Genomic DNA, 106,487 nt, shown 5'->3' with positions numbered 1-106,487 from the left:
CGTAGTGCAATTTCACCGGGCCTATGGTTGAGACAGTCGAGAAGTCGTTACGCCATTCGTGCAGGTCGGAACTTACCCGACAAGGAATTTCGCTACCTTAGGATGGTTATAGTTACCACCGCCGTTTACTGGCGCTTAAGTTCTCAGCTTCGCAACCCCGAAAGGTCACTAACCGGTCCCCTTAACGTTCCAGCACCGGGCAGGCGTCAGTCCGTATACATCGCCTTACGGCTTCGCACGGACCTGTGTTTTTAGTAAACAGTCGCTTCTCGCTGGTCTCTGCGGCCACCCCCAGCTCAGAGAGTAAATCTCATCACCGGTGATGGCCCCCTTCTCCCGAAGTTACGGGGGCATTTTGCCGAGTTCCTTAACCATAGTTCACCCGAACGCCTCGGTATTCTCTACCTGACCACCTGAGTCGGTTTAGGGTACGGGCCGCCATGAAACTCGCTAGAGGCTTTTCTCGACAGCATAGGATCATCCACTTCACCACAATCGGCTCGGCATCAGGTCTCAGCCTTATATGTGCGATCCGGATTTGCCTAGCCGCACGGCCTACACCCTTACCCCGGGACAACCACCGCCCGGGTTGGACTACCTTCCTGCGTCACCCCATCGCTTACCTACTACAAGTCTGGGTCACCGGCTCCACCACTTTCCTTTCCCCGAAGGGTCCGGAACGGCTTCACGGGCTTAGCATCGCCTGATTCAGTATTGGGCGTTTCAAAGCGGGTACCGGAATATCAACCGGTTGTCCATCGACTACGCCTGTCGGCCTCGCCTTAGGTCCCGACTTACCCTGGGCAGATCAGCTTGACCCAGGAACCCTTAGTCAATCGGCGCACACGTTTCTCACGTGTGTATCGCTACTCATGCCTGCATTCTCACTCGTGAACCGTCCACCACTAGCTTCCGCTGCAGCTTCACCCGGCACACGACGCTCCCCTACCCATCCCAGCAGGCGTTGGCCCTATATGCTGGAATGACACGACTTCGGCGGTACGCTTGAGCCCCGCTACATTGTCGGCGCGGAATCACTTGACCAGTGAGCTATTACGCACTCTTTCAAGGGTGGCTGCTTCTAAGCCAACCTCCTGGTTGTCTCTGCGACTCCACATCCTTTCCCACTTAGCGTACGCTTAGGGGCCTTAGTCGATGCTCTGGGCTGTTTCCCTCTCGACCATGGAGCTTATCCCCCACAGTCTCACTGCCGTGCTCTCACTTACCGGCATTCGGAGTTTGGCTAAGGTCAGTAACCCGGTAGGGCCCATCGCCTATCCAGTGCTCTACCTCCGGCAAGAAACACACGACGCTGCACCTAAATGCATTTCGGGGAGAACCAGCTATCACGGAGTTTGATTGGCCTTTCACCCCTAACCACAGGTCATCCCCCAGGTTTTCAACCCTGGTGGGTTCGGTCCTCCACGACCTCTTACAGCCGCTTCAACCTGCCCATGGCTAGATCACTCCGCTTCGGGTCTAGAGCGTGCAACTCAATCGCCCTATTCGGACTCGCTTTCGCTACGGCTTCCCCACACGGGTTAACCTCGCTACACACCGCTAACTCGCAGGCTCATTCTTCAAAAGGCACGCAGTCACGACTGCATGTGCAAGCACAATGCAGCGACGCTCCCACGGCTTGTAGGCACACGGTTTCAGGTACTATTTCACTCCGCTCCCGCGGTACTTTTCACCATTCCCTCACGGTACTATCCGCTATCGGTCACCAGGGAATATTTAGGCTTAGCGGGTGGTCCCGCCAGATTCACACGGGATTTCTCGGGCCCCGTGCTACTTGGGTGTCTCTCAAACGAGCCGTTGATGTTTCAGCTACGGGGGTCTTACCCTCTACGCCGGACCTTTCGCATGTCCTTCGCCTACATCAACGGTTTCTGACTCGTCCTCGTCAGCCGGCAGACTGACAGAAGAGAGATCCCACAACCCCGCATGCGCAACCCCTGCCGGGTATCACACGCATACGGTTTGGCCTCATCCGGTTTCGCTCGCCACTACTCCCGGAATCACGGTTGTTTTCTCTTCCTGAGGGTACTGAGATGTTTCACTTCCCCTCGTTCCCTCCACATACCCTATGTGTTCAGGTATGGGTGACAGCCCATGACGACTGCCGGGTTTCCCCATTCGGAAACCCCCGGATCAAAGCCTGGTTGACGGCTCCCCGGGGACTATCGTGGCCTCCCACGTCCTTCATCGGTTCCTGGTGCCAAGGCATCCACCGTGCGCCCTTAAAAACTTGGCCACAGATGCTCGCGTCCACTGTGCAGTTCTCAAACAACGACCAACCACCCATCACCCCCACCATTCAGTGGAGTTCACTGGGGCCGGCACTAGAAGGCAGCCTCTCGGCCGTACCTTCAGATACCCAACAGCGTGCCCGGCCCTCTCCATCGCCCCGATCCGCTTTCCACGCTCCGAAGAGCAGTACTGGCGGCCCGAGTTGACCAAGAGTGCCGAATAGTCAACGTTCCACCCATGAGCTGACCGTGCAGAACATTTGTCTGCAGACGGTGCTGTGCTCCTTAGAAAGGAGGTGATCCAGCCGCACCTTCCGGTACGGCTACCTTGTTACGACTTCGTCCCAATCGCCAGTCCCACCTTCGACAGCTCCCTCCCACAAGGGGTTGGGCCACCGGCTTCGGGTGTTACCGACTTTCGTGACGTGACGGGCGGTGTGTACAAGGCCCGGGAACGTATTCACCGCAGCAATGCTGATCTGCGATTACTAGCAACTCCGACTTCATGGGGTCGAGTTGCAGACCCCAATCCGAACTGAGACCGGCTTTTTGAGATTCGCTCCGCCTCGCGGCATCGCAGCTCTTTGTACCGGCCATTGTAGCACGTGTGCAGCCCAAGACATAAGGGGCATGATGACTTGACGTCGTCCCCACCTTCCTCCGAGTTGACCCCGGCAGTCTCCTGTGAGTCCCCATCACCCCGAAGGGCATGCTGGCAACACAGAACAAGGGTTGCGCTCGTTGCGGGACTTAACCCAACATCTCACGACACGAGCTGACGACAGCCATGCACCACCTGTATACCGACCACAAGGGGGCGACTATCTCTAGCCGTTTCCGGTATATGTCAAGCCTTGGTAAGGTTCTTCGCGTTGCGTCGAATTAAGCCACATGCTCCGCTGCTTGTGCGGGCCCCCGTCAATTCCTTTGAGTTTTAGCCTTGCGGCCGTACTCCCCAGGCGGGGAACTTAATGCGTTAGCTGCGGCACCGACGACGTGGAATGTCGCCAACACCTAGTTCCCAACGTTTACGGCGTGGACTACCAGGGTATCTAATCCTGTTCGCTCCCCACGCTTTCGCTCCTCAGCGTCAGTAATGGCCCAGAGATCCGCCTTCGCCACCGGTGTTCCTCCTGATATCTGCGCATTTCACCGCTACACCAGGAATTCCGATCTCCCCTACCACACTCTAGCTAGCCCGTATCGAATGCAGACCCGGGGTTAAGCCCCGGGCTTTCACATCCGACGTGACAAGCCGCCTACGAGCTCTTTACGCCCAATAATTCCGGACAACGCTTGCGCCCTACGTATTACCGCGGCTGCTGGCACGTAGTTAGCCGGCGCTTCTTCTGCAGGTACCGTCACTTTCGCTTCTTCCCTGCTGAAAGAGGTTTACAACCCGAAGGCCGTCATCCCTCACGCGGCGTCGCTGCATCAGGCTTTCGCCCATTGTGCAATATTCCCCACTGCTGCCTCCCGTAGGAGTCTGGGCCGTGTCTCAGTCCCAGTGTGGCCGGTCGCCCTCTCAGGCCGGCTACCCGTCGTCGCCTTGGTAGGCCATCACCCCACCAACAAGCTGATAGGCCGCGGGCTCATCCTTCACCGCCGGAGCTTTTAACCCCTCAAGATGCCCTGAGGAGTGTTATCCGGTATTAGACCCCGTTTCCAGGGCTTGTCCCAGAGTGAAGGGCAGATTGCCCACGTGTTACTCACCCGTTCGCCACTAATCCACCCCGAAGGGCTTCATCGTTCGACTTGCATGTGTTAAGCACGCCGCCAGCGTTCGTCCTGAGCCAGGATCAAACTCTCCATGAATGTTTACCCGTAATCGGGTGCACACATCACGTAAGAGCGGGACGGAACCACCGGAATAAGGCGGCCCGTCCACAGCGTCCTCGCTGTGTAATTGCCTGCCCACCACAAGGGCGTGCAGGACTTTTCAAAGGAACCTCGTCCCACCGAAGTGGAGACGGGGTTGTCAATCTGGCGTTGACTTTTGGCACGCTGTTGAGTTCTCAAGGAACGGACGCTTCCTTTGTACTCACCCTCTCGGGCTTTCCTCCGGGCGCTTCCCTTCGGTATTTCGTGTTCCGACTCTATCAGACTCTTTCGTGTCCGATTCCCCGTCGGAGCGGGGTTTGTCTTCCCGGCTGTTGGGCCGTTCCGACGTCCCGAACTCTAGCTGATTTCCCCGGCCGATTCATAATCGAGTCTTCCGGTTCGACGAGAAATGAAATTCGGCATGCCGAATTTTCCCCCGTCGAGGGATCGTGCTGAGTTGGGTGGCCGCAGAAGCTGCGGCGGACGGTTGTCGCAGAACCGTTCCGGCTCTGTGGCAACCCGAGAAACCTTACGCTTGTGCTCACCTCACGTCAACTTGGGCGTCAACCCCGCGCCGACCGGGGTTGTAGCGTGCCTGCGTGACCTTGATCCTCGAATCCGATACGGCTGTCGCGCACGCCTGGTGGTGGCGTACCGAAGGCAGCTCCCCCGAGCCGGCCGACCTGGCTCTGCTCAGCAAGGACGAGCGCGAGCGGGCCGCCAAGATCGTTCATGCGCCCACCGCGGTGGGCTTCGTCGCGGGGCGCGCCGCGAGCCGGCGGATCCTGTCGGGGCTGCTCGATGTGGCACCCGCGGAGATAGGCCTGGGGCGCAGGCCCTGTCCCGGCTGTGGCGATCCGCTGCACGGTCCGCCCGCCGTGCTGTCTCCGGAGTCCCCGCTGTGGATCAGCATCTCCCACACCCATGGCTGCGGCATGCTCGCCGTGGCCCGCGTCCCGGTGGGCGTGGACGTCGAGGGCGTACGGGACTTCCCGGTCGAGGAACTGGCGCCCGCCACCCTGACCGAGTCCGAGCGTCAGGTCGTGCTGGGCGCGGACGAGGGCAGCGCCCGGACCCGGGCCTTCCTGCGCTCGTGGACCCGTAAGGAAGCCGTTCTGAAGGCGGTCGGCGTGGGGATCACGACCGATCTCCGTACCGTCGAGACCCGGCCGGAGCATGCGGGCCCGGTCGTCGTGGCCGCGGGGGTGCCGGGCACGCCCGCGTCCTGGACCGTGGCGGACCTCGCCGTACCCGGCGCCTGGGCCGCGGCCCTCTCCGTACCCGCACGCCCCGAAGGCGGGCACCTGGAAGTCCGGCTGCGGGAGCACCCGTAACCCCCGGCCGGGGGTTACGGGTGTGGGCGATGGTGGCCGCCCTCGCGACCTCCATCGTCCCGATGGCCTCGCTTGCGCGTCAGCTCGCTCCGCCGGCCGGATTCAGCCGCAGCGAGATCGAGTTGATGCAGTAGCGCTGGTCGGTCGGGGTCGCGTATCCCTCGCCCTCGAAGACATGGCCGAGGTGGGAGCCGCACTTCACACAGCGGACCTCGGTGCGGACCATGCCGTGCGAGCGGTCGTCGATGAGTTCGACCGCGTCGCTGTCCTTCGGGTCGTAGAAGCTCGGCCAGCCGCAGTGCGACTCGAACTTCTCGCGGGACGTGAACAGTTCGGCGCCGCAGGCGCGGCAGGAGTAGACGCCCTCCGTCTTGGTGTCGGTGTACTCACCGACGAAGGCGGGCTCCGTGCCGGCCTGGCGCAGCACCTGGTACTCGGCGGGCGTCAGCTCCGCGCGCCACTGCTCGTCCGGCTTCTCGACGTCGTACGCCATGGGGTGCTCCTCGCTCGGATCGGTGCGGGTCGGTGTCGGGGGTGCCGGATCAGTTCGACAGGCGGGCCAGGATGGCCGGGCCGAGATCCGTCACGTCGCCCGCGCCCATGGTGAGAACAAGATCGCCCGGGGCTGCCATTCCCGCGATGACGTCCGGGACGGTCTCCTTGTCGTGGACGGCGGTGACCGTGGCGCCCGCCGCCCTGGCCGCGTCGATGATCATCTCGCTGGTGACGCCGGGGAGCGGGTCCTCGCGGGCCGGGTAGATGTCGAGGACGACGGAGAGGTCGGCGAGCGCGAGGGCCTGGCCCATCTCCTTGCCGAGCTCCTGGGTGCGCGAGAAGAGGTGGGGCTGGAAGACCACGAGGAGGCGGGCCTCGGTCGCCGCGCCCCGCATGGCCTCCAGGTCCGCGGTCATCTCGGTGGGGTGGTGCGCGTAGGAGTCGATGACCTGGACGCCCTTGGCCTCGCCCTTGAGCTGGAGGCGGCGCTTGACGCCGGTGTACTTGCCGAGCGCGGAGGCCAGGTTGTGCGCCGGGATCCCGAGCGCGACGCCCGCGGCGAGCGCGGCGACCGCGTTGAGGGCGTAGTGGCGGCCGGGCACCGAGACCGTGAAGGTCAGGAACTTGCCGCCCAGCAGGACGGTCACCTCGGAGGTGAGGCCGCGCGGGGTGATCTTGTGGACGCGCACGCCTGCGCCCTCGGACTCGCCGTACGTCACGACGTTCAGGCCGGTCTGATCGCGCACCCGGCGGGCCAGCTCGACCGCGCCCTGCTGGTCGGCGGAGACCACCAGGGTGCCGCCGGGGTTCACCTTGCCGACGAAGGTCTCGAAGGACTCGTAGATCTCGTCCATCGAGGCGTAGTTGGCGTGGTGGTCGAGCTCGACGTTGAGGACGATGGCGACCTCGGGGTCGTACTTCTGGAAGCTGCGGTCGCTCTCGTCGGCCTCGGCCACGAAGATGTCGCCCTCGCCGTGCCGGGCGTTGGTGCCGGGGCCTTCGAGGTCGCCGCCGATCGCGTACGAGGGGTCGAGGCCGAGCTCGGTCAGGGCGACGGCGAGCATCGAGGTGGTGGTGGTCTTGCCGTGGGTGCCGGCGACGGCGATCGCGCGCAGGCCGCCCATGAGCGAGGCCAGGGCGTCCGAGCGGTGCACGACGGGCACGGACAACTCGGCGGCGCGGGCCAGCTCGGGGTTGTCGGCGCGGATCGCGCTGGAGACGACGACGCAGCTGGCGTCGGAGGCGAGGTGATCGGCGGCGTGGCCGATGTGCACGGTGGCGCCGAGGGAGCGCAGCGCCTCGGCGGTCGCGGACTCCTTCGCGTCGCTGCCCGCGACCCGGGCGCCGCGCTGGGCCAGGATCTTCGCGATGCCCGACATGCCGGCACCGCCGATGCCGATGAAGTGCGGCCGTTCCATGGCGGTGGGAATGGCGGAGGCCATGCGGTTCTCTCCCGGGGTGCGACGTACAGAAGGAGCCCCCAGCCTAGTTCCCCCGGGGGCTCCGCTCCGTACACGGCTCCGTGCGGGGCCGTGCGGTGTGCTACTCGCTGTGCGCGAAGAGCTTGAGGACGGGCACGCCCACCTTGTGGCGGGCCCGGGAGGCCCAGTCGCGGTGGAAGAACTCCTCCACGTAGTGCGGTGCGGTCAGGACGATGACCTCGTCGGCACCCACCTCGTCGACGACCCCCTTGAGCTTGTCCAGGGGGTGGTCGTCGACGACCTGGCCCACCGCCGTGCTGCCGGCGTCGCGCAGCGACTGCACCGAGTGCTGGAGGCCGAGTTCGGCGGGGCCCTCGGCGGCTCTGCCCTCCGGTTCCTCGTTCTCGTGGACGGCCTCGTCGAGTTCGCCGAGTGCCACGTCGTCGATCGCGCGAAGGAGCCGGTCCTGATCGCCCCTGGGCTGCATGAGCACGACGAAGGACACCGGCTCGTCGCCGTGCAGAGTGGTGACGAATTCCACGTCGACGGAGGTCAGGGGCTTCTCGATCATCAATACGCTCGTGAACACCACAGGCGCCCTTCTGTTCTCTCCATGGCCGCCGCCACCACGAGGTGGCGGGTCCGGCCCCTGCGGAAACCATCCTTCCCCGTGCCCGCACGGGGTGTGCGTGAGGTAAGTGTGCCCAGCGCGAGCTAACCGGAACGATGAATTCCGCCGATCGTCAGATCCGACGGTAACGCGTGTAGAGGAACCCGGCGTCTTCGAGCACCGAGGTGGGGGCGAACCGCTGCGGGACCTGCACCGCGGGCCCGCCCGCGATGCGCTGCGCGTCGCCCGCGGTCAGCGTCGGGGACACCGTCAGGCACAGCTCGTCCAGGACGCCGGCGGCCACGAACTGGCCGAGCAGCCGGGGCCCGCCCTCGGTGAGGAGGCGCCGATGGCCGAGGTCGGCCAGGGCCTGCACCGCGCGGCGCGGCTCGACGCCGGGTCCGTCGCCCGCGACCACCACCTGGGCGCCCGCGCGCTCCGCCTCGCGGACCCGGTCGGGGTCGGCCGCCGCGCCGGTCAGGACCACGGTGGGGACGAGCGGCGAGGTGAACAGCGGGAGCGAGAAGTCGAGGTCGAGGCTGGCGGTGACGACCGCGATCACCGGGGCGGGACCCTGCCCGGCCGCCTTGCGGCGCGCCGCGAAGTCCGCCCGCGCCTTGGCCGGCCTGTACCCCTCGAGGCGTACCGTTTCCGCACCGACGACGACCACGTCCGCGAGGGCTCGCAGGGTGCCGAAGATACGCATGTCGGTCTCGGAGGAGAGCGGCTGCGAGCGGCCGTCGTGCTGGCCGGCCCCGTCGAGCGAGGACACCATGTTGGCCCGCAGCCAGGGGCCGTCCGTGCGGGGGTACGCGTATGCCTCGACCAGTTCGTCGAGCGACCACTGCGTGCTCGCGCCGGGTGCGGTGCCCTCGGCGTCCGGTGTCTGGTCGGTCACAGGGAACAGTTGTCGCATGTCGTGCAGTCTGGCACGCCCTTTACAGTGGGGAACTGTGTCGACCAGCCCCATAGCCCAAGCGGCCCCGGTGTCCCTCTGTGCCCGCGCGCCGCACGTTCCCGCCGACCGTCTGGTCGCGGAGATGGTGCCGCCGCCGCGGTTCGACTCGGTCCGCTTCGAGACGTACGTACCGGACCCGAACCAGCCGAGCCAGGCCGAGGCGGTCACCGTGCTGTCCTCCTTCGCGGCGGGGCTCGGCGGGGCGCACGCCTCCGGCGCCCGGCGCCGGTGGTTCGCGAAGAAGCCGGCCGCGACGGCCGGGCCGCGCGGGGTGTACCTCGACGGCGGGTACGGCGTCGGCAAGACCCATCTGCTCGCCTCGCTGTGGCACGCGACCCCGGCCGAGCCCGCGCTCAAGGCGTTCGGCACCTTCGTCGAGCTGACCAATCTGGTCGGCGCGCTGGGCTTCCAGCAGACCGTGCAGACGCTCGGCGGCCACCGGCTGCTGTGCATCGACGAGTTCGAGCTCGACGACCCGGGCGACACCGTGCTCGTCTCCTCGCTGCTCAGCAGGCTCGTCGAGCAGGGCGTGGCGCTCGCGGCGACCTCCAACACGCTGCCCGGCAAGCTCGGCGAGGGCCGGTTCGCGGCGGCCGACTTCCTGCGCGAGATCCAGGGCCTCTCGGCGCACTTCCGGCCGCTGCGGATCGACGGCGAGGACTACCGCCACCGGGGGCTGCCCGACGCTCCGGCGCCGTTCTCCGACGAGCAGGTCACCAAGGCGGCGTACGCCACCGAGGGTGCGGCGCTCGACGACTTCCCGCAGCTGCTCGACCACCTCTCGCGCGTCCACCCCAGCCGGTACGGGGCGCTCACCGACGGGGTGCGCGCGGTGTGCCTGACCGATGTGGGCCCGGTGCCCGACCAGTCGACCGCGCTGCGCCTGGTGGTACTCGCCGACCGTCTGTACGACCGCGAGGTGCCGGTGCTGGCCTCCGGTGTCCCCTTCGACCGGCTGTTCAGCGACGAGATGCTGAACGGCGGCTACCGCAAGAAGTACTTCCGGGCGATCTCGCGTCTGACCGCGCTCGCCCGCGACGCGAAGGGCCTTGTGGGGCAGTAGGTTTGGGCCCGAGGGGGCCGCAGCAGCATCCGTCCACCGCCCCCTCGGCCACAGAAGGGAAACATCATGGCCACCACGCGCACGGCGCACACGGTCTGGGAAGGCGAGCTCCTCAAGGGCTCCGGCACCGTCACCTTCGACTCCTCGGGCATCGCCTCGCAGGCGGTCTCCTGGCCGTCCCGCGCCGAGCAGGCCAACGGCAAGACCAGCCCGGAGGAGCTCATCGCGGGCGCCCACTCCAGCTGCTTCTCGATGGCCCTCTCGCACGGTCTGACGCAGGCGGGCAACCCGCCCACCCGCCTGGAGACCAAGGCCGACGTCACCTTCCAGCCCGGCGAGGGCATCACCGGCATCCACCTCACCGTGCGCGGCGAGGTCCCCGGCCTCGACGCGGACGGCTTCCAGTCGGCCGCCGAGGACGCCAAGAAGAACTGCCCGGTCAGCCAGGCCCTGTCCGGCACCACGATCACGCTGAGCGCCGAGCTCGTCTGATCCGCGCCCGCGCGAAGGCGTGCGCGTTCCCCCGTGCCTCGCACGAACGGGGGAACGCGCCGTCGGGCTCGGTCCTGGGCCGCCCGGCTTCCGCCGGCTCCGTCCGGGTCAGGACGCGCGGCTGTTCAGACCCGAGATGTCGACGGACTGGGCGGCGGACGGGGTGGCCGCCGGCACCGGCTTGTCGAAGTTGTCGAAGCGTACGGTCGTCTCGGGGGTCTTCGCGCCCGCCTTGGCGACGGTGATCCGTACCGGATAGGGCGTGCCCGTCGCGGCCACGTCGATGGTGAGGGTCCGGCCCTGCTGGGTGCCGGTGACGGGGATGACCGCGACGCCGTCGACCTTGGCCGGCTTCCCCTTGGTCAGAACCGTGCTCGGCTGCTGCGCGCCACCGGTGATGGACTTCCCGAAGGTGTCCAGGTCGCACACGTCGGTGCTGTTGCGCAGGACCGGGTCGGCGGTGGTGCCCTTCAGATAGCGGTCGCCGACGAGCTTGGCCAGGGCGGGGCCGTTGCCCGGCACATCGTTCTTCCAGAACGCCGCGTCCGGTTTCAGCCAGACGTCCACGCCCCGCTTCACGATCTGCACCGAGCCCTCCTGCGGGCCCAGGCTGACCGAGCCCCGGCAGTTCCCCGCCTTGTCCAGGGTGAGGTCGAACGAGGTCTGGGCCCCGGACCCGCCGAGGTCGCCCCTGGACGTCATGTGCAGGGAGGTGGCGCCGAGCAGGGCCGTGCGGGAGCGCTGGGCGATCTGCTGGGCGGTGAGGGAGCCGGTGTCGTCCGCGTGCGCGGTGGCCGCGCCGGCGAGGGCGGCCAGGGCGGCGGCCGAGCAGACCGTCGCGCACACGGCCGCGGTACGGGATCCGGACACAGCGCCTCCCGGGGGCGTCACCGCGCCCTGCCTGCGCGGGGCGCGTTCCGATGGGCTTGTCCGCCGGCTCCCCCGGCTCGGCGCCTGGGGATCCCACACGGGCCTTCCCACTCCCACGAGCCTAGTCCGCGCCGCCGGATCCCGCGTTACGGGCCATCGGGCGCGGGGCTCGGTGCGGTGGGCCGGGCCCTGTCGTCGCCGGGGCGTCGGCCGACGGCTGTCCGGCATTGGCCGGAATCTCCGGCATGGCGCAGGCACCCTCATCAAATCGTGCTATATGACCAGCTACGTTCCGCACGTGACTATCTCTGTGCGAAAGCTGCTCGCGGTGGCCCTGCTCGGTGCGTCGCTCGCGGGGTGCGGTTCCGACCCCGCCTCGGCCCCGCCCAAGAGCGCGGACAAGTCCGCTCCCTCCGCGCCCGGCGCCGTGGGCGCGGCCGCGCCGGTGGCCCAGGGCGCCCCGACGCTGGCACCCGGCCCCGGCGGCCTCACCCCGGTCTTCGAGCGGGCACCCGTCACCGCCCGGGGCGAGAAGGTCGTGGCGCTCACCTTCGACGCCGACATGACAGCCGACCAGGGTCCCCGCGCGGCGGGCGGCGAGCACTTCGACAACCCGGCGCTCATCGCGGACCTGCGCCGCCTGAAGGTGCCGGCCACGGTGTTCATGACCGGACGCTGGGCCGAGGAGTACCCGGCCGAGGCCCGCGCCATCGGCACGGACCCCGCCTTCGAGATCGGCAACCACTCCTACAGCCACTACGCCTTCAAGTCCGACTGCTACGGACTGTCGGTGGTCGGGCAGGGCCAGGCGCGCGCCGACGTGGAGAAGGCGACCGCGCAGTTCAAGAAGGCCGGGGTGCGCAACGCCGTGCCGTACTTCCGCTTCCCCGGCGGCTGCTACAACGACGAGGTGCTGCGCGAACTCGCCCCGCTGAAGATGACCGCCGTCCAGTGGGACGTGGTGAGCGGCGACGCCTTCGCCACCAACGCCGACGCGGTGGCCGAGCAGGTGCTCGCCGGGGTCAAGCCCGGGTCGCTCGTGGTCATGCACTGCACGCGCAGCGCGGCGCCGGTCACCGACACGGCGCTCCAGCGCATCGTGCCGGAGCTGCGCAAGCGCGGCTACCGCTTCGTGAAGGTCTCCGACCTGATCCGCGGCGCGACGGCACACCACTAGCCGGAGCCGGCACGGGCCGCGCTCAGCCGGAACAGGCCGTGCGCTGCGCCTCCTGCCATGCGCAGACCGGGCAGAGCGTGCTGCCCTTGGTGGACTCCGGGTACTCGGTCGGCGCCCGGCACAGGACACATTCGGCGAAGGGGCCCTCATGGGCGCCCGCCACGGGCACCGGCCCACCGGGCCGCGCCCCGCAGTAGCTCGTGTCGCCGTCCTGCGGCTGCGTCTCGTCCATGGCGCCGAGCCTAGTCGGGCGCCGGGCGGGTCACCGTGAACGGCATTGTCGCCGGGAACAACAGGGTTGGTTTTCCGGTGCCGTTGGCGCCCTCGATGCGGACCCGTGCGCCCGCGGGCAGGTCGAGGCCGATGGCGCGCAGGACCCAGGGGCCGCCGATCGAGTACCGGCGGCCCACACCCCGCAGCGTGCGTACGGTGCTCAGTGCTGCTGGGCCTTCTGCGGCGTCGCCTCGCTCGGCCGGACTATGACGTAGCCCTCGCCCTGGAGCATCAGCTGAACGGCTTCGCCCGAACCGCCGCGCAGCATCGAGCCGATGGACTGCGAACGGTGCAGGGAGGTCTGGAGGTTGGCGGTCCAGCCGACCACGGCGTCGGTGTCGACGTACACCGGCATCTGCGGCGAGACCGGGATGACCAGCGGGTTGCCCTCGCACATCAGGCCGAGGCGGCCCTGGCCGGTGAAGACGCTGTTGAAGAGGCCGCCGCCGGCGATGCCGGAGCCCTTGACCGTCTTGATCTCGTAGCTGAGCGAGGCGTCGAAGCACAGCACGTTGCGGCCGTTGATGGTGAGCGCGTCGCCGGGCTCGATGTCGACGATGAAGCAGTTCTGCGCCTCGTGCGCGAACCAGGCCTCGCCCTGGCCGCTGACCGCCATCAGGGGCAGGCCCTCGCCGGTCACCGCGCGCTTGAGCATGCCGCCGATGCCCTGGCCGCGGCGCTCGAACTGCAGGTTGCCGCGGTAGGCGATCATCGCGCCCTGACGCGCGAGCATCTCGCCGTTGACGGCGTACTTGATCGACTTGGCGTTCTCCAGGGTCATTCCGGCGGCGGCCGCCGGCTGGGCCATGTTCTCTATGGCGAAAAGGTCGCTCTTCATGCGCGCATCCTGTCCCGGAACGAATCATTCCGCCAAGAATCACCGGTTCGGCGGCTGGCAGACTGGTGGGGTGAGCACCGAGAACACCCCCGCCGAAGGCCTCTCCGAAGGTCCTTCCGAGAGCCCCTTTCACGACGAGTCCCCGCGTGACGAGGCGCCGCAGTTCGTGCTGCCGCTCGTCGTGCACATCGAGAAGGCCGAGCCTCCTTCGCGTACTGACGCGCTGGAGACGGCGGCCCGCGCGGTGCTGACGATCCTCTCCGACGAGCGGTCGCTGGGTGAGGGGGACGACGAGGGCGAGTGGGCGCGGGTCATGCGCGACTGGCAGGACGCGCGGATCCGCAAGGTCGTGCGGCGGGCGCGCGGCGCGGAGTGGCGCAAGGCGTCGGCGCTGCCGGGGATCGCGGTGACCGGGAAGTCGGCGGAGGTACGCGTCTTCCCGCCCGTGCCGCTGGACGGCTGGCCCAAGGAGCTGGCCAAGCTCCAGGTGTCCGGGACCGACCTGGACGACCCGACCGAGCCGGGCGCGCCGGACCCGCTGGCGCCGGTGCTGTGGCTCAACCCTGAACTCGACATGTCGGCGGGCAAGGCGATGGCGCAGGCGGGGCACGCGGCGCAACTCGCCTGGTGGGAGCTGTCGTCGAGCGAGCGGGACGCGTGGCGGGAGGCGGATTTCGCGCTGTCGGTGCGGACGGCCGGGGCGGGCGCGTGGCGGGCGCTGACCGTCAGCGGGCTGCCCGTGGTCCGCGACGCGGGGTTCACGGAGATCGCGCCGGGCTCCTGCACGGTGGTGGCCGACCACCCGTCGCTTCGGGGGCGTCTGCGGCTGGGTTGAGCGGCTGGGTTGAGCGGGGGGGTGCGGTCCGCTGTACGGGGTGCCCGCGCCCTCGACCCCGCGGCTCTGACCCCGCGTTCGTGTGCGGACCGTGCCCGCGTCTCGCGCCGTTCCCCGCGCCCCTGGGTGGGCTGCCCTTGGCAGGGTGCTTGGTCGAGGCCGCCTCAGCCTGGCCTGCTGCTCAACCCCGGCCCCTGCGGGCCATCCCAGCCTGTCCGGCGACCAGTGCCCTTCAGGCGCGAACGAGGTCTGGGGCGGAGCCCCAGGCAACCCCGACTACGCCTGCGGACCGTGCCCACCTCCCGCGCAGTTCCCCGCGCCCCCAGGTGGGTCGGCCTGGGCAGCATGCCCGGCATCGGCACCCCCACCCTCAGCGGCTGCTCAATCCGGGCCCATGCGGGCCACCCCAGCCCGTCCGGCGGTTGAGGACTAGCGCCGGACAGTCGCGAACCGAGGTCTGGGGCGGAGCCCCAGCAGCCCCGGTCTACGTCTGCGGACCGTGCCCGCGTCTCGCGCCGTTCCCCGCGCCCCTTGTAGGGCACCCGGCATCGCGCCCACCGCGGCGGAGCCGCGCAAAAGGCACAGCCCCGCGCCCCCGGCGGGGTTGGCCTGGGCAGCAGGCCCAGAAGGGGCCATCCCAGCCCGTCCGGCGATTGAGGGCGAGGGCCGTTCAGGCCTGACACGGGGCCGGGGTGGGGGAACGGGCGGGGCGTTGAACGGATGGGGTCGTGCGGACGTACCTTTCCGTGCCGCCGAGCACCCCAACCGCCCACCCCGGGAGGCACGTTGTCACGAGGAATCGTTCGCCCCAGCCGTCTCACCTTCACCCTGCGCCGCGTCAACGGCACCGGCCTGCTCATCGCGGTGCTCGTGGCCACGCTCGGCGCGCTCGCCTTTCCCGTGTGGTCGTACGCCGACCGGTCCGGGACCCCGCAGGCCGACCTCAACTCCGCCTCCACACCCACCGCTTGGGGCCCGCTGTCCGCGATGGACCGGGACTTCCTCAACAAGGTGCGGCTCGCCGGGCTCTGGGAGGGGCCGGCCGGACAGCAGGCGCAGCAGCGGGCACCCAGCGCCGCGATCAAGGCGACCGGCGACCACCTCGTCATGGGGCACGCCGCGCTCGACCAGCACGCCCGCGACGTCGCGTCGAAGCTCGGCATCGTGCTGCCGACCCAGCCCAACGCCCAGCAGCAGGGCTGGCTGCGGGAGCTGACGGCGGCGTCGGGGCGCGACTACGAGGTCAAGTTCGCCAACCTGCTGCGCGCCTCGCACGGCAAGGTGTTCGCCCTGGTCGCGCTGGTCCGGGCCAACACCCGCAACTCGCTCATCCGCGATCTGGCGACCGACGCCAACAACACCGTCCTCGACCACATGACGATGCTGGAGTCGACGGGCCTGGTCGACTTCGACGCGCTGGCCACCTCCTGACGCCGGGCGCCAGGCCGGGACGCCAACCGGGGCGCCAGGCCGGGCCGCCAACCTCAAATCAAGCTCTGAACGTGCCTTCGCAGGGTTCGCGGGAACGCCCCCGGGCCATGACCTGTCCATGAAGCACTTGGGCATCGGCATCGGCTGGCGGCCCGACATCGCGGAGGCGGTGGAGGGTCTGGCCGGCCTCGACTGGGTCGAGGCGGTCGCGGAGAACCTCTGCCCCGGCCACCTCCCCGACTCGCTGGTCCGGCTGCGCGAGCGCGGCGTCACCGTCGTACCGCACGGGGTATCGCTCGGTCTCGGCGGCGCCGAACGGCCGGACCCGGGGCGTCTCGCCGGCCTCGCGGCGCGGGCCGAGGCGCTGGGCGCGCCGCTCGTCACCGAGCACATCGCGTTCGTGCGCGCGGGCGGCGCGCTGACCGCGTCACCGCCGCTGGAGGCGGGCCATCTCCTGCCGGTGCCGCGCACCCGGGACGCCCTGCGCGTGCTGTGCGAGAACGTCCGCATCGCGCAGGACGCGCTGCCCGTGCCGCTCGCGCTGGAGAACATCGCGGCCCTGATCGGCTGGCCCGACGAGGAGTTGACGGAGGGTCAGTTCCTGGCGGAGCTCGTGGAACGCACCGGCGTCGGCCTCCTCATCGACGTGGCCAACCTCCACACCAACCACGTCAACCGGGGCGAGGACCCGACGAAGACCCTGGACGCGCTGCCCCTCGACGCGCTCGCCTACGTCCATGTAGCGGGCGGCGTGGAGCGCGACGGCGTGTGGCACGACACCCACGCCCACCCGGTGACCCGCCCGGTCCTCGACGTCCTGGCCGACCTCGCCTCACGGTGTGCGCCGCCCGGTGTGCTCCTCGAACGCGACGAGGCGTTCCCGCCGGCCGAGGAGCTGGCCGGCGAGCTCGACGCGATCCGCTCCACCATCCGGTCCGGGGCCACCGGTACGCCGCACCGACGCATCCCGGGCGACACCAGCACGCCGTACCCGGCTACCCCGGGCGACACCAGCACCCCCCACCCGGACACCCCCGACACCGCCGCGCCGCGCCAGCGCCTCGCGCTCGCCCAGACCGCCCTGCTCTCCTCGCTCACCGCGGGCACCCCCGCGCCCGCCGGGTTCGACGGACGGCGGCTGCGGGTGCAGGCCCGCGCGCTCGCGGCCAAGCGCGCCGATGTGGTGGCCAGGGTGGCGCCCGAACTGCCGCGCCTGATCGGGGACGGCTACCGGGAGGCGTTCCTCTCGTACGCGGCCTCCCGTCCGATGCGCGGCGGATATCGCCAGGACGCCCTGGACTTCGCCCGGTTCCTGCTGGACGCGGGCCGCCCCGCCGATCCCGACGCCCGCCGGGCGCTGGCCCGCTGGTTCAAGGAGCGGGCCGGCACGAAGCCGCCGGGGCGGGCGGCGCGGCTGTTGCGCACCCTGACCCGGGCGGCCTGACCTGATGGGGAACCTGCCACACTCCGTAACGAAGCGATAACCCGACGTCCAAATTGTGGACAGGCTGTGGCGGCGAAGCGTCAACTTCCGTTACAACTCGGCCATGTTCTGGGTCCTCTTCTTTCTGCCGGCGGTCGTCGCGGCCGGGTTGTCCTGCGGCCGGCTCTGCCTCGCCGCCGTCGCCGCCGCACGCCCCCGGCCCGGCGGGGACGGGGATCGGGACCTGTCCTGTTACGAGGCGGCGTTCCTGGCGGGCGGCCCCTACCGGGTCGCCGACCTCACCCTCGTCTCCATGCACCGGGCCCGCCGGCTGCTGCTCGCGCACACCGGCTGGGCCACGGTCGTCGACCCCGAGGGCCGCGACGACCTGGAACGGTCGGTGCTCACCGCGATCGGGCCGGGCGGCCAGGAGCGGATCGCGGCGATACGGTCCGGCACGGCCGCCGCCGACGCGGTGCGCGCGCTCGCCGACCGGCTCGCGGGAGCGGGGCTGGCCGTCCCCGACGGCGTGCGGTCCGGGGTCGGCGCGTCGGTGCGCGCGGTCCGCGGCGCCTGCCTGCTCATCACCGCGCTCGCCGCGACCGCGCTGCTCATGCCGGGCGAAGGGGACACCGGACGGCCCGAGATCGCGGCCTGGTTCGCACTCCCCCTCGTCCTGACGCTCGGCTGTCTCGCCATCGCCCGGATCGAGATCCATCCGCACACCCGCTGGGCCTCTCCCGACGGGCAGCGGCTGCTCGGCGGGCTCGATCCGGCGGGCGATCCGCTCACCGCGATCGCCGTGCGCGGCCTGCGCGCGGTGGACGATCCCGACCTGCGCAGCGCCCTGACGAGCGGTCGCTTCGCGCATCGGAGTCAATGACCGCGCCCGGCGCGGCCCCGCTGCTTTACTTCCACCCGTCCGAAGTATCCCCTTTTGATCTGTATGTACTTCCGTAGTACCGCAGCACGAAAGGGATGTACCGGCGATGAGAGCTGTAGCGCTGTACGGAACCCTGGGTTCCCTGGTCCTTTCCGCCCTCGTCGTCGCGCCCGCGGGCGGCGCCGACGCGCTGACCGCCGAGGCACGGGGCGCCGAGGCCGCCGCCCAGCGCGCGGCCGCCGCCCCGATCGCATTCGGCCACTGCCCGGACGAGGAGTCGCTGCCGGCCTCCGTCCAGTGCGGCACCGTCCGGGTCCCGCTCGACTACGCCCACCCGACGGGCCGTCAGATCGAGCTCACCGTCAGCCGGAGCCGGGCGGGCGGCAAGCCCGCCGAGCGCCAGGGCGCCCTCGTCTTCAACCCGGGCGGGCCCGGCGCCTCCAGCATGTACTTCCCGATGGTGGCCGAACTCCCCGACTGGAAGCGGCTGGCCGGGGCCTACGACCTCGTCGGCTACTCCCCGCGCGGGGTCGCCCGCTCGGCCCCGCTGTCCTGCCAGGACCCGGGCGACTTCGCGAAGGCCCCGACCCAGTCGCCCCCGCATCCCTCGGAGTCGTACAAGAAGGAGCGGATCGCGCAGGCCAAGGCGTACGCGCAGGGCTGTGCGCGCAACGCGGGGGACGCGCTGCGCTTCTACACCAGCATCAACAACGCCCGCGATCTGGACGTACTGCGGGCCGCGCTGGGCGAGAAGAAGCTGACCTTCATGGGCGCCTCCTACGGCACCTACTTCGGGGCGGTGTACGCGACGCTCTTCCCCTCCCACATCCGCCGGATGGTCTTCGACTCGGCGGTCGACCCCGACCCCGACCAGATCTGGTACCGCAACAACCTCGACCAGTCGCTGGCCTTCGAGCGCCGCTGGGAGGACTTCCGCACCTGGGTCGCCAAGCACGACGACGTCTACCACCTGGGTGAGAGCGCCGACGAGGTCCTGGAGAGCTACGAGAAGGTGCGGGCCAGGCTCACCCACGAGCCGGCCGGCGGCACGGTGGGCCCGGCCCAGTTGCAGGCGGCGGTCCTCAAGGCCGGTTACTACGACGACTATTGGGCGAGCCGGGCCACCGCGCTCTCGGAGTACCTCAAGGGCAACCCGAAGCCGCTGATCCAGCAGGCCGCGCCCCGGCCCGAGACGGCGCGCGACGACGAGAACGGCAACGCCGTCTACACGGCCGTCGAATGCAACGACGCCGCGTGGCCGCGGTCCTTCGCCACCTGGGACCGCGACAACACGGCGATCGCGAAGGTCGCGCCGTTCGAGACGTGGGACAACGCGTGGATGAACCTGCCGTGCGCCTACTGGCCGGCACCGCAGCAGAAGCCGGTGGACGTACGGGTCGCGAAGGGGGCGCTGCCGACCACGCTGATCCTGGCGGCCGAGCGGGACGCGGCGACACCGTACCCGGGGGCCGTGGAGCTCCAGCGGCGGCTGCCGGGCTCGGTGCTCATCACGGAGAAGAAGGCCGGCACGCACGGCATCGCGGGCGGCGCGAACACCTGCGTCAACGGCTATGTGGAGGACTACTTGCTGAACGGTCGGACGCCGGTGCGGCGCGCTTCGTGCGCGCCGCACCCGGAGCCGAACCCGGTGTCGCTGGACGAGCGGTCGGCCATCAGGCCGCAGCAGGTGCTGCCCGCTCTCTGATCTTCCGGGTCAGGGATGAGCCGGCTCCGCTCGCGTGGCGCGGACCCGGCTCACCTGGTCTTGCTAGGCGAGGCCCGCGACGAGGTCGGCGACGCTCTTGCGGCGCCCCGTGTAGAACGGGACTTCCTCGCGGACGTGCATACGGGCCTCGGAGGCACGCAGGTGGCGCATGAGGTCGACGATGCGGTGCAGTTCGTCGGCCTCGAAGGCGAGCAGCCACTCGTAGTCGCCGAGCGAGAACGAGGCGACCGTGTTGGCCCGCACGTCGGGGTAGCCCCGCGCCATCTTGCCGTGGTCGGCGAGCATGCGGCGGCGGTCCTCGTCGGGCAGCAGGTACCAGTCGTAGGAGCGCACGAACGGGTAGACCGAGACGTAGTCGCGGGCGTTCTCGTCCGCGAGGAACGCCGGGATGTGCGCCTTGTTGAACTCGGCGGGCCGGTGCAGCGCCATGTTCGACCACACCGGTTCGAGGGCGCGGCCCAGCTTGGTGCGGCGGAACAGGTTGTAGGCGGCCTGGAGCTCGTCGGAGGTCTCGGCGTGCCACCAGATCATGATGTCGGCGTCGGCGCGCAGACCCGACAGGTCGTAGGTGCCGCGGACGGTCACGTCCTTGGCGGCGAGCTGGTCGAACAGCTCCTGAACCTCGTCGGCGTAGCCGGCGCGGTCCTCAGGGAGTACGTCGCGCAGCTTGAAGACAGACCACAGGGTGTAGCGGATGACCTCGTTGAGGTCCTTCGCCTTCTTCCCCGCGTTGGGAATCTTTTCCGGAGCAGCACTCATGTGGCTATTGTCCCGCGTCACTCTGGGTGTTCCGCGCCAGGGTCGACGTGGCGATGATCTCGTCCGCCGCGCGCTGGGCGCTCGCGACGCACGCGGGGATGCCCACGCCGTCGTAGACGGCGCCGCAGACCCGCAGTCCGGGCAGCTCCGCCACCTGCGCGCGGATCCGGGCGACCTTGGCGAGATGGCCCACCGGGTACTGCGGGAGGCCGCCGATCCAGCGGTTGACGGTGGTGGCGACGGGCTTCGCGGAAAGGCCGACGGCGTCGCCGAGGTCACCGAGCGAGACGTCGACGAGGTCGGCGTCGTCCCAGTCGAGGTGGCGCTCCTCGCCGTAGCGTCCGATCGAGGTGCGCAGCACGAAGAGGTCCGGGCCGCGCTCCTTGACCCAACTCCACTTGTGCGTGGAGAACGTGGAGGCCTTGATGGTGCGGCCGTCCACCGGCGGCACCAGGAATCCCGAGCGCTCCTCGATGCCGGCCAGGTCGGCGCGCCGGAAGGCGAGGGTGACCAGCGCCATCGAGGCGTACTCGACCTCGGCGAGCTCCGCGGCCGCGGCCGGCGACACGTCGCTGAGCAGCGCGGAGGCCGACCAGGCGGGCGTGGAGAGGATCACGCCGTCGGCGTCGACCAGCTCGGTGTCGGTGCGGATCCGCCAGCCGTCGGCGGTCCTGGTGAGTTCGAGGACGGGCGCCTCGGTGCGGATCGTGCCGCCCCGGGCGCGCACGGCGTCCGCGACGGCGCCGGGCAGGGTGCCGATGCCGCCGTCGAGGCCCGCGAAGACCGGGCCGGTCTGCTGTCGGGCCGCCGCCTTCTTCTGGAGCTCCTCGACGCCGTCGAGGAGCGAGCCGTGGGTGCGCGCCGCCTCGAAGAGCTGGGGCACGGCGGCCCGCATGGAGATCTTGTACGCGTCGCCCGCGTACACCCCGCCGAGGAGCGGCTCCACGAGACGGTCGACGACCTCGCGGCCGACGCGCTTGGCGACGAACTCGCCGACGCCGATGTCCTCGCCGACCTCGCTCGGGGCGAGGGCGCGGTCCTGGGCGACCCGGGCCAGGCCCTCGGTGGAGAGGATGTCGTGCAGGGTGGCGGGGTCGGCGGGCACGCCCATCACATGGCCCTTGGGCATGGGCCGCAGGGCGCCCCGGGTCCAGAGCGCGGCGTTGGCGGTGGCGGGTGCCTGGAGCCGGTCGCCGAGGCCGACCGCGCGGGCCAGCTCCACCCCCTCCGGGCGGCGGGCCAGCATCGACTCGGCGCCGAGGTCGACCGGCGCGCCCTCGATCTCGCCGGCGAGCAGCTTGCCGCCGAGCACCGCGCTGCCTTCGAGCACGGTCACCCGGGCGCCGCCCGCGAGCAGCCGGTGGGCGGCGGCGAGGCCGGAGATTCCGCCGCCTACGACGACGATGTGCGGGGCGCGGGCGGGGGCGTTGTCCATGCCTCCACTGTCTCATTGCGGCGCCGGCCGGCCGGAACGAGCCCCGGCGCGCCACCCGTCCGCGATCAACTGGCGCCCCTGGAAGCCCAGTTGGTGGCGGCTTGCGGCCAACCCCCGGACGGCCCCCGCTCCGGTGGGGAATTTCCGGGCCCTCGCGTACGTATCGTGACCAGGAGAAGGCGGACCCTCACGAGCGGAGGCAACACCCATGGCGGCGGAGCGACTGGTGGTCATCGGCGGTGACGCGGCGGGCATGTCCGCGGCCTCGCAGGCCCGCAGGCTGAAGAAGCCCGGGGAGCTGGAGATCGTCGCGTTCGAGCGCTCGGGCTTCACCTCGTACTCCGCGTGCGGGATCCCGTACTGGGTGGGCGGCGACGTGCCGCGCCACGAGGACCTGATCGCCCGCACGCCCGAGGAGCACCGCGAGCGCGGGATCGATCTGCGGATGCGCACGGAGGTCACGGAGCTCGATGTGGCGGGCCGCCGGGTCAGGGCCCGCGACCTCGCGTCGGGCGCCGAGGAGTGGACCTCGTACGACAAGCTCGTCATCGCGACCGGGGCGCGGCCCGTCCGGCCCGAGCTTCCGGGGATCGACGCGCCCGGGGTGCACGGGGTGCAGACCATCGACGACGGGCGGGCCCTCCTGGAGAGCCTGGAGGCGGCCGGGGGGCGGCGCGCGGTGGTGGTGGGCGGCGGCTACATCGGCATCGAGATGGCCGAGGCGCTGCTCGCCCGCGGTTTCGAGGTGACGCTGGTGACCCGCGGGGCGCAGCCCATGCACTCGCTCGACCCGGACATGGGCCGTCTCGTCACGGAGGCGATGGAGCGGGCCGGGATCCGGGTGGTGACGGGCGCCGAGGTCACCGGGGTGCTGACCCGGGAGTCGGGCCGGGTGCGCGCGGTGGCGACGGAGTCCGGCGCATACCCCGCGGACGTGGTGGTGCTGGGCCTCGGTGTGGCACCGCGTACGGAACTGGCCCGCGCGGCGGGGCTCGAACTCGGCGCCTCGGGCGGTCTGCGCACCGACGTCTCGATGCGGGTGCGGGGGCACGAGGACATCTGGGCGGGCGGCGACTGTGTCGAGGTGCTCGACCTGGTGTCGGGCCGGCACCGCCACATCGCGCTGGGCACGCACGCCAACAAGCAGGGGCAGGTCATCGGGTCCAACGTGGGCGGCGGCTACGGCACGTTCCCCGGCGTGGTGGGCACGGCCGTCACCAAGGTGTGCGACACGGAGATCGCGCGCACCGGCCTGTCGGAGGAGGAGGCCCGCGCGGAGGGGCTGCGGTACGCCACGGCGACCATCGAGTCGACCAATGTGGCCGGGTACTACCCGGGCGCGACCCTGATGACGGTGAAGATGCTCGCCGAGCTGCGCACCGGGCGGCTGCTCGGCACGCAGATCGTGGGCGGCGCGGGAGCGGCGAAGCGGATCGACGTGGCGGCGGTGGCGCTGACCGCCCGGATGACGGTGGAGCAGATGACCGCGCTCGACCTCGGGTACGCCCCGCCGTTCTCGTCGGTGTGGGACCCGGTCCTGGTGGCGGCGCGCAAGGCGGTGTCGGCCGTGCGCGCCGCGGGGTAGCCGCCGCTCGGCGGTTACTTGGCCGTCTGCTCGTGGACGTACGCGACGAGGCGGGTCAGGGAGTCCGGGTCCATCGACGGCAGCACGCCGTGACCGAGGTTGAAGATGTGGCCCTCAAGCTCCGCGGCCGCGTCCAGGACCTCGCGGGTCTTCGCCTCGACGGCGCCGGTCGGGGCGAACAGGACCGCCGGATCGAGGTTGCCCTGGAGCGCCTTGCCGGGGCCGACCCGGCGGGCCGCCTCGTCGAGCGGAACGCGCCAGTCGACGCCCACGACGTCCGCGCCGGCCTCGCCCATGAGGCCGAGCAGTTCGCCGGTGCCGACACCGAAGTGGATGCGGGGCACGCCGTACCCGGCGACCGCGTCGAAGACCTTCGCCGACGCGGGCAGGATCGAGCGGCGGTAGTCGGCGGGGGCGAGCGCGCCCACCCAGGAGTCGAAGAGCTGCACGGCGGACGCGCCGGCCTCGATCTGCACCTTGAGGAAGGCGCCGGTGATCTCGGCGAGACGGTCGAGCAGGTCGGCCCAGAGCTCCGGGTCGCCGTACATCATGGCCTTGGTGTGCTCGTGGTTGCGGGACGGGCCGCCCTCCACGAGGTAGCTGGCGAGCGTGAACGGGGCGCCCGCGAAGCCGATGAGCGGCGTGGAGCCGAGCTCCTCGGTCAGCATGCCGATCGCCTCGGTGACGTAGTGGACGTCGTCGGGGGTCAGGTCGCGCAGCCGGGCGAGGTCGGCGCGGGTGCGGATCGGGTCGGCGACGACGGGGCCGACGCCCGGCTTGATGTCGAGGTCGATGCCGATCGCCTTGAGCGGGACCACGATGTCGCTGAAGTAGATGGCCGCGTCCACCTTGTGGCGGCGCACCGGCTGGAGCGTGATCTCGGTGACCAGGTCGGGCCGCATGCAGGACTCCAGCATGGGGATGCCCTCGCGGACCTTCAGGTACTCCGGCAGGGAGCGCCCGGCCTGGCGCATGAACCAGACCGGCGTGTGCGGGACGGCTTCGCGCCTGCACGCCTTGAGGAAGGCGGAGTCGTACGTCTTGCTGTTCGGCTGGCCCACAGGGCGGTCGTTGGCGCTCACGCCCCAAATCTTCGCATGTGGCGGGAAGCCGCTTCCCCGGGCCGGGTGTCCCTACCGGCGCCGGGCCGCCCTTCCGCCTAGTCTTCCCCGCATGGCTGCCGCTCAGGGACGAACTTCGGATGGCGCTGACGGCAGGGAAGCCGCGGACGGTTCCACCGTTCCGCTCCCCTTCCGTCGGGCCGTCGACGCACTGCGCACGGCGCGACTGCGCCCCGAGATCGAGGTGGACGAGACGCGGCCGCCCCAGCGTCTGGCGCCGCACGCGTACGCCCTGGAGGCGGCGGTGGTCGAGGGCGAGGACGATCTGGCCGACGGCCGGCTCGTCCTGCTGCACGATCCGGCGGGCCACGACGCCTGGCAGGGCACCTTCCGCCTCGTCACGCTCGTCCGGGCCGAGCTGGAGCCCGAGATGGCGGCCGACCCGCTGCTCCCCGAGGTGTGCTGGTCGTGGCTGACCGGCGCCCTGGACGCACGCGGCCTGTCGTACGGGGAGGCGAGCGGCACGGTGACGCGGGCCGGTTCGCACTATTTCGGCGGGCTCTCCGAGCGGCTGCCCGCCACGCAGATCGAGATCCGGGCGTCCTGGACGCCGCGCGAGGGCCGAGGCGAGGTGCCGGACACGGCCGGCCACCTGGCGGCCTGGTGCGATCTGCTGTGCCAGATCGCGGGGCTCCCGCCGGTGTCGGGCCCCGGCGACACCGGCGGCGGTGTGGTGACCCTGCCGCAGCGCCGCGACCCGCGCTGACGGATCCGCCGGGAGCGTACGGAAAGCGCCCCCTCTCACCCCGCCGTTCCGCTCGCCCCGCGCCCCGCCCTTGGTGGGGCGCGGGGCGTTCGCGCGCTCCCCCGCATGGTCCCCCGCACGGGTCGCTCGGCCCCGGCGGGTGGTCGAGGATCGAGCAGCTGTCCGAATTGCCCTAAATGTTTCTCACCAAATCGTGATCATTCTCTAAAGGCCGAGGGGTTTGGTGCCGAAGAGGTTTGTGACCCTAACTGCACGGTTCGCCCCGGCTTCATCCCCGAGCCGGCTTCGTCCCGCACCTTTCCAGGAGGCCTGGTGTCCGTTCTTCTTGAGCAGCCCGCAAGCCTGGTCGCCTACCGCCCGAACAAGCCGACGGCCATGGTCGTCGTTGCCGACCCCCGAGTCCGCTCCACCGTCACCCGACACCTGTGGGCGCTCGGAGTACGTGACGTCATCGAGGCGTCGTCCATCGCGGAGGCCCGTCCCCGCGTCGGCAACCCGCGCGACATCTGCGTTGCCGACGTCCACCTGCCCGACGGTTCCGGGCTGACCCTGCTGTCCGAGACCCGAGCCGCCGGCTGGCCCAACGGCCTGGCCCTGTCCGCCGCCGACGACATCGGTGCCGTGCGCAACGCCCTCGCGGGCGGCGTGAAGGGCTATGTCGTCACCGGCACCCGTACCAACATCGGGCACCCCGGCCGCCCGGGGGCCGCCCCCATCGGCGCCGCCGCCGCCCGTATGCACCGCCGCCCCCCGGGTGCCCCGAGCCACCCGGGCGGCTACCGCGAGCTCTCCGGCCGTGAGGTCGAGGTGCTCCGGCTCGTCGCGGAGGGCCAGTCCAACAAGGCCATCGGCGTCTCGATGGGCCTGTCCGCTCTGACCGTCAAGTCCCACCTCGCCCGGATCGCACGCAAGCTCGGCACGGGTGACCGCGCCGGGATGGTGGCCGTAGCGCTGCGCACCGGAATCATCCACTGATCGGATACTGACCGGATTACGACCCTCCCGCGCCCGTCGACGGAACGTTCCGTCGACGGGCGCGGTGCATACCCGGATACCCTTGACAGGTGACCGACGCCCATAAGACCGCAGCAGAGACAGCACTGCGAACCACCGGGGGCGCTCCCCCGGACGACGTCGACAAGGCGCCGATTCCCTTGCTGGAGCCCCGAGAGGGCATTCCGCCCGTCGTTGCCACCGAGGAAGCGCTGGCCGAGGTGGTCGCCGCCTTCGCGGCCGGCACCGGCCCCGTGGCCGTGGACGCCGAGCGCGCGTCCGGCTACCGCTACGGGCAGCGCGCCTATCTGGTGCAGATGCGCCGCGAAGGCGCCGGCACCGCGCTGATCGACCCCGTCGGGTGTCCGGATCTCTCCGCTTTGGGAGAGGTACTTTCGGACACCGAGTGGATCTTGCACGCCGCCACCCAGGATCTTCCCTGCCTGCGCGAAATAGGCATGGTTCCCTCCAGGATCTTCGACACCGAACTGGCCGGGCGGCTCGCGGGGTTCCCGCGGGTGGGCCTGGGCGCGATGGTCGAGAGCGTGCTCGGATACGCCCTGGAGAAGGGCCACTCGGCCGTCGACTGGTCGACCCGGCCGCTCCCCGAGCCGTGGCTGCGGTACGCGGCGCTCGACGTGGAGCTCCTCGTCGACCTGCGGGACGCGCTGGAGGAGGAGCTCGACCGGCAGGGCAAGCTGGAGTGGGCCCGCGAGGAGTTCGACGCGATCGCCGCCGCGCCGCCGGCCCCGCCCCGCAAGGACCCCTGGCGCCGCACCTCCGGCATGCACAAGGTGCGCAGGCGCCGGCAGATGGCGGCGGTACGGGAGCTGTGGACCGCCCGGGACAAGGTCGCGCAGCGGCGTGACGTCTCGCCGGGCAAGGTGCTCAGCGACTCCGCGATCATCGAGGCCTCGCTCGCCCTGCCCGCCAACGTGGCCGCGCTCACCGCACTGGCCGGGTTCGGGCACCGGATGGGGAGGCGCCAGCTGGAGCAGTGGCAGGCGGCCGTCGACCGCGCGAAGGCCCTGCCGGAGGCGGAGCTGCCGCAGCCGGGGCAGCCGCTGCAGGGGCCTCCGCCCCCGCGCGCCTGGGCCGACAAGGACCCGGCCGCAGCGGCCCGGCTCTCCGCGGCCCGCACGGCGGTCACGGAGCTGGCCGAGAGCCTCAACATGCCGCAGGAGAACCTGATCACGCCGGACACGGTGCGGCGGGTGTGCTGGGAGCCGCCGGGGGACCGCTCCGAGGCGGCGGTCTCCGAGGCCCTGGCCGGCCACGGCGCGAGGCCCTGGCAGATCGCCCAGGTCACCCCGCTCCTGTCCGCGGCGCTGACGGATCCACCCGCGAAGCCGTGAGGGGGTTGGGGGTCCCCCAACCCCCTCAATCCCAGCCGATTCCCGCCGCCCTGCCCGGCCCGCGCAGTTCCCCGCGCCCCCAGGCGGGGCGGCCTCGGCAGGGCGCCCAGTCGAGGCACCCTCAGCCCGTCCGGCGATTGAGGACGAGCGCCCATAAGGCGCGAACGGGGTCTGGGGCAGAGCCCCAGGACACCCCGCTTTCGTCTGCGGACCATGCCCGCGTCTCGCGCAGTTCCCCGCGCCCCTAGCGGGGTCGGCCTGGGCGGCATGCCCAGTCCCGGCATCCTCAGCCCGTCCGGCGATTGAGGACGAGCGCCTTTCGGGCGCGAACCGGGGTCTGGGGCAGAGCCCCAGGACACCCCGCTTTCGTCTGCGGACCATGCCCGCGTCTCGCGCAGTTCCCCGCGCCCCTGGCGGGGTTGGTCCTGGCGGCATGCCCAGTCCCGGCATCCTCAGCCCGTCCGGCGATTGAGGACGAGCGCCCTTAAGGCGCGATGCGGGGTCCGGGGCGGGGCCCCGGTCGGGGTGGTGCGGGAGTGTGACGTTCGACGCTCCCGCCCTGGGGGCTGGGCAGTTTGGTTACCCGTAAGTAGCATGGGTGAGGTGAGCACGCGCTCAGTCGCGTGCGCCAAAGCGCAGCAGTGCCATCCCGCACCTGGAGGAGAGCCATCGTGCCTCGTACCGTCAGGGACGTCGTCTTCGTCGACGGCGTCCGCACCCCGTTCGGCAAGGCGGGCCCGAAGGGCATCTACCACGAGACCCGGGCCGACGATCTGGTCGTCAAGGCCATCCGTGAGCTGCTGCGCCGCAACCCGGCCCTCGACCCCGCGAAGATCGACGAGGTCGCCATCGCCGCGACCACGCAGATCGGCGACCAGGGCCTGACGCTCGGCCGCACCGCCGGCATCCTCGCGGGCCTGCCGCAGTCCGTGCCGGGCTACTCCATCGACCGCATGTGCGCCGGCGCCCTCACCGCCGTGACCTCCGTCGCCGGCTCGATCGCGTTCGGCGCGTACGACGCCGTGATCGCCGGTGGCGTCGAGCACATGGGCCGCCACCCGATGGGCGAGGGCGTCGACCCCAACCCGCGGTTCGTCAGCGAGAAGCTGGTCGACGAGTCCGCCCTCTTCATGGGCATGACCGCCGAGAACCTGCACGACCGCTACCCGCACATCACCAAGCTCCGCGCCGACGAGTACGCCGTGCGCTCGCAGGAGAAGGCCGCCAAGGCGTACGCCGACGGCAAGATCCAGCAGGACCTGGTCCCGATCTCGGTGCGCAACACCAACGCCGAGGTGGGCGAGACCGGTTGGGGTCTGGTCACCGCCGACGAGCCGATGCGTCCCGGCACCACCCTGGAGAGCCTCGCGGGCCTCAAGACGCCGTTCCGCGTGCACGGCAACGTCACCGCGGGCAACGCGGCGGGCCTCAACGACGGCGCCACCGCTTCGATCATCGCGTCCGAGGAGTTCGCGCGGGAGAACAACCTCCCCGTGAAGATGCGCCTCGTCTCCTACGCCTTCGCCGGCGTGGAGCCCGAGGTCATGGGCTACGGCCCGATCCCGGCCACCGAGAAGGCCCTCGCCAAGGCGGGCCTGGCCATCGGTGACATCGATCTCTTCGAGATCAACGAGGCGTTCGCCGTCCAGGTCCTCGCGTTCCTGGACCACTACGGCATCGCCGACGACGACGCGCGCGTCAACCAGTACGGCGGCGCCATCGCCTACGGCCACCCGCTCGCCTCCTCGGGCGTACGCCTGATGACGCAGCTGGCCCGGCAGTTCGAGGAGCACCCCGAGGTCCGCTACGGCCTCACCACCATGTGCGTCGGCTTCGGCATGGGCGCCACGGTCATCTGGGAGAACCCGCACCACAAGGACGCCGGAGGCAGCAAGTGAGCACCACCACCGCTGAGCTTCTCAAGGGCGCGGCCGAGCTGTTCCCGGACGAGGTCGTGACGTCCGCGCACGTACGCCACCTCGAACTGCCCTACGGCGCCGGGCGCTTCGCGCTCATCACGCTCGACAACGGCTTCGACCACACCAAGCCGACCACCTTCGGCCCCGGCTCGCTGGCGAACCTGAACGCCGCCATCGACCAGGTCGAGAAGGAGGCCGCCGAGGGCTCCATCGTCGGCGTCGGCGTCACCGGCAAGCCGTTCATCTTCGCCGTCGGTGCCGACCTCAAGGGCGTCGAGCTCCTGAAGAAGCACGACGACGCGCTGGCCATCGGCAAGGGCGGCCACGAGGTCTTCAAGCGCCTCGCGGGCCTCGCCGTGCCGACGTTCGGGTACTACAACGGCGCGGCCATGGGCGGCGGTGTCGAGGTCGGTCTGCACTGCACCTACCGCACCGTCTCCAAGGCGCTGCCCGCGTTCTCGCTGCCCGAGGTCTTCCTCGGTCTGGTCCCGGGCTGGGGCGGCTGCACGCTGCTCCCCAACCTGATCGGCGCCGAGAAGGCCGTCTCGGTCATCATCGAGAACTCGCTGAACCAGAACCGCCAGCTCAAGGGCAAGCAGGTCTTCGAACTCGGCATCGCCGACGCGCTGTTCGAGGGCGCCGACTTCCTGGAGCAGTCCCTCATCTGGACGGCGAACGTCCTCAAGGGCGACGTCACCGTTGAGCGCCCCGAGATCGACCGCGGCGAGGCCTGGGACCAGGCCGTCGCCAAGGGCCGCTTCATCGCGGACTCGAAGGTGCACGGCGCGGCCCCGGCCGCCTACCGCGCCCTCGACATCATCGCGGCGTCCAAGGACGGCGACCTCCAGGCCGGCTTCGACGCCGAGGACAGCGCGCTCGCCGACCTGATCATGGGTGGCGAACTGCGGTCCGGCATCTACGCGTTCAACCTGGTCCAGAAGCGCGCCAAGCGCCCGGCCGGCGCCCCGGACAAGAACCTGGCGCGCCCGGTCACCAAGGTCGGCGTGGTCGGCGCGGGCCTGATGGCCTCGCAGCTCGCCCTGCTGTTCCTGCGCCGCCTGGAGGTGCCGGTCGTCCTGACCGACATCGACCAGGAGCGCGTCGACAAGGGTGTGGGCTACGTCCATGCCGAGATCGACAAGCTGCTCGCCAAGGCGCGGATCAACCAGGACAAGGCCAACCGCCTCAAGGGCCTGGTCTCCGGTGTCCTCGACAAGGCCGAGGGCTTCTCGGACGCCGACTTCATCATCGAGGCCGTCTTCGAGGAGATCGGCGTCAAGCAGCAGGTGTTCGCTGAGGTCGAGGCGGTCGCCCCGGCGCACGCCATCCTCGCCACCAACACCTCCTCGCTGTCGGTCACCGAGATGGCGTCGAAGCTGAAGCACCCCGAGCGGGTCGTCGGCTTCCACTTCTTCAACCCGGTCGCGATCCTGCCGCTCCTGGAGATCGTCCGCGGCGAGCAGACCGACGACGTCTCGCTGGCCACGGCCTTCGGTGTGGCGCGCAAGCTGAAGAAGACCGCGGTCCTGGTGAAGGACGCCCCGGCGTTCGTCGTCAACCGCATCCTGACCCGCTTCATGGGCGAGATCCAGAACGTCATCGACGAGGGCACCCCGGTCGCCGTCGCCGAGAAGGCCGTCGAGCCGCTCGGTCTGCCGATGTCACCGCTGGTCCTGCTCGAACTGGTCGGCCCGGCCATCGGCCTGCACGTGTCCGAGACCCTCAACCGCGCCTTCCCGGACCGCTTCACGGTCTCGGAGAACCTGGCCGCGGTCGTGAAGGCCGGCAAGCGCGGCTTCTACGTGTACGACTCCGGGAAGCCGGAGCTGGACCCCGAGGTCGCCGCGCTCCTCAAGCAGGGCGACACCGCCCTGACCGAGGAGCAGACCCGTGACCGCGTCCTGGACGCGGTGGCGCAGGAGATCGGTCTGATGCTGGACGAGGGCGTCGTCGCCGAGGCCCAGGACATCGACCTCTGCCTGATCACCGGCGCCGGCTGGCCCTTCCACCTGGGCGGCATCACGCCGTACCTGGACCGCGAGGGCGTCTCGGAGCGCGTGACCGGGAAGAAGTTCCTGGCGCAGGGCGTCGCGAGCGTCCCCGCGTAACCCGCCCGCTCAGTACGGTGACGGCCCCGCACCTCGGTGCGGGGCCGTCGCCGTGTCCCGACTTCCGTGTCCGTCGGGTGAGTTGACGGTACGTCAGAGGGCCCGGCACCTGTCCAAGGTGCCGGGCCCCCTGACGTACGCGGTGGACGCGCTCAGATCTGCTGCCAGGCCGCGAAGGCCAGGCCCGGCGCGTCCGTGCGCTGGCGGGTGAGCCGGATGCGGCCCTCGGGGGTGAACACGCCGAGCACGACCCGGTCTTCGGCGTCCACCGTCAGGGCGGGCACGCCGGCGCACACCTCGCCGATCGGCGTCCAGGTGACCCCGGCCGCCTCCTGCTCGGTGGGGTAGACCGCTATCGCGGGACGGCCGGCGGAGTCGCGCTGGGCGAGCACCATGCAGTCGACGCCGTCGATCTCGTGGCGCAGCAGCGCGACGGGACCCGTGCCCTTGCCGCCGATGGACTGGGCGGGCTCGTCGTCGCGCCAGGCCCGCAGCTGACCCGAGGCGATGTCACGCAGGAAGAAGGTGATGCGGCCGCCGTCGCCGGTCTGGATGCCGTTGACGGTGCCCGTCGCCGGCTTGCCCGCGACGGGCTTCTTGAGCCACTCGAAGCTCTCTTCGCCCGAGGGGCGTTCGTACACGTGGATGCCGGAGTCGGACGGCGCGTGGATGACCATCCGGCCGCCCTCCCCCGCCACGATCGATATCGAGCGGTCCGCGCCGTTGCCGTTGAGGTCGGCCCAGCCGGCCCACTTGCCCGAGGCTTCCTGGCCGCGCGCGGAGACGCCGCCGAACGCGTTGCGCACCACGATCTGTGCGTTGCCCGCGGAGTCCACGCCCACGGCGGGATGGCCCATCCGCAGGCCGTGCTGCCAGTCGCGCCGCGGGTAGGGGGAGCCGACGACGGCCCAGTTCTTGACCGGACGGCCCGTCTGGTACTGGATCGCGTGGACCAGCTCGGTCCAGGTGCCGCCCTCCGCGATGGGGGTCTGCCGCAGCGCCGCCATGTGGACGTAGCCGTCGGCGCCCTGCGCGATCGAGAGGTGCGACTGGAGTCCCACGCCGGGGGCGACCAGTTCGGGCCCCGTCCACGCCTCGCCGGGCTCCGACTCGGTCCAGCGGGCGACGCCGCCCTCGGCGGGCGCGTACGCAGTGAGACGGCCGTCCTTGCCCAGCCGCAGCCAGTCGGTGACCGTGGGGCTGCCGTCCTCGGCCGCCACGACGGGGGTGGCCGGGGTCGGCGTGGTCCGGATGACGCCCGATTTGGCCGGCCCCTGCTGCGATGCCTGTCGAGACCTCAGTGCCATGGTCCGCGACCACCTTTCCCCACCGGTTCCGCGCGAGGCGGCCGGGTCCAGCAAACAAGCGACTTTCTGCGACCATAACACTGCTCACGACCCCCGTTTTCCCCTGGTATTTCCGTCCCGACGTGCGGCTTTTCGCCACCTGGGGCGGGGCGCCCGAGCCGCCCGGACGAGGTACGCCCGGTCGGGTGAGGTCATCGGGCGCGCACGTAGAACACGGCCCCGTCCACCACGCCGCTCCGGTCGTACCGGGAGGCGAGGAAGCGGCGCAGGGTGGGGAGCCGGTCGGGGGCGAAGGGCTTGCCGCGGGAGTCGTCCACGACGAGTACGGGCGGCCGGTCGGCGAGCTCGGCGCGGAAGTCCCGCCAGGCGCCGTCGACGCCGTACTTCTCCCCCACCTGGGGCCCGTCACGGCCGCCGCTGTAGTTGGTGAGCAGCCCCGCGGTCAGGAAGCGGCTCGCGGGTGTGCGGCCCGCCAGCCAGTACGTCTCCGGGTGTATCCCCCAGACCAGGACCCGTTCGGCCGGCCCGGTGCGGGCCTCCACGGCGGCGGCGAGGCGCTCGGTGTGGGCGAGGTCGGGGCGCGGCGCGAGCAGTCCCCACGCGACGAACAGGGCGCAGGCGCAGGTGGACACGGACAGCGCGCTGGTGAGCCGGTACGTCGGCAGGATGTGGAGCGCGCCGGTGGCGAGCAGGACCAGGGGCGGGATGAGCTGGAGGTAGTAGTGGCCGAAGAAGTGGAAGCCGAGCAGGACCGCTCCCGCCGACGCGGCCAGCCACAGCCACAGGTCGGCCGCGCCGGTCCGTGCGATCCGCAGGACCCGCACGACGGGCGGCAGCAGACCGGCGCAGCCCGCGGCGAGCAGGGCGGTGTTGGTCAACCCCCGGGTCAGGACGTGGAGTTCGGACCCGGTGAAGGAGGCGTACGCCGACGAGCCCGTCACCGTCCAGAACAGGAAGCGGGACGGCCCGGTGAGCCAGGCCGCGGCCACGATGGGCAGGGCGATGCCGACCAGCGTGCGCAGCAGGGGGGTTCGGCGGGGTCCGGGGTGGTGCCACAGGAGCCACAGGACGGGGACGAGGGCGGCGCCGCCGGTCTGTTTGGTGAGGCAGGCCCCGGCGATCGCGAGCCCGGCCCGGGTCCAGTGGCCGCGGTCGGCGCAGAGCAGGGCCGCCGCGGTGAAGGGCAGCATGAACACTTCGAAGGTGGCGGCCTGCGCGTCCTCGGGGTTGAGGCCCACGGAGACCAGGAGGTACAGGACGCCGGCGGTGCGGCCCGCGCGGTCGCCCCAGCGGCGGCGCGCGGTGGCGGCGAGCGCGAGCGCGGTGAGCAGTTGGGCGCCGGCGGCGGCGAGGCGCAGCGGGGTGAGCGAGGCGTCGCCGCACAGGGCGAAGACGGCTTCGTAGAGCCAGGGCAGCAGCGGCGGCTTGCGGTCGACGACCGTTTGGTACAGGGTGCCGCCGCTCGCCAACAGCCGTGCCTGGACGGCGAGATAGCCCTCGTCGGGGTTCCACAGCGGGTGCCGGAAGGAGGGGATCCGGGTGAGCAGCGCGAGGGCGGCGAGGACCGGGAGCAGCCGCCGCCAGTAGCGGTCTTCGGGCGTCGCGGGCGGGTCCGCGGGGCGGCGGCGCTGTCTCGGGAGGACGCTCGTGGTGACGGATCGTAGCGAGGGCGGCGGCTCGGCGAGCATGCGGGCCACCCTATGCGGCCCCGTATGCCCCGATGGGCAGGGACATACGGGGGCGCGGGGAATCGGCCGCGATTACACGGAGTCGCGGCGGGCGGGGGCTTCGAGACGGCTGTGCCTGCGGCCGTACAGGAAGTAGAAGACCACGCCGATCACCATCCAGATGCCGAACCTGAGCCAGGTCTCGGCGGGCAGGTTGATCATCAGCCACAGCGACGCGGCGACCGCGGCCGCGGGGACCCAGGGCACCAGCGGGGTGCGGAAGGCGCGCGGCAGGTCGGGGCGGGTGTGGCGCAGGATGACCACGCCCACGGCGACGACGACGAACGCGAACAGGGTCCCGATGTTCACCAGGTCGGCGAGTTCGCTGAGGCTGGTGAAGCCGGCCACGATCGCGATGATGACGCCGAGCAGGATGGTCGGGCGGTGCGGGGTGCGGAAGCGCGGGTGCACGCGGGAGAAGAAGATGGGCAGCAGCCCGTCCCGGCTCATCGCGAAGAACACCCGGGTCTGCCCGAGCAGCAGGATCATGCAGACCGTGGTGAGGCCGACGGCGGCGCCGAAGCTGATGACGCCCGAGAAGAACGGATGCCCGGTGGCTTTGAAGGCGTCGGCGAGCGGCGCGTCCACGGAGAGCTGGGTGTACTTCTGCATGCCGGTGACCACGACGGAGACGGCCACGTACAGGATCGTGCAGATGAAGAGGGAGCCGAGGATGCCGCGGGGGATGTCCCGTTGCGGGTTCTTGGTCTCCTCGGCGGCGGTCGCCACGATGTCGAAGCCGATGAAGGCGAAGAAGACGACGGAGGCGGCGGTGAAGATGCCCATCACGCCGAAGTTGGTGGGCGCGTAGCCCGACATCAGCTGGATGAGCGGGGCCTTGAGGTCGCTGCCGGCGGTCTGCGGCTGCGCCTCGGGGATGAACGGCGAGTAGTTGGAGGACGTGATGAAGAACGCGCCCGCGATGATCACGATCAGGACGACGGTCACCTTGATGGCGACGACGACCGAGGTGACCCGGGCCGACAGCTTCATGCCGAGCACGAGGACGCCGGTCAGGACGAGGACGAGGGCGGCGGCCAGGATGTCGAAGCCGAAGCCGTGGGCGCCGTCGCGGCCGCTGAGCGCCTCGGGCAGGTGCCAGCCCGCGTTGTCGAGCAGGGAGCGGACGTAGCCCGACCAGCCGACCGCCACCACCGCCGTGCCGAGCGCGAATTCGAGCACCAGGTCCCAGCCGATGATCCAGGCGGGCAGCTCACCGAGGGAGGCGTAGGAGAAGGTGTACGCCGATCCCGCCACCGGCACCGTCGAGGCGAACTCGGCGTAGCAGAGCGCGGCGAGCGCGCAGACGACGCCCGCGACGACGAACGCGATGGAGACCCCGGGGCCCGCGTTCTCCTTGGCGACCTTGCCCGTGAGGACGAAGATGCCGGTGCCGATGATGACTCCGACCCCGAAGACCGTGAGGTCGAGGGCGGACAGGGACTTCTTGAGCGCGTGTTCTGGCTCCTCTGTGTCCTGGATTGACTGCTCGATCGATTTGGTCCTGAACAGACCGTTTCTGGCCACCCGTGCACCTCCGCTAGCTCATCGTCCTCGCCATGATCGGGAGGAGTGGCGGTACGGGTACCGGGCTGAGCGCGTTTTTCACACGAATGGGCCGGACCGATCACCCGTACAGGCACATCGGTCCGGCCCATTGACCGGCGAACGCGTGATCAGTCGCGGGCGGGCTCCACCGCCGCGCGGCTCTCCTCGTACCGTCCGTCCAGCTTGGACACCAGACCGGTGACCTGACGGGCGATGTCCGGAGCGGTCAGGCCGATCTCCGTCATGACCTCGCTGCGCGAGGCGTGGTCGAGGAAGCGCGGCGGAATGCCGAAGTCGCGCAGCGGCACGTCGACGCCCGCGTCGCGCAGCGCCTGGCTGATGGCCGAACCGACGCCGCCCACCCGGCTGTTGTCCTCGACGGTGACCACGACGCGGTGCTTCTCGGCGAGCGGCGCCATCGCCTCGTCGACCGGCTTGACCCAGCGCGGGTCGACCACGGTCGTCGAGATGCCCTGCGCGTCGAGCAGATCGGCGATCTCCAGGCACATCGGCGCGAGCGCGCCGACGGAGACCAGGAGCACATCGGGGCGGACGGCGGCCGTCGAGGGCTCGCGCAGCACGTCCATGCCGCCGACCCGGCCGACGGCCTGGACGGCGGGGCCGACCGCGCCCTTGGAGAAGCGCACCACGGTCGGCGCGTCCTCCACCTGGACGGCCTCGCGCAGCTGGGCGCGGACCTGGTCGGCGTCGCGCGGGGCGGCGATCCTGAGGCCGGGCACGACCTGGAGGAGCGACATGTCCCACATGCCGTTGTGCGAGGCGCCGTCGGTGCCGGTGACACCGGCCCGATCGAGCACGAACGTCACGCCGCACTTGTGCAGCGCCACGTCCATGAGGACCTGGTCGAAGGCGCGGTTGAGGAAGGTCGCGTACACCGCGAAGACGGGGTGCAGACCGCCGGTGGCCAGGCCCGCCGCGGAGACCGCCGCGTGCTGCTCGGCGATGCCCACGTCGTAGACCCGCTCGGGGAAGGCCTTGGCGAACTTGTCGAGGCCGACGGGCTGGAGCATGGCCGCGGTGATCGCGACGATGTCCTCGCGCTCCTTGCCGAGCTTGACCATCTCCTCGCCGAACACGGAGGTCCAGTCGAGGCCGGAGGTCGAGACGGGGAGGCCGGTGTCCGGGTGGATCTTGCCGACGGCGTGGAAGCGGTCGGCCTCGTCGGCGAGCGCCGGCTGGTAGCCGCGGCCCTTCTCGGTGAGGCAGTGCACGATGACCGGGCCGCCGAAGCGCTTGGCGCGCTGGAGCGCCGACTCCAGGGCCTCGATGTCGTGGCCGTCGATCGGGCCGACGTACTTCAGCCCCAGGTCCTCGAACATGCCCTGCGGGGCGATGAAGTCCTTGAGGCCCTTCTTGGCGCCGTGCAGCGTCTCGTAGAGCGGCTTGCCGACGACCGGGGTGCGCTCCAGGAGGTCCTTGCCCTTGGCGAGGAAGCGCTCGTAGCCGTCGGTGGTGCGCAGGGTCGCGAGGTGGTTGGCGAGGCCGCCGATGGTCGGCGCGTACGAGCGCTCGTTGTCGTTGACCACGATCACCAGGGGGCGGTCCTTGGCGGCGGCGATGTTGTTCAGCGCCTCCCAGGCCATGCCGCCGGTCAGCGCGCCGTCGCCGATGACGGCCACGACGTGGTCGTCCTTCTTCAGGACCTCGTTCGCCTTGGCGAGGCCGTCGGCCCAGCCGAGGACGGTGGAGGCGTGGCTGTTCTCGATGACGTCGTGCTCCGACTCGGCGCGCGCCGGGTAGCCGGAGAGACCGCCCTTCATCTTCAGCCGGGAGAAGTCCTGCCGTCCCGTCAGAAGCTTGTGGACGTAGCTCTGGTGGCCGGTGTCCCACAGGACCCGGTCCCGGGGCGATTCGAAGACGCGGTGCAGTGCGATGGTCAGTTCCACCACACCGAGGTTCGGACCGAGGTGTCCACCGGTCTTGGAGACCGCGTCCACCAGGAAGGTCCGGATCTCTGCCGCCAGCTGGTCGAGCTGCTCCGGGCTGAGCCGGTCAAGATCGCGCGGTCCCCTGATTCGGGTAAGCAGCGGCACCCGTGCCTCCTTGCATCCGTGCTGGTCGAGCATGCCGATCCGATGAGTCTAATGTTCCGCCCGCGGCCACGGTCGCGGGGCGGTGCGTTCTGTGTCACTCGTATGGGTGATGTGCACCCGCGACACAGCCGTGCCCGGCGCCACAGGGGCACCGGGCACGGCGGGAGCGGGGCAGGTCAGGCGCGGCCCGCGGACTTCTGGGTCTTCCGGGTGACGGCGTCGATGATGACGGTGATCAAGAGCACGCCACCGGTGATCATCTGCTGGATCGCGGCGGCGACGCCTTCGAGGGCGAGGCCGTACTGGATCGAGGTGATCACCAGGACGCCGAGGAGCGCGTTCCAGGTGCGGCCGCGGCCGCCGAAGAGGCTGGTGCCGCCGATGACGGCCGCCGCGATGGCGTTCATCAGGAGGTCGCCGCTGCCGGCGCCCTGGTTGGCCGCACTGATCTTGGAGGCGAGGAAGAGGCCGCCGACGGCCGCGAAGGTGCCGGAGATCGCGTAGACCGAGGTGCGGACGAGCACGATGTTGATGCCGGCCCGGCGCGAGGCCTCGACGCTGCCGCCGAGCGCGAAGATCATGCGGCCGTAGGACGTGCGGCGGAGCACGAAGTCCGTGAGGATCAGCACCGCGAGGAAGATCACCACGGCGAGCGGCAGGCCCTTGTTCTGGTTGAACATGTACGCCACCGCGAACCCCACCACGGCGAGCAGCGCGGTGCGCAGCACGATCTCGCTGAGCGGCCGCGAGGGGACGCCCGCGGCCTCGCGGCGACGGCTGTCGAAGAACGCGGACAGGAAGTACACGGCGACGGCCACCACGGCGGCGCCGTACGCCACCGCGACATCGCTGAAGAAGTAGTTCGACAGGTTGTAGAAGATGCCCGAGCCGTTGGTGTTGATCGTGCCGTTGTCGCCCAGGATCTTCAGCATGAAGCCGTTCCAGAACAGCAGACCGGCCAGCGTGACGGCGAAGGCGGGGACGCCGATGCGCGCGAAGATGAAGCCGTGGATGGCTCCGGCGACCGCGCCCGTGAGGATGGCCAGGATCAGCGCCAGCCACTCGGGAACGCCGTGCAGGATGCTCAGCACCGCGAAGGACGCGCCCGCCACGCCGCTGACCGAGCCGACCGACAGGTCGATCTCGCCGAGCAGCAGCACGAAGACGATGCCGACCGCGATCATGCCCGTGCCGACCATGGCGACGGAGATGTCGGAGAGGTTGCCTGCGGTGAGGAAGTTCGAGTTCAGGCTCTGGAAGACGATGCAGATGATGATCAGGCCGACGATCACGGGCAGCGCGCCCAGCTCACCGGCGCGCACCTTGCGCTTCAGCTCGCCGAGGTAGCCGCCGAAGCCCTGCTCGCGCACGAGGAGGCGGGGGTCGACCGCGGTGGTGGCGGCGCCCGCGGCCGGCGGCGCGTCGACCGGGGCGGCGGCCGCCTTGCCGAGGTCGGTCGGGGAGGTCTTGTCGGTGCTCACTTCTGAACCTCCGCGTTGCGCGCCGCACGGCGGGTCACGGCGTTGTCCGTGGCCCCGGTGATGGCGGAGATGATCTCTTCCTGCGAGGTGGTCTTCACGTCGAAGACACCGTTGTTCCGGCCGAGCCGGAGCACCGCGACCTTGTCGGCCACGGCCTTCACATCGGCCATGTTGTGGCTGATGAGGACGACCGCGTGGCCGCGCTCGCGCAGCCGCTCCACCAGGTCGAGGACCTGCGCGGTCTGCTCGACGCCGAGCGCCGCGGTCGGCTCGTCGAGGATCACGAGCTTGGGCTCGCCGAGCATCGAGCGGGCGATGGCCACGGTCTGGCGCTGGCCGCCGGAGAGCGAGGCGATCGGGATGCGCACGCTCGGGATCCGGATCGACAGCGTGGTGAGCAGCTCGCGCGAGCGGCGCTCCATCTCGACCTCGTCGAGGACACCGCGCTTCTTCAGCTCGCGTCCGAGGTAGAGGTTGCCGACGACGTCGATGTTGTCGCACAGCGCGAGGTCTTGGTAGACGGTCGCGATGCCCAGGTTCTGGGCGTCGTTCGGCTTACCGATCTGGACGGCCTTGCCTTCCCACTCGATGACTCCGTCATCGATGGGGTGCACGCCGGCGATCGTCTTGACCAGCGTGGACTTTCCGGCGCCGTTGTCGCCCACCAGGGCGAGCACTTCACCGGCGTGGACCTCAAGCTCTACGTCGGTGAGCGCCTGAACGGCACCGAACCGCTTGGAGACCCCGCGCAACGCCAACACGGGCGTAGCGGACACGTGAACCATCTCCTTCGCCGCCTGACCGGCGGGGATGCCGCGCCCGGAGGGGATGGGGCGCGGAGGTCGAGCAGAAGAGAACAGAAAAATGGGAGGAACGTTTTCTCCGGCGCCCCCGCCGCAGCGGGGTGGAAGGCGGCCGTGGGGCGCCGGAGGGTGTGTGGTGCGCTCAGGCCCCCGGGAAATCAGGGGACTCGGCGCGGCACGGCGCGGGGAACTACTTGACGCCGGCCGTGTCGCAGGCGGCCTTGTACGAGGCCGTGCAGATCTCGGCGACCGTGTAGATCTTGTCCTTGATGACCGTGTCGTTGATGTTCGCCTTGGTCAGCGAGACGACCGGGACGATGTTCGACGGGACGCCCTTGGTGGTCGGCGAGTCGAGCTTCTTCGGGGCGAGCGAGCCGAGGTCCTGGCCCTTGGCGAGCTTGACCGCCATCTCGGCGGCGATCGCGTCCTCCTGCGGGTAGGACTTGTAGACGCTCATGTACTGCTCACCCGAGAGGATCCGCTGCACACCCGCGAGCTCGGCGTCCTGGCCGGTGACCGGGGGGAGCTTGGAGAGGCCGGCGGCCTTGAGGGCGGTGATGATGCCGCCCGCCATGCCGTCGTTGGCGGAGTAAACGCCGATGACCTTGTCCTTGCCCAGGGCGGAGAGCGCGCCCTCCATGTTGGCGTTGGCGTTCTCGGGCTTCCACTCCTTGGTGTCGTACTCCTTCCCGATGTTCACCTTGCCGTCGAGCTCGGCGTGGGCGCCCTTCTTGAAGAGCGCGGCGTTCGGGTCGGTGACGGCGCCGTTCATCATGACGATGTCGCCGGACTTGGCCTTGTCGCCCAGGGCCTCCAGGAGGGCCTTGCCCTGCACGTGGCCGACTTCCTCGTTGTCGAAGGACACGTAGGAGTCGATCGGCCCCTGGGCGAGGCGGTCGAAGGCGACGACCGGGATGCCGGCGTCCTTGGCCTTCTTGACCGAGGTCGCGATGGCGGCCGAGTCGACCGAGTCCACGATGAGCGCGTCCACCTTGTTGGTGATCATCGTGTCGGCCTGCTGGTTCTGGGTCGTCGCGTCCTGCTTGGCGTTCGCGTAGACGATCTGGCCCTTGCCGTTGGTCAGTTCCTTGACCTTGGCCTCGATCAGCGGCTTGTCGAACTTCTCGTAGCGCGCGGTCTGGTTCTCGGGGAGCAGCAGACCGATCTTCAGGTCGTCGCCCTTCTTGGCGCTGTCGGACGACTTGGTGCCGCCGCCCGACTCCTTGGCGCTGCCACAGGCGGCGAGTGTGACGGCCATCGCGGTGGCGGCAACGGCTACAGCGGCACGACGCATGTTCGTGTTCACTTCAGAAACCTCCCTGACGAGGCCGCGACGTTGCGGCCGAGGTGGCTGGAAGTCAACTCGGCGTTAAGCCCACCGTCAAGGAGTAAATCCTTAACGAGATGACAACGGTGCCATCCGTTATCTAAGTGAAGGCAGGAGCCGAGGCCGGCAGGGCGCTGTCCAAGAGGGTCGAATCCCCCATTTCGCTCAGGACGAGGGCGAGCGCGCCGAGCACTTCGGCACGGCCGCCCAGCGCCCCGGGAAGGACCGACAACTGCCGGGCCGCGCTGGGGATCGCGTACCGCGCCACGGAGTCCCTGATGGGCCCGAGAACGAGCTCTCCGGCCTCCGCCAGGTCGCCGCCGAGCACCACCCGGCTCGGGTTCAGGAGGTTGCACAGGTTGGCCACGCCGCTGCCGATGTGGCGCCCCACGTCGGCGATGACGCGGCGGCACCCCGGATCGCCCTCGCGCGCCATGCGGACCACGCGCTCCATGCTCAGGTCGGCGCCGTGGCTCGATTGCAGCAGCGGCAGCACATAACGCGCCGCGGTGAACGTCTCCAGGCAGCCGCGGTTGCCGCAGCGGCAGACCGGGCCCGACTCGTCCAGGGTGATGTGCCCGATCTCCCCGGCGGTGCCGCCGGGTCCGCGGTAGATCTGCCCGTCGATCACGAGACCGGCGCCCACACCGCTCGCGACCTTGATGTATGCCAGGTCGCGCACCCCCCGGCCGCTGCCCCAGACCAGCTCGCCCAGGGCCCCCAGGTTGGCGTCGTTGTCCACGTACACGGGGACGCCGAGGCGCCCCGAGAGCTCCTCGCTGGGGTTGATGCCGGTCCAGCCCGGCAGGATCGCGGTGGAGCCGAGCGTGCCGGACTCCACGTCGATGGGGCCCGGCACGCCGAGCCCGATCCCGATCACCTTGTCCTGGCCGATGCCGGTGGTCGCGATCAACCGCTTGACCAGCTCTTCCGCCCGGTCGAAGCCCTGCGCGGACGAGGCGTCGACATCGAGCGGCTCGGCCTCTTCGGCGAGTACCTGGTGGGCCAGGTTGCCGACGGCCACCCGCAGGTGCGTATGGCCGAAATCGACCCCGATCACGATGCCGGCCGAGCCGCTGAGCGAGACGCTGCGGGCCCGGCGCCCGCCCGCCGAAGTGGGGGTGACCTCGACGGTGCCGCCTTCCTTCAGTTCCCGCACGATGTTGGAGACCGTGGCCGCGGACAGGCCGGTCGTTCGGGCGATCTCGGCCTGGGTGAGCGAGCCCGCCATCCGCACGGCGCGTACGACCCGCTCAAGGTTGGCCCGGTGCAGTGACGTCTGCGACCCCGGAGTCTCCATCGACTCATCCACTCCCGCCGTAGGCGGACGGCACGACGGCCGCCCCCGCACGGAGCCGCAGCATTGAGGCCCCGTCTTTTCTCCAACATGTGAACCCTAAGCTCAGCCTTCTGGGTGGTCTCCCGTCAAGACCTGAGCAGATGCGGAGCGGATCGGGAACGCACGACCGCCCGTGGGCGCGGGGCCCACGGGCGGTCGGGAGGAGAAGGCGGGTGCCGGGTGGCGCTACTTGAGCGCCCCCGCGGTCAGGCCCGCCTGGACCTGCTTCTGGAAGACGACGTACACGGCGAGCACGGGCAGCATCGCGATGGTCAGGCCCGCGAAGAGCGCCCCCCAGTCGCCCTGGTAGCCCTGCTGCACGGCGAGGTCGGCGAGACCCTGCGTGAGGACCCAGTTCTTGGTGTCGCCCTGGTTGAGCACCAGGGGCAGCAGGTACTGGTTCCACTGGCCGAGCACGTTGAAGATGCCGATGCTGATGATGCCGGGCTTGGCCATCGGCAGCATGATCTGGAAGAAGGTGCGGGTGTGCGAGGCCCCGTCGATCAGGGCGGCCTCGGCGACCGTGGTCGGCAGCGTCCGGAAGAACGCCGTCATGAAGAAGACCGTGAACGGCAGCGAGTACGCGATGTAGATGAGGACGAGGCCGGGCAGCGTGTTGAGGATGCCCAGGTTCTTCGTGACGAAGAAGAGCGGGACGAGCACCATGACCACGGGGAAGGCCATGCCGCCGACGAACAGGAAGTAGATGAACCGGTTGCCGGGGAACTCGAACCGCGCGAGCACATAGGCCGCCATCGAGCCGAGCAGCATGGTGCCGACGGTCGAGAAGCCCACCACGAAAGCGGTGTTGAGGAAGTACCGCCCGATGTTCGCCTTGCTCCAGGCCCGCGACCAGTTGTCGAAGTGGAGTTCGCTCGGCAGCGACCAGGGGTGGGTGAGGATGTCACCGGAGGTCTTGAACGAGCTCCACAGCGCCCACAGCAGGGGCACGCCCACCATGAGCGCCCAGACCAGGAGGAACACGTGCGAGAAGGCGTTGAGCACGCCGCCCTCGCTGCTGCGCCACTTCCAGCGGGCGGCGCTCGCCGTGGGCCGGGACGACTGCTCGCCGTCCACCTTCAGGGTTTCGGTCGTCATCGCGCCATCCCTAGAATTCGATGCGCTCACGGCGCGAGAGCCGCATGCTGAGAATGGCGAACACCAGGGTCACGATCAGCATCGCGACACCCATGGCGGCGGCCATTCCGTACTGACTGTTGTCCCGGAACGCCGTCTTGTACAGCAGCAGCGGGACCACGTCGGTGGATTCGTCGGGGCCGCCGACATTGACGGACATCAGCTGTACGTAGATGAAGGCGTCCATGGCGATGATGCCCATGTAGACCCAGGCCGTGGCCACCGTGTCCCGCAGCAGCGGCAGCGTGATCCGGAAGAACGTCTTGACCCGCGAGGCGCCGTCCAGGAGCGCCGCCTCGTAGATCTCCCCCGGGATGGAGGCCATGCCGGCGGAGAACAGGACGACGTAGAAGCCGACGTTGGCCCACACCATGACGACCATGATGCAGATCAGCGCGATGCTGGAGTCGCCGAGCCAGGACTGCTGGAGCGAGCTCAGACCGACGCTCGAAAGCAGCGAGTTGAGCATCCCGTTCTCGGGGTCGGGGTTGTAGATCTGCTGCCACAGGATCGCGATGATCGTGATCGAGAGGACCTGCGGGAAGAAGAAGATCACCTTGTAGAAGCCGGAGCCCCGCACGCCGGCGACCCCCGCGGAACCCTTGCGGCGGCCGCCGACATTCAGCATGAAGGCGAAGAAGAGACCGAAGGCCAGCGTGACGACCGGCACGAAGAGGAGCAGAAGGACGTTGTGCCACAACGCCTTCCAGAAGAGGTCGTTGTGAATCAGCTTCTGATAGTTGTCCAGCCCGATGAAGTTCTTCTCGGGGGTCAGTCCGCTCCAGCTCGTCATCGAAATCTGGAAGTCCTGGAGGAACGGCGAGATCACGAGGACCCCGTAGAGCGCCAGGGGAATTGCCAGGAATCCGATGATGAACCGGTACTTGCCGTGTCGCATGTCGCCGGTCGCTCTCGTCTCAGCCAGTGGGGTTGAGCGCCCTCGTCAGAGGTGCTTGAACTTCGGGACGGAGGAGTCCTTCTTGGTGTCGTCCGAGGCCTTCTGGGCCTTGTCCATCCACTCGGTGGCCTTGATCTTGCCGGTGAGCAGGTCCAGGGTCAGGTTGCCGATGGTCTCGTTGTTCAGCTTCTTGTACCAGTCCTGGATCCGAGCGTTGAGGACGTTGGGGCCTGCCGCCTTCAGCGCGGCGTTCGCCGAGGTCAGGCCCGGGGTCAGGGTGAGGCCGTCCGCGGCGCCCTGAACACAGGTCAGCGACTTGACGGCGTTGGTGAAGTTGGTGGTCTGCTTCTTGCTGAGCATGATGCGCAGCAGTTCCATGCCACCGGTGGGGTTCTTGCCGTCCTTGGCCACGATGAAGGGCTCGCCGGCCGCCGCGTACAGGGTGCCGAAGGGCAGCTTGTCGTTGGGGCCGGAGCCGATCAGGGAGCCGACCGCGAGGTCGAAGTCCTTCGGCATGGTGGGCGCGGCCTCGTTCTCCACCCAGGAGCCGTCGGCCACCATCGCGGCGCGGCCCTGCGTCCAGGCGGTCTGCATCTGGATGTGCGTCATGCCCTCGGAGCCCTGGAGGAAGTAGCCCTGTCCGGCGAGCTCCTCGTAGTACGAGATGACTTCCTTGACGGCGTCGGTCTTGAAGGCACCGTCGTCGAGGTTGTCGATCGCGTTGAGGGCGTCCTTGCCGCCGACCTTGCCGATCTGGTGCAGCAGGTCGAACAGCACGTAGTACGGGTACTTGCCCGGGTACGTGAAGGGGGCGATGCCCGCGGCCTTGATCTTCTTGCAGAGCGCCAGCATGTCCGAGAAGGTCTGGGGGTAGGTCCAGCCCTTGTCCTTGAACAGCTTGTTGGAATAGAAGGTGCCGTAGACGGTGAACGCGTAGTTGAACGCGTACATCTCCTTGGCCCCGAACTGGCCCTGCTCGATGGTGCCGGCGATGAGGACGTCGCGGACCTTCTTCGACGGGTCGTCGATGGTCGGGGCGTCCAGGAGCGGGGTGAGGTCCTGGAGCTTGCCGGTCTTGGCGAGCGCGGCGGTGTCGAGGTTGTCGGCGCCGGAGTTGTCCATGAAGTCCGGCGGGGTGCTGCCGGCGAAGCGCGGCTGCAGCTTCGGGCCGATGGCCTGCGTGCCGGTGTGCTTGACCGTGATGCCGTACTTGGCGTTGTAGTCGGCCTCGGCCGACTTGATGTAGTCGTCGCCGAAGCCGCCCTTGAAGACGAACGCCTCAAGAGCGGTGCCCTTGTTGACGCCGAGCGGGTTGTCCGCCGACTTGGTGCCCTGGGACTTCGGCTTCGTGCTGCTGTCCCCGCTGTCTGAGCTGGCGCACGCGCTCAGCAGTGACGTCGCCGGCACCGCCAGCAGGCCGATTGCCATGGCCCGCTTGAGTGCGTCACGGCGGTTGATCTCGGATCCCATGCTCAAGTCCTCGCCTTCTCCAGGACTCATGCGGTGCAGCGGAATCCGCCGGCGCCCGCGAACAGTTGAAGCGTGAGTGATGCCGTACATCCATCGCGGAGGCTGCCCGGTCCCGGGCCGACCGGCCCGCACGCGGTTCCCCCCGCCCGCGTTCAGCGGGTTGCCCGGACGCCGACAGGTATAGTCCACTTCCCGTCAACTGAGCAAGATCGAAAGCAGGGTTGGCCGCCAGTCTTTCCCGAGTTGAGACCTCGCGGATATATCCGTTGGTACGTACCAATGCGGATGAGGGTGCTCCTTTTGACGCGCATTACACACCTTGACGCCTGCATTGCCCCCTCGATTCAAGCCACCCATTCCTTCTCAACGCCCTTGACACCACCCGCCACTTGCCGCGCTACTGGATCCTGCGTTTTCACTCTGACAACGTTGTCCACCTCGCATCTGCCGGACATCACCGGCGTGCGCCGACGGAAGGGCCCGCATGCTGCCCAGATCCCGGTACCGACGAGGACCGGCGGCCGCCCTCGTGGCGGCCTCGTTCCTGCTCGTAGTGACGGCGCAGTCGGCCGTCGGCGCGCCGTCCGCGACGGCCCGGCCGCCCGCCGACGGCCGCTTCAGCACGTCGTTCGAAACCGGCCAGCCGCAGCCCGACTGGACCGACTCCGTCGATACCGACCACGCCGGGAACAAGCGGTCGTCGGGCGTCGACGGAGGCTTCGCCAGTGGCATACCGGGCAACGTGACCGACAAGGTCACCGCCGTGCGGGCCAGCGCCGAGAACACCGACGGCGGCGAGGTCAAGGAGAACCTCCTCGACGGTCAGGCCGGCACGAAATGGCTGGCCTTCCAGTCGACAGCTTGGCTCGAATTCGATCTGTCCGAAGGGGTGAAGACGGCCGCCTACGCGTTGACGTCCGCCAACGACGCGCCCGAACGCGACCCCAAGGACTGGACCCTCCAGGGCTCGCTCGACGGCAAGGACTGGAAGACCCTGGACCGCCGCACCGGCGAGAGCTTCAAGGACCGCGGCCAGACCAAGACCTACGACGTCGCCAACGCCACCGCCTACGCGCACTACCGCCTGGAGATCACCGCGAACGGCGGCGCGCCCATCACGCAGCTCGCCGATGTCCAGTTCTCCAACGGTGACACCAGCACCCCCGTCCCCCCGGACATGCTCACCGTCACCGGCCGCGGGCCCGGCGGCTCCCCCACCGCCAAGGCGAACGCCGGCTTCACCGGCGTCCGGGCGCTGCGCTACGCAGGCACCCACAAGCCCGGCGGGCGCGCCTATTCGTACAACAAGGTCTTCGACGTCGACACGCGCGTCGGCCGGGACACCGAGCTCGACTACAAGATCTTCCCGTCGATGGCGGAGACCGACCTCAACTACCCCGCCACCAACGTGTCCGTGGACCTCGCCTTCACCGACGGCACCTATCTGAGTGACCTGAAGGCCGTCGACGCGCACGGCGGGCTCCTCACCCCGCAGGGGCAGGGCGCCGCCAAGACGCTCTACGTCAACCAGTGGAACCAGGTCTCCTCGGTGATCGGCTCCGTCGCCGCCGGCAAGACGGTGGACCGGATCCTGGTGGCGTACGACTCCCCCAAGGGCCCGGCCACCTTCCAGGGCTGGATCGACGACCTCTCGATCGCACCGAAGAAGACCGAGAAGCCGCTCGCCCACCTCTCGGACTACGCGCTCACCACCCGCGGCACCAACTCCAGCGGGTCGTTCTCGCGCGGCAACAACTTCCCCGCGACGGCGGTCCCCAACGGGTTCAACTTCTGGACGCCGGTGACCAACGCCGGGTCGCAGGACTGGCTGTACGACTACGCGCGCCGCAACAACGCCGACAACCTGCCCACCCTCCAGGCGTTCAGCGCCAGCCACGAGCCGAGCCCCTGGATGGGCGACCGGCAGACCTTCCAGGTCATGCCGTCGGCGGCGGCCGGCACCCCCGACGCCTCCCGGACCGCCCGCGCGCTGCCCTTCCGGCACGAGAACGAGACCGCGAAGCCGTACTACTACGGCGTCACCTTCGAGAACGGGCTCAAGACGGAGATCACGCCCACCGACCACGCGGCGATGATGCGGTTCACCTATCCCGGTGACGACGCGAGCATCGTCCTCGACAACGTCACCAACCAGGGCGGCCTCACCCTGGACCCGGCGACCTCCTCGTTCACCGGCTACTCGGACGTCAAGAGCGGCCTGTCGGCGGGGGCCGGACGGCTCTTCGTGTACGGGGTGTTCGACGCGCCCGTCACCGCGAGCGGCAAGCTGCCCGGCGGCGGGGGCGCCGACGTCACCGGCTACGCGCGCTTCAAGCCGGGCAAGGACCGCACCGTCACCCTGCGCCTGGCGACCTCGCTGATCAGCGTGGACCAGGCGAAGGCCAACCTCGCCGCCGAGATCCCCGCGAAGGCCCGCTTCGACGCGGTCAAGGACCGGGCGCGGCAGGCCTGGGACAAGATCCTCGGCCGCATCGAGGTGGAGGGCGCGTCGCACGACGAGCTGACCACCCTCTACTCCTCGCTCTACCGGCTCTACCTGTACCCCAACTCCGGTTCCGAGAAGGTCGGTTCGAAGCTCCAGTACGCCAGCCCGTTCGCGCCGAAGGCCGGCGAGGACACCCCGACCCACACCGGGTCGAAGGTCGTCGACGGCTCCGTGTACGTCAACAACGGCTTCTGGGACACCTACCGCACGACCTGGCCCGCCTATTCGCTGCTCACCCCGGACAAGGCCGGCGAGATGGTCGACGGCTTCGTGCAGCAGTACAAGGACGGGGGCTGGATCTCCCGCTGGTCCTCGCCCGGCTACGCGGACCTCATGACCGGCACCAGTTCGGACGTGGCCTTCGCCGACGCCTATGTGAAGGGCGTGAAGTTCGACGCGGAGGCCGCCTACGAGGCGGCCCTGAAGAACGCCACGGTCGCCCCGCCCTCCTCGGGCGTGGGCCGCAAGGGCATGGACACCTCCCCCTTCCTCGGCTACGCCCCGACCTCCACCCCCGAGGGCCTGTCCTGGTCGATGGAGGGCTACGTCAACGACTACGGCCTGGCGAAGATGGGCCAGGCGCTGTACGAGAAGACGAAGAAGCCCCGCTACAAGGAGGAGTCGGCGTACTTCATGGGCCGGGCCCAGAACTACGTGAAGCTCTTCGACAGCAAGGCCGGCTTCTTCCAGGGCAAGGCCGCCAACGGCACGTGGCGCGTGGACAGCGCCGCGTACGACCCGCGCGTGTGGGGCTACGACTACACCGAGACCGACGGCTGGGGCTACGCCTTCACCGCCCCGCAGGACTCCCGCGGTCTCGCCAACCTGTACGGCGGCCGGGCGGGCCTCGCCAAGAAGCTCGACACGTACTTCGCCACACCGGAGACCGCCTCGCCCGACCTGGCCGGGTCCTACGGCGGTGTCATCCACGAGATGACCGAGGCACGGGACGTACGGATGGGCCAGTACGGCCACTCCAACCAGGTCGCGCACCACGTCACGTACATGTACGACGCGGCGGGGCAGCCCTACAAGGCGCAGGAGAAGATCCGCGAGGTCCTGCGGCGGCTCTACAACGGCAGTGAGATCGGGCAGGGTTACCACGGCGACGAGGACAACGGCGAGCAGTCGGCGTGGTACGTGTTCTCGGCGCTCGGCTTCTACCCGCTGGTGATGGGCAGCGGTGAGTACGCGATCGGCTCGCCCCTGTTCACCAAGGCGACCGTGCACCTGGAGAACGGGCGCGACCTGGTGGTGAAGGCGCCGAAGAACAGCACCGCCAACGTGTACGTGCAGTCCCTGAAGGTGAACGGGAAGGCGTGGAACTCCACGGCGCTCCCGCACGACCTGCTCGCGCGGGGCGGCACGCTCGACTTCGCGATGGGCCCGAAGCCCTCGTCGTGGGGCACCGGTCAGAACGCGGCGCCGGTCTCGATCACCAAGGACGCCAAGGTGCCCACGCCGCCGAGCGATGCGATCACCGGCCCGGGTCCGCTGTTCGACAACTCCTCCGCCACCTCGGCGCCGTTCACCTCGGTGGAGCTTGCGGTGTCCGCGCCGACGCGCGCCGTCCAGTACACGCTCACCTCGGCGGAGCACGCCAAGGCTCCGGCGTCCTGGACGCTGCAGGCCTCGGCGGACGGCACGACGTGGAAGGACATCGACCGGCGCTCGGGCGAGTCGTTCACCTGGGACCGCCAGACCCGGGTCTTCTCGGTCCGCTCCCCCGGTTCCTACGCGCACTACCGCCTTGTGGGTCCGGACGGCGGGGCGACGCTCGCGGAGGTCGAACTGCTGTCCTGATCTCTCGCACGGCGTTCGCACATCCCATCTCCCTTGTGTCCCAAACCGGTTGGGTTGTGAAGATGCCGTGCACCGGTCGCGGGGATGCGGTACGACTCATGGGTCGTACCGCATCCTCCGTGATGCGCTTCACCGAAGGAGCACTACGTGGCCCAACTCACGGTCCGTAAGAGTGGCAAGGCACTCTCCCGCTTCGCTGTCGCCGCGATAACCACCGCCCTGGTCGCCGCGGGCGCGGGCGCGGCATCGGCCGACGGCTTCGGCCCGGCCCACCCGCTGCCGAAGATGCCGGCGCGCACCCCGCACGTGCGGAGCCTGGCGGTCGCGGCCGATCCGAACCCCGCGGCGAACCCGGTCCTCCCGCTGCTCGGCATCGACAGCACCGGGGCCGCGTGGGCGTACGGGCCCGACGGCGCCGGCGGCCTGGCGCCACGGCAGAGCGCGGGCAGCCTCCCGTACCTGAGCAACGACGCGTTCGTGGACAACGACGCGGACGGCTACCTCGACGGCGAATGGCAGTGGGCCGACGACGGGACCCTGCACTACTTCGTCGACTACAACACCCCGGACAAGGTGATCGGCGGCGGCTGGAACATCTACGACAAGGAGCTGTCCCCCGGCAACCTCGGCGGCGCGCAGGGGTACGACGTCATCGCGCGGGACAGCGCGGGCGTGCTGTGGCTCTACCTCGGCTACGGCGACGGCACCGTGACGAGCCGCATCAAGGTCGGCGGGGGCTGGGACGTCTACACCCAGCTCGCCGGCAAGGGCGACCTGGACGGCGACGGCAAGGCCGACATCGTCGCGCGGGACACCGCCGGTGTGCTCTGGTTCTACAAGGGCACGGGCGACTACAACGCGCCCTTCGCACCCCGCACCAAGATCGGCGCCGGGTGGAACATGTTCAACACCCTGGTCTCCACCGGCGACGTGGACCTGGACGGCAAGACCGACCTGATCGCCCGGGACACCAACGGCGGCCTGTGGCTGTACAAGGGCACCGGCAACGCCGCCGCCCCCTACCAGCCGCGCGTACAAATCGGCTCCAACTACAACATCTACCGCCTGATGACGTCCTGACGCATCGGAGGCCGAACTGCCCTCCTGAATCACATGTCACGGCATTGACACAGGTCATCTCCCGCGCATAACAAACCGATTGACTTGTGAAGATGCCGTGCAACGATCATGCCGGTGCGGTACGGCTCCCGGGTCGTACCGCTCCACCTCAGTGATGTGATTCATCGAAGGAGCAGTACGTGGCCAACCTCAAGGGCCGTAAGAGCCGCAAGGCACTGTCCCGCTTCGGCGTGGTGGCGATAGCCGCCGCGCTGGTCGCCTCGGGCGCCGGTGTGGCTTCGGCCGACGGCGTCTCCCCCGCCCGCTCGCTGCCGAAGGCGCCGGCGCACTCCGCTCCCCACGCCAGGAGCCTCGCCGCGGCGCCGACCCCGAACCGCGGTGCGAACCCGGTGTTCCCGATGCTCGGCGTCGACAACGCGGGCGACGGGTGGGCCTACGGTCCGAACGGCACCGGCGGCCTGACGAGCCGTGTGTACGCGGCCTCGCTGCCCTACCTCGTCAATGACGCCTTCGTCGACAACAACGGCGACGGGGACATGGACGGCGAATGGCAGTGGGCCAACGACGGCTCCCTGAACTACTTCGCCGACGAGAACGCTCCCAACAAGGTGATCGGCGGGGGCTGGGGGATCTACGACAAGGAGCTCTCCCCGGGCAACCTCGGCGGCGGCGGCGCCTACGACATCATCGCGCGCGACAAGGCGGGCGTGCTGTGGATCTACCTCGGCTACGGCGACGGCACGGTCACCGGCCGGGTCAAGGTCGGCGCGGGCTGGGACGCCTACACCCAGATCGCCGGCAAGGGCGACCTGGACGGCGACGGCAAGGCCGACATCGTCGCGCGGGACACCGCGGGCGTGCTCTGGTTCTACAAGGGCACCGGCAACTACGCCGCGCCCTTCGCACCCCGCACCAAGATCGGCGCCGGGTGGAACATGTTCAACACCCTGGTCTCCACCGGCGACGTGGACCTGGACGGCAAGACCGACCTGATCGCCCGGGACACCAACGGCGGCCTGTGGCTGTACAAGGGCACCGGCAACGCCGCCGCCCCCTACCAGGCGCGCGTGCAGATCGGCTCCAACTACAACATCTACCGTCTGCTGACGTCCTGACGCCGTGACGTCCTGACGCCTCTGCGCATCAAACGGCAGGGCCGCACCCTCCTTTCGGAGAGTGCGGCCCTGCCGTCGTTTCCGGCCCGCTGCCCGTTAGTTGCGGATCAGGCTGCGCAGCACGTACTGCATGATGCCGCCGTTGCGGTAGTAGTCCGCCTCACCGGGGGTGTCGATGCGGACGACCGCGTCGAAGTCGACGCCCGTGTCGGTGGTGACCTTGACCGTGCGCGGGGTCGAGCCGTTGTTCAGCTCCTCGACGCCGGTGAAGGAGAAGGTCTCCTCGCCGGTCAGGCCGAGCGAGGAGGCGGTGGCGCCCTCGGGGAACTGGAGCGGCAGGACGCCCATGCCGATGAGGTTCGAGCGGTGGATGCGCTCGTACGACTCGGCGATGACGGCCTTGACGCCGAGGAGCGCGGTGCCCTTGGCGGCCCAGTCGCGGGACGAGCCCGAGCCGTACTCCTTGCCCGCCAGGATGACCAGCGGGGTGCCGGCGGCCTGGTAGTTCTGCGAGGCGTCGTAGATGAAGGAGACCGGGCCGCCCTCGACGGTGAAGTCGCGGGTGAAGCCGCCCTCGGTGCCCGGCGCGATCTGGTTGCGCAGGCGGATGTTGGCGAAGGTGCCGCGGATCATGACCTCGTGGTTGCCACGGCGCGAGCCGTAGGAGTTGAAGTCACGACGCTCGACGCCGTGCTCCGTGAGGTACTTGCCGGCCGGGGTGTCGGCCTTGATCGCGCCGGCCGGGGAGATGTGGTCGGTGGTGACCGAGTCGCCCAGCTTCGCCAGGACGCGGGCGCCCTGGATGTCGGAGACCGGGGTGGTCTCCATCGTCATGCCCTCGAAGTAAGGGGGCTTGCGCACGTAGGTCGACTCGGCGTCCCACTCGAAGGTGTTGCCGGTCGGGATCGGCAGCGCCTGCCACTGCGCGTCACCCGCGAAGACGTCCTGGTAGGACTTGTTGAACATGTCCTCGCCGATGGCGTTGGCCACGACGTCGTTGACCTCGGCCTCGGTGGGCCAGATGTCCTTCAGGAAGACCGGGTTGCCCTCGGTGTCCGTGCCGATGGCGTCGGTCGTGATGTCGACCTTCATCGAACCGGCGATGGCGTACGCCACGACCAGCGGCGGGGACGCCAGGTAGTTCATCTTGACGTCGGGGTTGATCCGGCCCTCGAAGTTGCGGTTGCCGGAGAGCACCGAGGTGACCGCGAGGTCGTGCTCGTTGATCGCCTTCGAGATCTCCTCGTCCAGCGGACCGGAGTTGCCGATGCAGGTGGTGCAGCCGTACCCGACGAGGTTGAAGCCCATCTTGTCGAGGTACGGGGTGAGGCCGGCCTTGTCGAAGTAGTCGGTGACGACCTTCGAGCCCGGGGCGAGGGTGGTCTTGACCCACGGCTTGCGGGTCAGGCCCTTGTCGACGGCCTTCTTCGCGACGAGCGCCGCGGCGACCATGACGTACGGGTTCGAGGTGTTGGTGCACGACGTGATCGCCGCGACCGTGACCGCGCCGTGGTCGATCTCGAAGGTGGTGCCGTCGGCCAGCGTGACCGGCGTCGGGCGGCTCGGCACGCCGTCGGTGGTGGCCGGGGCGTCGGAGGCCGGGAAGGACTCCTTGCCCGCCTCGTCGTCGTCCTCGACGTAGTTGCGCACGTCGAGCGCGAACTGCTGGGAGGCGTTCGCGAGCACGATGCGGTCCTGGGGGCGCTTCGGGCCGGCGATGGAGGGGACGACCGTGGAGAGGTCGAGCTCCAGCTTCTCGGAGAAGTCGGGCTCGGCGGCCGGGTCGAGCCAGAGGCCCTGCTCCTTGGCGTACGCCTCGACGAGCGCGACCTGCTGGGCGTCACGGCCGGTCAGCCGCAGGTACTTCAGCGTCTCGTCGTCGATCGGGAAGATCGCGGCGGTGGAGCCGAACTCCGGCGACATGTTGCCGATGGTGGCGCGGTTGGCGAGGCTCGTGGCCGCGACGCCCTCGCCGTAGAACTCGACGAACTTGCCGACGACGCCGTGCTTGCGCAGCATCTCGGTGATCGTCAGGACGAGGTCGGTGGCGGTGGTGCCCGGGTTCAGCTCGCCGGTCAGCTTGAAGCCGACGACGCGCGGGATGAGCATCGAGACCGGCTGGCCCAGCATCGCGGCCTCGGCCTCGATGCCGCCGACGCCCCAGCCGAGCACGCCGAGGCCGTTGACCATGGTGGTGTGCGAGTCGGTGCCGACGAGGGTGTCGGGGTAGGCCTGGCCGTTGCGGACCATGACCGTACGAGCGAGGTGCTCGATGTTGACCTGGTGGACGATGCCGGTGCCCGGCGGGACGACCTTGAAGTCGTCGAACGCGGTCTGGCCCCAGCGCAGGAACTGGTAGCGCTCCTTGTTGCGGCCGTACTCCAGCTCGACGTTCTGCGCGAACGCGTCCTTGGTGCCGAACTTGTCCGCGATGACGGAGTGGTCGATGACCAGCTCGGCCGGGGAGAGCGGGTTGACCTTGGCCGGGTCGCCGCCGAGTTCCTTGACGGCCTCACGCATGGTGGCGAGGTCCACGACACAGGGCACACCGGTGAAGTCCTGCATGATCACGCGGGCCGGCGTGAACTGGATCTCCTCGCTGGGCTGGGCCTGCGAGTCCCAGGTGCCGAGCGACCGGATGTGGTCGGCGGTGATGTTCGCGCCGTCCTCGGTGCGGAGCAGGTTCTCCAGGAGAACCTTCAGGCTGTAAGGGAGGCGCGCGGAGCCCTCGACCTTGTCCAGCTTGAAGATCTCGTACGACTCGTCGCCCACGCGCAGCGTGCTGCGGGCGTCGAAGCTGTTCGCCGACACGACAGTCTCCTTCATTGATGTGCGCGTTCCACCACAATCCTGCCGCCACGACGTGTTGTCGATCCGCTGAGGTAAGGCTAAGTTAGGTAACCCTTACCGAGCGTCGGCTGCGGTGCGCCTCGGTAGATATCTCGATGTCGAGATAACTCTAGTACATGGCCGCGGGTAGGTCATGCGCGGGCAGCCGCCGGGCGGCCCGGCGGAGCGCGCGAGTGCCCGCCTCGCGGGGACCGGGCGGGGCACCTCCGGACACCCCTCGCCCACCGGCACGCGTGCGGCCGCCCCCGGGCCGCCGACGCACTCGCAGGCACCCGCCTCGCGGAGACGGAGCCGGCACGTCCGGAATCCCCCGGCCGACCTGCTCGCTCGCGGACGCCCGGAGGGTGCGCCCGGGGGCCCTGAATGGGCGCACCCAGTGGAGGCCGGGTGAGCTTGCGCACCCCGCGGGCCGGCCTGGGGCTGCCGGGCGGGGTCGCGGGGGTGCCGAGCCCGGCGGTTGAGATGTGCGCTCGGGTGCGCTCATGGCGACGGCGCCGCGCATGTGCCCGTCGGGGTGTGTTCGGCCGCGCGGGGGCGGTCGCGGCGCGGGTGGGCTTGGCCGTGGGGGCCGACCATGGCACCGCACCTTGCGGGCCGGGCCGACTCGTCCAGGGCCGGGGGGTCTCGGAGAGCGTCGGTCACAAGAGGCCCGACCCGCGGATCTTCCGCGCCCCGGCCGCCACCGCCGGTGCCTCTCTCGACGGCGCCTGGGTCATCGGCGACTCACCGCATGCCGATATAGCCGGAGCCCACACGCTCGGCCTACGGAGTGTGTGGGTGGCCCACGGACACGCCTGGGCCGAGGCCAACTTCCGGCTCACGCATGCGGCCGACGACGGGGCCACGGCGATCGACCACGCCGTCACGGCGTCGCGGTAGCCGCGCTCGGCCGCACCCCACCCACTCACCCCACCCCCACCTCCGTCGCACCCTCCCGCCGGGTGACGGACCGACACCACCCGCCAAGCCGAACGCACGTACGGCCTCTGTATGACAGTCATACGACACGCCCGAACTTCGCAAAATATCCCACCCCGGACGGACCACTCCATTTGCCGCCCCCGCAAGGGAAGCGCAGGATCGGAGTTGACGGGCCCTCACTCCGATGGCCCAGCCCGGCGCGAGCGACATCTCATATCTGAGATAACCTGCCCCTATGGCAGACGACTACCTCGTACGCATCGGCAAGCTCATCCGTGACGCCCGGCAGCACCGGGGCTGGACACAGACGCAGTTGGCCGAGGCTCTGGGCACCAGCCAGAGCGCCGTGAACCGCATCGAGCGGGGGAACCAGAACATCAGCCTTGAGATGATCGCGCGCATCGGGGAAGCGCTCGACAGCGAAATCGTCTCGCTCGGCTACGCGGGCCCCATGCACCTGCGGGTCGTGGGCGGCCGCCGCCTCTCGGGCTCGATCGACGTCAAGACGAGCAAGAACGCCTGTGTCGCGCTCCTGTGCGGCTCGCTGCTCAACAAGGGCCGCACCGTGCTGCGCCGGGTGGCCCGTATCGAAGAGGTCTACCGGCTCCTGGAAGTCCTCAACTCCATTGGTGTACGCACTCGTTGGATCAACGAGGGCGTCGACCTGGAGATCGTGCCGCCCGCCAGGCTCGACCTCGACGCGATGGACGCGGACGCCGCCCGCCGGACCCGCTCGATCATCATGTTCCTCGGCCCGCTGCTGCACCGCATGGACCGCTTCCGGCTGCCGTACGCCGGCGGCTGCGATCTCGGTACCCGCACCATCGAGCCGCACATGATCGCCCTGCGCCGGTTCGGCCTGGACATCACGGCGACCGAGGGCATCTACCACGCCGAGGTGGAGCGCACCGCGCCCGACCGCCCGATCGTCCTGACCGAACGCGGCGACACCGTCACCGAGAACGCCCTGCTCGCGGCGGCCCGCAACGAGGGCGTCACGGTCATCCGCAACGCCTCGTCCAACTACATGGTCCAGGACCTGTGCTTCTTCCTGGAGGCGCTGGGCGTACGGGTCGACGGCATCGGCACCACGACGCTGACCGTGCACGGCACCGCCGAGATCGACGTGGACGTCGACTACTCCCCCTCCGAGGACCCGGTCGAGGCGATGAGCCTGCTGGCCGCGGCCGTCGTCACCGAGTCCGAGCTGACGATCCGCCGGGTCCCGGTGGAGTTCCTGGAGATCGAGCTCGCGGTCCTGGAGGAGATGGGCCTCGACCACGACCGCACCGAGGAGTACCCCGCCGACAACGGGCGCACCCGGCTGATCGACCTCACCGTACGGCCCTCCAAACTGGAGGCGCCGATCGACAAGATCCACCCGATGCCGTTCCCCGGCCTCAACATCGACAACGTGCCGTTCTTCGCGGCGATCGCGGCATCGGCCCAGGGCCAGACGCTCATCCACGACTGGGTGTACGACAACCGCGCGATCTACCTCACGGACCTCAACCGCCTCGGCGGCCGCCTCCAACTCCTCGACCCGCACCGCGTCCTGGTCGAGGGCCCCACCCGCTGGCGCGCCGCCGAAATGATGTGCCCCCCGGCCCTGCGCCCCGCGGTGGTCGTCCTCCTCGCCATGATGGCGGCCGAGGGCACGTCGGTCCTGCGCAACGTGTACGTCATCAACCGCGGCTACGAGGACCTCGCGGAGCGCCTCAACTCGGTGGGCGCGCAGATCGAGATCTTCCGGGACATCTGAGCCCCAGGCGCCCGCCGCACGCGATCCCGCCCTCGCGCAGGGAGTGGATCGCATGCGGCGGGCGTTCGGTCTGTGCCGGTGCGGGGCCGGGTCGCTTCCGCTTGTTGGTCAGGGCGCGGGTTACGACCTCATCGGCATGCATACGGCCGACGCGAAGCGGCGGATCGCCCCGCATCCCCGGCGGGCAGCCCGTTGGCCGCTCGGGTCGCCCTCGCGCCGCGCGGCGCCCTCGCGGCAGTGCTCGGCTTCACCGATGTGGCCACCGTCCCGGTCCGCGATCGGGCGCCCCGGACGTCGGGCTCGACGAGATCGCCCTCGACGAACCGGATCCGCTCGCCGCCCACGAGGCGGACGGGCCGGCGCATCCGGCCGGCACCCATGGAGACTTGGTGGCTGACCGCGCCGCAGCGCCGGAGCCCCGCTGCCGCCCGGCATCCCGCGCACGCTCCCGCTCGCCCTCGACCGCCACGGCCGCACCCTGCGCTGCGCATACCGTCGCGGCCACCGGGATCCGCGCTTCCCGTTCGCGGCTGCGGTCCACGGCCCCGCGAAGGCCGGCGAGCAGACCCGCCACCTCCTCACGGCCGCCGAGAGGGTCCCCGGGTGCGCCCACGCGTCGGCCCTGGCGACCCATCGGCAGATCGCATTAGGTTAGGCTTAGCTAAGTTGCACGGCGGGGGCTGTCGGCTGCCGAGTTCCTGCGTCCGTGCACCCACGGACATCCCCACAGAATGGACGAACATGACCGTACGGGTCGCGGTGGCCGGGGCCAGCGGATACGCGGGAGGGGAACTGCTCCGCCTGCTGGCTTCGCACCCCGGTGTCGAGGTCGGCGCGGTGACCGCGCACAGCAGCGCCGGACGCCGACTGGGTTCCGTACAACCGCAGTTGGCCCAGTACGCCGACCGGGTGCTGCTCGGCACCCACGCCGACGCGCTGCGCGGACACGATGTCGTCTTCCTCGCCCTCCCCCACGGCCAATCCGCCGCCCTGGCGGCCGAGTTGGAGCCCGGCACGCTCGTGGTGGACTGCGGCGCCGACTTCCGGCTGCGCGATCCCGCCGCCTGGGAGCGGTTCTACGGCTCCGCCCACGCCGGGACATGGCCGTACGGGCTGCCCGAACTGCCGGGCGCACGAGACGAGTTGAAGGGAGCAACGCGGATCGCGGTGCCGGGGTGCTATCCCACCGCCGTAACCCTCGCCCTGTTCCCCGCCTACGCCGCCGCCCTCGTCGAACCCGAGGCCGTCGTCGTCGCGGCCGGCGGAACCTCCGGCGCCGGGCGCAAGCTCGCACCGCACCTGCTCGGCTCCGAGGTGATGGGCTCCATGAGTCCGTACGGAGTCGGCGGCGGCCACCGGCACACCCCCGAGCTGGCGCAGAACCTCTCCCTCGCCGCCGGCGAACCCGTGACGGTGTCCTTCACGCCGACCCTCGCCCCCATGCCCCGCGGCATCCTCGCCACGTGTTCGGCCCGGCTGCGTCCCGGGGTCGCGGAGGCGGGGCGGGACGACGAGGCGCGCGCAGTGTTCGAGGCCGCGTACGCCAACGAGCCGTTCGTCCGGCTGCTGCCGGCCGGCCAATGGCCCACCACCGCCGCGGTGCTCGGCTCGAACACCGCCCACGTGCAGATCGCCGTGGACCCCGAGGCCCGCAGGCTGATCTGTGTGAGCGCCATCGACAACCTGACGAAGGGCACCGCCGGTGGCGCGGTGCAGAGCATGAACATCGCCCTCGGCCTGCCGGAACGGCTGGGCCTGCCCACGAATGGAGTGGCTCCGTGAGTGTGACCGCCGCCCTCGGATTCCTCGCCTGCGGAGTGCGCGCGGGCCTCAAGGAATCCGGCGAACCGGACCTCGCCCTGGTGGTGAACCGCGGGCCGTCGCGCGCCGCCGCCGGTGTCTTCACCTCCAACCGCGTGCAGGCCGCGCCGGTCCGCTGGTCGCGCCGTACGCTCGCCGACGGCCGGATCTCCGCCGTCGTGCTCAACTCCGGTGGCGCCAACGCCTGTACGGGACCCGGCGGCGCCGACGACGCCCGGGTCATGGCCGAGCGGACGGCACTCGCCGCAGAGGTCGACCCGGACGAGGTCGCCGTGTGTTCCACCGGCCTGATCGGGGTGCGCCTTCCGATGGACCGGGTGACGGCCGGCATCACCGCCGCCGCGGAACGGCTCTCGGACCGGGGCGGTGAGGACGCGGCCGTCGCGATCATGACGACGGACTCCGTGGCCAAGACCGCGGTGGCCGCGGGCGACGGCTGGACCGTGGGCGGCATGGCGAAGGGCGCGGGCATGCTCGCTCCGGGGCTCGCCACCATGCTCTCCGTCCTGACCACGGACGCCGTCGCGGACGCGGGTGTCCTCGACGCGGCGCTGCGCGCGGCGGTACGCACCACCTTCGACCGGGTCGACTCGGACGGCTGCATGTCCACCAACGACACCGTGCTGCTGCTGGCGTCGGGGGCCTCGGGCGTGACGCCCGAACCCGCGGCGCTCACCGCTGCCGTGCACGCCGTCTGCCGCGACCTGGCCCGCCAGTTGATCGCGGATGCCGAGGGCGCGTCCAAGGAGATCGAGGTGTCCGTCGTCGGCGCGGCCTCGGAGGCGGACGCCGTCGAGGTGGGCCGCTCGGTGGCCCGCAACAACCTCCTCAAGTGTGCCCTGCACGGCGAAGACCCCAACTGGGGCCGGGTGTTGTCCGCCATCGGCACCACGGCGGCGGCCTTCGACCCGGACCGTCTCGACGTGGCGATCAACGGGATGTGGGTGTGCCGGGACGGGGCCGAGGGCGAGTCCCGCGAGAAGGTCGATCTGACTGGCCGTCACATCGAGATCACCGTGGACCTGCGCGCCGGTGACGCCTCCGCCGTGATCTGGACCAACGACCTGACGGCCGAGTACGTCCACGAGAACAGCGCGTACAGCTCATGAGCGGGGCGGGGACGGCGGAGCCCGGCATACCGACCGGGCCGGCCGACACGTCGACGGCGGAGCCCGGGGTACCGACGGCGGGGCGCGGGCCCGGGGCAGTCACAGCGGCCCCGGCCGCGCCGCCGGTGCCGCTGTCGGGCGCGCCCGACGTGGCGTGGCCGGAGGAGCTCCAAGGGCGCACGGTCGTCGTGAAGTTCGGCGGCAACGCCATGGTGGACCCGGCGCTGCACCGCACGTTCGCACAGGACGTGGTGGAGCTGTGGCACGCGGGGCTCCGGCCCGTCGTCGTGCACGGCGGCGGGCCGCAGATCAGCGCGCTGCTCGACCGGCTGGGCCTGGAGGTCCGCTTCGAGGCCGGGCTGCGGGTGACGACGCCGGAGACGATGGACGTCGTGCGCATGGTGCTCACCGGGCGGGTCCAGCGGGAGCTGGTCGGGGCGATCAACGCGCACGGGCCGTTCGCCGTGGGCCTGTCCGGCGAGGACGCGCACACGATGACCGCCGTGCGGCGGGCCGCCCTGGTGGACGGCCGCCCGGTGGACATCGGCCTGGTCGGCGACATCGTCGCCGTGGAGTCCTCCACGATCAGCACGCTTCTGGAGCAGGGCCGGATCCCCGTCGTCTCCCCCGTCGCGCGCGGCGAGGACGGCCAGATCTACAACGTGAACGCCGACCTCGCGGCCTCGGCCCTTGCGGTCGCCCTCGGCGCGGACCGCCTGATGGTCATGACCGACGTCGAGGGGCTGTACGCGGACTGGCCGCACAGCACCGACGTCGTCGAGCGGATCAGCGCGGCCGAACTGAGCCTGTTGTTGCCGGAGTTGGCGAGCGGCATGCTGCCGAAGATGGAGGGCTGCCTGCGGGCGGTCCGCGCCGGGGTCGGCCGCGCACAGGTCATCGACGGCCGCGTCCCGCACGCCCTGCTGCGCGGCCTCTTCGCCGAGGACGCGCCGGGCACGACGGTGGTACCGGACGAGCAACCCGGGTCCGACGAACCCGGCGTCCGGCACCACACCGGCCCCGGCCCCGGAGCCCCCCGCACCGAGCACCGTCCCGGGTCGCAGACACCCGGCGTCAAGGAGGATCGCGCGTGACCGCCGACCGTTCGACCGCGCTGTCCGATCGCTGGCGCGGGGTCATGATGGACACCTACGGCACTCCCCCGCTCGCCCTCGTCCGGGGCGAGGGCAGCACCGTGTGGGACGAGGCCGGACGCGCATACGCGGACTTCACCGGCGGGATCGCGGTCAACGCGCTCGGGCATGCCCACCCCGGCCTGGTCGCCGCCGTCGTGGCGCAGGCCGCCCGGCTCGGGCATGTGTCGAACCTGTTCGTCTCGGAGCCGCCGGTCGCCCTCGCCGAACGGCTCCTCGCGCTCCTCGGCCGGCCGGGGCGCGTGTTCTTCGCCAACTCGGGCGCCGAGGCCGTCGAGGCCGCGTTCAAGATCGCCCGCAGAACCGGGCGTCCGCACCTCGTCGCGGCCGAGGGCGGCTTCCACGGACGCACCATGGGGGCGCTCGCCCTCACCGGCCAGCCGGGCAAACAGGCACCGTTCACGCCGCTGCCGCCGCACGTCACCCACGTCCCCTACGGCGACGCGGAGGCACTGCGCGCCGCCGTCACCGAGCGCACGGCGGCGGTCGTCCTGGAACCCGTGCAGGGCGAGGCGGGCGTACTCCCGCCTCCCCCCGGCTACCTGCGGGCCGCCCGTGCGGTCACCCGGGCGGCGGGCAGCCTGCTCGTGCTCGACGAGGTGCAGACCGGCATCGGCCGCACCGGCCACTGGTTCGCGCACCAGGCGGAGCCGGGCCTGGAGCCCGATGTGATCACCCTCGCCAAGGGGCTCGGCGGCGGCCTGCCGATCGGCGCCACCGTCGCCTTCGGGCCCGCCGCCGAACTGCTGACCCCCGGTCAGCACGGCTCCACCTTCGGCGGCAATCCGATCGCGTGCGCGGCCGGGCTCGCCGTTCTCGAAGCGATCGAGAGGGAAGGGCTGCTCCTCCATGCCGCACGGGTGGGCGAGCGGCTGCGCCACGGCATCGAGAAGCTGAGGCACCCCCTGGTCGCCGAGGTGCGGGGCGCGGGTCTGCTCCTCGGCATCGTGCTCGCCGAGCCGGTCGCGGTACGGGCCCAACGGGCCGCGCAGGAAGCCGGGTTCCTCGTGAACGCGGCCGGGCCCGGCGTCGTACGCCTGGCTCCCGCGCTCAACGTGCCCGAGGAGCGGGCCGACGCCCTCGTCGCGGCGCTGCCCTCGATCCTCGACGCGGCCTACGCGACCGGGCGCCCGGACACGGACACCGACTGATTCCGACGCGCGGCCGGTCGCAGGCACCGCCGAAGCCGCAGCCGCAGCATGGAGAAGGGGCGGACCTTTTACGGGGTCCGCCCCTTCCCCGCTTGGGCTGCGCGGCCTACAGCGTGCGGGCCAGGACGCGTGCGCCGCGCGCGGGGTCCAGGGTCCGCGCCCACGCGGCCGGGGCGAGGTCCGGGCCGGACGGAACGAAGCCGTGGCCGAGGAAGAGCCGGCCGCTCCCGGTCGTCGCGGTGAACAGCATCGTCAGGGCGCGGCCGCGCGCCCGCGCGAAGGCCGCCTGGAGCAGGCGGCCGCCCATCCCCGAGCCCTGACGGTGCGCGGCGACGCAGAAGTTGTAGAGGACGCCGTCCGCGCAGTGCCCACTCAGGCCGATGCCGCCTTCGATGGCGCCGTCGGGGTTCTGGGCGACGAGGAAGTCGGTCGCCCGGGAGCGGTAGAGGGACAGGGGGCGTTCACGGAGCGCGCCCAGGCGGACGAAGGGCCGGGAGAGGGCGGCCAGCGCGGGCCCGTCGCTCTCGCGCGCCGGACGCACGAGGAATCCGTCGGCTCCCTGCCATCGGGCGGCTGGGGCGCGGAGCGGCAGCGCGGCGAGGGCGGCGGGGGGCAGCGTGGCCGTGGTCAAGGCGGTCCTTCCTCGGGTCGCACCGTTCGCGGGCGCGGGGCGTTCCCGGACGCGGTCCGGATGAGGACTGCGTGCGGGGCCGGCCCCAGCGGAACGGCAGAAGTAAGGGTAGCCTTACCTGAGTGCATGGGCCAAGTCGGACGTCCGGACTCCACCCAATGAGCCGCACGAGCGCTCTCCCTGACGGGTCGTCAGAATAGCGGTGTGGGAGTCACGTGGGCCACGCCTACCCGCACGGGCGCCCGGGGTACGCGTCGGTCTCCGGGGCTCCGGCCTCGCGCATCCGGCGTATCACCTCGCCGAGGACCACGTCGTCCACGTCACCCGCGCCACTGGCGTCGGCGATGTCGGCGATGTCAAACGGGATGTTCAACTCCCGGTCGAAGACGACGGACTCGAAGGACCCGACGGATCCGCCCGTCGCCCGGTGCCAGATCACCCAGCGCGTCGGGGCGTCGGGCGCCTCCCACAGCGGGGCGAGACGTTCCAGGGTGTCGGTACGAACGTTCACAGTTTTCCTGTCTCCGTTGCTTCGTGTCCGTCGACGAAGGTCGCCACGATCTCGATGTCCGCGATCCGGGAGGTGTCGACGCGTCGCGGGTCGTCGCCGAGGACGACCAGGTCGGCGCGGCGGCCCGGGGCGAGGGTGCCCGCGTCGGCGTCCCACCGGCATGCGTGGGCGCCGGCGACGGTGTAGGCGTGGAGCGCCTCGTCCACCGTCAACGCCTCGCGCGGGCCTATGAGTTGGCCCGATGCGGCGGCGCGCTCGACCAGGAACTGGATGCCCCTCAACGGCGCTCCGTCCGTGACGGGCCGGTCCGAACTGCCCACGAGGGTGACCCCGTGGTCCAGGAAGCTCCGGCCCCGGTACATCCAGGGCGTGCGTTCCTCGCCCATCACCCGCGCGTAGTCGTCGCCGAAGGAGTGGAGGAACGTCGGCTGGATCACCGCGCCGACGCCGAGGCGCGCGAAGCGGGGCAGTTGGTCGGGGCGGACGAGCCCGGCGTGCTCGATCCGGTGGCGCGCGTCGGGCCGGGGCCGCAGGCGTTGGGCGTGCTCCAGCGCGTCGAGGGCGAGGTCCGCCGCGCGGTCGCCGATGGCGTGGACGGCGAGCTGCCAGCCGGCGAGATGGCCGTCCACGATGAGCTGGGTGAGGCGTTCGGGGTCGTCCTGCAGCTGACCGGTGCGGTCCGTGCCGGTGTACGGGGCGGTGAGCGCGGCCGTGCGGGCCATCATGCCGCCGTCGGTGTAGACCTTGAGCGCGCCGAGCGACAGCCAGTCGTCGCCGAACCCGGTGCGCATGCCGAGGTCCAGGGCGCGCGGGAGACCGTCGCGGGGGTGGGCCTCGCGCGGGCGCAGGGTGTCGGCGGCCGCCATGAGCTGGACGCGCAGGGGCAACCTGCCCTGGTCCCGGAGCAGTTGATAGGCGCCCAGCTCCACCGGGCTGTGGCCGAGCAGTCCGCCCCCGATGCCCGCCTCGGCGACGGCGGTCACGCCTTCGGCGAGGCAGCTCCGGGCCGCCCGCTCGACGGCGTCGGCGATGTCACTCTGGGCGTAGGGCAGCCGGAGGCGTCGCGCGGCGGTCATGGCGCTCTCGGCCAGGAAGCCGCCCTGGTGCGGGACTTCGAAGGGGAGCAGGGCGAGGACCGCGCTGTTGACGACGCAGCCGTGACCGGAGTCGTGCATCAGGAAGACCTTGCGGCCGTGGCTGACCGTGTCGAGTTCGGCGGCGGTCAGATGGCGGCCCAGGGCGCGCTGGTCGTAGCCCATCACGTCCACCCAGTCGCCGGGCGCGCCGGTGCGCGCCGCCGCCCGCCCGATGACGGCGAGCACCTCGTCGACCCGCTCGCAGGGGGCGACGCTCGGGGCGCTCCGCTTGAACCCGGCCCAGGCCAGGTGGACATGGCTGTCGATGAAGCCGGGCAGCACCGTGGCGCCCCGGAGGTCGACGACTTCGCGCGCGGGCAGCGAGGTCACGGCCTCGTCGAGGCCCACAATGCGGCCCCGCCAGATCCCCAGGTCGTGGGCGACCGGATGGCCGGGGTCCATGGTGACGATGTTCGCGTTGGTCAGCCTCGTACACAGCACAGGAAGTCCGTCCGTCGCGGATGCTCACGAGAGGGGCCCGGGACCGCAGTACGCGACGGGCGTACGCACCGCTCACGTACTCGTTCGCGCCGCCACGGCCGCCGGGCTCCCCGGGGCGGGCGTGCGGGTCAGGCGTCGGCGGCCGCCGCGAGGGAGCGCGGGCGCAGGTCGGTCCAGTTCGACTCGATGTACTCCAGGCACGCGTCGCGGCTCGACTCCTGCTTCGCGACCGTCCACCCGCCGGGTACCGCCGAGAAGGACGGCCACAGGGAGTGCTGGCCCTCGTCGTTGACGAGGACGAGGAAGCGGCCGTCGGCGTCGTCGAACGGGTTGGTGCTCATGCGGGGTTCCTCCTGGAGCCCGGTGGGGCCGGCCCCGCGGCCCGGACGCAGGCGCGTTCCCGGGCGGCAAGGGCCGCGCCCGTGGGGGTGGTTGGTCTGGACGAGGTCGGCCTTACAGTGAGCCACGCTTAGGTTAGGCTCACCTAATTGCCGAGCTTAACGTTTCCCCCTCGTCCTCACAAGGAGGCACCGATGCACCCGACCGGACCACGGCAGGAGAGCCCCGGAACGGCCGGCTTCGCGTCCGGTTCCGCGGCCGGACCGGACGGCCCGTTCGACGCGTTCGGCCTGTCCGGCGCGCCCGGCACCGATGCGTTCTGGGCGGCGGCTCCCGTCTGCCGCCCGTCCGGCGACGGCGGGTGGGTCACCCTGTTCCGGTGGCGGGGCGCCCCCGCGGTCGTCGAGTTCGAGAGCTGGTCGGATCCGGTGCCGCTGGCGCGGTGGCGCGACACGGACTGCTGGTACGCCGAGGTGCGCATGCCCGCCCGGCTCCGGGTGACGTACCGGTTCCGTACGGACGACGGCGCGTACGCCGATCCCCGCAACCCGGTCGGCGCCGGCGGCGAGCGGTCCATCGCCGCCACCCCGGACGCGCCGCCGCAGCCGCACTGGCCGGCCGTCGACGCCGCCGATGTGCTGCCCCTGCCGCGCGCCCGCGTCCGCTGGGCGAGCGCACGGCTGGGCGGCCGGCGCACCGTCCGGATCCATCCGGTGGGCGGCGGCGGGCCCGTGGTGCTGCTGCTCGACGGGGACGACTGGCTCCATCTGCACCCGGCGGTCACCGCGTTCGACGCCGCGTACGCCGCCGGCGAGATGCCCGCGGCCACGCTGGTCTTCGTGCCGGCCAAGGACCGGCTCGCCGAGTTCGGGTGCCGGCCCGAGTGGTGGGAGTCGGTCCGCGACGAGCTGCTGCCGCTCCTCACGGAGGCCGAAGTGCCGCTGGACCTCTCGACGTTGGCGGTCGCCGGGCAGAGCCTGGGCGGCCTGAGCGCGATGTACGCGGCGCTGGAGTTCCCCGAGTTGGTGCGGCGCGTCGCCTGCCAGTCGCCGTCGTTCTGGTGGGCGCCCGGAGCCGAGGAGCTGCCCGATCCGCTGGGCGGTCCGGTCGGCGGCGCCATCGCCGCGCGGCTGCGGGAGCGTCCCGCCCCGGCCGGGCTGAGGATCGCCTTCGACCTCGGCGAGCACGAGACCCGCATGCGGCCCCACTGCGAGCTGGTCGAGTCCCTCACCGGGCAGGCCGGCGCCACCGTGCGGATCTCGCGGTCGGCGGCGGGCCACGACCGGGCGGGCTGGCGCCACGCCCTGCTCAGGGATGTCGCCTGGGCGCTGGCCTGACCGGGGGTCACGCCCCGAGGTGCGGCCACCGCCCGACGGGCGACGGCCCGGAACCCGGCGCGATCGCCGGGCCCCGGGCCGTCATCGCCCGTACCGGCCCGGCTACCGCGTCACCGCCAGGCTGTACGCCTCGTCCGTGGCGAGCAGCTTGCGGTGGGTGCCCTCGGCGGTGACGACTCCGTCGTCCACCACGAGGACCCGGTCGGCGGCGTCCAGCAGGGCCGGGCTGCTGGTGATGACGACGGTGGTGCGGCCCCGGCGCAGCTCGGCGATGTTGCGCGCGATGAGCTGCTCGGTGACCGCGTCCACCGCCGTCGTCGGGTCGCGCAGCACCAGTACGTCGGTGTCGGCGGCCAACGCCCGTGCCAGGGACAGTCGTTGGCGCTGCCCGCCGGAGAGGTTGGAGCCGCGGTCGCGCACCTCGTAGTCGAGGCCCTCGCGGTGCAGGGCGACGACGTCGGTGAGCAGGGACGCCTCGACGGCCTCGGGCAGGGTGCGGCTGGTGCCCGACGGGTCGATGTTGGAGCGGAGCGTCCCGGCGAAGATCTCCCCGTCGTAGGGGTTCACCAGGAGGTGCTCGCGCACCGAGTCGACCGAGAGGCCCGCGAGCTGCCGGCCGCCGACCCGCACCACCCCCTCGTAGGCGTCCGGCGGCACCCGCACCGCGAGGATGGAGGCGAGGTCGGCCGCCGCGCGCGGCTGGTAGGCCGCGATCGCCGTGAACTCGCCCGCCGGAACCAGGAACTTCAGCCCTTGGAGCGTCCCGTACCGGACGCAGTCGAGCTCCAGGTCGCCGCCGGGCGCGGCGCTCTCCGTGCCGGTGGCCGCCGCTGTCGGCGCGGACAGCACCAGGGCCATCCGCTCGGCCGAGGCGCGCGCCGTCATCACGTACTTCGGCATGTCCGAGAACTGCTTCAGCGGCTCCATGATGAACTGCGCGAGGCCCACCGCCATGACGAGCTGCCCGACGTCGATCTGCCCGTCGAAGGCCAGCCAGCCGGCGGTCAGCGTCACCGAGACCGCGAGGACCGCGTTCAGGCCGAGCGCGGTGCCCGCGTAGACGCCGTTGACGCGGGCGACGGTGATCGACTGCTCCTTCGCCTCCGTGCTGACCCGCCGGTAGGAGCGGAACGCCGCGTGGTTGCCGCCGAAGCCGTGCAGCGGGCGCAGGCCGGTGATCAGGTCGGCGACCTTGGCACCCGCCCGCGCCACCCGCGCCTGCTGCTCCTTGGTGCTGCTGCCGATCCGCCGGGACATCAGGCTGAGGACCGAGAGGATCGCGACGGTGCCCGCGATGACGAGCACCCCGAGCCGCAGGCTCGCCGTGCCCAGCGCGACCGCCGCGATGAGCAGCGAGATCATCGAGCTGATCAGGATCGGCACCACCTCCACGATGTCGGCGGTCTGGTCGGCGTCCTCGGTGGCGATGGTGAGCACCTCGCCGGACTTCAGGCCGGTGTCCCGGGCCACCGGCTGGAGGCCGCAGGCCGCGACCCGCACCCTCCAGCGGTGCGCCTCGGTCGTGTTGGCCTTCTGCAGGATGCGCATGCCGAACCGCCACGACAGGGACACCGTCGTGATGATCACGGCGAGCGCGCCGATCGACACGGCGAGCGAGGTGGTGCTCCGCTCGCGCATCGTGTGCTCGACGATCAGGCCGAGCGCGATCGGGAAGGCGGTCTCGCCGGCTTGGTAGAGGCCCATGAGGACGGTGCCCCAGACCATGGCGGCGACGTTGCGGCGTATCGCCGTCCGGAGGATGCCGGATCCCGGGCGGCGGGATCGCTGGGCGTCAGGAGTTGTCATCAAGGTGGCGGGCAATCGCTTCCGGGGTTCGCAGGGTCAACAGATCGCGGATCGTGATCACGGGGCCGAATTCCCGGCGGAGCAGCCCGACCAGCCGTACGGCCAGCATGGAGTGCCCGCCCAGGGACTGGAAGTCTCCCACCGCGCTCACCTCGTCGTCGTCCAGGTCGAGGGTCTCCGCGAAGTACTCGCAGACCACGGTCTCGGTCTCGGTCTCCGGGCCGCGCTCCCCCGCGGTGGTGAGCGCGCCCAGCGGCCTGGGCTCGGGGAGCGCCTTGGTGTCGGCCTTCCCGTTCACCGTGAGCGGGATGCCGTCCACCTGGGCGTAGTGCGTCGGCCGCAGGAAGTCCGGGAGCCCGGAACCCGCCTCGGCCGCCACGTCCGCGAGGTCGGCGCCGTCGAGCACGAGGTACACGGCCAGCCGGTGGGCGCCGTCGACCTGGGGGTCGGGCTGGGCGACGGCGGCGGCGAACCGGACCGCGGGGTGCGCGGCGAACGCGGCCTCGACCTCGCCCAGTTCCACCCGGTGTCCGCGGATCTTGACCTGCTGGTCGGTGCGGCCCAGGTAGAGCAGGTTGCCGTCGGGGCGCCGGATCACCAGGTCACCGGTGCGGTACATCCGCTCGCCGGGCCTGCCGAAGGGCGACGCGACGAACCGGTGCGCGGTCTGGGCCGGCTGTCCCAGGTAGCCGCGGGCGATGCCGACGCCCGCGACGTAGAGCTCGCCGGGAACGCCGTCCGGCAGGGGCCGCAGCCACGGGTCGAGTACGTACACGTCGGTGTTGTCGATCGCCACGCCCACGACCGGGTCCTGGCACTCGAAGGTGCCCACGCCCAGGGTGTTGATGGTGTATTCGGTCGGGCCGTACAGGTTGTAGCCCACGGTGCCCTCGGTGGCGGCGAGCCGCTGCCACAGGCCCGGGGTGACGGCCTCGCCGCCGAGCAGCACCAGCGCGGGGCGCCGGGCCGGGTCGTCGAGCAGGCCCTGCGCGATCAGTTGCTGGGCGTAGGTCGGGGTCACGTTGACGACGTCGACGGCGTGCTCGGCGCAGTACTCGACCAGGGCGGGCGCGTCGCGGCGCAGTTCCTCGTCGCAGATGTGCACCTCGTGGCCGTCGGCCAGCCACAGCAGTTCCTCCCACGACATGTCGAAGGCGAACGACACCGTGTGGGCGATCGTGAAGGTGCGGTCGCCGTGCTCGGACAGGACCGGCGCGAAGATGCGTCGCTGATGGTTGATCAGCATGTTGGTGAGGCCCGCGTACTCGGTCACGACGCCCTTGGGCCTTCCGGTCGATCCGGACGTGTAGATCGTGTACGCGGGGTGGCGCAGGCGGTCCGGATCGTCCGGCGCGAACGTCGTGAACGGCTCGGCCCGGGGCAGCGGCCGGTCCAGTTCGATCAACTCGCCGGTCAGGCGCGGCGATACGGCGCTGACGGTGAGGACCACGTCCGGGCGGGCGTCCTCGACGATCGCGGCGATCCGCTCGTCCGGGTGGTCCAGCTCCAGCGGCACGTACGCGGCTCCCGTGCGCAGCACCGCGAACAGCGCCACGATGGAGTCGAGGGAGCGCGGGATCGCGAGGCCCACGGTCCGCTCGGGGCCGATGCCGCGTCCGGCGAGCACACCCGCCAACCGGCGGCTGCGGTCGCGGAGTTCGGCGAAGGTCATGCTCCGGCCGTGCGCGACGAGCGCGGTGCGCGCGGGTGCCCTGTCGGCCGCCGCGTCGAACCGGTCGACCACGGTGTCGGTGCCGATGTCCGTGCGGGCGGCGGGTTCGGGGGCGGCCCCGAGGCCGGGGAGCGCGCCGACCGGCCCGGTGGAGGCGGCGAGGTCCATGAGCACGCGCACGTAGTCGTCGAGGAGGCGGCGGGCTCCCGCGCTGTCGCCGTGGCGGTGCTCCAGCTTGACGGTGAGCCGCTCGCCCGGGGTGACGACCCAGGTGAACGGGTAGTGGGTGGAGTCGTCGGACGTGACCGCGGTGATGCCGTGCCGCTGGTTCATCGCGGCGAACGCGTCCATGTCCAGGAAGTTCTGGAGCACGAAGAGGTTGTCGAACAGGGCGTCGTGGCCGGCGGCCCGCTGGATCTCGCCGAGGCCGAGGTGCTCGTGCTCCATGGCCTCGACACGGGCGCTCTGCACGGCGTTCAGGTACTCCCGGGCGGTGGCGCCCGGCCGGGGCCGGGTCCACATCGGCACGGTGTTGAGCAGCACGCCGACGATGTCGGACAGGCCCTCGCCCTCGCGGCCGGAGACGGTCACGCCGAACACCGCGTCGCTGCGGCCCGTGTGCGCGCCGAGGAGCAGGCCGAACGCGCCGGTCAGGACGGAGTTCAGGGTGACGCCGTGCGCCTTGGCGGCCGCCCGCAGGAGGTCGGACTGCCCTGCGGTGAGGGTGTGGACGAGCGCGGGCGGCAGCTCCTCGCTCAGCACGGGGGACGGCCCGGCGAGCAGGGTCGGGCCGGTGAGCCCGGCCAGGTGCCCGGCCCAGAACCGCTCCGAGACGGCCTGGTCCCTGGCGGCGATCGTCCGGGCGTACTCCTCGAATCCCGGCGTGGCCGGATCGCTCACCGGTCGCTCGCCGGCGAGGACGGCCTCGTACGCGGTGAACAGGTCGCGAAGCACGATCTCGCGGGACCAGCCGTCCCACAGCAGCAGGTGGTAGCTGAGGAGCAGGCCGTCGTGGCCGTCCGGGCGGCGGATCACGGTCAGCCGGATCAGCGGGGGCTCGGCCGGGTCGAACCCGGTGGCCCGGTCGCGGACGCGCAGGGCCTCCACGTCGGCGTCGGTGGACAGTTCGACCGTGTGGACGTCGATCCGCCGGCCCGCCGTGAGGACCTGGACCGGGTTGCCGTCGTCGTCGGTGCCGAAGCCCGCGCCGACGACCGGGTGCCGGGCGGTCACCGCGGTCATGGCCTCGGCGAGCGCGTCGGTGTCCAGGCGCCGGTCGAAGGCGAAGTAGCTCTGCGCGACGTAGTGTCCGGCCGCACCGGCCAGCTGGGCCTGGAAGTACAGGCCCCGCTGGAGGGGGGTGACCGGCGCGGTGCGCTCGGCCGTCATGGCGCGGTCACCGATGGTCTCCACGGCGCGCGCCCAGTGGTCGGTGATCGCGTCGGGGATCTCGTCGGCGAGGGTGAAGGCGGCGTGCAGGCTGCCGGTGGCCGCGTCGGTCCAGGCGTTGACCTCGACGGCGTACGGGCTGCCCTGGTCGCCGCCGGTGATCTGCGGTACCTCCGATTCGCCGCCCCGGCCGAGGTAGTTGAACAGCACCTGCGGGCGGGCCCCGAGGAGCGGCGCCGTCTGCGGGTTGAGGTGGCGCAGCCGTCCGTAGGCGAGGTGTCCGGACTCGTCGGGCTGGCGCTCGGCGAGTTCGCGGGCGGCGGCGACGGGGTCGGTGTGCGCGGTGAGCCGGACGGGCGCGATCGCGGTGAACCAGCCGACGGTGCGGCTGTAGTCGTGGTGCTCCGCCACCGGGGAACGGCCGTGCCGTTCCAGGTCGATCGCGAGGTCCCCGGGCACGGCCTGGACCTCGGTGAGGGCGGCGCGCAGGGCGCCGCAGAGCAGCTCGGTCAGGGCGACGCCGAGGGCGGCGGGTGCGGTACGCGTCACCCGGTCGCCGATCTCGGGGCCGAGCACCACCGTGGTGGAGCGCAGGGCGCCGACCGAGGGCAGCAGCGGCGGCGCCTGGAGCGTGTCGATCCAGTGCCCGAGGGCGCCGGTGTCGGCGGCGGAGCGCAGGGTGGACGCCTCCGCGTACGCGGCGTAGGACGTGGTCGCCGGTGCGAGGGGCTCGCCGCGCAGGGCGGCCGCCATGTCGTCGAGCAGGATCAGCCAGGACACGGCGTCGACCGCGAGGTGGTGCACGGTGATCACGAGGGTGCCGGTCGCCGCGAGCCAGGTGAACGCGATGACGTTCCCCGCCTCGGGGTCGAGCCTCGCCGCGGCCTCGTCGGCCGCCGCGTCGGCGTCGGCCGCGTCCGAGTGGACGAGGACCGCCGGGCGTGCGGGTTCGGTGCGCAGGCTCCACACGCCGTGCCCGGTGGTCAGGCGCAGCCGCAGCGCGGGATGGGCGGCGAGCAGCGCGGTCGCGGCGCGCTCGATGGACGCGGGCGTGGTGCCTTCGGCGGGCCGCACGGTCCGGGCCTGGGCGAACCGGTCCAGGGAGCCGCCCAGTTCACGCTGGCGCGCGATGATCGGGGTGAGCGGCAGCGGGCCGTCCTCGTGGGGCGCGGGCCCGGCCGGGGCCGGAGCCGTCCGCGGGGTCCGGGTGGCGAGGAGCGCGGCGAGGGCGCGCGGCGTCTTGTGCAGGAACACGTCGCGGGGCGCGATCGGCAGGCCGAGCGCCCTGGCCCGGTTGACCACGGTGATGGCGACGATGCTGTCGCCGCCGGCGCCGAAGAAGTCGGTGTCGGCGTCCGCGCCCGGGTGGTCGAGCGTCGTGGCGAAAACGCCGACGAGCGAGGACAGGGCGGAGTCGGTGGCGGCCCCGGGCGTCCCGTCGGCGGGCACCGGCGCTCCCTCGACGGCCAGGGGTTCCTCGTCCCGTGCGGCCCGTGCGGTGAGGGCCTTGCGGTCGAGCTTGCCGTTGACGGTCAGCGGCAGCGCGTCGAGGGTCAGAACCCGGCCGGGCACCATGTGCACGGGAAGCTTCGCGCGGAGGAGCGCGGAGAGTTCGCCGGGCAGCCGGCCCACGACGTGCGCGACCAGGTGGTCGCCGCCGGCCGCGACGGTGACGGCCACGTCGGTCACGCCCGGGAGGCCCCGGATCGCGGATTCGACCTCACCGAGTTCGATGCGGAAGCCCTTGAGCTGGACCTGGTCGTCGGCGCGGCCGGTGAACTCCAGCTCCCCGTCGAGGGTGCGCCGGGCCAGGTCGCCCGTGTGGTACATGCGGGTGCCGTCGTTGGCGAACGGGTCCGCCACGAAGCGGCCCGCGGTCAGCGCCGACCTGCCCAGGTAGCCGAGCGACACCTGGTCGCCCGCCACGTAGATGGCGCCCTCCTGGCCCGGCGGCACCGGCGCGAGCCGGTCGTCGAGGAGGTGGGTGACCAGGCCCGGCAGGGGGCCGCCGATGGGGCTGACGTCGTCGCCGTGCGCGAAGTCGTCGTCGGTCAGCACCCGGTGGGTCACATGGACGGTGGTCTCGGTGATCCCGTACATGTTGACGAGTTCGGGCGCGGCGGTGCCGTACCGCTCGACCCAGCCGCGCAGCCGGCCGAGGTCGAGCGCCTCGCCGCCGAAGACGACGCGGCGCAGCCGGGTGAGGGGCTCGGCCGCGAGGCGGTCGGCCTCGATGAACTGGTAGAAGGCCGACGGGGTCTGGTTGAGCACGCTCACGCCGCGCTCGCGGACCAGGCGGTGGAAGTCGACGGGCGAGCGGGTCAGCCCGTACTCCGGGACGAGCAGTTCACCGCCGTGGACCAGGGCGCCCCACAGCTCCCAGACCGCGAAGTCGAAGGAGTACGAGTGGAACTGCACCCATACGTCGGCCGGCCCGAAGTCCATGTCCGGCCGGGTGTTGGCGAGCAGCGTCACCACGCTGGAGTGCGGCACGACGACGCCCTTGGGCCGGCCGGTCGAGCCGGAGGTGTAGATCACGTAGGCGGGGTCGTGCCAGGTGACGGCGGGGCCCGTCATGTGCTCTTCCGCATCGGGCAGTTCATCGCCCTGCACCAGGACGCGGGCCGGGACGCCGGCCGTCTCCAGGAGTGCCGTGAAGCGCTCCCGCTGGTCGGGGGCGACGAGGACGACCTGCGGCGCGGCGTCCGCGAGGACGTGGACGAGGCGTTCGTCCGGGTAGGCAAGGTCGAGCGGTACGTAGGCGCCGCCCGCGCTGACGATCGCCACGAGGGCGGTCACCTGCTCGATGGTGCGCGGGACCGCGACGGCGACCCGCCGGCCCGGCCGGACCCCGGCGACGCGCAGGGTGGCGGCCAACTCGTCCTTGGCGGCGGCCAGTTCACCGTAGGTCAGGGACCGGGCGGCGCCGTCGAGGGCGCACTGGGTGACGGCGGTGGCGGCCGGATCGCGGCGGGCCGCAGCGTCGAACAGCTCCCCGAGCGTGACCGGGGCGATCGTCGTCGCCGGGCTCCGGGTGGCGCTGGGCACCAGGGCGGCGGCCTGCGCGTCGGGCCGGTCGAGGAGGCCGGTGAGGGTGTCGGTGAAGCGGCGCAGGAGGGACCGGGCGCCGCTCTCGCGCAGCAGCTCGCCGTCGTATATCAGGTTGAAGCGGGGGCGTCCGTCCAGGGCGCGCTCCACGACCAGCGTGAGCGGGTAGTGGGGGGCTCCCTCGTTGACGAGATCGGTGACGACGAGGGTGTCGCCGGGGCGGCGCAGGGCGGTGACGTCGGTCGCCACGTCGAAGACGACGAGGGTGTCGAAGAGGGGGCCTACGCCGGCCAGGCGGCCGGTCCGGGCGAGCGAGACGTGCTGGTGCGCCACGACCGCGCCCTGGTGGTCGCGCACCGAGGCGAGCAGCTCGCGCGCCGTGGTGGTGGCGTCCCAACGGGCGCGCAGCGGAACGGTGTTGATGAACAGGCCGACCATGTCGCCGATGCCGGGAACGTCCGCGTCCCGGCCGGAGACGGTCGAGCCGAACACCACGTCCGGTGTGTTCAGGACGGAGCCCAGGGTCAGGGCCCAGGCGCTGTGCACGGCCACGCTCAGCGTGACGCCGGCGGTCCTGGCGGCCGCGTCGATGTCGTGGGCCGGTTCCTGGTGGACGTCGGCGAAGCGGTCGGACGGGGTGTGCCCCGGGGCGACGAGGGAGGGGCCGGGCAGCTCCGCGAGCTCGGCGGCCCACACCCGGTCGCTCTCGTCGGCGTCGCGGCCCGCGAGCCAGCCGACGTAGTCGGGGAAGCCGCTCGGCGGGTACTCGCTGCCCGGCGCGTGGTATTCGGCGAGCAGCGCGCGCAGCATCGGCGGCACCGACCAGCCGTCGGCGATGATGTGGTGCACGGTCTGCACCAGGACGCCCCGGCCCGCCTCGGCGTCGCGGAAGAGGGTGAACCGCATCAGCGGGCCGGTGGCCAGGTCGAAGCCGGCCCGGCGGTCCCGCTCGGCGTGCTCGCGGATCTCGTCGTCGGTGATGCCGGCCCGGTCGACCGTGGTGAAGGGCGCCGTGGCGCCGCCGTCCAGGACGGAGACGACGCGGCCGTCGGCGAGCGCCGTGAAGCGTGCGGCGAGGTTCGGGTACAGGGCGAACAGGCGGGTCGCCGCGGCCTCCAGGCGGTCGGCGTCGATGGCGCCTTCCAGGGTGAGGAGTTGCTGCTCGACGTAGCTGCCCGTGGAGTCCTCGTCGAAGACCGAGTGGAAGTAGAGGCCTTCCTGGAGCGGGGTCAGCGGCAGGACGTCGCGCAGTTCGGGTCCGTCCAGGGCGTCGACGTCGGCCTGGGTGAGGCGGACCAGCGGGAAGTCGCTGGGCGAGTGGCCGCCGCGGTCCAGCGCGGCGAGGCCGGCGAGGGCGGTCCGGTAGTAGCCGCCGAGCGTCTCCACGTCCTCGTCGTCGAACATCCCCTCGGGCCAGGAGACGGTGGTGACGAGTTCGTAGTCGCCGGTGGCGGAGGGCTCGGCGATCGCGTTGAACTCCAGGGCGCGCGGCAGGCGCATGCGCGGGTCGCGCTTCTCGCCCAACTGGCCGGTCGCTCCGGCCGGTTGCCAGTCCTGTTCGGTGCCCGCGTCGAAGCGGCCCAGGTAGTTGAAGAGGACCTGGGGGGCGGGAGCGGTGAAGGCGGCGCCGGCCAGGTGGCGCAGCGCGCCGTAGGAGAGGCCGCCCGCCGGTACCCGGGCCAGGTCTTCCTTGACCGCCTTGAGTGCGGCGGCGAGGTAGCCGGGTGCGGTGAAGTCCTCGGCGGCGCCGGGGTCGACGGTCACGGGGAAGAGGGTGGTGAACCAGCCGACGGTCCGTGACAGCTCCGGCTCGACGCCCGCGGCGGCCGCCACGTGGCGGCTCTCGCGGCCGTGGCCTTCGAGTTCGATGTGCGCGAACGTCTGGTCCTGGCCGCGGTCGCGGCGCCACCGGGCGAGGGTGACCGCGAGCGCGGTGAGCAGGACGTCGTTGACGCCCGCGTGGAACTTCGCCGGGATCTCGCCGAGCAGCGCCGCGGTGAGGTCGGCGCCGACCGTGAAGGTCCGCTCCCTCTCGCGCTCGACGGTGTCGGCCCCGGTCGGCTCGCGCCTGCCGAGCCGCGCGTCCGGGCCCGGCAGCGGGCGCTCGAAGTGGGCGCGGTCCCGGTCGAAGGGCGTGCTCTCCAGGAGCTGCGTCCAACGCCGGAACGACGTGCCCACCGGAGGCAGTTCGACGGCTTCGCCCGCGGACGACTGGCGCCAGGCCGTGGCCAGGTCGTCCATCAGGACGCGCCAGGACACTCCGTCGACCACCACGTGGTGGACGACGACGACGAGTTGGCGTGCCGCGCGGCGCCAGACGGCCCGCAGCATCACTCCGTTGTCCGGGTCGAGGCCTTCGGTGGCGAGCGCCACGCACGTGTCGAGCGGGCCCTCGCTCTCCTGCCAGTCGGCCTTCGCGCCGTCGGGCGCCGGGATGTCGAAGCTCCAGCGGTCCCCGCGCACGAGGCGGGCGCGCAGCATGTCGTGCCGGGCCACCAGCGCGGCGAGTACGGCGTCGAGGGTGCCGGCGGTGAGCTCGGCCGGGGTGTTCAGGACGACCGACTGGACGAAGCCGTCGATCGCGTCGGTGGTCTCGCCGAGCCACTGCACGATGGGTGACGCGGTGACGGGGCCGGTGGGGATGTCGTCGTGGTCCACGCGCGCCCTGTCCTCACGGCTCGCGACGGCAGCGAGGGCGCCGAGGACGCTGTTCGCGAAGATCTGGCCCGCGCTGACGTAGAGGCCCGCCTCGCGCAGCGCGCTCAGGAGGGAGATCGCGAGGATGCTGTCGCCGCCGAGCGCGAAGAAGTCCTGGTCGACGCCGACTTCGTCGAGGCGCAGGACGGAGGCGACGGCCGTGCACACGGCACGCTCGTCGTCGGTGGAGGGCCGCACGAACGCACCCGTACCGATCTCGGGCTCGGGCAGTGCGCGCCGGTCCAGCTTGCCGTTGGCGGTGAGCGGGAACGCGTTCATCACGACGATGTGGGCGGGCACCATGTACTCGACCATGTGGCCGGCGGCCCACTCCTTGACCGCGTCGGCCCGCAGGTCGCCGCTGCCGGCGGCGGGGATCACGTACCCGACGAGGTAGGTGCCGCCCGCGCTGTTCTTCTTGGCGACGACGCAGGTGTGCCGGACCCCGGGATGCTCGGCGAGACCGGCCTCGACGTCTTCGAGTTCGAGGCGCATGCCGCGGATCTTGACCTGGTTGTCGGCCCGGCCGAGGAAGTCGAGGGAGCCGTCCGGGGCGAACCGGGCCAGGTCGCCGGTGCGGTAGAGCCGGGAGCCGTCGTTGGCGAAGGGGTTGGCCACGAACCGGGAGGCGGTCAGGCCCGGCGCGTTGACGTAGCCGCGCCCCAACAGGAAGCCGCCCACGTAGAGTTCGCCGCCGACGCCGGCCGGGACCGGGCGCAGCTCGTCGTCGAGGACGTACAGCTGGGTGTTGGGGTTGGCCTTGCCGATGGAGGTCGACAGGCGTTCCGCCGCGCCCCGGTAGATGACGTGGGAGACGCCGATGGTCGTCTCCGCCGGCCCGTAGCCGTGGTACATGGGGATGCCGAGCCGGGTGCGGAAGCGTTCGTACAGTTCGGGGGTGAGCACCTCGCCGCCGCACCACACGTGGCGCAGGCTGTCCAGGCGGTCGGAGTCGCCCGCGATCTCCAGGAGGACGTCGAGCATGGACGACACGAGGTAGGTGAAGGTGACGCGCTGGTCGGCGATCACGCCGAGCATGTGGTGCGGGTCGCGCTCGCCGCCGGGGCGCAGGACCACGAGGCGGCCGCCGCAGACCAGCGGCAGGAAGATCTCGTTGATGGATATGTCGAAGGACAGCGGCGCCTTGAAGAGCGAGGCGTCGTCGTGGCCGAAGTGCAGGATCTCCTCGACCTGCCACAACAGGCGTTCGCTGATGGCCTCGTGGCGGATCATCGCGCCCTTGGGCCGGCCGGTCGAGCCGGACGTGAAGATCACGTAGGCGAGGGCGTCGCCGGGGACCGTGATGCCGGGGGCCCCGGTGGGGTGCTCGCCGTAGCGCCAGTCGTCGAGGTCGACCGAGGCGGCGGCCGGTTCGGCGGGGTCGTGCTCGCCGGTGGTGTTGAGCTGGAGCGCGACGCGCGCGTCGTCGATGACGACGGCGCGACGCGCGGCGGGCCACTGCGGGTCGAGCGGGACGAACGCGCAGCCGGCCTGGAGGACACCGAGCAGGCCGACCACCATGTCGGCCGAGCGGCCGAGCGAGATCCCGACGACCTGTTCGGCGGTGAGCCCCCGCTCCAGCAGGTGGTGGGCCAACTGGGCCGACTTCTCGGATGCCTGACGGTACGTCAGCGAGCGTCGCCCGTCGACGACGGCGATCGCGTCCGGCCTGAGCCGGGCCTGTTCGCGGAACATCTCCACGATGGTCGGCCGGACGCGGTCGGCGTCGGTGTCGTTCCACCGGGCGAGGGTGGCGAGCCGTTCCACCGCGCCGACGGGGCCGATGGTGGCGAGGGGCCGGTCCGGGAAGTCGGCCAGGTCGTCGAGGGCGAGCTGCGCCTCGGCGACGGGCACACCGTCGGGGACCGCGATGCGGATGCCGTCGGACGCCGCTTCCGCGACCTCCCAACCGCGGGGCGCGGCGCCGCCGTTGTCGACCCAGCCGAGGAGGTCCGGGAACAGCGTTCCAGGGGCGAGCTCCAGGCCCTCGGGGCTCCGGCCCGTCGCCCAGTACGCCAGGCCGATGGCCGACGCTTCGGCAATGGTCCGGTCGCCATAGCCACCCAGGCGCCGCCGCACGTCAGCCAGGCGCGCGGGGGTAAACAGCACGAGACGAGCGCTCGGTTCCATCATCGAAGACTCAACACCCTTCCAAGGCACGAAGGTAACCCTAACCTAAATTAGGGTTACCTAACTACCCTCTCTCCAGGCCCTCCAGAGACGGGCGTAGCGGCCGCCCAGGGCCACCAACTCCTCGTGCGTGCCCTGCTCCGCGACGCGCCCCGCGTCGAGCACGGCGATCCGGTCGGCGGCCATGGCCTGGGTGAGCCGGTGGGCCACGAACAGCGTGGTGCGGCCCGCGCAGGCGGCCCGGACGGCGCGCTCCAGCTCGGCGGCGCCCTCGCTGCCGGCCTCCGCGGTCGACTCGTCGAGCACCACCACCGGCGCCCGGCCGAGCACGAGCCGGGCCAGGGCGACATGGGCGACCTTCATGCCGTCCAGCCGCTCACCGCCCTCGCCGACAGCGGTGTACAGCCCCTCGGGCAGCGCCTCGACCCAGCCGTCGGCGCCCACCGTCCGCAGCGCGTCCATGAGTTCGGCGTCGCTCGCCGCCGGTGCGGCCAGCCTGAGGTCGTCGGCGAGCGGGCCGGAGAACACATGGGTCTCCTGGGTCAGGACGCTCACCAGCGCCCGCGCCCCGACCTCGTCGAGCTCGGCCAGATCGGCCGGCCCGATCCGTACCGCGCCGGACCCGGGGGTCTCGATGCCCGCGATGAGCGCGGCGAGGGTCGTCTTGCCGGCGCCGGTCGCGCCCACGAGGGCCAGCGATCCGCCCGCGGGGATCGTCAGGGCGACGTCCCGCAGCACCGGTTCGTCGGCCCCGGGATAGGTGAAGGTCAGGCCCTCCACCGTCACCGGGTACGAAGTGCCGTCCCGCGGCGCCGCGTTCGCGTCGCCCACGAGCCGCTCCGCCGCCGGTTCGGTCAGCACCCCGACGAGCCGGGTCAGGCTCGCGCCCGACTTCTGCGCCTCGTCGAAGGTGAACATGATCGCGCCGAGCGGTGTGAACAGACGGTGGAAGACCAGCGGGGCCGCCGATACGTCGCCGAGGCTCGCGGAACCGGTCTCCAGGAGGACGTAGCCGACCACGAGGATCAGCACCAGGCCGATGAACTCGGCGCGGTTCTCCCGGCCGACGAACCGGCCGAAGAAGCGGAACACCTCGATCCCGTAGTCCCGCACCCGCCGCGAGTCGTCGGCCACCTTCTCCCGGAACTCGCCCTCCAGGCGGTACGCCCGCACCGTGTCGATGCCGTTCAGACCGCTGATCAGCGCCTGCGCGCGGTCGGCCTGGGCGAGCCGCTGCTTGCGGTAGAGGGGGGCGGAGCGCGGCAGGTACCAGCGCAGGGCGAGCGCGTAGGCGGGCAGCGCGCAGGCGCCCGCGATACCGAGCCGCCAGTCGAGGCCGAACATGCCGATGGTGGCGACGGCGACCAGGACGCCCGCGGAGAACACCGTGGGGATGGCCGAGCGGATGCCCTTGGACAGGACGGCCACGTCGTCGCCGACCCGGGACAGCACATCGCCCCGGCCGACTTGCTCGACCCGGGAGATGGGCATCCCGAGGACGGCCCGGACGGCGCCTTCGCGCAGCTGGGCCAGCAGGTCGGCGCCGAGCCGCCCGATCAGGTACGTCGACATGGCGGTGGCCGCCGCGCCGAGGAGCGCGGCGGCCACCATCACCACCCCGGTCGTGAACAGGGCCGAGCGCGGTTCGCCCGAGACCACCGCGTCGACCACCCGGCCGAGCAGCAGCACCGGAAGCATCTGCAGCGCCGCCCCGGCCACCGTGCTGAACACGGTGGCCGCCGTCAGCCACGGCACGGCGCGGCAGTTCGCCACCACCCAACGGGCCGCCTCACGGCCGCCGGTGGTGCGCAGGGTGGTGGCCGGGGTGACGCGCGTTTCGGTGGCGCTCACTACTAGCCGACCGACTTGACGAGCTGGTCGATCGCGTACGGCAGGGAGAGCAGCGTGGCCTGCGACATCGCCGCGCCGGCCGCCGGGCCCTCGCTGTCGAGGAGGTAGGACACCTTGCCGGCCTTGGCGACCTTCAGGTTGGAGAAGAGCTTGTCCTTCTTCAGTGCCTCGGTGTCGGCCTTGTCGTTGATGGCGAAGACCCGGTCGACGTCCACGAGGTCCATGCGCTCCGGGGAGAGCTGCGTGGAGAAGTCGGAGCCGGCGATCTTGTCGATCTCGGTCCGGCCCTTGAAGCCCATGCCGGCCAGGAGCTGGCCGCGGACGTCCTTGGTGGTGAACGGGGTCACCGAGTTCTTGTACCAGGAGAGCGCGACGGCGGTCTGGTTGGCGAACTCCGGGTGCGCCTTCTTCACGCCGGCGAGCTTGTCCTGGATGCCCTGGACCATCTGCTTGCCCTCGTCGGCCTTGCCGAGCGCCTTCGCGATCTGGAGGGCGTTGTCCTGCCAGGGGGCGCTGAAGGGCTCCTTCTCGGCCTTGGTGCGGCCGACCGTCGGGGCGATCTGGGAGAGCTTGTCGTAGGCGGCCTTGTCGATCTCGGAGTAGACCGCGACGATCAGGTCGGGGCGCAGGGCCGCGATCTTCTCGAAGTTGGGCCCTGCGTCACCGTTGTTCATGATGACCTCGGGCTTCGCGCCGCCCCACTTGTCCTTCACCCAGGGCCACTGCGTGTTGATGTCGGGGCTCTGGCCGGACGGGTTGGGGTACTGGTCGACCATGCCGACCGGCTTGATGCCGAACGCGAGGACTTCCTGGTCGTCGGTGTAGCCGACGGTCACGACCCGCTTGGGGGCCTTGTCTATCTTCGTGGATCCGAACGCGTGCTCAACGGTGACCGGGAAGGCACCCGATGCGGCAGGGGTGTTGGCGCCGTCGCTCTTGCCCTGGTCCGACGTGTCGGAACCGCACCCGGCCAGGAGCCCGACGCCGAGCGCCGCGGCGGCCGCGGTCGCCGCCATGCGCCGCCGGGGCTTCATACGTGTCGTTCGGTCGAGGAGCATCCGGGATCCCTTGCTTTCTTGCGGTCCGCCGCGGCCCCGCATCAGGGCAGGCACACCATTACGTGCGTAAGTAAGGTTAGCCTAGCCTAAGTTTGGGAGCGGTGCGTCAGCCGTCGAGACCCGGTACGTGGGTACGGCCGATCGGCACGATGAGCGGCCGCTCCCCCACCGGATCGTCGACCACCCGGGCCCGCAGGCCGAACGCCTCGTGGAGCAGTTCGGGGGTCACCACGTCGCGCGGGTGGCCCTGCGCGAGGACCGAACCCGCCTTCATCACGATGAGGTTGTCGCTGTAGCGCGTCGCCAGGTTCAGGTCGTGCAGCACCATGACCACCGTGCGGCCCGACTCGTGCAGGTCGTCGACCAGGTCGAGTACGTCGATGGCGTGCGCCAGGTCCAGATAGGTGGTGGGCTCGTCGAGCAGCAGGAGATCGGTGCCCTGGGCGAGGGTCATCGAGATCCAGGCGCGCTGGCGCTGCCCTCCGGAGAGCGAGTCGACGGGCCGGTCGGCCAGGTCGGAGATCCCGGTCAGGGTGAGCGCGCGCTCCACGACGGACGCGTCGTCCGACGACCACTGGCGCAGCCAGCTCTGGTGCGGATGACGGCCCCTGGCCACGAGGTCCGCCACGGTGAGCCCCTCCGGCGCGACCGGCGACTGCGGCAGCAGACCGAGCTTCCTGGCCACGTCCCGGGTCTTCAGCCGGGCGATGTCCTCGCCGTCGAGGACGACCGATCCCGAGGTGGGCCTGAGCAACCGGGTCAGGGTCCTCAACAGGGTTGATTTCCCGCACCCGTTGGGGCCGATGATGGTGGTCAGCACGCCGGGCGGGATCGTCACGTCGAGGGCGTCGATGACGGTCCGGTCCCCGTACCCGACCGTGACGCCCCTGGCCGCGAGGCGCGGAACGCCGGCGACCCCGGGCTCGGTCGCGGTGATGTACTCAACGGCCATGGCTCCCCCTCGATTAGGCTTGCCTAACCTTTCTACCATCTAGCGGCGATTGGCCCGCACCAGGAGGTAGATGAGGAAGGGGCCGCCGATCGCCGCGGTGACCACGCCGACCGGCAGCGTGACGGGCAGTGCCGTACGGGCGACGAGGTCCGAGCCGAGCAGCAGGAGCGCGCCCACCGTGGCGGACGCGATCAGCGGCGGCGTCGGATGCCTCGTCAGGCGCATCGCCACCTGCGGCGCCACCAGGGCGACGAACGGGACGGGTCCCGCGGCGCTCACGGCGAATCCGGCGAGCAGCACCGCGCACAGCAGCAGGACCGCGCGTACCAGCGCGTGCCGCACGCCGAGGCCCGCGGCCACGTCGTCGCCGAAGTGCAGCGGCTTGAACTGGAAGGCCGCGCACGCCACGACGGCGACGACGGCGAGGGTGCCCCAGAGCGCCACCCCCACCTCGCTCCACGACCGGTTGTCCAGCGAACCGACCAGCCACGCCTGGGCCCGTGCCACGTCCTTGATGTCGGCGGTGACGAGCAGCCAGGTCGTGAGCGCCTGCGTCACGGCGCTCACCGAGATGCCGATGAGGATGAGCCGGAACCCGTCGACCCCGCGCCGCCAGGCCAGGAAGTAGACGAGCAGTCCCGTGGCGAGGCCGCCGAGGAGCGCCGCGCCGGACAGGCCGACGGAGCCGGTGACCGCGGTGGCGGCACCGCCCGACACCGTCACGAGGAACACCGCGACCGTGCCGGCACCGCCGGTGATCCCGAGGATGTCCGGACTGGCCAGCGGATTGCGGGCGATGGACTGGGTGAGCGCCCCGGAGACCCCGAGGGCGGTGCCGACGACGAGCCCGGCCAGGGCCCGCGGCATCCGCAGCTCCATGATGACGAAGTGGTCGACCTGTTCGCCGCCGCCGAAGAGCGAGGCGATCACCTTGGGCAGGGGGAGCGGGAAGTCCCCGAGCGTGAGGGAGAGACAGAACAGGAAGAAGACCGCAGCCGCCAGGAGCAGCGTCACCAGCACGACCCGGGGCCGCCATACGAACGACATCCGGCCGAACCGCACACCCGGCGCGACCGCCGGCTTCACCACCGTCGTGTTCATGCGCTCTTGAACTTTCCCCGCCACACGAGGACCGCGAAGAACGGGGCGCCGAGGAGGGCGACGAGGACACCCGCGTCCAGCTCCCCCGGCCGCACCACGACGCGTCCCACGATGTCGCAGATGAGAAGGACGACCGCGCCGAGCAGGCCCGCGTACGGCACCAGCCAGCGGTAGTCGGGGCCCGCCAGGTACCGGGCCACGTGCGCCACCATCAGTCCGAGGAAGGCGATGGGGCCGCAGGCCGCGGTCGCCGCGCCCGCGAGCAGGGTGATGGCGACGATGCCCGCGGTCCGGATCAGCGTGATGTTCACGCCGAGCCCGCGTGCCACGTCGTCCCCCAGATTGAGGAGGTTGACGGAGGGCAGTACGGCCAGGGCCAGGACGAGTCCGACCACGATGAAGGCGGTCATCGGCCAGATGACGCGGAACGGCACGCCCGCCACCGAGCCGGCGTTCCAGAACCGCAGGGCGTTGAGGGCCGCCTTGTCCGAGAGGGCGACGGCCGTCGTCATCGCCGCGAGGAACACCGCGACGCCCTGCCCGGCCAGGGCGAGCGTGAGCGGGTTTCCGGCGCCCCGGCCGATGCTGGAGAGGCCGAACACGACGCCGCCGGCGAGCGCGGCGCCGAGGAAGGCGAACCACAGGTACTGGAACGGGTCGCTGAGCCCGAAGACGGATATCGCCGTCACGACGGCGAACGAGGCACCGGTGTTGACGCCCAGCAGGCCGGTGTCGGCGATGGGGTTGCGGGTGAATCCCTGGATCAGCGCTCCGCCGACGCCCAGCGCGATGCCCGCGACGATCGCGAGCACCGTCCGGGGCACCCGCACGGTCTGCACGATGAGCCGGATGTCCGTCGCCTGCTGGCCGTGGTCGCCCCCGGCGAACAGGCCGTGCCACACCTCGGCCGGCGTCAACGCCCGCGCGCCCACGGCGATGGAGACCACCGAGGCGACCACGAGGACAGCGACGACGGCCGCGAGTCCCCCGATCCTCCGTTGTCGTGCCCCGCTGATCCGGGACCGCGCCGGACGTTCCACCGTAGTCGTGCCCATGACGACCGAGGCTACCCGGGCCCGTACGGCGGGCAGTCGGGGCATCCGGCCGCCGCCGGACGGCGGGTCGCCGACCGGGCGGCGCGTACCAGGGAGCACAGGCCTTCCTTTCTCACACGGATCCGGCACGAGGTCCCGCACGTCCTCACACGGACCGCGGACGCGCCGCTGCCGTGCCTGGCCGGTGCGAACGCCCGGCAGGCACGGCATCGAAGGGGGAAACGGCTAGCGGGCCGGCTGGCCCACGGCGCCGCCGGCCTCCTCGGCCACGGACCACGGCGCGTCGGCCACGCCCTTGAGGTCACGGCCGAGGATCGAGTCGAGGATCTCGCCGACGCGTATCGCGGTGTTGGACAGCAGCGAGGAGGTGATGCCGTGGGTGTGCTCGGTGCCGCCCTGGAGGTAGATGCCGCAGCGCAGTTCGGGGCCGCTCGCCACGCGGTAGTCGCGCTCCACGCGGACGCGCCCCTGCTCGTCGCGGTGGCACAGGCCCGCGACGTCGCCGAGCAGTCCGAGCCCGTCGGCCTGGAGGTATCCGGTGGCGCAGACGACGACGTCCGCGTCGACCACGCTCTCCTCGCCGGTGACCAGGGAGGTGACGGTGGCGCGCACGCCGTCGGCGGACTCCTCGACGCCGGTGAGGCGCGAGACGTTGAGGAAGCGCAGCCGCTCCTCGCCGAGCACCTTCTCCTGGTACGCCTGGCGGTACAGGTCGTCGATGAGGTCGATGTCCACCACGGAGTAGTTGGTGTTGCCGTGATAGTCCATCAGGCGGCGCTTGACGTCGTCGGGCGCCGTGAAGTACTCGTCGACCGCCTGCGGGTCGAAGATGCGGTTGGCGAAGCTGCTGTCGTCGGCGGGGCTGTAGCCGTAGCGCGAGAAGACGGCGCAGACCTCGGCCGTGGGGAAGCGGCGGTGCAGGTAGGCGACGTTCTCCGCGGCGCTCTGGCCGGCGCCGACGACGACGAAGCGCCGGGGCTCGGTGCCCTCCAGGGCGTCGACCTTCTTGAGGAGGTCGGAGTTGTGCCAGACGCGGTCGGTGCGCTCGACACCCTCGGGCATGACGGGGCGGAGCCCGGTGCCGACGATGAGGTTGCGGGCACGGTGCACGACGACCTCGTCGCCGGAGCGCGCCGTCACGTCGACGTACTCCACCACGCCGTCGCGCAGCACGGGTTCGACGGAGACGACCTGGTGGCCGTAGGAGACCATGTCGTCGACCTTCGCCGCGGCCCACTCGAAGTAGTCGTGGAACTCGACCCGGAGCGGGAAGAGGTTCTTGTGGTTGACGAAGTCGATCAGGCGTCCCTTGCTCTGCAGGTAGCAGAGGAAGCTGTACTCGCTGGTGGGGTTCCGCAGCGTCACCAGGTCCTTCATGAACGACACTTGCATGGTCGCGTCGTCGATGAGCATGCCGCGGTGCCACCCGAAGGCCGGCTGCTGCTCGAAGAAGTGGGCGGTGACCGCCTCCTGCCTTCCGACGCGCGCGTTGTGCTCGCTCAGCGCGATCGCCATGGCCACGTTCGACGGCCCGAAGCCGATGCCGATCAGATCGTGGATCACTGGAGCGTCGCCAGGAAGAGCCTGTGACATGTCACTCCCATTCGTGCGGGACAGCCGCCCGTGGGGCGTCGTGTCGGGGGTGGGGGAAAGGGTGAGTCCCGGCGCGCACCGAGGACCGGAAGCGAGTGGAACTTAGGTGAGGCTAACCTGATTCGGGCCGCACTGTCGACCAGACATAAGGGTCATATTGCCCAGGCCTGGGTCAATCGGCCCCGGAATCGGACTCGTTGCGTTGTTAGGTAAGGCTTGCTTTACTTACCTCTGATTGTTTCGCTCTTCGAGGAGGAACCCGATGCGGGTCGTCATGTTCGGCTATCAGACCTGGGGCCATCGCACCCTGAAGGCGCTCCTGGACTCCGAGCACGACGTCGTGATGGTCGTGACGCACCCCAAGAGCGAGCACGCCTACGAGAAGATCTGGAGCGACTCGGTCGCCGAACTCGCCGAGGAGCACGGCGTTCCGGTGGTCATCCGCAACCGGCCCGACGACGAGGAGCTGTTCCAGCGACTCAAGGACGCCGACCCGGACATCATCGTCGCCAACAACTGGCGCACCTGGATACCGCCGCGCATCTACACGCTGCCCCGGCACGGCACCCTCAACGTGCACGATTCGCTGCTGCCCAAGTACGCCGGCTTCTCGCCGCTGATCTGGGCCGTCATCAACGGCGAGTCCGAAGTGGGCGTCACGGCGCACATGATGGACGAGGTGCTCGACGCCGGCGACATCGTGCGCCAGGAGGCGGTCGCGGTCGGCCCGCGGGACACCGCGACCGACCTGTTCCACAAGACGGTCGACCTGATCGCCCCGGTCACCATCGGCGCCCTCGACCTGATCGCCTCCGGGCAGACGGAGTTCGTCAAGCAGGACCGCACGCGCGCCAGCTTCTTCCACAAGCGGGCCGAGGAGGACATCCGGATCAACTGGGAGTGGCCCGCCGAGGTGCTGGAGCGGCTGGTCCGCGCCCAGTCCGCGCCCTACCCGACCGCCTTCACCTTCCACCGGGGCAGGCGCCTTGAGGTGCTCGGCGCCGTCGTGTCCGAGGGCCTGTACGGCGGGACCCCGGGCCGCGTCTTCTACCGCGAGGGCGACGGCGTGGTGATCGTCGCCGGCGCGGACGCCCGCACGGGCCGCAACCACGGCCTCGCCATCACCCGGGTACGGACCGAGGACGGCCAGGAGCTGCCCGCCGCCGAGTACTTCACGTCGATGGGCGGCTACCTCACCGCACGCCCCTGACGCCGCAGGCGTCCGCGCTCACGGCCCGCCCGGACGGTCCCGGGCGGGCCCGGGAGCACAGATGCGCTGAAGTCCCGTGCGGGCCGGGCCCCCCAGGAGCACCCGGCACACGCGGAACACACGGTCAGGACTGCTTCAGCGCCGCAGCTATTCCCTGCAGTTCTTCCAGGACGGCCACACTACGAAAGAGGGTCTGCAGGGACGTCGTTATACGCCGCGCGGGCCGCCGCAAGTGACGGCTGGCAGCGCCAAGCATGTTGATCAACGCGACCCCCTCCTGAAAGGAGGCCGGCAACCCCCGGACCTCCCAGGCGGCCATTACCATCTGTTCCAGCACTTCCTCCGCGCCCTCCGGCCACTCGGACCGGGGCACACTGCCTGTCCATTCCAGGAAGCTCCGCAACGCACCGACGTTGGTCCCCATGCGCTCGGCGAAGCGCTGAGCCGACATCTCCAAGTCCATGGTGGGCCCGTCAATGGCTTTGGCCAGGCGACTCACCACAGACATCTTCATACTCATCGAGGCTCCGGGATGACTGACACGGGCCATGTCCTCCGCGATCAGTTCCATCATCTCGCCGAGGTCCGCCATGGCAGATTCCATGTCGGCCATGTCACCGGAGAGGGCTCCCAGCTGCGCCTCGGCTTCGACGATCAAGTCGAAGACTCCGGGAAGGTCCTCGTCGCTTCCGGCTACCGAGCCCCCGGTGGGCTGAGGCCCCAGCCGCTCGAGTGAGGGCGATGTCGAAGCCGAATGCTGTTCTCCAGACGGCATTTCCGCCGCCAATAAGTCCGTCAAATGCTGCCGCACAGCTGCCGCGTCGTCCGAACGGGACGGGAGCAGGACACGAGTCGCCACTTCAAAACTTGTGAACTCATCTGCGGCGGCGACAACTTGAACCGTACATCGACCGAGCGCGTGTCGCGCTCCGAGGGCGAAGGACAGTTCTGCGTCCGATGCGCTGAGATCCACCACGACGACGTCCACTTCGGAGAGCATGCGCAGCAATTGCTGCGCAGGCAGTCCTGCCTCGGCGAGTTTATCCGCTCGCAGGAGGGTGAAACCGAGTTGTTCACAAGTGGGGCCCACGATGTCGTCGTAGAGCATGGCAGACCAACTGTGTTCCTCCGGCTGGGACGGACCGAGAGGTGTGCTTCCACATATGGCAAGGCAGGTAGGCATGGCTGACTCCTTGGTCAGGAAAGGGGAGGGGACTAAGGGCCCTGTCGACGGCCGCGCCTTCGACAGGGCGCGAGCAGACGTCAGCCGAAGAGAGTAAGTGCCACTCCGTCGGCGACCTCGTCGGCGAAGACCGGGCGTTCCTCAACGCCCAGCGCGCTCAGAAGTTCCACAGTGAGCACGCGGTGACGCCGACCGACCCGAACCACGCGGCAGGGGAAAGTACCTTGTGCTACGAGTCGGTAGGCGGTGTTCCGACACATTCCGAAGGCTCGGGCCGCCGTTCCTAGGTCAACGCTGACCGGAAGGTTGAAGATCTCGCGGAACGTCAGGGCTGCCCCTGCATCTGTGGTCATTCGGCTTCCCGGACTCGACGCAGTGAGATCCTGGCCACCTGGCGACCGCGGCCCGAATAGCCAACGCCTGTGGCCGTGTCGGCCACGCCCCAGGCCTGAGCCAACGCGCCGAGCCGCATCCCCTCCACTCGGTGAGCCGGAACCGTAATGCGCAGCGACGCCCCCAGGCCGCGGCGGTGTGGTGCGGGATCGTACTCGGCATGCCAGTGATCTCGCGGGTCGGCTTGGATGGGCGCCCCGTCGGCTCTCTCCACATCGTCCACGGCCACCACCAGGCGAACCTGACGCGAGACGTTCCACGCGCGGGAGCAGGCTGTACGCAGGACGCTGCCCCCCGGATCCTGGTCCTCCTCTTCGAGCTCTCCCAGCGCTTCGAGGTAGCAGGCGATGAGCTCGGCCTCGACATCGGCCCGTTCCGCTCGACACCGCCAGGTGATGTTGAATGCAGTGCGGCGCAGTCCGGGGAGACCGAGCCATACGACCGCCGTCGGCCAGTCAGAACCATCGGCGTCGCCGTGGAGACGTGAGGCGATCTGACGCCACAGCTGCGCGCGTGCCACGGCACACACGGAGCGGTCGTACAACAATTGACGGGCCCGTGTCAGGGGCAGCGGCACACCTTCTACTCCTAGGTCCGACTTGTCGAAGAATCGTAAGGGTGGAGTCGGATCACTGTCTGCGCACTGACGCTCAACGACGGTGAAGATGCCGGGATGAGGGGGAAGGGACATGGGTCCTCCTGATCATTCAGAGTTTGAGGTCGGGGTGGTTTGGCTACGCCAATCGGCAAGAGCACCCGCTGCCAGTTCCTTGCCAGGCACAGCGTCCGGCTCCCGATCAATGGCCAGGAGCAATCGCAGGGTCCCGGGCTGCCGGGCATCCACCAGTCCATCGAAGACCCGGCGCAATGCCCGGGTGTTGTGGTCCGCTCCGGTCACCGCGTCACACCACGCGAGGAGGGCATCACGCATCGGCGGGAATGTGAACGACTCGTTCAGGGCGTGCCCGGCGAGCTGCACCGCGCACGACGTCAATTCGACATCGGCGAGGATTCCTTCACTCCACCACCTCAGGTCTGTGCCTGCCATGCTGGGAAAGGCAATGGCCGCCAGCAGCCCTAGGACGCCGTCGGACTCTGCCCAGTCGCGCATCCGATCCAGGACGATTGCCCTGGCTCTGGAATCGCCCAGCGTAAAACGCTGTACCAGTGCGGCCTCGATCATGGCGATAGACAGATCGTCCACGTCATCACTCAGCGTCTCCACAAGCCGTTGCAGCAACAACAGGGCGCGTTCTTCCGTCAGTCCGCCGCGGGTGACGTGGCAGGCGTACGCCACCGCATGTCGCAGGGGCGCCTGGGTCGAAACGCTCCACTGTTCGAGCAGGTCAGCTCCTGTCCGTGCAGCCGGGGTGCCGTCTGCCACCGTTGCCAGGCACCAGGCAGCCACCTGAGGAGCCAGAAGCGACGGGGCCGATGCCAGTCTGGGCAGGAGCTCCATTGACCGTCCTCCTGTCGCCATCGCGATGGCGGCAACCGCTCGGCCGGCCCGCTCGATCTGCTCCGTTTCCTGATCGGGAACCGCCAGCCAGGAATGCAGCAGCGGCAAGACGTCAGCGTGATCTCGGCACACCGCCTCCCACACCGCCTCTCCCATGGACGGCCACAAGAACGACACGGTGTCCATGGCCTCGTCATCCCTCACGCAGGGCACACAGTGCGCGCCGATCCTCCGCAGGGTGTCGAGCAGGGGACGCTTGCGGACGTCGCGGGTGGAAGGGACCCGGGGACTCAGCGCGACAGGCATGTCCTTCCCCAAGGGCCGTGCAAGTCGCAGCAGAGCCTCCGCCCCTTCCGTCACCACGGAGCGGGGCAACCCTCCGTAAACACAGACGGAAAGGAGATGGGCGAGGAGTATGGGATCCGACTGAGCCCGGTAGACAACTTCGTGGCCCTCTGATCGGGCAAGCTCGCCCAGGACCTGGGATCCGACGGGCCTGCCCGCGATGCCCCGCCGCAGGACGGCTGCTGCCGCCCGTGCCGCGTGGCGAGGCGGCAGGCCGTCGGGCAGCAGTTCATCGAGCAGGCCGGCTTCAAGGGCACCCAAGCACTGGGAGAGCTTCTCCTCTCCCGAACAACCGTTCGCGAGATGCGCTGTGAAGACCATGCGCGGCGCGGGTGGAAGGTGGCGCACGATCGACATCCCCAGACGGTCTCCCAGAGTGCCTACCAGCCCTGGAGCGTCGGCCAGCACGATCACCAGACGCGCCCCCGCCTTGGCTAGGGGCTCCTCCAAGCGGGACAGGTCCCACGCCCTGAGCGCGAACGGATCACGGGGCTCCATCATCAGGTAGCCCTGCACCCCCTGGGTTCGTGGCGCCCATCGGGAAATATTGACAGCCCCGTCGACCTGGACCAGTACAGGGTTATCACTACCGTGAGCCAAGAGATTGAGAGCGTGCGACTCACGCCCTGTTCCCCGCTCTCCGACGAGCACCGCGACACCAGAGTCGAGTATCGCGAGTCCGTCTGCGAAGGAGGGCGGCGGCACAAAGCACCGTCTGGCCGCCTTGAGGTACTCCGCCCGCACAGGGCCCTGTCGCAGCGGCCCCGCGGGCCGGTCGCGACCGGTCGGGGTGCACACAACCTGCCGCTGATCGCCGGCCACGAGACCGGTATTGACCGTGCCGTGCGGAGCCACGACCACCATCTCCCTGCCGGCTAAGGCGGCAACGAGCGCGTCGAGGTCAGTTGGCGCAGGCGTCTCAGACTTCATCGTGGCTACCCCCGCCGGACCCTGGGGAAAACTCAATGGAGGTGACATGCTGACCGCCGTGAACGACACCCGTATTGATGACTCCATGTTCGGCAGTCAAGACCATCACAGGAAGAGGATCCGCCTTAAGGCCCCCCTCTCGACCCACAGGTTTCGCATCTTCCTCCCGTTGCGATCGGCGAAATGCAATGACATTGTCCACATCACGGCTCTCATCTTTGCCCATACCCCTCTGCCTTCATGATCTGAACACCCTCGAACAGCGAGGGTGTTCACCTCTCGGACAGAACGATAGTTCCGCACACTTGTCGATGCGTCCGTTCCCCCGGACCAGAAAATGCGTGACGCTGATCACCTGAGGAAGAGAGGCTGGTGGAGCACACAAAAATGGGTGAGCGTGGCGCCCCGAGGCGACACGCTCACCCATTGATTCGTACGTATTGACCTACGCAGGCGTCCCGGGAACCGGGCGACCGAGCGCGGATATCCGATCGCGCAAGAGATAGGAAATCTCCTTGCGTTCCTGATCTGTCAGCGTTCCCAGCAGCGCCGCCAATTCCTCCTGCCAGTCAGTACGCGGAGGACTCAGCAGGGCCTGATGATCAACCGCCCAGTCCAGGACCTGCGGCACTTGGTCGGGGTGCCTCAGCAGCCACAACGCCGCCAGCGACACCGGCCCGGCATGAAGTGCCTGCAGACAGAACTCGTACTCGCCGCGGCCGCTGTTCGTCCAAGAATATGTGACCCCCTCACCCTGATCCTGACCAAGGAGCAGCTCCTCGCCCGTGCCCCTGAGTCGGACGTCGAACACCCGAAAGCTCAGCCCCTCATCCAGGCGCTGCGGCACTCCGAGATGCTGCATGATCTCTGGAGCACCCAACCCATTGCCGGCGGCCGTCTGAGCTTTGGCCAAGTAGTGGAGGGCGCTGGTGAGGCGAGCTCGAACCACCTGCCATCCGTATATGGTCCGTGTACACACGACGCGGACAGGATCGTGGACCCACCACGAGACCCACAGATCCACGGATTCCCTCCCGTACACCGTGGGAAGGCCCACCGCCTGCGTGTCCACATGCTCTGCCGTATCCACCCGGAACACTTCGGTGAACTTTCCGCCCAGTCTGGGAGCCGGAGCATCGTCTGAGACGGGCAGGTGAGGCCGGGTGTCCTCCGGATCTCCACGATGCCCCAGAAGGTAATACTCCCCAGCCGGGTCCCTGAGCACCAGCGCCCAGTCGTTCGTCGCTGACCAACGGTGACTGACGATCTCACGCCAGGGTGACCTCACGGTCCGAGCATAGATACGCTCGGTGGACTCGTCGCTCATGCCGCTTCGCTCCGTTTGCAGTCCCGCCAGCTGGTGAGAGCAGCTCGTGCCGCCTCCAGCCCTGCCCAACCGACCTCGCCGGCCTCGTCCATCTCCACGAACAACCGGAATTCTCCGGATCGCATGGATCGGACCAAGAGGGCGAAGAGATTTTCCACCGCCCGATACACCGTCCTGTCCCATCGTCCCCACTCAGCCCAACGGAGCAGGGCAGAACAGGTCACTTCAAACGAAGGCTCCACATTCAACGCACGCCCTATGACTTGGATGATCAGCTCTGATTCCGGCGTCTCATCAGCGAGTTCACTAATGAACCATTGGGGGGACTGCAGTAATTGACTGAACAGCGAAAGCGTCTGCTCGCCATCGCCTGACTCCTCTCCGAGCCACTCCGAGAGCCGTCTGAACACCGTGACTTCGTTGCCGTCTTGAAACAAGCTCAGCATCGCCACCCGCACAGCAAGCAGAACTTGGTAGCTCCCCTGTTGGTCATTACCCCCGCCGCCGCTCACACCGAGCTGAAGAGTGTGAAGAAGCTGTAGAGCCAGGTCTGGACGAGCTCGCCCGAACTCCGCGCCGCACGCATATGCCACCGTTGTCCTGAGGCGGGGGTCGGACGTCCGGCTCCATCGTTGAAGGCGATAGCGCACTTCCGCCACCAGCACAGGGTCTTCGGCCGCTATGCCGAGCGCGCTCGCTGCGATGAGACGACTGGTCATGCGCTCGGACTCGGCAAGCGCCCGTATGTGGCGCAAGGCGCGCCGACCACCACCCCAGGTCGCTGCCCTGCCCATGATCTGGCCTACGGGACGGGTCAGTTCGGTGGAGTGATCCACTTCCCGGAGCCACTCCACTAGGAGTTCTGACAGTTGTCCGTACTCGCGCCATACATGCCTGAGCACCGCTTCGCCTTGCTGGTGCCGGACGAACACGATCGCTTCCGTGGTCTGCGCGTAGGCTCCCTCCGTGCGAATCTCAGGTTCCCGGCGGACTGCGCGGACGGCTTGCAACAGATCTGCCAACGACCGCCGGAAGACGAAGTCGGGGTTGGGTCGCTCCGCCTTCTCCGCGCCGGAGGCATCCGTCAAGGACAGCACCGCCGTCAGACGCCCCGCCGACAGCGCCAGCAGCCGATCGGCTTCCTCTCTCACAAGCCGGTGGTCCAACCCCTCGTAGACGCAGGTGGCCAGCAAAAAGGCAAGTGCGTCCGCATCCCCCCGCAACTCATCCAACAGATAGGTGACGTCCTGTTCGGCTCGGTAGCTCAGCCGAGCCTCGACATCGCCCAGTACCTCCGGATCCCCGTCCGCCGACACGATGGCCGTCACCAGCTCCACCACCTCTGCCGGCACCAGCTCCGGAACCAGCAAGTCGCACAACTGATGTCGCCCCTCCAGAGACCCCAACAGTCGACTCTGTTCGAGCTCATCCGGAACTGTCGCCGCGAACCGGCTATCGAACACCATCGTCGGCGGCGGCGGTATGCACATGGTGGGGCTGACATGCAGATCCTGTTCGAGTCTGCGCAGAAGAGCCGCGTCATCGGGCAGCACGATCACCATGCGCGCCTTGGCCTTTTCCAGCAATGAGCGCACGTGTCCCAAGACTCCGGGGCCCAGAGGTTGTGACGGAAACAGACCGTCCATCACATACCCGCGTACTGAGGGATCTGTGGGCTGCCAGCGGTCGAGTTCGGTGACGCTGTCCAGCGCCCTCAGGGGTGCTCCTCGCCCACAGCTCGCCCGCAGCAGGTTCAGGGCAGCGGTGCGCCGACCGGTTCCGGGTCGCCCGGCCAGGAACAAAGGGCCACCCTTGTTCAATTTCTGAACGGCCTCCTGGAACCACGCAGGGTGCGCGTACCCGAATGCTGCGGCCTGTACCTCCGCCTCTGGGACAGGGCCCTCACGCACCCGTTCCCGGATCCTCTGCCTGTCGGTCCCGGAACTGTTCCTTACACGCTGCCCCCCATGCACGGAACCGGCGTTGACGTTTCCGTGCGGAGCGTAAACGAACGAAGCCGCCGCCCTCGCCGCCCCTCCAAGAACACCCATCAATTCGGCGACTTCGCGATCGGTCTCGACACGCAGCGGCTTGTCTTCGGACAAGTCTTCCGCAGGGGTCGACACGGCGTCGAGGTGCTCCGGTGACTGCCTCTCGGCGTTTGGGGTGGTCACTGCCGCCCCTGGTGCTTGTTGCCGCGAACCTGATCCCCTTGAAAACCGCGGACGCGGTCGGCCTTATTCCCTTCCACGCGGTCACCGGCAACATGGTGATTGGCCACACTCTGCCCGCCGTGCACGGTGCCCGTATTGACATTGCCGTTGGGAGCGCTATTTTTCGTTTGGTGACCCCTCGACTCGTCATCGAGGTGCAGACGGTCGGCTTCCGGTAAAGCCGCCAGAGCCGGGCCGACCCCTTTCCCCGCTTCGTGCAGGGGCCCGGACGGCTGGGGTACATACACCCAGGCCCGCTGGGAGAACCCCTTGCCGTCGACCGTCGCGGCCACCTCTACGAAATGGTCGGGGTGGCGGCCCGTGTAGCCACTGGCAACCGCGTCCTCGTAGCAGCGGTCGGACAGGATGGCCGCGACCTGCGTGACGTTCTTCTTGTGGGAAGCGAGCACAGCCTTGACGGGGCGCGAGTCGAGCAGACGATGGGTGTCATTACGCACCGTCCCGTTGCCGCTGAACTCATCTCCCGAATCTGGCAGGGGGCCTACATGCAGGCTGACTCGGAGCCTGATCGGCATCGTTCCGTGGGACAGGACATTGAAGTCGGTAAGTACGTCCTGCAGCGTGCGGAGCATCGGATGGATCACCAGGGGCATCCGTGAAGGGTCGAACCCGAAGACGAAACCGTCGCCTGTCGTGGCGGGAAACACGCGGTCGTCCCACAGGTCTCGCAACCCAGCTCTGCCCAGTGCGTTCTTGAGAAGCTCAGGCACGGTGCGGCTGACGACCTCGTGCTCGATCGCCGGTCGCCCCGTGAAGTCCTTGGCATCCACGGCCAAGATGCCTCGATAGGGCGGCAGTGGACGGCTGCGGGTGTAGGGGGCGACTGTTCGCCCGAACGGTTCGTTGGTGAACTCGTGCATGTCACTCCTCTGTGCGGCCGTCTGACGCTTGCGCGGTCAGACGGGAGGCTCATACGTGCGGTGTCGCGCAGGTCGAGCTTCACAGCGAGCGTGGATATCGTCCGTTCCCCAGCCCCAGACGACGAGTGTCGTGGATCACACTGCATTCTCATGTGCCTGAGCGACCAGCGACCGTCTCACGCAGCCGTTCCACACTGACCACGTCGATCCGGCTCTTGCCCGCCGACACCTGATCCGGCCCGAGGCGATCGAGTGCCTGACTGACCGCCTTGCGTCCCACGTCAATGTGTTGAGCCAGGTCTTCTCGTGTGAGAACGAAGGAGTGTTGACCGCCAGAGACTTCGACAAGGCGAAGGAGGGTAAGGGCTAAACGTCTATGCACAGGCCCCTCGTAGATCTCGGTCTGCTCACGCAGGCGGTGGGTGGCCATTGCCGCGACCGGCAGCGCGAGATGACTCTCATGCATCAAGCGGCGGAAGTCAGCCGCAGGGATGATGGTCGCTTTGCAGTCGCGCATCGCCCACACATCAGCGAGCCGCCCACTCGCACACTGCACCGCCATCTCACCCAAAACCTCACCGGAGCCGCGGAACGCGAGCACGCGCCGCCGGCCATCGGGATCGGTGCGGACCACCTTCACCAACCCATCGACGAGTGCCAGAACGTGAGTACCTTTACAGCCCTGCCTCAGCAGCGCTCGACCGGCCAAGAAGGTCTGTGCTGGATAGCTCACAAGACCTTCCCATACCTGCCGAGACACCAGGGCCCGAAGGGGCGATGTCGCACGGGATTGATCTTCGCTCATGCGATCACGGTATGGGAGTTCCTTTCGTGACGGGTGCGGAATTATCCAGTCCGGAGAGCTGGGGATGCAGAGAGGCCGAAAATTACTCATTGCGGCCAAATCTCATTCATGCACCGTCTGCTAATTCTCTTTCCGTCGATGAAGTTCCGCCCATACGCACGTGCGATTTTCGGCTTACGCCGGCCAGATTCCCCTTACTGCTCGCCGTCACAGCAGGAAGCCCGCCGGGAACGGGTCGGCCGGGTCGAGGAAGTACTGGGCCGTGCCGGTGATCCAGGCCCGGCCGGTCACCGTGGGGATCACCGCGGGAAGCGCGCCGACCCTGGTCTCGCCGACGAGCCGGCCGGTGAACCGCGTACCGATGAACGACTCGTTGACGAAGTCGCGGTCCAGGGGCAGCTCGCCCCGGGCGTGCAGCTGGGCCATGCGCGCGGAGGTGCCGGTGCCGCACGGGGAGCGGTCGAACCAGCCCGGGTGAATGGCCATGGCGTGCCGCGAGCGCGTCGCGTCCGAGCCCGGGGCCGCGAGGTAGACGTGCTTCACCCCGGCGATCTCCGGGTTCTCGGGGTGCACCGGCGGCTCGGCCGCGTTGATGGCGTCCATGATCGCGAGCCCCGCGGTGAGCAGCTCGTCCTGGTGACCCCGGTCGAACGGCAGGCCCAGCGCGTCGAGTTCGACGAACGCGTAGAAGTTGCCGCCGTACGCGAGGTCGTAGGTGACCGTGCCGAGCCCCGCGACCCGCACCTTGCGGTCGAGCGCCAGGCAGAACGCGGGGACGTTGGTCAGCGTGACGGATCTCGCCGCGCCGTCCTCGACCCGCACGTCCACGCTCACCAGACCGGCCGGGGTGTCGAGCCGGACGGTGGTGACGGGCTCGGCGACCGGGACCATCCCGGTCTCCACGAGGACGGTGGCCACCCCGATGGTGCCGTGCCCGCACATCGGCAGGAGGCCGGAGACCTCGATGTAGAGCACGCCGTAGTCCGCGTCGGGCCGGGTCGGGGGCTGGAGGATCGCGCCGCTCATCGCGGCGTGGCCGCGCGGCTCGTACATGAGGAGCGTACGGATGTGGTCGAGGTGCTCCATGAAGTACCGCCGGCGCTCGGCCATGGTGGCGCCCGGCACGACGCCGATCCCGCCGGTGATGACGCGGGTCGGCATGCCCTCGGTGTGCGAGTCGACCGCGTGGTAGACGTGTCGGGTGCGCATGAATTCGCCCTCCTGGCAGGCTAGTCGAGGCCTTCGGCGAGCACCTTCTCGGTGGCGGCGCGCACCACCGCGTCCTGCTCCGCCGTCAGCGGCTCCCTCGGCGGCCGGGTGGGGCCGCCCGGGTGCCCGGCGATGTCCATGGACAGCTTGATCGCCTGGATGAACTCGGTCTTGGAGTCCCAGCGCAGCAGCGGGTGGAGCGATCGGTAGAGCGGCAGGGCGGTGGCGAGGTCGCCGGCGACCGCCGCGTGGTAGAGCCGGGAGCAGGCACCGGGCAGGGCGTTGGGGTATCCGGCGATCCAGCCCACGGCCCCGGCCGTCGCGAGTTCGAGCAGGACGTCGTCGGCCCCGGCCAACAGGTCCAGTTCCGGGGCGAGTTCGGCGATCTCGTAGGCCCTGCGCACATCGCCGCTGAACTCCTTGACGGCGACGATGCTGCCGTCGGCGTGGAGTTGGGCGAGGAGGGCGGGCGTCAGGTCCACCTTGGTGTCGAAGGGGTTGTTGTAGGCGACCACGGGCAGGCCCGCCTTGGCGACCTCGGCGTAGTGGGCCCGTACGGAGCGCTCGTCCGCCCGGTAGGCATTGGGCGGGAGCAACAGCACCGAGCCCGCCCCGGCGGCGGCGGCCCGCTCGGCCCAGCGCCGGGATTCGGCGCTGCCGTACGCGGCGACGCCGACCATGACGCGGTCGCCGTCGCCCGCCGCCTCGATGGCGGTGGCCACGACGCGGTCGCGCTCCTCGTCGGTGAGCGTCTGGTATTCGCCGAGCGACCCGTTCGGCACGACGCCGTCGCTGCCGTTCTCGATCAGCCGCCGGACGTGCCGGGCGTACGCGTCGAAGTCGACGGAGAGGTCGGGGCGCAGGGGAAGCGCGGTCGCCACGAGGATTCCGTGCCAGGGCCGCGTGCGGCGGGGTGCTGCTGACGTCATGGTCCAACTCCCTAGTGTGGTGTGTGACATTTTACTGGCCCACCATCGCTCCCCACAAGGGTCTCGGCCCCGATCCCCCCGCCGGTGCGGGAGCCTCGCTAGTCCAGGACCGCGAAGCCGTCCAGCTCGACCAGGGCCTCGCTGTCCCAGAGCCGGACCGCGCCGATCACGGCCATCGCCGGGTAGGTGCGGCCCGCCAACTCCCGCCAGATCGCGCCCAGTTCACGGGCCCGAGCCCGGTAGTCCGCGACGTCCGTGGCGTACACGGTGACCCGCGCGAGGTCGCCCGGGGCGCCCCCCGCCGCGGCCAGCGCCGCCAGCAGGTTGGTGAGCGCGGTGCGGAACTGCTCGGGCAGGGTCGCGCCCACCACCTTGCCGTCGCCGTCGAGCGCGGTCTGCCCGGCGAGGAACACCAGCCGGGACCCGGTGGCGACGACGGCGTGGCTGAAGCCCGTGGCGGGGGACAGCCCCTCGGGGTTCACTCGGTCCAGGCTCACCGGTACAGCTCCTTCGCGATGATGGTGCGCTGCACTTCGCTCGCGCCCTCGTAGATGCGGGGCGCGCGGACCTCGCGGTAGAGGTGTTCCAGGAGGTGCCCTCGTTGCAGCGCGCGGGCGCCGTGCAGCTGGACCGCCGTGTCGACGACGTACTGCGCGCTCTCGGTGGCGAACAGCTTGGCCATGGCCGAGCCGCGTGCGATGCCGGGCTCGCCCCGGTCGTGGGCGGCGGCGGCCGCGTACACCAGGAGCCGTGCCGCCTCGGTGCGGGTCGCCATGTCGGCGACCTGGTGGGCGACGGCCTGGAGCTCCTTGAGCGGGCCGCCGAACGCGGTGCGGCGCGCGGTGTGGGCGAGCGTCGCGTCCAGTGCGGCCTGCGCCATGCCCACGGCGAACGCGCCGACGCTCGGCCGGAACAGGTTGAGCGTGTGCATCGCGACGGCGAAGCCCCGGTCCCGCTCCCCCAGCAGGTCGTCGGCGCCCACCGGCACGCCGTCGAAGGTGAGGCTGCCGATGGCGTGCGGGCAGAGCATGTCGAGCGGCGCGCCGGTCAGGCCCGGCCGGTCGGCGGGGACCAGGAAGGCGCTCACCCCGCGGGCGCCCGCGTCCGCCGTCGTGCGGGCGAAGACGGTGTAGAAGTCGGCCTCGGGGGCGTTGGAGATCCAGCACTTCTCGCCCGTGAGACGCCAACCCCCTCTGTCCTCGGCCGCGTTGAGGCTGAGCGCCGCCGCGTCCGAGCCCGCGTCCGGCTCGCTCAGCGCGAAGGCGGCGATCGCGCGGCCCGCGGCCACCTCGGGCAGCCACCGCTCGCGCTGGGCCGGCGTGCCGTACGCGGCGACCGGGTGTGCGCCGAGGCCCTGGAGGGCGAGCGCGGTCTCCGCCTCGGTGCAGGCGTACGCCAGCGATTCCCGCATCAGGCACAGGTCGAGCGCGCCGGAATCGAAGAGGCGGGCGAGCAGCCCGTGCTCACCGAGCGCCGCGACGAGTGGCCGGTTGACCCGGCCTGGCTCACCCTGGTCCGCAAGGGGGCGCAGCCGCGCCTCCGCGAGCACCCGCAGCTCCCCGCACCACTCCCGCTGATCGGACTCCAGCGTGAATCCGGGCATGGCCACCCCTCTCCCACTCGGGTTTCGACTGTCCCACTCGGCTCCGACGACGAGGCAGACCGACACCGGCCGACACCGGCCCGCACCGCTCATCCGGTCGGCCTCGACCGCTCTATCGCGAACTGTTGACTGTCGTCATCCAAACGATACGCTCCAGAGGCGACAAGGGGGCGATCCCATATGGAGCTGAAGACCTCAGCGCACGCCGACACCTTTTCCCGCGACCACCTGCCGCCCGTCGACCAGTGGCCGGAGCTCGTGCTCGGCCCGCCGGGGCCGAGCTATCCCGACCGGCTCAACTGCGGCGCGGAACTCCTGGACGCCACGATCGGGCGCTTCGGCGCCGACCGTCCCGTCTTCCGCACCGGCGAGGGCGAGGTCTGGAGCTACCGGGAGCTGCGCGACCGCGTCGACCGGATCGCCCACGTCCTGACCGCCGAACTCGGCGTGGTCCCCGGCAACCGGGTGCTGCTGCGCGGACCGACCACGCCGTGGCTCGCCGCCTGCTGGCTCGCGGTGATGAAGGCGGGCGCGGTCGCCGTCACCGTTCTGGCCCAGCAGCGCGCCCACGAACTGGGCGTCATGTGCTCCATCGCGCACATCGGCCACGCCCTGTGCGACGCCCGCGTCCTCGACGACCTGGAGCAGGCCGGGGTGGCGGGCCTGCGCATCACGGCGTACGGGGGTGACGGGCCCGGCGATCTCCTGGACCTGGCCAAGCGGGCGCCGTCCGGCCGGTTCACCGCCGTGGACACCTCCGCGGACGATGTCGCCCTGATCGCCTTCACCTCCGGCACGACCGGCCGCCCCAAGGGCTGCATGCACTTCCACCGCGACGTGCTCGCCATCGCCGACACCTTCGCCCGGCACATCCTGAAACCGGCCCCCGACGACGTCTTCGCGGGCAGCCCCCCGCTCGGCTTCACCTTCGGGCTCGGCGGCCTCGTCGTCTTCCCGCTGCGGGCCGGCGCGTCGGCGCTGCTGCTCGAACAGGCGGGCCCCAGACAGCTGTTGCCCGCACTCGCCGAGCACCGCGTCTCCGTCCTGTTCACCGCGCCGACCGCCTACCGCACGATGCTGGAGGAGCTCGACGGCCACGACCTGAGCGCCCTGCGGCGCTGCGTGTCGGCCGGCGAGAACCTGCCGGCGGCGACCTGGGAGGCCTGGCGGCAGCGGACCGGACTGCGCATCATCAACGGCATCGGCGCCACCGAACTCCTGCACATCTTCATCTCCGCGGCGGACGACGACATCCGGCCCGGCACCACCGGAAGGCCCGTGCCGGGCTGGCAGGCGCGCATCGTCGACGAGGGGGGCGAGCCCGTCGAGGACGGCGAGCCCGGCCTGCTCGCGGTGCGCGGCCCGGTCGGCTGCCGCTACCTCGCCGACGAGCGGCAGCGCGCGTACGTACGGCACGGGTGGAACATCACGGGCGACACCTACGTCCGTGACGGCGACGGCCGGTTCCGGTACGTGGCCCGCGCCGACGACATGATCATTTCAGCGGGGTTCAACATCGCGGGCCCCGAGGTCGAGGACGCGCTGCTCCGCCACCCCGACGTGACGGAGGCCGCGGTGGTCGGCCGGCCCGACGAACGGCGGGGCCATGTCGTCGTCGCCTACTGCGTCCTGAGGCCCGGTGTACCGCGCGGCGAGGAGACCGTGGCCCTCCTGCGCGACTTCGTGAAGTCGGAGCTGGTCCCGTACAAGTGCCCGCGCGAGATCGTCTTCCTCGACGCCCTGCCCCGCACCCCCACGGGCAAGCTCCAGCGCTTCAGGCTGCGGGAACTAGAGTGAGCGCGTGGCCGAGCTGCACACTCCCCGATCCCTGATCGTGACGCTGTACGGCGCCTACGGGCGCGAGACCTCCGGCTCCGTCGCGGTGGCCGAACTGATCAGGCTGCTCGCGGCGGTCGGCGTCGACGCGCCCTCCGTACGCTCCTCGGTGTCCCGGCTCAAACGGCGCGGGCTCCTCGTGGCCCGCCCCACGGCGCTCGGCACGGCCGGCTACGCCCTGTCGGACGACGCGCGCCAGCTCCTGGACGACGGCGACCGGCGCATCTACGCCCACCCCGCGCCGCGGGCCGACGAGGGCTGGGTGCTCGCGGTGTTCTCCGTGCCCGAGTCGCAGCGCAGCAAGCGGCACGTCCTGCGCTCGCGCCTCGCGGGGCTCGGCTTCGGCTCGGCGGCGCCCGGCGTGTGGCTCGCCCCGGCCCGCCTGTACGACGAGGCGCGGCACACCCTGGAACGCCTCCAACTCACGCCGTACGTCGACCTGTTCCAGGGCGAACACCTCGGCTACGCGCCGACGGCGGAGGCGGTGGCACGCTGGTGGGACCTGCCTGCCATCGCCCAGCAGCACGAGGACTTCCTCGACCGCCACGAGCCGGTGCTGCACACCTGGGAGTCGCGGCCCCCCGCCGCCTCCCCCGGCCCGGAGGCCGCCTACCGCGACTACCTCCTGGCCCTGGACTCCTGGCGCCGCCTCCCCTACGCCGACCCCGGCCTGCCCGCCGGGCTCCTCCCCGGGGCCTGGCCCGGCGCCCGCTCCGCCGATGTCTTCGCCCGCCTGCACGCGCTGCTGCGGGACGCGGGGGCGGGGTTCGTGCGGGGCTCGCTGCCCCGCCCGGACGTCAGTTCAGTCTGAGGCGGGGGCGGGGGGCGTCGGTGCGGCCGGTGGGCGGGGGGCGGCTGCCCGCCCGGTAGGGCTGGGGCCAGGTCGCGCCCGGTCCCGTGTAGGACTGCTCGGCGGCGGCGTGCAGCGTCCAGTGCGGGTCGTACAGATGGGGGCGGGCCAGGGCGCACAGGTCGGCCCGGCCCGCCAGGAGCAGGGAGTTGACGTCGTCCCAGGAGGAGATGGCGCCGACCGCGACGACCGGGACGCCCGCTTCGTTGCGGATGCGGTCGGCGAAGGGGACCTGGTAGGAGCGGCCGAACTCGGGGCGTTCGCCGGGGACGACCTGACCGGTGGAGACGTCGATGGCGTCGGCGCCGTGTGCGGCGAAGG

The 106,487-nt window shown here is 70.5% G+C and carries 75 protein-coding genes, 2 rRNA genes and 1 pseudogene (1 of these 78 running past the window's edge); 28 read left to right on the top strand and 50 right to left on the bottom strand.

The window, feature by feature from the left end:
* Both OOJ98_RS23930 and OOJ98_RS23925 read right to left on the bottom strand, forming a co-directional pair.
* Positions 1-2,257: ribosomal RNA gene (locus OOJ98_RS23930) — 23S ribosomal RNA — on the bottom strand; the annotation flags it as partial.
* 284 nt (positions 2,258-2,541) lie between these two features.
* Positions 2,542-4,067 (bottom strand): 16S ribosomal RNA (locus OOJ98_RS23925).
* Between the two features lie 605 nt (positions 4,068-4,672).
* On the opposite strand from OOJ98_RS23925, the gene OOJ98_RS23920 reads away from it, so the two are divergent.
* Entirely contained in the window at positions 4,673-5,407 is a 735-nt protein-coding gene (locus OOJ98_RS23920) for a 4'-phosphopantetheinyl transferase superfamily protein (protein ID WP_267056990.1), read from the top strand.
* A 79-nt stretch (positions 5,408-5,486) separates the two neighbouring features.
* On the opposite strand, the gene msrB is transcribed toward OOJ98_RS23920, so the two are convergent.
* The 4 genes from msrB to OOJ98_RS23900 all read right to left on the bottom strand — a co-directional run bounded on the left by msrB (position 5,487) and on the right by OOJ98_RS23900 (position 8,849).
* Positions 5,487-5,900: a peptide-methionine (R)-S-oxide reductase MsrB gene (gene msrB, locus OOJ98_RS23915; RefSeq protein WP_267056989.1), complete on the bottom strand. Its 414-nt coding sequence runs from the start codon at positions 5,898-5,900 to the stop codon at positions 5,487-5,489.
* A 49-nt stretch (positions 5,901-5,949) separates the two neighbouring features.
* The gene (murC, locus tag OOJ98_RS23910; RefSeq protein ID WP_267056988.1) at positions 5,950-7,344 is read right to left on the bottom strand and encodes a UDP-N-acetylmuramate--L-alanine ligase; all 1,395 of its coding nucleotides are present in this window, start codon (positions 7,342-7,344) and stop codon (positions 5,950-5,952) included.
* A gap of 100 nt (positions 7,345-7,444) precedes the next feature.
* Positions 7,445-7,912, bottom strand: a complete 468-nt coding sequence (locus tag OOJ98_RS23905) for an indole-3-glycerol phosphate synthase (protein ID WP_267056987.1) — start codon at positions 7,910-7,912, stop codon at positions 7,445-7,447.
* A gap of 154 nt (positions 7,913-8,066) precedes the next feature.
* Positions 8,067-8,849, bottom strand: a complete 783-nt coding sequence (locus tag OOJ98_RS23900) for a pyrimidine reductase family protein (RefSeq protein ID WP_267056986.1) — start codon at positions 8,847-8,849, stop codon at positions 8,067-8,069.
* On the opposite strand from OOJ98_RS23900, the gene zapE reads away from it, so the two are divergent.
* Together zapE and OOJ98_RS23890 are read left to right on the top strand one after the other, a co-directional pair.
* Entirely contained in the window at positions 8,848-9,954 is a 1,107-nt protein-coding gene (gene zapE / locus OOJ98_RS23895; RefSeq protein WP_267056985.1) for a cell division protein ZapE, read from the top strand. The genes OOJ98_RS23900 and zapE overlap by 2 nt on opposite strands.
* 66 nt (positions 9,955-10,020) lie before the next feature.
* Positions 10,021-10,446, top strand: coding sequence for an OsmC family protein (locus OOJ98_RS23890; RefSeq protein WP_267056984.1), 426 nt, complete (start codon positions 10,021-10,023; stop codon positions 10,444-10,446).
* Between the two features lie 108 nt (positions 10,447-10,554).
* Here the strand turns inward: OOJ98_RS23890 and OOJ98_RS23885 are convergent, their stop codons facing one another.
* Complete coding sequence (locus tag OOJ98_RS23885) at positions 10,555-11,316, bottom strand: hypothetical protein (RefSeq protein ID WP_267056983.1); 762 nt, start codon at positions 11,314-11,316, stop codon at positions 10,555-10,557.
* 298 nt (positions 11,317-11,614) lie between these two features.
* Between OOJ98_RS23885 and OOJ98_RS23880 the strand changes: the two genes are divergently transcribed.
* Positions 11,615-12,493 (top strand): polysaccharide deacetylase family protein, encoded by an 879-nt coding sequence (locus OOJ98_RS23880; RefSeq protein WP_267056982.1) that lies wholly within the window; start codon positions 11,615-11,617, stop codon positions 12,491-12,493.
* Between the two features lie 22 nt (positions 12,494-12,515).
* Here the strand turns inward: OOJ98_RS23880 and OOJ98_RS23875 are convergent, their stop codons facing one another.
* From OOJ98_RS23875 to OOJ98_RS23865, 3 genes are read right to left on the bottom strand one after another with little or no spacing between them, the layout of a single operon-like run.
* On the bottom strand, positions 12,516-12,725 hold the full coding sequence (locus OOJ98_RS23875; protein WP_267056981.1) for a hypothetical protein: 210 nt from the start codon (positions 12,723-12,725) through the stop codon (positions 12,516-12,518).
* A gap of 10 nt (positions 12,726-12,735) precedes the next feature.
* Positions 12,736-12,903 (bottom strand): hypothetical protein, encoded by a 168-nt coding sequence (locus OOJ98_RS23870; RefSeq protein ID WP_323177926.1) that lies wholly within the window; start codon positions 12,901-12,903, stop codon positions 12,736-12,738.
* Between the two features lie 23 nt (positions 12,904-12,926).
* Complete coding sequence (locus OOJ98_RS23865; protein ID WP_267056980.1) at positions 12,927-13,604, bottom strand: AIM24 family protein; 678 nt, start codon at positions 13,602-13,604, stop codon at positions 12,927-12,929.
* A gap of 70 nt (positions 13,605-13,674) precedes the next feature.
* Here OOJ98_RS23865 and OOJ98_RS23860 point away from each other — a divergent pair, with 70 nt between their 5' ends.
* The 5 genes and pseudogenes from OOJ98_RS23860 to OOJ98_RS23840 all read left to right on the top strand — a co-directional run bounded on the left by OOJ98_RS23860 (position 13,675) and on the right by OOJ98_RS23840 (position 19,881).
* Positions 13,675-14,439 (top strand): aminoacyl-tRNA hydrolase, encoded by a 765-nt coding sequence (locus OOJ98_RS23860; RefSeq protein ID WP_267056979.1) that lies wholly within the window; start codon positions 13,675-13,677, stop codon positions 14,437-14,439.
* 828 nt (positions 14,440-15,267) lie between these two features.
* Positions 15,268-15,861 (top strand): annotated as a pseudogene (locus tag OOJ98_RS23855) (DUF4142 domain-containing protein); the annotation flags it as partial.
* Positions 15,862-15,988: 127 nt separating this feature from the next.
* Entirely contained in the window at positions 15,989-17,314 is a 1,326-nt protein-coding gene (locus tag OOJ98_RS23850) for a DUF692 domain-containing protein (protein WP_267056978.1), read from the top strand.
* Between the two features lie 103 nt (positions 17,315-17,417).
* Positions 17,418-18,176 (top strand): TIGR04222 domain-containing membrane protein, encoded by a 759-nt coding sequence (locus OOJ98_RS23845; protein ID WP_267056977.1) that lies wholly within the window; start codon positions 17,418-17,420, stop codon positions 18,174-18,176.
* Positions 18,177-18,282: 106 nt separating this feature from the next.
* Complete coding sequence (locus OOJ98_RS23840) at positions 18,283-19,881, top strand: alpha/beta hydrolase (RefSeq protein ID WP_267056976.1); 1,599 nt, start codon at positions 18,283-18,285, stop codon at positions 19,879-19,881.
* A gap of 63 nt (positions 19,882-19,944) precedes the next feature.
* On the opposite strand, the gene hemQ is transcribed toward OOJ98_RS23840, so the two are convergent.
* Positions 19,945-20,661 carry a hydrogen peroxide-dependent heme synthase gene (gene hemQ / locus OOJ98_RS23835; RefSeq protein ID WP_267056975.1) on the bottom strand — a complete coding sequence of 239 codons (717 nt, stop codon included), beginning with the start codon at positions 20,659-20,661 and terminating at the stop codon, positions 19,945-19,947.
* Positions 20,662-20,665: 4 nt separating this feature from the next.
* Entirely contained in the window at positions 20,666-22,096 is a 1,431-nt protein-coding gene (gene hemG / locus OOJ98_RS23830) for a protoporphyrinogen oxidase (protein WP_267056974.1), read from the bottom strand.
* 208 nt (positions 22,097-22,304) lie between these two features.
* On the opposite strand from hemG, the gene OOJ98_RS23825 reads away from it, so the two are divergent.
* A complete protein-coding gene (locus OOJ98_RS23825) occupies positions 22,305-23,681 on the top strand; it encodes an FAD-dependent oxidoreductase (RefSeq protein ID WP_267056973.1) in 1,377 nt (458 codons plus the stop codon).
* Positions 23,682-23,695: 14 nt separating this feature from the next.
* Here the strand turns inward: OOJ98_RS23825 and hemE are convergent, their stop codons facing one another.
* The gene (gene hemE / locus OOJ98_RS23820; RefSeq protein ID WP_267056972.1) at positions 23,696-24,763 is read right to left on the bottom strand and encodes a uroporphyrinogen decarboxylase; all 1,068 of its coding nucleotides are present in this window, start codon (positions 24,761-24,763) and stop codon (positions 23,696-23,698) included.
* A gap of 91 nt (positions 24,764-24,854) precedes the next feature.
* Here hemE and OOJ98_RS23815 point away from each other — a divergent pair, with 91 nt between their 5' ends.
* From OOJ98_RS23815 to OOJ98_RS23795, 5 genes are all read left to right on the top strand, one after another.
* Positions 24,855-25,508 (top strand): DUF3000 domain-containing protein, encoded by a 654-nt coding sequence (locus tag OOJ98_RS23815; RefSeq protein ID WP_267056971.1) that lies wholly within the window; start codon positions 24,855-24,857, stop codon positions 25,506-25,508.
* 312 nt (positions 25,509-25,820) lie between these two features.
* Entirely contained in the window at positions 25,821-26,483 is a 663-nt protein-coding gene (locus tag OOJ98_RS23810; RefSeq protein WP_114039865.1) for a response regulator transcription factor, read from the top strand.
* A gap of 89 nt (positions 26,484-26,572) precedes the next feature.
* The gene (locus OOJ98_RS23805) at positions 26,573-27,856 is read left to right on the top strand and encodes a ribonuclease D (RefSeq protein ID WP_267056970.1); all 1,284 of its coding nucleotides are present in this window, start codon (positions 26,573-26,575) and stop codon (positions 27,854-27,856) included.
* Between the two features lie 671 nt (positions 27,857-28,527).
* On the top strand, positions 28,528-29,754 hold the full coding sequence (locus OOJ98_RS23800) for an acetyl-CoA C-acyltransferase (protein WP_267056969.1): 1,227 nt from the start codon (positions 28,528-28,530) through the stop codon (positions 29,752-29,754).
* Entirely contained in the window at positions 29,751-31,883 is a 2,133-nt protein-coding gene (locus tag OOJ98_RS23795) for a 3-hydroxyacyl-CoA dehydrogenase NAD-binding domain-containing protein (protein WP_267056968.1), read from the top strand. The genes OOJ98_RS23800 and OOJ98_RS23795 overlap by 4 nt, the downstream gene beginning before the upstream one ends.
* Positions 31,884-32,035: 152 nt before the next feature.
* On the opposite strand, the gene OOJ98_RS23790 is transcribed toward OOJ98_RS23795, so the two are convergent.
* The 11 genes from OOJ98_RS23790 to ngcE all read right to left on the bottom strand — a co-directional run bounded on the left by OOJ98_RS23790 (position 32,036) and on the right by ngcE (position 46,974).
* The gene (locus OOJ98_RS23790) at positions 32,036-33,190 is read right to left on the bottom strand and encodes a hypothetical protein (protein ID WP_267056967.1); all 1,155 of its coding nucleotides are present in this window, start codon (positions 33,188-33,190) and stop codon (positions 32,036-32,038) included.
* A gap of 191 nt (positions 33,191-33,381) precedes the next feature.
* Entirely contained in the window at positions 33,382-34,878 is a 1,497-nt protein-coding gene (locus OOJ98_RS23785; RefSeq protein ID WP_267056966.1) for a glycosyltransferase family 39 protein, read from the bottom strand.
* Between the two features lie 72 nt (positions 34,879-34,950).
* Positions 34,951-36,444 (bottom strand): amino acid permease, encoded by a 1,494-nt coding sequence (locus OOJ98_RS23780; RefSeq protein ID WP_267056965.1) that lies wholly within the window; start codon positions 36,442-36,444, stop codon positions 34,951-34,953.
* A gap of 149 nt (positions 36,445-36,593) precedes the next feature.
* Positions 36,594-38,519, bottom strand: a complete 1,926-nt coding sequence (gene dxs / locus OOJ98_RS23775; RefSeq protein WP_267056964.1) for a 1-deoxy-D-xylulose-5-phosphate synthase — start codon at positions 38,517-38,519, stop codon at positions 36,594-36,596.
* A 176-nt stretch (positions 38,520-38,695) separates the two neighbouring features.
* Positions 38,696-40,000, bottom strand: a complete 1,305-nt coding sequence (locus OOJ98_RS23770) for a sugar ABC transporter permease (RefSeq protein ID WP_267056963.1) — start codon at positions 39,998-40,000, stop codon at positions 38,696-38,698.
* Positions 39,997-40,785: an ATP-binding cassette domain-containing protein gene (locus OOJ98_RS23765; RefSeq protein WP_267056962.1), complete on the bottom strand. Its 789-nt coding sequence runs from the start codon at positions 40,783-40,785 to the stop codon at positions 39,997-39,999. The genes OOJ98_RS23770 and OOJ98_RS23765 overlap by 4 nt, the downstream gene beginning before the upstream one ends.
* 208 nt (positions 40,786-40,993) lie before the next feature.
* Positions 40,994-42,097: a sugar ABC transporter substrate-binding protein gene (locus OOJ98_RS23760; RefSeq protein WP_267057075.1), complete on the bottom strand. Its 1,104-nt coding sequence runs from the start codon at positions 42,095-42,097 to the stop codon at positions 40,994-40,996.
* Between the two features lie 133 nt (positions 42,098-42,230).
* Positions 42,231-43,430, bottom strand: a complete 1,200-nt coding sequence (locus OOJ98_RS23755; RefSeq protein WP_267056961.1) for an ROK family transcriptional regulator — start codon at positions 43,428-43,430, stop codon at positions 42,231-42,233.
* 225 nt (positions 43,431-43,655) lie between these two features.
* Complete coding sequence (locus OOJ98_RS23750) at positions 43,656-44,567, bottom strand: carbohydrate ABC transporter permease (protein ID WP_267056960.1); 912 nt, start codon at positions 44,565-44,567, stop codon at positions 43,656-43,658.
* 10 nt (positions 44,568-44,577) lie between these two features.
* Positions 44,578-45,504 carry a carbohydrate ABC transporter permease gene (locus OOJ98_RS23745; protein WP_267056959.1) on the bottom strand — a complete coding sequence of 309 codons (927 nt, stop codon included), beginning with the start codon at positions 45,502-45,504 and terminating at the stop codon, positions 44,578-44,580.
* Positions 45,505-45,549: 45 nt separating this feature from the next.
* On the bottom strand, positions 45,550-46,974 hold the full coding sequence (gene ngcE, locus OOJ98_RS23740; RefSeq protein ID WP_267056958.1) for an N-acetylglucosamine/diacetylchitobiose ABC transporter substrate-binding protein: 1,425 nt from the start codon (positions 46,972-46,974) through the stop codon (positions 45,550-45,552).
* Positions 46,975-47,458: 484 nt separating this feature from the next.
* On the opposite strand from ngcE, the gene OOJ98_RS23735 reads away from it, so the two are divergent.
* The 3 genes from OOJ98_RS23735 to OOJ98_RS23725 all read left to right on the top strand — a co-directional run bounded on the left by OOJ98_RS23735 (position 47,459) and on the right by OOJ98_RS23725 (position 53,478).
* Positions 47,459-51,283, top strand: a complete 3,825-nt coding sequence (locus tag OOJ98_RS23735; RefSeq protein ID WP_267056957.1) for a GH92 family glycosyl hydrolase — start codon at positions 47,459-47,461, stop codon at positions 51,281-51,283.
* 147 nt (positions 51,284-51,430) lie between these two features.
* Entirely contained in the window at positions 51,431-52,363 is a 933-nt protein-coding gene (locus OOJ98_RS23730) for a VCBS repeat-containing protein (RefSeq protein ID WP_267056956.1), read from the top strand.
* A 179-nt stretch (positions 52,364-52,542) separates the two neighbouring features.
* Positions 52,543-53,478, top strand: a complete 936-nt coding sequence (locus OOJ98_RS23725) for a VCBS repeat-containing protein (protein WP_267056955.1) — start codon at positions 52,543-52,545, stop codon at positions 53,476-53,478.
* Between the two features lie 96 nt (positions 53,479-53,574).
* On the opposite strand, the gene acnA is transcribed toward OOJ98_RS23725, so the two are convergent.
* The gene (gene acnA, locus OOJ98_RS23720; RefSeq protein WP_323177925.1) at positions 53,575-56,289 is read right to left on the bottom strand and encodes an aconitate hydratase AcnA; all 2,715 of its coding nucleotides are present in this window, start codon (positions 56,287-56,289) and stop codon (positions 53,575-53,577) included.
* A 402-nt stretch (positions 56,290-56,691) separates the two neighbouring features.
* Between acnA and OOJ98_RS23715 the strand changes: the two genes are divergently transcribed.
* The 6 genes from OOJ98_RS23715 to OOJ98_RS23690 all read left to right on the top strand — a co-directional run bounded on the left by OOJ98_RS23715 (position 56,692) and on the right by OOJ98_RS23690 (position 64,246).
* Positions 56,692-57,207, top strand: a complete 516-nt coding sequence (locus OOJ98_RS23715; RefSeq protein WP_323177924.1) for an HAD hydrolase-like protein — start codon at positions 56,692-56,694, stop codon at positions 57,205-57,207.
* Between the two features lie 277 nt (positions 57,208-57,484).
* Positions 57,485-59,011 carry a UDP-N-acetylglucosamine 1-carboxyvinyltransferase gene (locus OOJ98_RS23710; protein ID WP_267056953.1) on the top strand — a complete coding sequence of 509 codons (1,527 nt, stop codon included), beginning with the start codon at positions 57,485-57,487 and terminating at the stop codon, positions 59,009-59,011.
* Between the two features lie 741 nt (positions 59,012-59,752).
* On the top strand, positions 59,753-60,793 hold the full coding sequence (gene argC, locus OOJ98_RS23705) for an N-acetyl-gamma-glutamyl-phosphate reductase (RefSeq protein WP_267056952.1): 1,041 nt from the start codon (positions 59,753-59,755) through the stop codon (positions 60,791-60,793).
* Complete coding sequence (argJ, locus tag OOJ98_RS23700) at positions 60,790-61,941, top strand: bifunctional glutamate N-acetyltransferase/amino-acid acetyltransferase ArgJ (RefSeq protein ID WP_267056951.1); 1,152 nt, start codon at positions 60,790-60,792, stop codon at positions 61,939-61,941. Before argC ends, argJ begins: the two co-directional genes overlap by 4 nt.
* Positions 61,938-63,035: an acetylglutamate kinase gene (gene argB, locus OOJ98_RS23695; protein WP_267056950.1), complete on the top strand. Its 1,098-nt coding sequence runs from the start codon at positions 61,938-61,940 to the stop codon at positions 63,033-63,035. Before argJ ends, argB begins: the two co-directional genes overlap by 4 nt.
* Complete coding sequence (locus OOJ98_RS23690; protein WP_267056949.1) at positions 63,032-64,246, top strand: acetylornithine transaminase; 1,215 nt, start codon at positions 63,032-63,034, stop codon at positions 64,244-64,246. The genes argB and OOJ98_RS23690 overlap by 4 nt, the downstream gene beginning before the upstream one ends.
* Before the next feature lie 106 nt (positions 64,247-64,352).
* Here the strand turns inward: OOJ98_RS23690 and OOJ98_RS23685 are convergent, their stop codons facing one another.
* The 4 genes from OOJ98_RS23685 to OOJ98_RS23670 form a co-directional block, all read right to left on the bottom strand.
* A complete protein-coding gene (locus OOJ98_RS23685; RefSeq protein ID WP_323177923.1) occupies positions 64,353-64,877 on the bottom strand; it encodes a GNAT family N-acetyltransferase in 525 nt (174 codons plus the stop codon).
* A gap of 226 nt (positions 64,878-65,103) precedes the next feature.
* Positions 65,104-65,388, bottom strand: coding sequence for a hypothetical protein (locus OOJ98_RS23680; RefSeq protein ID WP_267056948.1), 285 nt, complete (start codon positions 65,386-65,388; stop codon positions 65,104-65,106).
* Positions 65,385-66,965, bottom strand: coding sequence for an amidohydrolase (locus OOJ98_RS23675; protein ID WP_267056947.1), 1,581 nt, complete (start codon positions 66,963-66,965; stop codon positions 65,385-65,387). Before OOJ98_RS23675 ends, OOJ98_RS23680 begins: the two co-directional genes overlap by 4 nt.
* Positions 66,966-67,093: 128 nt before the next feature.
* Positions 67,094-67,306 carry an MbtH family protein gene (locus tag OOJ98_RS23670; RefSeq protein WP_267056946.1) on the bottom strand — a complete coding sequence of 71 codons (213 nt, stop codon included), beginning with the start codon at positions 67,304-67,306 and terminating at the stop codon, positions 67,094-67,096.
* 192 nt (positions 67,307-67,498) lie between these two features.
* Between OOJ98_RS23670 and OOJ98_RS23665 the strand changes: the two genes are divergently transcribed.
* The gene (locus OOJ98_RS23665; protein WP_267056945.1) at positions 67,499-68,641 is read left to right on the top strand and encodes an alpha/beta fold hydrolase; all 1,143 of its coding nucleotides are present in this window, start codon (positions 67,499-67,501) and stop codon (positions 68,639-68,641) included.
* 102 nt (positions 68,642-68,743) lie between these two features.
* Here OOJ98_RS23665 and OOJ98_RS23660 read toward each other — a convergent pair whose 3' ends face one another.
* The 8 genes from OOJ98_RS23660 to OOJ98_RS23625 form a co-directional block, all read right to left on the bottom strand.
* Positions 68,744-70,447: an ABC transporter ATP-binding protein gene (locus OOJ98_RS23660; RefSeq protein WP_267056944.1), complete on the bottom strand. Its 1,704-nt coding sequence runs from the start codon at positions 70,445-70,447 to the stop codon at positions 68,744-68,746.
* The gene (locus OOJ98_RS23655) at positions 70,434-81,386 is read right to left on the bottom strand and encodes a non-ribosomal peptide synthetase (RefSeq protein WP_267056943.1); all 10,953 of its coding nucleotides are present in this window, start codon (positions 81,384-81,386) and stop codon (positions 70,434-70,436) included. Before OOJ98_RS23655 ends, OOJ98_RS23660 begins: the two co-directional genes overlap by 14 nt.
* A 57-nt stretch (positions 81,387-81,443) precedes the next feature.
* Entirely contained in the window at positions 81,444-83,234 is a 1,791-nt protein-coding gene (locus tag OOJ98_RS23650; protein ID WP_267056942.1) for an ABC transporter ATP-binding protein, read from the bottom strand.
* Between the two features lie 2 nt (positions 83,235-83,236).
* Positions 83,237-84,292, bottom strand: a complete 1,056-nt coding sequence (locus OOJ98_RS23645; protein WP_267056941.1) for an iron-siderophore ABC transporter substrate-binding protein — start codon at positions 84,290-84,292, stop codon at positions 83,237-83,239.
* 106 nt (positions 84,293-84,398) lie between these two features.
* On the bottom strand, positions 84,399-85,244 hold the full coding sequence (locus OOJ98_RS23640) for an ABC transporter ATP-binding protein (protein ID WP_267056940.1): 846 nt from the start codon (positions 85,242-85,244) through the stop codon (positions 84,399-84,401).
* A 39-nt stretch (positions 85,245-85,283) separates the two neighbouring features.
* Positions 85,284-86,345: an iron chelate uptake ABC transporter family permease subunit gene (locus OOJ98_RS23635; protein WP_267056939.1), complete on the bottom strand. Its 1,062-nt coding sequence runs from the start codon at positions 86,343-86,345 to the stop codon at positions 85,284-85,286.
* Positions 86,342-87,400: an iron ABC transporter permease gene (locus OOJ98_RS23630; protein WP_267056938.1), complete on the bottom strand. Its 1,059-nt coding sequence runs from the start codon at positions 87,398-87,400 to the stop codon at positions 86,342-86,344. The genes OOJ98_RS23635 and OOJ98_RS23630 overlap by 4 nt, the downstream gene beginning before the upstream one ends.
* 225 nt (positions 87,401-87,625) lie before the next feature.
* The gene (locus OOJ98_RS23625; protein WP_267056937.1) at positions 87,626-88,993 is read right to left on the bottom strand and encodes a lysine N(6)-hydroxylase/L-ornithine N(5)-oxygenase family protein; all 1,368 of its coding nucleotides are present in this window, start codon (positions 88,991-88,993) and stop codon (positions 87,626-87,628) included.
* Between the two features lie 262 nt (positions 88,994-89,255).
* Between OOJ98_RS23625 and OOJ98_RS23620 the strand changes: the two genes are divergently transcribed.
* On the top strand, positions 89,256-90,203 hold the full coding sequence (locus OOJ98_RS23620) for a methionyl-tRNA formyltransferase (protein WP_267056936.1): 948 nt from the start codon (positions 89,256-89,258) through the stop codon (positions 90,201-90,203).
* 124 nt (positions 90,204-90,327) lie between these two features.
* On the opposite strand, the gene OOJ98_RS23615 is transcribed toward OOJ98_RS23620, so the two are convergent.
* The 12 genes from OOJ98_RS23615 to OOJ98_RS23560 form a co-directional block, all read right to left on the bottom strand.
* Positions 90,328-91,311: a hypothetical protein gene (locus tag OOJ98_RS23615; protein ID WP_267056935.1), complete on the bottom strand. Its 984-nt coding sequence runs from the start codon at positions 91,309-91,311 to the stop codon at positions 90,328-90,330.
* 155 nt (positions 91,312-91,466) lie between these two features.
* Positions 91,467-91,739 (bottom strand): helix-turn-helix domain-containing protein, encoded by a 273-nt coding sequence (locus OOJ98_RS23610; protein ID WP_267056934.1) that lies wholly within the window; start codon positions 91,737-91,739, stop codon positions 91,467-91,469.
* Positions 91,736-92,356, bottom strand: a complete 621-nt coding sequence (locus OOJ98_RS23605) for a hypothetical protein (RefSeq protein WP_267056933.1) — start codon at positions 92,354-92,356, stop codon at positions 91,736-91,738. The genes OOJ98_RS23610 and OOJ98_RS23605 overlap by 4 nt, the downstream gene beginning before the upstream one ends.
* Before the next feature lie 126 nt (positions 92,357-92,482).
* Positions 92,483-94,513 (bottom strand): hypothetical protein, encoded by a 2,031-nt coding sequence (locus OOJ98_RS23600; RefSeq protein WP_267056932.1) that lies wholly within the window; start codon positions 94,511-94,513, stop codon positions 92,483-92,485.
* 445 nt (positions 94,514-94,958) lie between these two features.
* Positions 94,959-95,840 carry a hypothetical protein gene (locus OOJ98_RS23595; RefSeq protein WP_267056931.1) on the bottom strand — a complete coding sequence of 294 codons (882 nt, stop codon included), beginning with the start codon at positions 95,838-95,840 and terminating at the stop codon, positions 94,959-94,961.
* Positions 95,837-97,435 carry a hypothetical protein gene (locus OOJ98_RS23590; protein ID WP_267056930.1) on the bottom strand — a complete coding sequence of 533 codons (1,599 nt, stop codon included), beginning with the start codon at positions 97,433-97,435 and terminating at the stop codon, positions 95,837-95,839. Before OOJ98_RS23590 ends, OOJ98_RS23595 begins: the two co-directional genes overlap by 4 nt.
* A gap of 575 nt (positions 97,436-98,010) precedes the next feature.
* The gene (locus tag OOJ98_RS23585) at positions 98,011-98,934 is read right to left on the bottom strand and encodes a hypothetical protein (protein ID WP_267056929.1); all 924 of its coding nucleotides are present in this window, start codon (positions 98,932-98,934) and stop codon (positions 98,011-98,013) included.
* 148 nt (positions 98,935-99,082) lie between these two features.
* Positions 99,083-99,739 carry a Crp/Fnr family transcriptional regulator gene (locus OOJ98_RS23580; RefSeq protein WP_267056928.1) on the bottom strand — a complete coding sequence of 219 codons (657 nt, stop codon included), beginning with the start codon at positions 99,737-99,739 and terminating at the stop codon, positions 99,083-99,085.
* A gap of 207 nt (positions 99,740-99,946) precedes the next feature.
* A complete protein-coding gene (locus OOJ98_RS23575) occupies positions 99,947-100,948 on the bottom strand; it encodes a proline racemase family protein (protein ID WP_267056927.1) in 1,002 nt (333 codons plus the stop codon).
* 20 nt (positions 100,949-100,968) lie between these two features.
* Positions 100,969-101,877, bottom strand: coding sequence for a dihydrodipicolinate synthase family protein (locus OOJ98_RS23570; RefSeq protein ID WP_267056926.1), 909 nt, complete (start codon positions 101,875-101,877; stop codon positions 100,969-100,971).
* 98 nt (positions 101,878-101,975) lie between these two features.
* Positions 101,976-102,374, bottom strand: a complete 399-nt coding sequence (locus OOJ98_RS23565) for a RidA family protein (protein WP_267056925.1) — start codon at positions 102,372-102,374, stop codon at positions 101,976-101,978.
* Positions 102,371-103,480, bottom strand: coding sequence for an acyl-CoA dehydrogenase family protein (locus tag OOJ98_RS23560; RefSeq protein ID WP_267056924.1), 1,110 nt, complete (start codon positions 103,478-103,480; stop codon positions 102,371-102,373). The genes OOJ98_RS23565 and OOJ98_RS23560 overlap by 4 nt, the downstream gene beginning before the upstream one ends.
* A 180-nt stretch (positions 103,481-103,660) precedes the next feature.
* Here OOJ98_RS23560 and OOJ98_RS23555 point away from each other — a divergent pair, with 180 nt between their 5' ends.
* Positions 103,661-105,277: an AMP-binding protein gene (locus OOJ98_RS23555; protein ID WP_267056923.1), complete on the top strand. Its 1,617-nt coding sequence runs from the start codon at positions 103,661-103,663 to the stop codon at positions 105,275-105,277.
* 4 nt (positions 105,278-105,281) lie between these two features.
* Complete coding sequence (locus OOJ98_RS23550; RefSeq protein WP_267056922.1) at positions 105,282-106,127, top strand: PaaX family transcriptional regulator C-terminal domain-containing protein; 846 nt, start codon at positions 105,282-105,284, stop codon at positions 106,125-106,127.
* Here OOJ98_RS23550 and OOJ98_RS23545 read toward each other — a convergent pair.
* A protein-coding gene (locus OOJ98_RS23545; protein WP_267056921.1) for a bifunctional salicylyl-CoA 5-hydroxylase/oxidoreductase crosses the window boundary here: on the bottom strand, positions 106,114-106,487 show its 3' end. Its footprint extends 1,948 nt past the window's final position; only the last 374 of its 2,322 coding nucleotides appear in the window; its start codon lies off the right edge, out of view — the gene reads right to left on this strand; it ends in the stop codon at positions 106,114-106,116. The two genes, OOJ98_RS23550 and OOJ98_RS23545, sit on opposite strands and share 14 nt — an antisense overlap.

Origin of the sequence: Streptomyces sp. NBC_00083, from assembly GCF_026343295.1 — a bacterium.
In the GTDB taxonomy this organism is placed as follows: domain Bacteria; phylum Actinomycetota; class Actinomycetes; order Streptomycetales; family Streptomycetaceae; genus Streptomyces.
Note: the sequence above shows the minus strand (reverse complement) of the source record. Positions and strands in the feature narration are given on the sequence as shown.

Coding starts and splice junctions, on each gene's coding strand:
- msrB (WP_267056989.1), bottom strand. CDS start 5,900: ATGGCGTACGACGTCGAGAAGCCGGACGAGCAGTGGCGCGCGGAGCTG.
- murC (WP_267056988.1), bottom strand. CDS start 7,344: ATGGCCTCCGCCATTCCCACCGCCATGGAACGGCCGCACTTCATCGGC.
- zapE (WP_267056985.1), top strand. CDS start 8,848: ATGTCGTGCAGTCTGGCACGCCCTTTACAGTGGGGAACTGTGTCGACC.
- OOJ98_RS23900 (WP_267056986.1), bottom strand. CDS start 8,849: ATGCGACAACTGTTCCCTGTGACCGACCAGACACCGGACGCCGAGGGC.
- OOJ98_RS23890 (WP_267056984.1), top strand. CDS start 10,021: ATGGCCACCACGCGCACGGCGCACACGGTCTGGGAAGGCGAGCTCCTC.
- OOJ98_RS23875 (WP_267056981.1), bottom strand. CDS start 12,725: ATGGACGAGACGCAGCCGCAGGACGGCGACACGAGCTACTGCGGGGCG.
- OOJ98_RS23865 (WP_267056980.1), bottom strand. CDS start 13,604: ATGAAGAGCGACCTTTTCGCCATAGAGAACATGGCCCAGCCGGCGGCC.
- OOJ98_RS23850 (WP_267056978.1), top strand. CDS start 15,989: ATGAAGCACTTGGGCATCGGCATCGGCTGGCGGCCCGACATCGCGGAG.
- OOJ98_RS23845 (WP_267056977.1), top strand. CDS start 17,418: ATGTTCTGGGTCCTCTTCTTTCTGCCGGCGGTCGTCGCGGCCGGGTTG.
- OOJ98_RS23840 (WP_267056976.1), top strand. CDS start 18,283: ATGAGAGCTGTAGCGCTGTACGGAACCCTGGGTTCCCTGGTCCTTTCC.
- hemQ (WP_267056975.1), bottom strand. CDS start 20,661: ATGAGTGCTGCTCCGGAAAAGATTCCCAACGCGGGGAAGAAGGCGAAG.
- hemG (WP_267056974.1), bottom strand. CDS start 22,096: ATGGACAACGCCCCCGCCCGCGCCCCGCACATCGTCGTCGTAGGCGGC.
- OOJ98_RS23825 (WP_267056973.1), top strand. CDS start 22,305: ATGGCGGCGGAGCGACTGGTGGTCATCGGCGGTGACGCGGCGGGCATG.
- OOJ98_RS23815 (WP_267056971.1), top strand. CDS start 24,855: ATGGCTGCCGCTCAGGGACGAACTTCGGATGGCGCTGACGGCAGGGAA.
- OOJ98_RS23790 (WP_267056967.1), bottom strand. CDS start 33,190: ATGGCACTGAGGTCTCGACAGGCATCGCAGCAGGGGCCGGCCAAATCG.
- OOJ98_RS23785 (WP_267056966.1), bottom strand. CDS start 34,878: ATGCTCGCCGAGCCGCCGCCCTCGCTACGATCCGTCACCACGAGCGTC.
- OOJ98_RS23765 (WP_267056962.1), bottom strand. CDS start 40,785: ATGGTTCACGTGTCCGCTACGCCCGTGTTGGCGTTGCGCGGGGTCTCC.
- OOJ98_RS23760 (WP_267057075.1), bottom strand. CDS start 42,097: ATGCGTCGTGCCGCTGTAGCCGTTGCCGCCACCGCGATGGCCGTCACA.
- OOJ98_RS23755 (WP_267056961.1), bottom strand. CDS start 43,430: ATGGAGACTCCGGGGTCGCAGACGTCACTGCACCGGGCCAACCTTGAG.
- OOJ98_RS23750 (WP_267056960.1), bottom strand. CDS start 44,567: ATGACGACCGAAACCCTGAAGGTGGACGGCGAGCAGTCGTCCCGGCCC.
- OOJ98_RS23745 (WP_267056959.1), bottom strand. CDS start 45,504: ATGCGACACGGCAAGTACCGGTTCATCATCGGATTCCTGGCAATTCCC.
- ngcE (WP_267056958.1), bottom strand. CDS start 46,974: ATGGGATCCGAGATCAACCGCCGTGACGCACTCAAGCGGGCCATGGCA.
- OOJ98_RS23735 (WP_267056957.1), top strand. CDS start 47,459: ATGCTGCCCAGATCCCGGTACCGACGAGGACCGGCGGCCGCCCTCGTG.
- OOJ98_RS23715 (WP_323177924.1), top strand. CDS start 56,692: ATGGGCGCACCCAGTGGAGGCCGGGTGAGCTTGCGCACCCCGCGGGCC.
- OOJ98_RS23710 (WP_267056953.1), top strand. CDS start 57,485: ATGGCAGACGACTACCTCGTACGCATCGGCAAGCTCATCCGTGACGCC.
- argC (WP_267056952.1), top strand. CDS start 59,753: ATGACCGTACGGGTCGCGGTGGCCGGGGCCAGCGGATACGCGGGAGGG.
- argB (WP_267056950.1), top strand. CDS start 61,938: ATGAGCGGGGCGGGGACGGCGGAGCCCGGCATACCGACCGGGCCGGCC.
- OOJ98_RS23670 (WP_267056946.1), bottom strand. CDS start 67,306: ATGAGCACCAACCCGTTCGACGACGCCGACGGCCGCTTCCTCGTCCTC.
- OOJ98_RS23665 (WP_267056945.1), top strand. CDS start 67,499: ATGCACCCGACCGGACCACGGCAGGAGAGCCCCGGAACGGCCGGCTTC.
- OOJ98_RS23660 (WP_267056944.1), bottom strand. CDS start 70,447: ATGACAACTCCTGACGCCCAGCGATCCCGCCGCCCGGGATCCGGCATC.
- OOJ98_RS23655 (WP_267056943.1), bottom strand. CDS start 81,386: ATGATGGAACCGAGCGCTCGTCTCGTGCTGTTTACCCCCGCGCGCCTG.
- OOJ98_RS23645 (WP_267056941.1), bottom strand. CDS start 84,292: ATGCTCCTCGACCGAACGACACGTATGAAGCCCCGGCGGCGCATGGCG.
- OOJ98_RS23640 (WP_267056940.1), bottom strand. CDS start 85,244: ATGGCCGTTGAGTACATCACCGCGACCGAGCCCGGGGTCGCCGGCGTT.
- OOJ98_RS23635 (WP_267056939.1), bottom strand. CDS start 86,345: ATGAACACGACGGTGGTGAAGCCGGCGGTCGCGCCGGGTGTGCGGTTC.
- OOJ98_RS23630 (WP_267056938.1), bottom strand. CDS start 87,400: ATGGGCACGACTACGGTGGAACGTCCGGCGCGGTCCCGGATCAGCGGG.
- OOJ98_RS23625 (WP_267056937.1), bottom strand. CDS start 88,993: ATGTCACAGGCTCTTCCTGGCGACGCTCCAGTGATCCACGATCTGATC.
- OOJ98_RS23620 (WP_267056936.1), top strand. CDS start 89,256: ATGCGGGTCGTCATGTTCGGCTATCAGACCTGGGGCCATCGCACCCTG.
- OOJ98_RS23615 (WP_267056935.1), bottom strand. CDS start 91,311: ATGCTCTACGACGACATCGTGGGCCCCACTTGTGAACAACTCGGTTTC.
- OOJ98_RS23610 (WP_267056934.1), bottom strand. CDS start 91,739: ATGACCACAGATGCAGGGGCAGCCCTGACGTTCCGCGAGATCTTCAAC.
- OOJ98_RS23600 (WP_267056932.1), bottom strand. CDS start 94,513: ATGAAGTCTGAGACGCCTGCGCCAACTGACCTCGACGCGCTCGTTGCC.
- OOJ98_RS23595 (WP_267056931.1), bottom strand. CDS start 95,840: ATGAGCGACGAGTCCACCGAGCGTATCTATGCTCGGACCGTGAGGTCA.
- OOJ98_RS23585 (WP_267056929.1), bottom strand. CDS start 98,934: ATGCACGAGTTCACCAACGAACCGTTCGGGCGAACAGTCGCCCCCTAC.
- OOJ98_RS23580 (WP_267056928.1), bottom strand. CDS start 99,739: ATGAGCGAAGATCAATCCCGTGCGACATCGCCCCTTCGGGCCCTGGTG.
- OOJ98_RS23575 (WP_267056927.1), bottom strand. CDS start 100,948: ATGCGCACCCGACACGTCTACCACGCGGTCGACTCGCACACCGAGGGC.
- OOJ98_RS23570 (WP_267056926.1), bottom strand. CDS start 101,877: ATGACGTCAGCAGCACCCCGCCGCACGCGGCCCTGGCACGGAATCCTC.
- OOJ98_RS23560 (WP_267056924.1), bottom strand. CDS start 103,480: ATGCCCGGATTCACGCTGGAGTCCGATCAGCGGGAGTGGTGCGGGGAG.
- OOJ98_RS23555 (WP_267056923.1), top strand. CDS start 103,661: ATGGAGCTGAAGACCTCAGCGCACGCCGACACCTTTTCCCGCGACCAC.